106 protein-coding genes, 2 pseudogenes and 1 CRISPR repeat array are annotated in these 112735 nt (G+C 62.7%); of the genes and pseudogenes, 54 read left to right on the top strand and 54 right to left on the bottom strand.

Annotated features, from left to right (window positions below):
- Positions 1 to 291: 291 nt before the first annotated feature.
- From VFV96_05345 to VFV96_05335, 3 genes are all read right to left on the bottom strand, one after another.
- Positions 292 to 540: a hypothetical protein gene (locus VFV96_05345; GenBank protein ID HEU5069826.1), complete on the bottom strand. Its 249-nt coding sequence runs from the start codon at positions 538 to 540 to the stop codon at positions 292 to 294.
- A gap of 89 nt (positions 541 to 629) precedes the next feature.
- Positions 630 to 881 carry a hypothetical protein gene (locus VFV96_05340; protein HEU5069825.1) on the bottom strand — a complete coding sequence of 84 codons (252 nt, stop codon included), beginning with the start codon at positions 879 to 881 and terminating at the stop codon, positions 630 to 632.
- 723 nt (positions 882 to 1604) lie between these two features.
- Positions 1605 to 1985, bottom strand: a complete 381-nt coding sequence (locus VFV96_05335) for a hypothetical protein (GenBank protein HEU5069824.1) — start codon at positions 1983 to 1985, stop codon at positions 1605 to 1607.
- Between the two features lie 516 nt (positions 1986 to 2501).
- On the opposite strand from VFV96_05335, the gene VFV96_05330 reads away from it, so the two are divergent.
- The 7 genes from VFV96_05330 to VFV96_05300 all read left to right on the top strand — a co-directional run bounded on the left by VFV96_05330 (position 2502) and on the right by VFV96_05300 (position 12747).
- Positions 2502 to 4352 (top strand): glycoside hydrolase family 97 catalytic domain-containing protein, encoded by a 1851-nt coding sequence (locus VFV96_05330; GenBank protein HEU5069823.1) that lies wholly within the window; start codon positions 2502 to 2504, stop codon positions 4350 to 4352.
- Positions 4353 to 4454: 102 nt separating this feature from the next.
- The gene (locus VFV96_05325; protein HEU5069822.1) at positions 4455 to 7697 is read left to right on the top strand and encodes a family 78 glycoside hydrolase catalytic domain; all 3243 of its coding nucleotides are present in this window, start codon (positions 4455 to 4457) and stop codon (positions 7695 to 7697) included.
- A 94-nt stretch (positions 7698 to 7791) separates the two neighbouring features.
- A complete protein-coding gene (locus tag VFV96_05320; protein HEU5069821.1) occupies positions 7792 to 9546 on the top strand; it encodes an FAD-dependent oxidoreductase in 1755 nt (584 codons plus the stop codon).
- The gene (locus tag VFV96_05315; protein ID HEU5069820.1) at positions 9543 to 10445 is read left to right on the top strand and encodes a class I SAM-dependent methyltransferase; all 903 of its coding nucleotides are present in this window, start codon (positions 9543 to 9545) and stop codon (positions 10443 to 10445) included. Before VFV96_05320 ends, VFV96_05315 begins: the two co-directional genes overlap by 4 nt.
- A gap of 331 nt (positions 10446 to 10776) precedes the next feature.
- Complete coding sequence (locus tag VFV96_05310) at positions 10777 to 11076, top strand: RNA-binding protein (GenBank protein ID HEU5069819.1); 300 nt, start codon at positions 10777 to 10779, stop codon at positions 11074 to 11076.
- 117 nt (positions 11077 to 11193) lie between these two features.
- Entirely contained in the window at positions 11194 to 11409 is a 216-nt protein-coding gene (gene infA, locus VFV96_05305; protein HEU5069818.1) for a translation initiation factor IF-1, read from the top strand.
- Positions 11410 to 11529: 120 nt separating this feature from the next.
- On the top strand, positions 11530 to 12747 hold the full coding sequence (locus tag VFV96_05300; protein ID HEU5069817.1) for an NAD(P)/FAD-dependent oxidoreductase: 1218 nt from the start codon (positions 11530 to 11532) through the stop codon (positions 12745 to 12747).
- Positions 12748 to 12771: 24 nt separating this feature from the next.
- On the opposite strand, the gene VFV96_05295 is transcribed toward VFV96_05300, so the two are convergent.
- The 3 genes from VFV96_05295 to VFV96_05285 all read right to left on the bottom strand — a co-directional run bounded on the left by VFV96_05295 (position 12772) and on the right by VFV96_05285 (position 14867).
- Entirely contained in the window at positions 12772 to 13977 is a 1206-nt protein-coding gene (locus VFV96_05295; protein HEU5069816.1) for a class I SAM-dependent rRNA methyltransferase, read from the bottom strand.
- Positions 13978 to 14103: 126 nt separating this feature from the next.
- Complete coding sequence (locus VFV96_05290) at positions 14104 to 14463, bottom strand: hypothetical protein (protein HEU5069815.1); 360 nt, start codon at positions 14461 to 14463, stop codon at positions 14104 to 14106.
- A gap of 161 nt (positions 14464 to 14624) precedes the next feature.
- The gene (locus VFV96_05285; protein HEU5069814.1) at positions 14625 to 14867 is read right to left on the bottom strand and encodes a hypothetical protein; all 243 of its coding nucleotides are present in this window, start codon (positions 14865 to 14867) and stop codon (positions 14625 to 14627) included.
- Between the two features lie 778 nt (positions 14868 to 15645).
- Here VFV96_05285 and VFV96_05280 point away from each other — a divergent pair.
- The gene (locus VFV96_05280) at positions 15646 to 15777 is read left to right on the top strand and encodes a hypothetical protein (GenBank protein HEU5069813.1); all 132 of its coding nucleotides are present in this window, start codon (positions 15646 to 15648) and stop codon (positions 15775 to 15777) included.
- Between the two features lie 78 nt (positions 15778 to 15855).
- The gene (gene gmd / locus VFV96_05275; GenBank protein ID HEU5069812.1) at positions 15856 to 16869 is read left to right on the top strand and encodes a GDP-mannose 4,6-dehydratase; all 1014 of its coding nucleotides are present in this window, start codon (positions 15856 to 15858) and stop codon (positions 16867 to 16869) included.
- 128 nt (positions 16870 to 16997) lie between these two features.
- Here gmd and VFV96_05270 read toward each other — a convergent pair whose 3' ends face one another.
- Positions 16998 to 17936 carry a GDP-L-fucose synthase gene (locus tag VFV96_05270; protein HEU5069811.1) on the bottom strand — a complete coding sequence of 313 codons (939 nt, stop codon included), beginning with the start codon at positions 17934 to 17936 and terminating at the stop codon, positions 16998 to 17000.
- Between the two features lie 394 nt (positions 17937 to 18330).
- Between VFV96_05270 and VFV96_05265 the strand changes: the two genes are divergently transcribed.
- From VFV96_05265 to VFV96_05225, 9 genes are all read left to right on the top strand, one after another.
- Entirely contained in the window at positions 18331 to 18702 is a 372-nt protein-coding gene (locus tag VFV96_05265) for a type II secretion system protein (protein ID HEU5069810.1), read from the top strand.
- A 116-nt stretch (positions 18703 to 18818) separates the two neighbouring features.
- Positions 18819 to 19220, top strand: coding sequence for a prepilin-type N-terminal cleavage/methylation domain-containing protein (locus VFV96_05260; protein ID HEU5069809.1), 402 nt, complete (start codon positions 18819 to 18821; stop codon positions 19218 to 19220).
- A 223-nt stretch (positions 19221 to 19443) separates the two neighbouring features.
- Positions 19444 to 20187 carry an ABC transporter ATP-binding protein gene (locus VFV96_05255; GenBank protein HEU5069808.1) on the top strand — a complete coding sequence of 248 codons (744 nt, stop codon included), beginning with the start codon at positions 19444 to 19446 and terminating at the stop codon, positions 20185 to 20187.
- A 154-nt stretch (positions 20188 to 20341) separates the two neighbouring features.
- Positions 20342 to 21127 carry an ABC transporter permease subunit gene (locus VFV96_05250; GenBank protein ID HEU5069807.1) on the top strand — a complete coding sequence of 262 codons (786 nt, stop codon included), beginning with the start codon at positions 20342 to 20344 and terminating at the stop codon, positions 21125 to 21127.
- Entirely contained in the window at positions 21124 to 22047 is a 924-nt protein-coding gene (locus VFV96_05245; protein HEU5069806.1) for a hypothetical protein, read from the top strand. The genes VFV96_05250 and VFV96_05245 overlap by 4 nt, the downstream gene beginning before the upstream one ends.
- A 40-nt stretch (positions 22048 to 22087) precedes the next feature.
- Positions 22088 to 22750 carry an imidazoleglycerol-phosphate dehydratase HisB gene (gene hisB / locus VFV96_05240; GenBank protein ID HEU5069805.1) on the top strand — a complete coding sequence of 221 codons (663 nt, stop codon included), beginning with the start codon at positions 22088 to 22090 and terminating at the stop codon, positions 22748 to 22750.
- A gap of 39 nt (positions 22751 to 22789) precedes the next feature.
- Positions 22790 to 23392 (top strand): sigma-70 family RNA polymerase sigma factor, encoded by a 603-nt coding sequence (locus VFV96_05235; protein HEU5069804.1) that lies wholly within the window; start codon positions 22790 to 22792, stop codon positions 23390 to 23392.
- Positions 23389 to 23898 carry a hypothetical protein gene (locus VFV96_05230; GenBank protein HEU5069803.1) on the top strand — a complete coding sequence of 170 codons (510 nt, stop codon included), beginning with the start codon at positions 23389 to 23391 and terminating at the stop codon, positions 23896 to 23898. Before VFV96_05235 ends, VFV96_05230 begins: the two co-directional genes overlap by 4 nt.
- Before the next feature lie 3 nt (positions 23899 to 23901).
- Positions 23902 to 24366, top strand: coding sequence for a hypothetical protein (locus VFV96_05225; protein ID HEU5069802.1), 465 nt, complete (start codon positions 23902 to 23904; stop codon positions 24364 to 24366).
- 74 nt (positions 24367 to 24440) lie between these two features.
- On the opposite strand, the gene VFV96_05220 is transcribed toward VFV96_05225, so the two are convergent.
- The 9 genes from VFV96_05220 to VFV96_05180 all read right to left on the bottom strand — a co-directional run bounded on the left by VFV96_05220 (position 24441) and on the right by VFV96_05180 (position 35334).
- Entirely contained in the window at positions 24441 to 26387 is a 1947-nt protein-coding gene (locus VFV96_05220) for an Rne/Rng family ribonuclease (GenBank protein ID HEU5069801.1), read from the bottom strand.
- A gap of 2 nt (positions 26388 to 26389) precedes the next feature.
- Entirely contained in the window at positions 26390 to 27646 is a 1257-nt protein-coding gene (gene rodA, locus VFV96_05215; GenBank protein ID HEU5069800.1) for a rod shape-determining protein RodA, read from the bottom strand.
- Positions 27647 to 27652: 6 nt separating this feature from the next.
- Positions 27653 to 29701 (bottom strand): penicillin-binding transpeptidase domain-containing protein, encoded by a 2049-nt coding sequence (locus tag VFV96_05210; protein ID HEU5069799.1) that lies wholly within the window; start codon positions 29699 to 29701, stop codon positions 27653 to 27655.
- A 3-nt stretch (positions 29702 to 29704) separates the two neighbouring features.
- The gene (locus tag VFV96_05205; GenBank protein HEU5069798.1) at positions 29705 to 30247 is read right to left on the bottom strand and encodes a hypothetical protein; all 543 of its coding nucleotides are present in this window, start codon (positions 30245 to 30247) and stop codon (positions 29705 to 29707) included.
- A complete protein-coding gene (mreC, locus tag VFV96_05200) occupies positions 30244 to 31056 on the bottom strand; it encodes a rod shape-determining protein MreC (GenBank protein HEU5069797.1) in 813 nt (270 codons plus the stop codon). The genes VFV96_05205 and mreC overlap by 4 nt, the downstream gene beginning before the upstream one ends.
- Before the next feature lie 63 nt (positions 31057 to 31119).
- Complete coding sequence (locus VFV96_05195; protein ID HEU5069796.1) at positions 31120 to 32139, bottom strand: rod shape-determining protein; 1020 nt, start codon at positions 32137 to 32139, stop codon at positions 31120 to 31122.
- 112 nt (positions 32140 to 32251) lie between these two features.
- Positions 32252 to 33499, bottom strand: coding sequence for an amidohydrolase family protein (locus VFV96_05190; GenBank protein ID HEU5069795.1), 1248 nt, complete (start codon positions 33497 to 33499; stop codon positions 32252 to 32254).
- Positions 33500 to 33526: 27 nt separating this feature from the next.
- A complete protein-coding gene (raiA, locus tag VFV96_05185) occupies positions 33527 to 33874 on the bottom strand; it encodes a ribosome-associated translation inhibitor RaiA (protein ID HEU5069794.1) in 348 nt (115 codons plus the stop codon).
- A gap of 113 nt (positions 33875 to 33987) precedes the next feature.
- Entirely contained in the window at positions 33988 to 35334 is a 1347-nt protein-coding gene (locus tag VFV96_05180) for a LysM domain-containing protein (protein ID HEU5069793.1), read from the bottom strand.
- A 119-nt stretch (positions 35335 to 35453) separates the two neighbouring features.
- On the opposite strand from VFV96_05180, the gene purM reads away from it, so the two are divergent.
- From purM to rsmI, 10 genes and pseudogenes are all read left to right on the top strand, one after another.
- Positions 35454 to 36506 (top strand): phosphoribosylformylglycinamidine cyclo-ligase, encoded by a 1053-nt coding sequence (gene purM, locus VFV96_05175; GenBank protein HEU5069792.1) that lies wholly within the window; start codon positions 35454 to 35456, stop codon positions 36504 to 36506.
- Between the two features lie 106 nt (positions 36507 to 36612).
- Positions 36613 to 37338, top strand: a complete 726-nt coding sequence (locus tag VFV96_05170) for a glycosyltransferase (protein HEU5069791.1) — start codon at positions 36613 to 36615, stop codon at positions 37336 to 37338.
- A gap of 243 nt (positions 37339 to 37581) precedes the next feature.
- Positions 37582 to 37839, top strand: coding sequence for a hypothetical protein (locus VFV96_05165; protein ID HEU5069790.1), 258 nt, complete (start codon positions 37582 to 37584; stop codon positions 37837 to 37839).
- Positions 37836 to 38480 (top strand): hypothetical protein, encoded by a 645-nt coding sequence (locus tag VFV96_05160; GenBank protein HEU5069789.1) that lies wholly within the window; start codon positions 37836 to 37838, stop codon positions 38478 to 38480. The genes VFV96_05165 and VFV96_05160 overlap by 4 nt, the downstream gene beginning before the upstream one ends.
- A gap of 178 nt (positions 38481 to 38658) precedes the next feature.
- Entirely contained in the window at positions 38659 to 40008 is a 1350-nt protein-coding gene (locus VFV96_05155; protein HEU5069788.1) for a bifunctional UDP-3-O-[3-hydroxymyristoyl] N-acetylglucosamine deacetylase/3-hydroxyacyl-ACP dehydratase, read from the top strand.
- Positions 40005 to 40778 (top strand): acyl-ACP--UDP-N-acetylglucosamine O-acyltransferase, encoded by a 774-nt coding sequence (gene lpxA, locus VFV96_05150; protein HEU5069787.1) that lies wholly within the window; start codon positions 40005 to 40007, stop codon positions 40776 to 40778. The genes VFV96_05155 and lpxA overlap by 4 nt, the downstream gene beginning before the upstream one ends.
- Positions 40779 to 40977: 199 nt before the next feature.
- Positions 40978 to 41181, top strand: a pseudogene (locus VFV96_05145) (calcium/sodium antiporter).
- 141 nt (positions 41182 to 41322) lie between these two features.
- Entirely contained in the window at positions 41323 to 41670 is a 348-nt protein-coding gene (locus VFV96_05140) for a hypothetical protein (protein HEU5069786.1), read from the top strand.
- Positions 41637 to 41777 carry a hypothetical protein gene (locus tag VFV96_05135; protein HEU5069785.1) on the top strand — a complete coding sequence of 47 codons (141 nt, stop codon included), beginning with the start codon at positions 41637 to 41639 and terminating at the stop codon, positions 41775 to 41777. The genes VFV96_05140 and VFV96_05135 overlap by 34 nt, the downstream gene beginning before the upstream one ends.
- A gap of 59 nt (positions 41778 to 41836) precedes the next feature.
- Positions 41837 to 42592 (top strand): 16S rRNA (cytidine(1402)-2'-O)-methyltransferase, encoded by a 756-nt coding sequence (gene rsmI, locus VFV96_05130; protein HEU5069784.1) that lies wholly within the window; start codon positions 41837 to 41839, stop codon positions 42590 to 42592.
- On the opposite strand, the gene VFV96_05125 is transcribed toward rsmI, so the two are convergent.
- The 11 genes from VFV96_05125 to VFV96_05075 form a co-directional block, all read right to left on the bottom strand.
- Complete coding sequence (locus VFV96_05125) at positions 42540 to 43919, bottom strand: FAD-linked oxidase C-terminal domain-containing protein (protein HEU5069783.1); 1380 nt, start codon at positions 43917 to 43919, stop codon at positions 42540 to 42542. The two genes, rsmI and VFV96_05125, sit on opposite strands and share 53 nt — an antisense overlap.
- Before the next feature lie 3 nt (positions 43920 to 43922).
- Positions 43923 to 44177, bottom strand: a complete 255-nt coding sequence (locus tag VFV96_05120; protein HEU5069782.1) for a DUF2007 domain-containing protein — start codon at positions 44175 to 44177, stop codon at positions 43923 to 43925.
- On the bottom strand, positions 44174 to 45211 hold the full coding sequence (locus tag VFV96_05115) for a PIN domain-containing protein (GenBank protein ID HEU5069781.1): 1038 nt from the start codon (positions 45209 to 45211) through the stop codon (positions 44174 to 44176). Before VFV96_05115 ends, VFV96_05120 begins: the two co-directional genes overlap by 4 nt.
- Before the next feature lie 79 nt (positions 45212 to 45290).
- The gene (locus tag VFV96_05110; GenBank protein HEU5069780.1) at positions 45291 to 45449 is read right to left on the bottom strand and encodes a hypothetical protein; all 159 of its coding nucleotides are present in this window, start codon (positions 45447 to 45449) and stop codon (positions 45291 to 45293) included.
- Between the two features lie 162 nt (positions 45450 to 45611).
- Positions 45612 to 48107: an ATP-dependent Clp protease ATP-binding subunit gene (locus VFV96_05105; protein HEU5069779.1), complete on the bottom strand. Its 2496-nt coding sequence runs from the start codon at positions 48105 to 48107 to the stop codon at positions 45612 to 45614.
- Positions 48108 to 48235: 128 nt separating this feature from the next.
- The gene (locus tag VFV96_05100) at positions 48236 to 49315 is read right to left on the bottom strand and encodes a protein arginine kinase (GenBank protein ID HEU5069778.1); all 1080 of its coding nucleotides are present in this window, start codon (positions 49313 to 49315) and stop codon (positions 48236 to 48238) included.
- Positions 49312 to 49827 (bottom strand): UvrB/UvrC motif-containing protein, encoded by a 516-nt coding sequence (locus VFV96_05095; protein HEU5069777.1) that lies wholly within the window; start codon positions 49825 to 49827, stop codon positions 49312 to 49314. The genes VFV96_05100 and VFV96_05095 overlap by 4 nt, the downstream gene beginning before the upstream one ends.
- A gap of 2 nt (positions 49828 to 49829) precedes the next feature.
- Positions 49830 to 50702 (bottom strand): branched-chain-amino-acid transaminase, encoded by an 873-nt coding sequence (gene ilvE, locus VFV96_05090; protein HEU5069776.1) that lies wholly within the window; start codon positions 50700 to 50702, stop codon positions 49830 to 49832.
- Positions 50703 to 50796: 94 nt separating this feature from the next.
- Positions 50797 to 51417: a DUF4202 domain-containing protein gene (locus tag VFV96_05085; GenBank protein HEU5069775.1), complete on the bottom strand. Its 621-nt coding sequence runs from the start codon at positions 51415 to 51417 to the stop codon at positions 50797 to 50799.
- Positions 51418 to 51430: 13 nt separating this feature from the next.
- Positions 51431 to 52189 carry a 2-phosphosulfolactate phosphatase gene (locus VFV96_05080; GenBank protein HEU5069774.1) on the bottom strand — a complete coding sequence of 253 codons (759 nt, stop codon included), beginning with the start codon at positions 52187 to 52189 and terminating at the stop codon, positions 51431 to 51433.
- Between the two features lie 8 nt (positions 52190 to 52197).
- Entirely contained in the window at positions 52198 to 53673 is a 1476-nt protein-coding gene (locus tag VFV96_05075; protein ID HEU5069773.1) for a glycosyltransferase family 39 protein, read from the bottom strand.
- A gap of 60 nt (positions 53674 to 53733) precedes the next feature.
- On the opposite strand from VFV96_05075, the gene VFV96_05070 reads away from it, so the two are divergent.
- Complete coding sequence (locus VFV96_05070) at positions 53734 to 54462, top strand: phosphatase PAP2 family protein (protein HEU5069772.1); 729 nt, start codon at positions 53734 to 53736, stop codon at positions 54460 to 54462.
- On the opposite strand, the gene VFV96_05065 is transcribed toward VFV96_05070, so the two are convergent.
- From VFV96_05065 to VFV96_05020, 10 genes are all read right to left on the bottom strand, one after another.
- On the bottom strand, positions 54386 to 55402 hold the full coding sequence (locus VFV96_05065; GenBank protein ID HEU5069771.1) for a DNA glycosylase: 1017 nt from the start codon (positions 55400 to 55402) through the stop codon (positions 54386 to 54388). The two genes, VFV96_05070 and VFV96_05065, sit on opposite strands and share 77 nt — an antisense overlap.
- Entirely contained in the window at positions 55362 to 57602 is a 2241-nt protein-coding gene (locus VFV96_05060; GenBank protein HEU5069770.1) for a glycosyltransferase family 39 protein, read from the bottom strand. Before VFV96_05060 ends, VFV96_05065 begins: the two co-directional genes overlap by 41 nt.
- Positions 57603 to 57614: 12 nt before the next feature.
- A complete protein-coding gene (locus tag VFV96_05055; protein ID HEU5069769.1) occupies positions 57615 to 58151 on the bottom strand; it encodes an adenine phosphoribosyltransferase in 537 nt (178 codons plus the stop codon).
- A 20-nt stretch (positions 58152 to 58171) separates the two neighbouring features.
- A complete protein-coding gene (locus VFV96_05050) occupies positions 58172 to 59026 on the bottom strand; it encodes a sigma-70 family RNA polymerase sigma factor (protein ID HEU5069768.1) in 855 nt (284 codons plus the stop codon).
- Positions 59027 to 59511: 485 nt separating this feature from the next.
- Complete coding sequence (gene upp, locus VFV96_05045; GenBank protein HEU5069767.1) at positions 59512 to 60135, bottom strand: uracil phosphoribosyltransferase; 624 nt, start codon at positions 60133 to 60135, stop codon at positions 59512 to 59514.
- Positions 60136 to 60143: 8 nt separating this feature from the next.
- Entirely contained in the window at positions 60144 to 61277 is a 1134-nt protein-coding gene (gene sppA, locus VFV96_05040) for a signal peptide peptidase SppA (protein HEU5069766.1), read from the bottom strand.
- Between the two features lie 59 nt (positions 61278 to 61336).
- Entirely contained in the window at positions 61337 to 61714 is a 378-nt protein-coding gene (locus tag VFV96_05035; GenBank protein HEU5069765.1) for a hypothetical protein, read from the bottom strand.
- Between the two features lie 60 nt (positions 61715 to 61774).
- Entirely contained in the window at positions 61775 to 62563 is a 789-nt protein-coding gene (gene panB / locus VFV96_05030; protein ID HEU5069764.1) for a 3-methyl-2-oxobutanoate hydroxymethyltransferase, read from the bottom strand.
- A 56-nt stretch (positions 62564 to 62619) separates the two neighbouring features.
- Positions 62620 to 63636 (bottom strand): D-glycero-beta-D-manno-heptose-7-phosphate kinase, encoded by a 1017-nt coding sequence (rfaE1, locus tag VFV96_05025; protein HEU5069763.1) that lies wholly within the window; start codon positions 63634 to 63636, stop codon positions 62620 to 62622.
- Between the two features lies 1 nt (position 63637).
- A complete protein-coding gene (locus tag VFV96_05020) occupies positions 63638 to 64426 on the bottom strand; it encodes a thiazole synthase (GenBank protein ID HEU5069762.1) in 789 nt (262 codons plus the stop codon).
- 100 nt (positions 64427 to 64526) lie between these two features.
- On the opposite strand from VFV96_05020, the gene hisH reads away from it, so the two are divergent.
- The 15 genes and pseudogenes from hisH (at position 64527) to VFV96_04945 (ending at position 82968) form a co-directional block, all read left to right on the top strand.
- Positions 64527 to 65150 carry an imidazole glycerol phosphate synthase subunit HisH gene (hisH, locus tag VFV96_05015; protein HEU5069761.1) on the top strand — a complete coding sequence of 208 codons (624 nt, stop codon included), beginning with the start codon at positions 64527 to 64529 and terminating at the stop codon, positions 65148 to 65150.
- 92 nt (positions 65151 to 65242) lie between these two features.
- Positions 65243 to 65860, top strand: a complete 618-nt coding sequence (locus tag VFV96_05010) for a superoxide dismutase (GenBank protein HEU5069760.1) — start codon at positions 65243 to 65245, stop codon at positions 65858 to 65860.
- Positions 65861 to 66002: 142 nt separating this feature from the next.
- Complete coding sequence (locus VFV96_05005) at positions 66003 to 66926, top strand: aldo/keto reductase (protein ID HEU5069759.1); 924 nt, start codon at positions 66003 to 66005, stop codon at positions 66924 to 66926.
- 138 nt (positions 66927 to 67064) lie between these two features.
- Positions 67065 to 67460 (top strand): PepSY domain-containing protein, encoded by a 396-nt coding sequence (locus VFV96_05000; protein ID HEU5069758.1) that lies wholly within the window; start codon positions 67065 to 67067, stop codon positions 67458 to 67460.
- 65 nt (positions 67461 to 67525) lie between these two features.
- A complete protein-coding gene (locus VFV96_04995; protein HEU5069757.1) occupies positions 67526 to 68602 on the top strand; it encodes a YncE family protein in 1077 nt (358 codons plus the stop codon).
- Between the two features lie 9 nt (positions 68603 to 68611).
- Positions 68612 to 69286, top strand: a complete 675-nt coding sequence (locus tag VFV96_04990; protein ID HEU5069756.1) for a response regulator transcription factor — start codon at positions 68612 to 68614, stop codon at positions 69284 to 69286.
- Positions 69283 to 70371: an ATP-binding protein gene (locus tag VFV96_04985; protein ID HEU5069755.1), complete on the top strand. Its 1089-nt coding sequence runs from the start codon at positions 69283 to 69285 to the stop codon at positions 70369 to 70371. The genes VFV96_04990 and VFV96_04985 overlap by 4 nt, the downstream gene beginning before the upstream one ends.
- Entirely contained in the window at positions 70368 to 71753 is a 1386-nt protein-coding gene (locus tag VFV96_04980) for a TolC family protein (GenBank protein ID HEU5069754.1), read from the top strand. The genes VFV96_04985 and VFV96_04980 overlap by 4 nt, the downstream gene beginning before the upstream one ends.
- A complete protein-coding gene (locus tag VFV96_04975; GenBank protein HEU5069753.1) occupies positions 71750 to 72742 on the top strand; it encodes a hypothetical protein in 993 nt (330 codons plus the stop codon). The genes VFV96_04980 and VFV96_04975 overlap by 4 nt, the downstream gene beginning before the upstream one ends.
- A gap of 4 nt (positions 72743 to 72746) precedes the next feature.
- Complete coding sequence (locus VFV96_04970) at positions 72747 to 75866, top strand: efflux RND transporter permease subunit (GenBank protein HEU5069752.1); 3120 nt, start codon at positions 72747 to 72749, stop codon at positions 75864 to 75866.
- A 176-nt stretch (positions 75867 to 76042) separates the two neighbouring features.
- Positions 76043 to 76624 carry a TetR/AcrR family transcriptional regulator gene (locus VFV96_04965; GenBank protein HEU5069751.1) on the top strand — a complete coding sequence of 194 codons (582 nt, stop codon included), beginning with the start codon at positions 76043 to 76045 and terminating at the stop codon, positions 76622 to 76624.
- Between the two features lie 63 nt (positions 76625 to 76687).
- Entirely contained in the window at positions 76688 to 77011 is a 324-nt protein-coding gene (locus VFV96_04960) for a hypothetical protein (GenBank protein HEU5069750.1), read from the top strand.
- Between the two features lie 47 nt (positions 77012 to 77058).
- Positions 77059 to 78246, top strand: coding sequence for an efflux RND transporter periplasmic adaptor subunit (locus tag VFV96_04955; GenBank protein ID HEU5069749.1), 1188 nt, complete (start codon positions 77059 to 77061; stop codon positions 78244 to 78246).
- Between the two features lie 60 nt (positions 78247 to 78306).
- Positions 78307 to 81438 (top strand): annotated as a pseudogene (locus tag VFV96_04950) (efflux RND transporter permease subunit).
- A complete protein-coding gene (locus VFV96_04945) occupies positions 81415 to 82968 on the top strand; it encodes an efflux transporter outer membrane subunit (protein HEU5069748.1) in 1554 nt (517 codons plus the stop codon). Before VFV96_04950 ends, VFV96_04945 begins: the two are co-directional and overlap by 24 nt.
- Before the next feature lie 28 nt (positions 82969 to 82996).
- Here the strand turns inward: VFV96_04945 and VFV96_04940 are convergent, their stop codons facing one another.
- The 3 genes from VFV96_04940 to VFV96_04930 all read right to left on the bottom strand — a co-directional run bounded on the left by VFV96_04940 (position 82997) and on the right by VFV96_04930 (position 84617).
- Positions 82997 to 83452, bottom strand: coding sequence for a hypothetical protein (locus VFV96_04940; GenBank protein HEU5069747.1), 456 nt, complete (start codon positions 83450 to 83452; stop codon positions 82997 to 82999).
- 128 nt (positions 83453 to 83580) lie between these two features.
- Positions 83581 to 84051, bottom strand: coding sequence for a response regulator (locus VFV96_04935; protein HEU5069746.1), 471 nt, complete (start codon positions 84049 to 84051; stop codon positions 83581 to 83583).
- Positions 84048 to 84617, bottom strand: a complete 570-nt coding sequence (locus tag VFV96_04930) for a response regulator (protein ID HEU5069745.1) — start codon at positions 84615 to 84617, stop codon at positions 84048 to 84050. The genes VFV96_04935 and VFV96_04930 overlap by 4 nt, the downstream gene beginning before the upstream one ends.
- A 205-nt stretch (positions 84618 to 84822) precedes the next feature.
- Between VFV96_04930 and VFV96_04925 the strand changes: the two genes are divergently transcribed.
- The 5 genes from VFV96_04925 to VFV96_04905 all read left to right on the top strand — a co-directional run bounded on the left by VFV96_04925 (position 84823) and on the right by VFV96_04905 (position 90731).
- Entirely contained in the window at positions 84823 to 86163 is a 1341-nt protein-coding gene (locus tag VFV96_04925; GenBank protein HEU5069744.1) for an ATP-binding protein, read from the top strand.
- The gene (locus VFV96_04920; GenBank protein ID HEU5069743.1) at positions 86160 to 87599 is read left to right on the top strand and encodes a sigma-54 dependent transcriptional regulator; all 1440 of its coding nucleotides are present in this window, start codon (positions 86160 to 86162) and stop codon (positions 87597 to 87599) included. The genes VFV96_04925 and VFV96_04920 overlap by 4 nt, the downstream gene beginning before the upstream one ends.
- Before the next feature lie 103 nt (positions 87600 to 87702).
- The gene (locus VFV96_04915; protein ID HEU5069742.1) at positions 87703 to 88464 is read left to right on the top strand and encodes a carboxypeptidase regulatory-like domain-containing protein; all 762 of its coding nucleotides are present in this window, start codon (positions 87703 to 87705) and stop codon (positions 88462 to 88464) included.
- Positions 88465 to 88589: 125 nt separating this feature from the next.
- On the top strand, positions 88590 to 89459 hold the full coding sequence (locus VFV96_04910; protein ID HEU5069741.1) for an ADP-polyphosphate phosphotransferase: 870 nt from the start codon (positions 88590 to 88592) through the stop codon (positions 89457 to 89459).
- Between the two features lie 15 nt (positions 89460 to 89474).
- A complete protein-coding gene (locus tag VFV96_04905; GenBank protein ID HEU5069740.1) occupies positions 89475 to 90731 on the top strand; it encodes an SLC13 family permease in 1257 nt (418 codons plus the stop codon).
- 25 nt (positions 90732 to 90756) lie between these two features.
- Here the strand turns inward: VFV96_04905 and VFV96_04900 are convergent, their stop codons facing one another.
- The 6 genes from VFV96_04900 to VFV96_04875 are packed head-to-tail and all read right to left on the bottom strand — an operon-like array spanning position 90757 to position 99938.
- The gene (locus VFV96_04900; GenBank protein HEU5069739.1) at positions 90757 to 92328 is read right to left on the bottom strand and encodes a DHA2 family efflux MFS transporter permease subunit; all 1572 of its coding nucleotides are present in this window, start codon (positions 92326 to 92328) and stop codon (positions 90757 to 90759) included.
- 1 nt (position 92329) lies between these two features.
- Positions 92330 to 93565: an HlyD family secretion protein gene (locus VFV96_04895; GenBank protein HEU5069738.1), complete on the bottom strand. Its 1236-nt coding sequence runs from the start codon at positions 93563 to 93565 to the stop codon at positions 92330 to 92332.
- 7 nt (positions 93566 to 93572) lie between these two features.
- Positions 93573 to 96686, bottom strand: a complete 3114-nt coding sequence (locus VFV96_04890) for an efflux RND transporter permease subunit (GenBank protein ID HEU5069737.1) — start codon at positions 96684 to 96686, stop codon at positions 93573 to 93575.
- Positions 96683 to 97873, bottom strand: a complete 1191-nt coding sequence (locus tag VFV96_04885; GenBank protein ID HEU5069736.1) for an efflux RND transporter periplasmic adaptor subunit — start codon at positions 97871 to 97873, stop codon at positions 96683 to 96685. Before VFV96_04885 ends, VFV96_04890 begins: the two co-directional genes overlap by 4 nt.
- The gene (locus VFV96_04880; protein HEU5069735.1) at positions 97870 to 99279 is read right to left on the bottom strand and encodes an efflux transporter outer membrane subunit; all 1410 of its coding nucleotides are present in this window, start codon (positions 99277 to 99279) and stop codon (positions 97870 to 97872) included. Before VFV96_04880 ends, VFV96_04885 begins: the two co-directional genes overlap by 4 nt.
- 2 nt (positions 99280 to 99281) lie before the next feature.
- Complete coding sequence (locus VFV96_04875) at positions 99282 to 99938, bottom strand: TetR/AcrR family transcriptional regulator (protein ID HEU5069734.1); 657 nt, start codon at positions 99936 to 99938, stop codon at positions 99282 to 99284.
- A gap of 176 nt (positions 99939 to 100114) precedes the next feature.
- Between VFV96_04875 and VFV96_04870 the strand changes: the two genes are divergently transcribed.
- Positions 100115 to 100873 carry a hypothetical protein gene (locus VFV96_04870; GenBank protein ID HEU5069733.1) on the top strand — a complete coding sequence of 253 codons (759 nt, stop codon included), beginning with the start codon at positions 100115 to 100117 and terminating at the stop codon, positions 100871 to 100873.
- A 144-nt stretch (positions 100874 to 101017) separates the two neighbouring features.
- Here the strand turns inward: VFV96_04870 and VFV96_04865 are convergent, their stop codons facing one another.
- On the bottom strand, positions 101018 to 101452 hold the full coding sequence (locus VFV96_04865) for an EamA family transporter (GenBank protein HEU5069732.1): 435 nt from the start codon (positions 101450 to 101452) through the stop codon (positions 101018 to 101020).
- A gap of 818 nt (positions 101453 to 102270) precedes the next feature.
- Here VFV96_04865 and VFV96_04860 point away from each other — a divergent pair.
- On the top strand, positions 102271 to 104298 hold the full coding sequence (locus tag VFV96_04860) for a cation:proton antiporter (protein ID HEU5069731.1): 2028 nt from the start codon (positions 102271 to 102273) through the stop codon (positions 104296 to 104298).
- A 132-nt stretch (positions 104299 to 104430) separates the two neighbouring features.
- Entirely contained in the window at positions 104431 to 105768 is a 1338-nt protein-coding gene (locus VFV96_04855; GenBank protein ID HEU5069730.1) for an MFS transporter, read from the top strand.
- 69 nt (positions 105769 to 105837) lie between these two features.
- Here the strand turns inward: VFV96_04855 and VFV96_04850 are convergent, their stop codons facing one another.
- The gene (locus VFV96_04850; GenBank protein ID HEU5069729.1) at positions 105838 to 106218 is read right to left on the bottom strand and encodes a hypothetical protein; all 381 of its coding nucleotides are present in this window, start codon (positions 106216 to 106218) and stop codon (positions 105838 to 105840) included.
- Here VFV96_04850 and VFV96_04845 point away from each other — a divergent pair.
- Entirely contained in the window at positions 106217 to 106456 is a 240-nt protein-coding gene (locus VFV96_04845; GenBank protein ID HEU5069728.1) for a hypothetical protein, read from the top strand. The genes VFV96_04850 and VFV96_04845 overlap by 2 nt on opposite strands.
- Positions 106457 to 106464: 8 nt before the next feature.
- Here the strand turns inward: VFV96_04845 and VFV96_04840 are convergent, their stop codons facing one another.
- The 3 genes from VFV96_04840 to VFV96_04830 form a co-directional block, all read right to left on the bottom strand.
- Entirely contained in the window at positions 106465 to 106809 is a 345-nt protein-coding gene (locus VFV96_04840) for a hypothetical protein (GenBank protein ID HEU5069727.1), read from the bottom strand.
- 31 nt (positions 106810 to 106840) lie between these two features.
- Complete coding sequence (locus VFV96_04835) at positions 106841 to 107185, bottom strand: cupin domain-containing protein (GenBank protein ID HEU5069726.1); 345 nt, start codon at positions 107183 to 107185, stop codon at positions 106841 to 106843.
- Between the two features lie 286 nt (positions 107186 to 107471).
- Complete coding sequence (locus VFV96_04830) at positions 107472 to 107624, bottom strand: phage integrase N-terminal SAM-like domain-containing protein (GenBank protein HEU5069725.1); 153 nt, start codon at positions 107622 to 107624, stop codon at positions 107472 to 107474.
- A gap of 127 nt (positions 107625 to 107751) precedes the next feature.
- On the opposite strand from VFV96_04830, the gene VFV96_04825 reads away from it, so the two are divergent.
- Positions 107752 to 108006: a hypothetical protein gene (locus tag VFV96_04825; protein HEU5069724.1), complete on the top strand. Its 255-nt coding sequence runs from the start codon at positions 107752 to 107754 to the stop codon at positions 108004 to 108006.
- A gap of 37 nt (positions 108007 to 108043) precedes the next feature.
- Here the strand turns inward: VFV96_04825 and VFV96_04820 are convergent, their stop codons facing one another.
- The 3 genes from VFV96_04820 to VFV96_04810 all read right to left on the bottom strand — a co-directional run bounded on the left by VFV96_04820 (position 108044) and on the right by VFV96_04810 (position 111184).
- The gene (locus VFV96_04820) at positions 108044 to 108382 is read right to left on the bottom strand and encodes a hypothetical protein (protein ID HEU5069723.1); all 339 of its coding nucleotides are present in this window, start codon (positions 108380 to 108382) and stop codon (positions 108044 to 108046) included.
- A gap of 286 nt (positions 108383 to 108668) precedes the next feature.
- On the bottom strand, positions 108669 to 109061 hold the full coding sequence (locus tag VFV96_04815; GenBank protein HEU5069722.1) for a hypothetical protein: 393 nt from the start codon (positions 109059 to 109061) through the stop codon (positions 108669 to 108671).
- Between the two features lie 53 nt (positions 109062 to 109114).
- Positions 109115 to 111184 (bottom strand): hypothetical protein, encoded by a 2070-nt coding sequence (locus tag VFV96_04810; GenBank protein HEU5069721.1) that lies wholly within the window; start codon positions 111182 to 111184, stop codon positions 109115 to 109117.
- Positions 111185 to 111574: 390 nt separating this feature from the next.
- Positions 111575 to 112684: direct repeats of the CRISPR family, unit length 37 nt; unit sequence GTTTCAATCCGCGCCCCGTGATTGCTCACGGGGCGAC.
- Positions 112685 to 112735: the final 51 nt, after the last annotated feature.

The following is a 112735-nucleotide window of genomic DNA, read 5'->3' as shown; positions in this document are numbered from 1 at the left end:
GGGAGAAGTCAAAACACTGTCCAAAATGTCGCGGGTGCAGTCGTCATTCTAAGCCGCCTCTCCGGGGGGAGAAGTCAAAACCCGGGTTCCTTGATCATCCAGCGCTGCAGAATTCTAAGCCGCCTCTCCGGGGGGAGAAGTCAAAACTCGTGATTGACAGCGACGCCAATCTTGCCCATTCTAAGCCGCCTCTCCGGGGGGAGAAGTCAAAACAGAGTAACTGAGAGGGTAAATCTTTGTGAAATTCTAAGCCGCCTCTCCGGGGGGAGAAGTCAAAACGATAGAAGCACGTCAACGCCGTGGGGCCTGGTGGTCCCACGATGAGGCGAGCTGGATGGTGACCGTGAACAGCAGCAGCACGGCGGGCACGGTGATGATGGCCGCCTGCCACCAGACAAATCCGCCCAACGTTTTCAAATAGACCCAGCAGATGACGCTGCTCACCAAACAGGAAACGATGATGGACGGGCAGGCGTAAATCGGCCGGCCGGTCGGATAGGCGTTGTCGCAGTGCGGACAGGTCCTGACTTTGGCGTTCAATTCGGTTTGGCAATACTGGCAGGTTGGCATGGCGGGTTGGGCTTCAATGCATCACGAAGGCAAGATGGGCGACGTTGAGCTGGTTGGAATCATTCATTGGCGCCTGGCCGGTGCGGTCGCACGGCGTGGGAAATTTTTTCGAGCCCGGCGGTTCGCAATGTGTCTTCCGCCAGGGACTGGACCGTGAGACAGGCCCGGGACAAATGAGCCGTCGTCTCGTTCAGCAGCACGGTCAATGAGGCATTCGGTGTGGCCCATTTCACGCCGTCGAACTCGCACAGCACGCTGCCGACGGTGAAGCGAAGAAGGTCGTGGTCCCAGGTTGTCTCGTGTAATGGCATTCCCGTGTTTCCCCTCGGCTCAAGGCCAACGGTGCGCCTTTGCTTGGTCCGGTCTGCCCGGTGGTGAACGGGATCGGCAACGGCAACGTCGTCGCGCGTGGTCCCGTGATGAGTTACGTCGCTCCGAGAATGGGATTCTAACTTGAGTCGTGGGCGGGTAAACCGATTTGTTCGCTGATTATCAGTGACATGCAGTCTGCAAGTCGCGGCGCGGTGCGATCCAATCGGGGTGATGCGGTTGAGTTGGTTTTGCCGCACGCCAAGGGCGCAACGGACGCGAAGCGAATGGGTGTTGCGGGTCCGATACTCCATTGCCAAGAAGAGGCGGTCGAGGTGACGGAGTTTGACCTTAGCCCATTCCCATGAATCGGAGCGCGGCTGTTCCCAGCCGCAGCAAGCCCGATTGCCAGCGCACGTCGTGAATAATTTGGATCGTCTTTGCGCCTGCCCCCCGCTGCGGCTGAGGACAGCCGCGCTCCACAGTTCAACGGCGCCAATTGCGAAGGCCAGATCGTGGAATCTCTCCATCCGACTCGGAAACGGTGGCCTCGGTCCAGGAGCGCCGACGTCCTCGTCGGCTTAAACGGAGCGAACGGCCGTGTCGGCAGATGAAAACGCCCGCCGGATTCGCCTTGGAGTTTGAACCTCCAAAGCCGGTCTGGAGACCGGCACTCCGGTGGTATTCCAGGCATTGCGGCCTTCGCGGCCTTGGCGTGAGCAGGATTACGCCACCAGAATCCGGTAAGCCGTGTAGCCGAGACCGCCGAGAAACACCAGCGCGGCCAGCACCTTGAGAATTGGACTGAACGGTTCAAGCCGGGGGTGCAACCCCCAGAACCAATGCGCGTGGATAAAAACGCCAACGGCGAGGTAGGCGATGGCCATCGCGTGTGCCGCCGGCCCCGTCAAATCAAGGTCCGAACCGTTGTCGCCAAAAAACTTGGTATGACCGGTCCGCAAACAATGAATCCCGTAGCCGATGGGAATCAGGGCCAGGCCAAATCCCAACAGCCACATCTTCACGCGTCCGCCCGATGGCGCGTTCGCCAGGCTGTCAGCCAGCTCCGCATCCGTGTCGTAAGGGTTGCGTGTCCAAAAGCTCATGTGACGTGAACGAATGCTGAGACAAACGCGACGTTTTTCATGCCCATGCCTCACCGACCAGTAAAACCATTGGCTGAAAATTGTGGGTCAATGGCAATACCAAAGGTTTTTGCTGATGGTGTTTTTCTACACTCGCCGGTGGGTGGTGACAAGCCGTGTCTTGAGGAGCCAGGCGGAGCGCCGACGTCCTCGTCGGCTTAAACGGAGCGAACGGCCGTGTCGTCAGATGAAAACGCCCGCCGGATTTACCCTGGAGTTTGAACCTCCAAAGCCGGTCTGGAGACCGGCGCTCCGGGGGCGATGCTGGTGGTTGTGTTGGAGTTAATGGTGGAGCCGGGTTTCAGCGGACGCGTGCTGGACTCATTGCGACGGCGGAAATCATCCGTTTGGATGAAGGAACCGCGGCGGGAGACCCGTTAGTGCGGCCACGCAACCGATGCCGCGTTCCAGGTCAGCAAAGGATGGCCTTTCGAGCGGCAAAGGCGGTAAGCTCAAATCATGATTCCGACGAAACGAATGACGACAAAACTCCTGACGACGATTTCGGCGCTGCTGCTTGGCGGCGCGATGGCGGCGAGCGCGGCGGATGCCGTCACGCTCAAGAGCCCCGATGGCAAGGTGCGGGTGCGCATCGAGCCGGGCGGACGGTTGCGTTACACGGTGACGTTTCGTGGCGTTGAAGTGGTCGAGCCTTCCGCGCTGGGCGTGACGGTTGACGGCCATGATCTCGGGCAAAATGTCCGGTTCACCGGCAAGCCGGCCTTCAGTGAAGTGAACGAAGCGTATCCGACCCGGGGCGTGCATCCGGTGGCGGTGAATCATTACCGGGCGATGGTGTTGCCGGTGACAAGCAGCGCGAGTGAAGGCGCGTGGCGGCTGGAAGTGCGCGCCTACAACGACGGCCTGGCGTATCGCTATGTCGTGCCCGGCGCGGGACGCCGGCACATCAACGGGGAAAGCAGCGAGTGGCAATTGCCCGTGGGCACGACGCTCTGGCATCAGAGCGCCGACAACCGCTCCTACGAGGCCCGTTATGAGCGCGACATCGTCGGCCAGATGGGGATTAGCCATCGGCTGATGGCGCCCGCGGCGTTGAAGTTTCCCGGCCGGGCGGGTTACGGGTTGATGACTGAGGCCAATTTGATTCGTTACAGCGACATGGCGCTGTATTCGAGCGGCACGCACGGCTTTCACGCCGTGTTTCATGATGATCCCGAAGGGTGGGACAACGAAGGCGAAATCGTTTCGCCCTGGCGCGTCACCTTGCTCGCCGCCGACCTGAACACGCTGGTGAACAGCGACCTCATCAAAAATCTTTGCCCGCCGCCGCCGGCCGAACTGGCGCAGGCGGACTGGATCAAGCCGGGCCGTTCCATCTGGCACTGGCTCACGGGCGGCGCGCCGAAGCTGGACGAACAACGAAGCTGGGTCGAGGGGACGAAGCGAATGGGCTACGAGTATTATCTGGTGGACGACGGCTGGCGCAATTGGAACGGTGGCGGGGACGCGGCGTGGCAGGCGTTGGGCGACCTGGTGCAATACGCCCGCCAGCAGGGCGTGGGCATCTGGGCCTGGGTGGATTCGAAGTATGTGTTCCAGCCGGCGGATCGCGCGGCGTATTTTCAGCGCGCCCGGCAACTCGGCGTCGTCGGCTTGAAAATCGATTTCCCGCATCCGGCGAATGCCGAATGGGTGCAGTGGTATGACGACACGTTGCGCGATGCCGCCCGGGAGCATTTGATGGTGGATTTTCATGGCGCGGTGAAGCCCACCGGCCGCGAGCGGACCTGGCCGAATGAAATGACCCGCGAAGCCGTGGCCGGCCGCGAGCAGGGGAAGAGCCCGGCGCTGCACGACATCACGCTGCCGTTCCTGCGTTACGTGCAGGGGCCGGCGGATTTCACGCCCACGCTGCTCATTCCGAAACGGCTGAACGGTTCCTCGTTCGCGCATGAACTGGCGATGCCCATTGTTTTCACGTCGCCCTTCCTGTGCATGGGCGACAATCCGACCAACTACCTGAACAGCGCGGCGGCCGACGTGTTGCGGGCGCTGCCTTCGGTGTGGGACGAGACCCGCGTGCTGCCCGGCAGCGAGATTGGCGAGCTGGCCGCGTTCGCCCGGCGCAAGGGGGATCAATGGTTCATTGGCGTCATCAATGACCTGACGCCGCGGCGGCAAACGGTCGCGCTCGATTTTCTCGGCAAGGGAAAATTCCGGCTGGTTGAACTAGCCGATGATCCGGAGCGCAACGACAACTTTATTCGCACCGAACGCAGCGTGACGCGTCGCGATACCCTCGTGCTGCCGTTGCGCAAGGATGGCGGCTACGTCGCCTGGCTGGTGCCGCAGAGCGCCGCGAAATGACGGACCGGAAGGGATTCACATCCGCCCGCGTTGCGGAACGGGAATTCTGCTTGAAGACCGGCGAGTTTTGCCGCGTCAATTCCCGCAACTTTTAACCACATCATGCGAAACATTCTTGCCTTAGGCTTCTGCCTGGCGGCCGCCTGCGTCGTCACGGCGGCCACCCAGCCGGTCCAATTGCGTTCCGAATATCGGGAGAACCCCGTCGGTGTGGACGCGCCCAGCCCGCGTCTGAGCTGGGTGCTTCCGGCGGCCGAACGCGGCGCGCGGCAAACGGCTTACCAGGTGCTCGTGGCCGGCGATGCGGATGCGTTGAATCGCGGTCAGGGCGATTTGTGGGACACGGGCAAGGTGAATTCAGACCAGAGCATTCAACTGCCCTACGCCGGGCGGACGCTGGCCGCGGGGCAGACCTGTTATTGGAAGGTGCGCGTTTGGGATCAGACTGGCGCCGCTTCGCCGTGGAGCCACCCGGCGCGCTGGACGATGGGTTTGTTGCAGCCGTCCGACTGGCACGCGCAATGGATTGGGTTCAAGCCCGGGCACGATGCGGCCGACGCCCTGGCGGAAACCTTGAAGCCGTTGACCCGCCTCGACGAAAACCACTGGGTCTGGCTGGCCGGAGCCGTGAGCGGCGACCAGTCCGCGGGCGCGGTTTATTTCCGCAAAGAAATCCAGATTCCTGCCGGCCGCGCGATTCGTGCCGCCGAATTCGTGCTGACCGCCGATGACACGCTGCAACTGTATGTGAACGGCGCGGCGGTCGGGCTGGAGCATCACAATTGGAAGCAACTGGCGGTGCGCGACCTGAAGCCCGCGTTGCACGCCGGCGCCAACGTGCTGGCCATCCTCGCGCGCAATTCGTCCCAAGGACCGGCGGGGCTGCTCGGGCGGCTCGGCATCGTGTTCGCCGACGGCGGAACGCTCACGGTGCCAGTCGATGGTTCGTGGCTGTCCAGCGCCGGCGAAACCCCGGACTGGAACGCGGCCGGCTTCGACGCGAAGGACTGGCAGCCGGCGGCCGAGATCGTCGCGTTTGGCGACAAGCATTGGGGGCGGCCGGCGCGCGAGGTGATGAGCCCGGCGCCCTTCTTCCGAAAGGACTTTGCCGTGACCAAGCCGGTCAAGCGCGCGACGATTTTTGCGACGGCGCTGGGCGTTTATGAACTGCACTTGAACGGTCAGCCGGTGGACACCGATGCGCTGTCGCCGGGGTGGACGGATTTCAGCAAGCGCGTGAACTACCGCGGCTACGATGTGACCGCGCAACTGCGGCGCGGCGAAAACGCGCTGGGCGCGATCCTGGGCGACGGCTGGTATGCGAGCTTCCTGGCGTTCACCGGCAAACGGCATTACTACGGCGGCGACCCGCGTCTGCTCGTGCAATTGCAGATCGAGTATCGCGATGGCACGCGCGAACTCATCGGCACCGATGCGAGCTGGCGGGCCGCGCTGGGTCCGATCCGGCAGGCGGACTTGCTGATGGGTTGTGTTTACGATGCGCGCCTGGAATTCCCCGGCTGGGACCGGCCCGGGTTTGACGCGTCGCAGTGGCAGGCCGCGCAGGTGGATCCGTCGGTCACGGTGAAACGGTATGCGCACCCGGGCGAACCCATCCGCCGCACGGACGAACTGGCCGCGCAGGCGATCACCGAGCCGAAGCCTGGCGTTTATGTCTTCGATCTCGGACAGAACATGGTGGGCTGGGTGCGGCTGCTCGCCAAGGGCCGTCCCGGCCAGCAGGTCGTGGTGCGGCATGCGGAAATGTTGAACCCCGACGGCACCCTCTACACCACCAACCTGCGCGCGGCCCGCGCCACCGACACGTATTATCTGGCCGGTCACGGCAAACGCGCCTATGAGCCAAGCTTCACCTTCCACGGTTTTCGCTACGTCGAGGTGACCGGGCTGAATTACCGACCGCGTCTGGGCGATGTGACGGGCATTGTGGTGCATTCGGACCTGCCGCGCGCCGGCTGGTTTGAATGTTCGGAGCCGCTGGTGAACAAGCTGGTCCTGAATTCACTGTGGGGGCAGAAGGGGAATTTTCTCGACGTGCCCACTGACTGTCCGCAACGCGACGAACGCGCCGGCTGGACGGGCGACGCACAGGTGTTCATGAAGACCGCCTGCCTGAACATGGACGCCCCGGCGTTTTACACCAAATGGCTGCGCGATTTGTGCACCGATTCGCAGCGCGACGATGGTGCGTTTGACGATGTGGCCCCGCACCTGGCGGTGGTGGGCTACGGCAACACCGGGTGGTCCGACGCCGGTCCCGTCTGCAACTGGCGGATGTATGAGCTGTATGGCGACACGCGTGTGCTGCGGGAACATTATCCCGAACTGCTGCATTACATGGATTACCTCGCGCAGAGCAGCCAGGACTACGTGCGTGGCACCGGCGCCTATGGCGACTGGCTGCGGCTTGCGGGCCCGCAACATTCCGATGCGATCGGCACGGCGTATTATTTTTACACGGCGTCGCTCATGGAACGCATCGCCACGGCATTGGGTGAGACCGGCGATGCACAACGGTTTCATGCGCTGGCGGACCACATCCGGGCGGCGTTCGCGCGCCACTTCATCAAGCCGGACGGGCGAATTGTGGATGCAAAGAATGAAACGGGACAGACGTTCTATGCGCTGGCGTTCGGACTGGACCTGGTGCCGGCGGAACTGAAGACCAAGGTCGCCGCGCAATTTGTGGAGAGCCTGCACGATCAGCAGGACCACATCGCCACGGGATTCCTGGGCACGCCGTTCATCTTGTTTGCGCTCGAGCAGGCGGGGCATCCGGAACTGTCCTATCACCTGGTGTTGAACAAGACCTATCCGTCCTGGCTGCAACAGGTGCTCTGGGGTTCGACCACCATGTGGGAACGCTGGGATGGCTGGCGCCCCGACAAGGGATTCCAGGATCCCGGCATGAACTCCTTCAACCACTACTGGCTGGGCTGCGTCAGTGAATGGCTCTTCACCCAGGCCGCCGGCATCGACACTGACGGACCCGGTTTCCAGCACATCGTCATTCACCCGCAAGTCGTGCCGCCCGGGCAAGGCTTCCACTGGGTCAACGCGACCTATGACTCGATTCGTGGTCCGATCACCAGCCGTTGGCGGCGCGCGGGCCGTCAGTTTCATCTGGCTGTGAGCATTCCCGGCAATTGCACGGCGACCGTTTACGTGCCGGCGGCCGACGCGACGGCCGTCACTGAAAGCGGCCGGCCGGCGGACCAGGCCCATGGCGTCCGATTCTTGCGCATGGCGGACGGTTGCGCGGTCTTTGCGGTGGAGGCAGGACACTACAAGTTCACCGCACGCGCTGTGGGACAGACTTTGTAAGGCTTCCGGAACCTGGCAACCTCTGTCCATGGCGCACCAGTCAATAAAGTCAAAAAGCCGGGCAAATGCCGCGACGTCCTCCGGGTCAGTCGGCGTGAACCAGCGAATGGTGGGATCGGCCCAACCGGGACTTTCCCGTCGCGCCTTTCTGGGCGCCACTTCGCTGGCCGTCACGGCCGTCCTCGCGGGGCGAGGCTTTGCCGCGGGCACGGCGGAGCGACGTCGGGTGGATGTTTGCGTTTACGGCGGCACGTCGGGCGGGGTTATCGCGGCGGTGACGCTCGCCCGTCTTGGGCGTTCCGTATTGCTCATCGAGCCGACCCGGCATCTGGGCGGCATGACCTCGGGCGGCTTGGGCTGGGTGGATTACGGGCGCGCGGCGACCATCGGCGGATTGACCCGGGATTATTTTCAACGCATTCGCGCCTGCTACAGTCAGGCTGGGATCACCACGAATGGCTGGAGCGTTGAACCGCACGTTGCCGAGCAATGCTTCGAGCAGCTGATTGCGGAAAGTCATGTCGAGGTGCTTCGTGAGACACGGCTCGCCGCCGTGGACAAGGACGGTCGCCGCCTGCACTCGCTGACGCTGGATCGGGCGCCGGTCGATGCGCGCGGCGCCCCCGCGCCGGAGCCGCAGGAACGCGCATCTCTGATCGTTGAGGCGGCCATGTTCATCGATTGTTCCTATGAGGGAGATTTGCTGGCCCGCGCGGGCGTCAGTTGGCGTTCGGATCGCGAAGGACGCGCCGAACATGGCGAGAACCTGGCCGGGGTTTGTTACGCACGGCTGGTCAGTGAGCGCAACAACGGGCCCAAACACGAAGCGAAGCAGACGCGGCTGCGCCTTGATCCTTACGTGCGACCGGGGGATTCCGCGAGCGGATTGCTGCCGTTGGTGTCGGCCGCCGCGCTGCGTCCCGTGGGCGCGCAGGACAACAGCGTGCAGGCTTACAATTTCCGGCTGTGCCTGACTCGGGAGGATCCGATTCCAATTGCGCCGCCGGCCAATTACGATCCCGCCCACTACGAATTGGTGCGCCGTTATCTCGCCGCGCTGGAAGCCATCGATGATCCGTTGGTTCCGATCGACCTTTATTTCAACTTCGGCCAGCGGTCGCCGCGGAACCATCCGCGCCTGCTCAAGATCACCCGCCTGCTGCGGGGCAAAACGGACGTGAACAGCGGTTCCTGCGGGATTTCGATGGATTTTGTGAACGGCGGGGCCGAACGCTACGCGAACGGAACCTGGGCGGAGCGTGCCCGCCTCTGGCACGCGCACGAAGATTATCAGCGCGGGTATTTGTATTTTCTGCGCACGGATGAACGCCTGCCCGACTGGCTGCGGCAGGAGATGGCCCCTTGGGGATTGCCGAAGGATGAGTTTCGCGACACCGGCGGCTGGCCCACGCAGCTTTACGTGCGTCAGGCCCGGCGGATGGTGAGCAACTACGTCATCACTCAGCAACATTGCGAGACGCCCGGCCAACGGGAGGATTCCGTGGGCCGCGGCAGCTACTCGCTTGATTCACACGTGTGCGGCCGGCTGGTGCAGGACGGTGCGGTCATTCATGAAGGCGGCTTTTATCATCGGCTCGCCGATTCCTATCCGATTCCGTATCCCGCCATCGTGCCGCGCGAGGAGGAATGCGAAAATCTGCTGGTGACATTTTGTGTGTCGAGCACGCACGTTGCGTTCGCCTCCGTGCGCATGGAACCGCCGTCCATGATCCTGAGCGAATCGGCCGCGCATGCTGCCGATCTCGCCCTGCGGCAGGGCACCAGCGTTCAGCGCGTCAATTTGCCGCGATTGCAATCGCGCTTGCAGGATGCCGGCCAGGTTTTGTGAGGCAATCGGGCAACCGTTCCGACGGCAGCCAGTTTGCGCAAGGCGGTGTCACCGACACCCGGAATCTTTCGCGCCATGATGGCGTCTTGTGCTACTGTCTGCGCACGATGAGCAGTGAACTCAACCCAATTCAACGCGCGGCCAGCGAACAGTTCACAAGGCAAAGCCACCGCTACGGCAAAGGCCACATCCTGGAAAACATTGCCGACGTGCAGGCGGCGCTCGAAAAAATTTCCCTGCCCGCCGGCGCGGCCGTGCTCGACGCTGCGACGGGCGGCGGCCATACCGGTTTGCACCTCGCGAGCCTAGGATACCGGGTCACGCTCTCCGACTTGACCGAGGCCATGCTTCAGCGGGCTGGTGAAGCGGCGACGGCGCGCGGGCTCAATGTTGCATTGCGCTGTCATCCGGCGGAAGCGATGCCTTACCCCGACGCGAGCTTCGACCTCGTCACCTGCCGCGTGGCGCCGCACCACTTCAGTTCCGTGGCGGGATTTGTCGCCGAGGTGGCGCGGGTGCTCAAGCCGCGCGGATTTTTCCTGCTTATTGACGGCACGGTGCAGGACGACGAGCCCGAGGCGGAGGCGTGGTTGCATCAAGTCGAGAAACTCCGCGATCCCAGCCATCACCGGTTTTTGACGCCCCGCCAATGGGGCGAGCTTTGCCGCGCGGTGGGGTTGACCGTGACCGTCAGCGAGCTGCACCTGAAAAAGCAGCCGGATCTGAACTGGTATTTTGAGACGGCAGCCACGCCGGTGGAGAATCGCCAGCGGGTGGTTGAACTCGTGGCTCACGCGCCGGCGGCAGTGCGCAAGTTGTTCGCCTTGGGCGAGGAGGAGGGCCGGACCATTTGGTGGTGGCCCATGCTCACGCTGGTGGCGCAGAAATCCGGCCACTGACGCTGCTGTTGCGGGGGCGGGCGGACCGCGATGAACGGCAGGACGATGGGTATATCGGGAATCCGTCCAGATGGAGCGGTGCCACAAAAGCGCGGGCCGGCTTGGTGGCGGGTCTGTTGACCCCGGATTTGGACCGGCGAGAATTCTGGCGAAAACTGAAGATGAGGCTTGCCAACGAGGGGAATTGCGCCAATTTCGAAGCGTCCGTTAGCTAGCTTCATGCTTCCATGGCGTGGTGAATCTTCAAGTGAACGCGGTTCAGTGATGATTTGAAATCCGAAGGACGGGAACAGTCTGGATCAAGCAAAGACAGTCTCGGACAGTAAATCACATGAACAACAAACTATTCGTCGGCAACCTTTCCTTCAACACGACCGAAAACGACTTGCAGGACGCGTTCGCCGCGCATGGCACCGTGCTCGAAGCCAACCTGATGATGGACCGCATGAGCGGCCGTTCGCGGGGCTTTGGTTTTGTGACCATGAGCACGCCCGAAGAGGCCCAAAAGGCCATCGAAGCGCTGCATGGTCAGGATCTCGATGGACGCGCCTTGACCGTCAACGTCGCCCGTCCGCGCGAGGAACGCCCCGCGGGTGGCCGTCGTGAATCTGGCGGCCGTGGCCGCTACTGATCGGGTTTGTTTCGGGGCGAAGTCCGGATGGCCGGACTTCGCTTTTGCTTTTCCGCCGCCCGGCCCGCCGGAGGTGGGGCGGGCTCGCAATCCGTGCTGGTTCCGGCGCTCGCATTCATGAAAGAAGATCATATCGAAGTCGAAGGCAAAGTTCACACCGTCCTGCCCGGCACCATGTTCCGGGTGGAGCTCGACAACAAACACCTCGTGCTGGCCACCATCTGCGGCAAAATGCGCAAACGCTTCGTCCGCCTGACCGTGGGGGACCGCGTGAGAATGGAAATGTCGCCCTACGATTTGAGCAAGGGCCGCATCACCTGGCGGCTGCGCTGACGGTCTTTCCTTTTGCCTTGCCCGCAGCGGCGTCACCGGCCGGTTGACGACGGCGGCAAATTCAGGTCGATTGAGGCTCGTCCGGCGGAAACCCGGTCCGCCGGCCTTGAATTTTTCCAGATGCCAAACGTTGTTGTCGTCGGCGGCGGTGCGGCCGGCTTTTTTGCGGCCATCACCGCCGCGGAAGCCGGGGCGCGTGTGACGTTGCTGGAGCGCGGGCCGCAGTTTCTCAGCAAGGTGCGTATTTCCGGCGGCGGCCGTTGCAACGTGACGCACGCCTGCTTCGAGCCGCGCGAATTCACCCGGCGTTATCCCCGTGGCGACCGGGAATTGATCGGGCCCTTCCATCGCTTCCAGGCCCGCGACACGGTCGCATGGTTCGAGGCGCGCGGTGTTCCGCTCAAAGCGGAGCCGGATGGACGGATGTTTCCCACCACGGATTCTTCGCAGACCATCATCGATTGCCTGATGCACGCCGCGCAGACGGCCGGTGTGAAGCTGCGGTTGAACTCGGGTGTGGACCAGGTGCGGCGCGAGCCGGCGGGCGGGTTCAGTGTTGTTCTCGGCAGCGGCGAAATCCTTAGCTGCGAGCGCGTGTTGCTGGCCATCGGTGGTTGCCGTTCTGCGGCGCTTGGCCAGCTGGCCGTTTCCCTCGGACACACGCTCGTTCCGCCGGTGCCCTCGTTGTTCACGTTTCAAATTGAAGCACCGTGGCTGCGCGCGTTGGCGGGCGTGAGCGTGGCCGAAGCCGAAGTGGCCGCGCCCGATCTGGGCCTGTGCGAACGCGGCCCCCTGCTGGTGACGCATTGGGGACTGAGCGGGCCGGTGGTGTTGCGCTTGTCGGCGTGGGGCGCGCGGCAGATGTGCGCCGTGAATTATCACTTCACCCTGCGCGTCAACTGGCTGCCGCAGTTGCGCGAGCCGGATCTCGTCCGCGAACTGCAATCCCGCCGCGCGGAGCAGGGTGCCCGGCTGGTGACGAACGCGCCGCTGGCCCCGTTGACGGCGCGGCTCTGGGGCGCGTTGGTGGAACAGGCGGGACTCGGACCGACGGCCCGCTGGGCTTCCCTGACACGCACCCAGCATCAGCAACTTGTCCGACAGCTCACGAGCACGGCGTTCTCCGTCACCGGCAAAAGTCTGAACAAGGACGAATTTGTCACCTGCGGCGGCGTCCGGCTGAACGAGGTGAATTTCAAAACCATGGAGAGCCGCATCTGTCCGGGCCTGCATTTTGCCGGCGAGCTGTTGGACATTGACGGCATCACCGGCGGCTTCAACTTTCAGGCGGCATGGACGACGGGCTGGCTGGCCGGCACAGCCATGGCCGCCGGTTGAAGCGTGATTGTCGGTAAAAGGGCTTCAGCGCACCAACTCGAACGCAAACCCCTTCAGATACTCCGTCTCCGGGATGCTCGGGATGATCGGATGATCCGGCGATTGCGCGTAAGTCGCCACACGCCGCAGGACCCGCCGCTGGTCGTAAGCCGCCGACAACACCGTGTCCTGAAAGAGGCCCGCGTCCACGTGATGCGAGCAGCAGAACGTCGCCATCACGCCGCCGGGCTTCAGCAGCTTCAGCGCGCGCAAGTGTAGTTCCTTGTAGCCGCGCAACGCATCCGGCACCGACGCGCGATTCCGCGTGAACGACGGCGGATCGAGAATGATGACATCGTAACGCGGGATGACTCGTTCATGCGGCGCCACTTTTGTGTTCGCCTTGAACCAGTCGAACACATTCGTCGTCTCGAACTGGCACACGCCCGCCACGCCGTTCGCGGCGGCATTGCGCTTCGCGGCGGCGATCGCGTCTTCGCTCTGATCCAGCATCAACACCTGCGCCGCGCCGGCCTTGGCCGCATGCAGGCCGAACCCGCCGAGGAAGCTGAAACAATCCAGCACGTTCGCGCCCTTCGCGAACTGCGCCACGGCCTGATAATTCGCCTGCTGATCGAGATACATCCCCGTCTTGTGCCCCTCGCGCACGTCCACCTCGAAGGACAGCCCGTTCAGGTTGATCGTGATGGGGCCGTCATGCTGGCCGGCGAGAATGCCGTTCGCATCCGGCAAGCCTTCAAACTTGCGCGACGCGAGTTCATTTCGTTCGAGGATGGCGCGGGGCGAGAAAATCTTTTGCAGCACCTTGACGAGGGTGTTCTTGTGCAGGTCCATGCCGAGCGCGGAAGTCTGGAGCACCAGCACGTCCTCGTATTTGTCCACAATGAGGCCGGAGAGTTCGTCGCTCTCGGCGTTGACGACGCGGAAGGACGTGGCGCCGGGCAGATGCCGCTGGCGCACGGCGAGCGCGGCGCGGATGCGCTCCTCAAAGAACGCGGCGTTCAACTCCACGCGGTCGGCGGCGATGAGGCGGACGTTGATCTTGGACTTGGAATTGTAAAAGCCCACGCCGAGCAGGCGCTGGCGGTGATCCTTCACCTGCACGAGTTCGCCGTCGGTGGCGGGTGCGGTGAGGCGGAGGATGGAGCCCTGGTAAATCCACGGATGACCCGCAACGATGCGGTCAGCTTCACCGGGACGGAGGAGGACAGTGGACAGGTTATTAGTCATTTTTGTAAACAGGTTTGCGTGCCGACACGGCAACGCGGGCGCGGAGGATAGACGGATGCGTGGTGCCTAGGAAGGTAAATTAAGTGCAATCGCAGTGACGCAATGGCTGAAGATGTTTCTAAAAAATCAACTTCGTGGCGCAGGCCAACGGCAGCCGCATTGTGTGCAAACACGCTCGGGTTTGAACATCGCATCGGCCATGCTGTTTGCTGCCGTGCCGAGGAGAACCCCAGTTAAATTTAATGGCGTCCAGACTCGCGGTTTAGAAGGGTAATGCGTATTGAACTCCTCCGACCCGCATTTCGGACATTGGTTCGGGTTTTCACGAACCTTGCGGTTAAACTCTTCAGCCATCTTCACCTCATTGCCAACGTCTGCAACCTTTCGCGTGAATGATGCCCAAACTGAAGGAGCGACCAAGACGAGACCAATCAGCATGACAATCATCATGGAATTCTCTGTAGCCTTGTAGTCGTCATAGGCCATGCCATTCCACTGCCAAGCGTCGCGTGCAGAACAACTCCGCCAGAGTCCGAGAATAATTAGGCATGTTCCGACTAACCGTGCACCACTCGATACCGTGGCCTTCCAATTGCGCTTAGGTTTACCAGAATAGGAGTGCTTGCTCATGACTGCGAGAGGGCGTGCTACTTTTGCTTCTTCTCCATCTCCTTCAAGAGTGTTTCAGCTTCGGCGGGGGAAATAGCACTGGCAAGCGACTGCTGCATCTCATAGTGAATTTGTTCTACTGCTTTCGACTCTGGATGGCTAACTGGAAGTTTAGTGCGTGGGCTTATCGCTTCCGCGACTGTTTCCTCTTGGTGCTTGGATGGCTGTTGCGACTCGTTCTTGTTAAGGACCGGTTGCTGATCTTGTTTTGGCGAATTCATAGTTTTTCAATGCTGCTGCAAAGGCATCAAATATTTGTAATGCAGACGTTCGACTTTATTCTCAGTCAGCATATTGTCTTTGTATTTCACCCCCACAAGGCTGTCAACGCAGGGCTGGCGCGGACGGTGGAGTAACGTGAGCGCCGCCGTCCTCGACGGCTTTGGACGGACGAGCGGCAAGGGCGGATGAATCAATCCGTGGCCGAACGTGGTGGTAAATCGGGCGCGCAAAGCCGGCCAGAGGCCGGCGCTCCTTTCACGTAGTCTGGCGCAGTCCCGCGCAGCAGGGGAGCCCAACGGGCTTCTGTCCCAAAGCCCAGGGTTGCGAGGCACGAGCTACCCTGGGGCACCATCCCGGAAGCATTTTCAACCTCAACGCGGTTGCGGCCCTCGGCATGATTTGGCGAACGAAGACCAATGCCCCCAACCGCGTTGCGGTTGGAAGATCATTTCCCGTCAACCCAAGGAAGGCGCTGGCGCGCCAACCTTGGGCTGTGGGACGCAATCCCGTTAGGATTGTTCGTCCCGTCGTTATCGTGGATTTGTATTCACCCTCACAAGGCCGTCATCGGCGTCTGGCGCGGAGAAAAGGGGAGCGCGGCTGTCCTCAGCCGCAGCGGTTCCGAATACGAAGAGACGTTGGGAATTCATGGTCATGTCGTTTGGCCATCGGGCGTGCTGCGGCTGAGACAGCCGCGCTCCATCATTGTCCGAAACTGGAGCGCCGCCGACCTCGGCGGCTTTGGGGCGCCGAGGGGAGGCGTGGTTGAATCAAATCGTGCTGACTCTGACGGTGAATCAGCTGCGGCATCTCACTATCGGTGCGGTGGCGGGCGACACAGCCACGTTTCGTTTTCTCACCGCCGGTTTGGAGAATTGGCAGGCCGGAGGGCTGCTCACCTGCAATTGACCGTTCGGCACGGGACTTTGGTTGATTCTGCAAGCTTGCTCCAAACCGGTCGCTTGGCACACTGCGCCGCACGCAATCATGGCCAAGCGCGCATTAATCACCGGCATTACCGGGCAGGACGGATCCTACCTGGCCGAGCTGCTGCTCAGCAAAGGTTACGAGGTGCACGGCATCATCCGCCGGGCGAGCACGTTCAACACGGGTCGGCTCGATCCCATCTACGAAGATCCGCACGTGGACAAGAAACGGTTGTTTCTGCACTACGGCGATCTGTCCGATGCCAGTGCGTTGGCGCGGTTGATTGGCAAGATTCAGCCGGAGGAGATTTATAATCTCGCGGCACAAAGTCACGTGCGCGTGAGCTTCGATGCGCCGGAATACACGGCCGACATTACGGGGACCGGCACGATCCGCCTGTTGGAAGCCATTCGTGAGACCGGCATCAAGCCGCGCTTTTACCAGGCCTCGTCTTCCGAGATGTTCGGCATGGTGCAGGAAGTGCCGCAGAAGGAGACGACCCCATTTTATCCCCGCAGCCCCTACGGCGCCGCGAAGGTTTATTCCTATTGGATTACCGTGAATTACCGCGAGTCCTACGGAATGCACGCCAGCAATGGCATCCTGTTCAATCATGAATCACCCCGGCGCGGCGAAACGTTTGTGACGCGCAAAATCACCCGCGCGGTGGCGCACATCAAGGCCGGTCTGCAGGACAAGCTGTTTCTCGGCAACCTCGATGCCAAACGCGACTGGGGTTACGCCAAGGAATACGTGGAGGCCATGTGGCTGATGCTGCAGCAGGACAAGGCGGATGATTACGTGATTGCCACCAACGAAACCCACAGCGTTCGCGAGTTTCTGAAGGTCGCGTTTGGCCACGTGGGATTGGACTGGCAGAAATACGTTGAGATCGATCCGCGCTACTTTCGTCCGGCTGAGGTGGACCTGCTGATCGGCGATTACTCAAAAGCCAGGGAACAACTGGGTTGGGAACCCAGGACGAAATTCGCCGATCTGGTCAAACTGATGGTGGACGCCGACGTGGAGCTGCTGCGCAAACATCGCGCCGGCGAGATTCAAATGCGGGGTTGAGGCGGGCTGGTTTGACGTGCAGTTGCCTCGTCGCCGTCCCCGGCTAAACTCCGGTTTGCCGGGAAAAGTCCCGTGAAACCCGCTGTCACCTGCGGAGTGAGCGCTCGTTGCAGGCCGAACCGCGCTTGTCAGCCGCCAAAGCGCTTCAAAAAATCCTCGTAAGCGAGGCGGATGCCCGTTGCCAAATCCACCTGCGGTTTCCAGCCGAACGCAAACAGGCGGGAGCCGTCCATCAACTTGCGGGGGGTGCCATCTGGTTTCGTCGTGTCCCAGACAATCCCTCCTTTGAAGCCGACGATGCGCTGGACGGTTTCCGCCAGTTCCAGAATGGTCACGTCGCTGCCGCTGCCCACGTTGATGAACTGCTCTTCGCTGTAATGTTGCATCAAGAAGAGGCACGCCCTCGCCAGGTCATCGGCATAAAGAAATTCGCGCCGGGGCGCGCCCGTGCCCCAGCAAACGACTTCGGATTGGCCGGCGGTTTTTGCCTCGTGAAACTTGCGGATCAGCGCCGGCAGCACGTGGGAATTTTGCAGATCGTAATTGTCGTTTGGGCCATACAGGTTCGTCGGCATGGCGCTGATGAAATCGCAGCCATATTGACGTCGGTAGGCCTGACAGAGCTTGATGCCGGCAATCTTGGCAACGGCATACCATTCATTGGTCGGCTCCAGCGGACCGCTGAGCAGGTATTCCTCCTTGAGCGGCTGCGGGGCGAGCTTGGGGTAAATGCACGAACTGCCGAGGAACAGCAGTTTCTTCACGCCCGCCTGCCAGGCGCCGTGAATCAAATTGTTCTGGATTTGGAGGTTTTCGTAGAGAAACTGCGCAGGATGATTATGGTTGGCCAAAATGCCACCCACCTTGGCGGCGGCGACGAAGACATACTCAGGTCGAAATTCGTGGTAAAACTCGTTGACGGCCGTCGCGTCCAGCAAATCCAGCTCAGCATGCGTGCGGCCAATCAAATGTGTAAATCCTTGACGTTCAAGTTCGCGCCAGATGGCGCTGCCAACCAAGCCTCGGTGCCCCGCGACGTAAACGCGAGAGGTTTGCTGAAATCGCATGCGCCACCATACTGAGCCGGCTTGGGTGGAACAAGTGGGGTGCTATAAAATGCGGTGGTTCGAGTTTTCTGCTCGCGCCCAGACCATCGTCATCACCAAGCCGGTCAAATTGTCCCGGTTTTAGGCAGCCGTCCTCGCGCCTGAGAAGAATTTGGGGCACGTTTAAAGTTTGTGCGGCTCCAATTCGGCGGCGAAACTTGTCAAAACAACCGGTGTTGACACTTTTTGGTGGTTTGCCGTCGCAAAATTGACGGTTTTCACCCTTGGCATTAGCATTGCTAGTGTCATGTCCATCGCGGTTGCAGCAGGCAATGAGTGGACGGAACCGTTCTAATAAATAACCCGCCTGCTGCACTGTCCACGCCGCGGAAACGACAGAAAGGCAAAGTCAGTTATGAAGATCAATACCTCCCGTAAGTCGGGCTTTACGCTCGTTGAAATCATGATCGTGGTCGCCATCATCGGCCTCTTGGCCGCCATTGCGATCCCGAACTTCATCAAGGCCCGCGCTACCTCGCAAACGAAGGCCTGCATCAATAACCTCCGCCAGATCGACGGCGCTATTCAGCAATACGCGCTGGAAAACAACGTGGCTGCCAACGGCCCGGTTACCGAGGCTAACGTGGCTCCCTATTTGGGCCGCACCGTTGCCGCTGCGACTTTTGCTGACGCAGGTGTCAAATGCCCGGCTTCCGGGACCTACGCGGTTACCGATGCTTCGACCAAGCCCACCTGCTCTATTGGCGATCCGCACATTCTCCCTTAAGGAGAATTGCTGATTGGGCGATTAGCTTGAAACGTGAAGGGCTTGGCGTTCGCCAAGCCCTTTTTTCTTAACGTGTAGTTGTGCTCTTCTCGACAAGTTGCAAACGATTTGAAGTGATGAGCGCCATTCAGTTGAGGCTAATAAAAGCTATGAGGGCAAAACATTGCAAACGACGAGCCTTTACCCTCGTTGAAATTATGATTGTGGTGGCGATCATCGGCCTTTTGGCTGCCATTGCCATTCCCAATTTCATTCGTGCCCGGACGCAATCACAAACCAAGACCTGTCTGGGCAATCTGCGCCAGATTGACAATGGCGTGCAACGCTGGGCGCTGGAGCATAACAAATCCGGAGCGGATGCGGTGACTGAGGCTGATGTGGCTCCATATCTCGGGCGGTCCGTTGACCCGCTCACGTTTGATGCTGCCGGAGTCAAATGCCCCGCCAGCGGCACCTACGGGGTAACCGATATTCAGTCGGCTCCAACATGCACGGTTAACGGGCATGAGATTAATTAAAACATCTGTCATGTTTGAACACGGGCCCGCAAATGCGGGCCCTTTTCTTTGTGATGAGGTTGGAGTTGGAAAAATTGGTTTGATTGGCTTGGCGGGTAGCTGGGTGATTGCTCTGCATGGCAATATTTCCAATTTTGAATGTCTGGCGGCTTCGAGTGTCGTTAGTCGTGGATTTTTTCCACTCGTCGTTGACAATGTTTCTGCATAACACTCTGTTACGCAAATGGACGCCATCCTTAAAACTGACCGGTTGCGCGTAGAATACCCCGTGCGCCAGCGCGGCCAGGGGCCCAAGGTCGCCCTGCATGGGCTGGATTTGACCGTTCGTGCCGGGGAGGTTTTTGGCTTCCTCGGTCCCAACGGTGCGGGCAAGACCACAACCATGAACGTCCTGTTGGGATTTGTGCAGCCGACCAGCGGGGCGGCCTACCTGTTTGGGGTGGATGTGCGTCAGCCGATCGCCCGGCAACGGATTGGCTACCTGCCGGAGCTGACCTACTACTATAAATTCCTTTCGGCCGAAGAGATTCTTCGGTTTTACGCTAAAATCTTCGGGATACCATCCTCAGAGGCGGAGCAGCGGATTGATCGATTGATCAAGCTCGTTGAACTGGAGCACGCGCGGAAGCGTCCGCTTAAATCCTATTCCAAAGGCATGCAGCAGCGCGTGGGACTAGCGCAGGCGCTGATCAACAATCCGGATTTGCTGATCCTCGATGAACCCACCAGCGGCCTCGATCCGCTTGGCCGCATGAAGGTGCGCCAGATCATTCAACGCCTGAAGGACGATGGCAAAACGGTGTTCTTCTCCTCGCACGAACTCGGAGAAGTGGAAACCGTGTGTGACCGCGTGGCGATTGTGAACCAGGGCGAACTTAAGGTCGAAGGCCGCGTGGATGAACTGGTAAAACAACATCAGTGCGATCTGGAAAAGATTTTCCTGAAGATCGTCGGTTATGAAGGTTGAGTTTTAACCACGAATGGACACGGATGAACACGGATAAGAAACCCCTCACCCGCCCTTCGGGCATCCTCTCCCCATCGGATGGGGAGAGGGATGGGGTGAGGGGCATCTGTGTTCATCCGTGTCCATCCGTGGTTGATGGTTTTTCTCCTGCCCTATGAATACTGTTCTGGCACTTGCTGGTGTCGTCATCAAGGAAATGTATCGTCGGAAGGACTTCTACGTCCTGTTTGTGTTGACGGCCCTGTTGACGCTCCTGACGGGCAGCACCACGTTTTTCAACGACGACAAGATCGTGGGCTACTTGAAGGAGATATGTCTCCTGCTGATCTGGGTTGCCACCCTGGTCATCGCCCTGACGACCTCGGCCCGGCAAATTCCGGCGGAGCGTGAAAGCCGCACCATTTTTCCCCTGCTGGCCAAACCCGTGACGCGCCTGCAGGTTGTCTTGGGCAAATTCTTTGGCTGCTGGCTGGTGGCGGGATTCACCATTGTGCTCTTTTACATTTTCTTCGGCGTGGTGACCGGGGCACGGGAACACCATTGGCCCTGGTTGCAGTATGTGCAGGCGGCCTGGCTGCATTGGATGATGCTCGGGGTGGTGATTGGCATGTCCCTGCTTGGCTCGCTGGTGTTCAGCGCTCCGTCCGTCAACGTCACCATCATGTTCATCATCGTCGGCGGCATTTTGACGCTGGGCGAGCACCTGCACAAAGTTGCGTTGCGCATGACCGAGCCGTCGCAGTCGATTCTTTCGGCGTTGTATTTTTTGATTCCTCACGTGGAATGGGCCTTCAAGTTCCGGGATCTGATTTTATTCGATCAGCCGTTGATTCCGTGGTCGGCCGTTGGCGTGGCCACCGTGTATTGGGGGGCCTACACGGCGGCGTTGTTGCTTGCCGCCTGGCTGGTGTTCCGGCGCAAAACGTTGACGCTCGGATGAGAAAATACATTTTACTCGTCATTCTTCTGCTGACGACGGCGTTCAGCCTGGCGCCGTGGCTGCAGGTGCGCTTGCAGCGCGGGAACAACAGCCGCGACGGCGACAACGTCTTCAAAATCTTTTTCGGCGAAGGGCGACGCATGTTCGCCAATCAGATGGTGGTCCAGGCGGACGTTTACATGCACAGCGGGCTGTATCCTTCAATTTTCGATCAGGCCGCGGCCAAAAAGGAATATGCGGACGAAGAGGGAAGGGGGGGCGGCAAGGTGGCAACTGAATCGGCCGGAAACGCTCATGAGCACGACGCGGAGGCCCATGACGACCACGACGAGGACGAGCATCACGATGCCAGTTTCCTGGGGGATCCCCACGACTGGATCGAAGCCGAAGGCCGCCACTTCATGGTTACGAAGCATACGCATCTGGCGGGCGGGCGGGAACGGGAGATTTTGCCGTGGTTGAAGCTGTCGGCGGAACTGGACCCGCAGCGGATTGAAACTTACACCGTCACGGCGTATTGGCTGGCCGACCGCCTGCACGAAACGAATCAGGCCGTCAACTTTCTGCGTGATGGGTTGCGTGCCAATCCGAACAGCTACGAAATCCTTTTCGAATTGGGCCGGCTTTACGCCATGTTCTACCACCAGCCGGACCGCGCCCGAAACCTCTGGCATCTGGCGTTGCGCCGTTGGGACGAAGTCGAAGCCAGGCAAAAAGAACCCGACAAAAACGGCAAGGGGCGCATCCTTGTCTATCTGGCGGAGCTTGAATTTCAAGCCGGGAACTATGCCGAGGCCATCCACCGCTTTGAGGAAGCCAAGGCGTATTCGCCGCAACCGGAAGCCTTGGACGACCGCATCAAGGAAGTCCGTGCCAAAGCCGGCGCCGCACAGGGCAGCCTGGCCACACCGCCGCATTGAGCTTGGTTTTTGTCCGGGCGCTTTGGTTTAATTCCGGCGCATGAAGGCAAGGCGAGCGAAAATCAGCCGGGTTACGGGCGAAACCCAAATCCAAGTGGCGCTCAATGTGGATGGCAAGGGCTCTTCGGCCATTGCCACCGGCATTCCGTTTTTAGACCACATGCTCACCTTGTTCGCGAAGCATGCGGTCATGGATTTGAAGCTCAGTTGTCGGGGGGATCTGGATGTGGATGCCCACCACACGGTGGAGGATTGCGGCATCGCGCTTGGCCAGGCCTTTGCCCAAGCGCTCGGCGACAAGCGCGGCATCCGGCGCTACGGAACGGGATTCGACCCGCGCAACCCGTTTACCGGTGAGGCGCATGTGCCGATGGACGAATGTCTCGCACGGTGTGTCATCGATTTTAGCGGCCGACCCTATCTGGTCTGGCGTGGCTTGGACCGCTTCGCCCAGCGTGCCGTTTCCTCCGCCGACCGCATGCAGGACATGTCGAGCGCCTTTCGTTTTGGTCTGGCGCGGGAATTTTTTCAGGGCTTTGCCAACGAAGCGCGTTGCAACCTGCATCTGGAACTTCTTTACGGGGACGAACCCCACCACATCGTTGAAGTCCTGTTCAAGGCCTTTGCCAAGGCGGTTGACTTTGCGTGCCAACGAGATCCGCGGATTGCCGGCCGCATTCCCAGCACCAAGGGCCGGCTGTAGTCCGTCTGAATAGTGCCACAACCTGTTGCGTCCAACCCGATGACGACCGCAAGCCAATATGCGTCCGCAGACGACAAGGCTTTGGTGGCGAAGGCGCAAAAGGGCGACATGCTGGCCTTCGAGGAACTGGTCGCACGGCATCGGGACAAGATTTACGCCCGGGCTTACAGCATGATGCGGAACGAGGAAGAAGCGTTGGATCTTTCTCAAGAAGCATGGGTCAAGGCGTGGCAGCGGCTGGCGCAGTTTCAGGGTGAATCCAGCTTCGCCACGTGGATGACGCGGATTGTCATCAACCTGTGTTTGGATCAGATCCGTCGGCAGAAGCGACAGCGGACGGATTCGATCGAGGAAATGGACGAGGAATCCGGCGGAGTCGAGCGGCAGATGCCGCCCATCGCCTTCAATCCGACCGAGCGATTGGAGCGGGGCGAACTCCGGGCCCGGATTGACCGCGCGATGGCGCAGTTGTCGCATGAACATCGGACCGTGCTGGTCCTGCACGAATTTGAAGAGATGGAATACAAGCAAATCGCCAAGGTCATGGGGTGCTCCATTGGCACCATCATGTCCCGGCTGTTCTACGCGCGCCGCCGGCTGGCGACGTTGCTCGCGGATCTCAAGGAGAAAGGTGCGCCATGATGGAATTTGAAAGACAGCTCAAGATTCAGGCGTTTCTCGACGGAGAACTGCCGGAAGCCGAGGCGCGTGAAGTGGCTGCCTGGATCGCCGCGGATGCCGAGGCGACGGCGTTGCAGGTTGAATTGAAGAACACGCGTCGTGCGTTGCGGGGCGCCGAGCAGGGGGTGGCCGTGCCTGAGACGCGCGAATTCTACTGGAGCAAGATCAGCCGCGAGATCGCGAAGCTGGAATGTGATCAGCCCGCACCCGCGCCCGCCTTCTCCGGCTGGCGGGTGTTCAACCGGTGGATCAAGTCCTTGGGAGCCGTGGCGGCTGTGCTGACGGTGGGATTGATCGCGTGGGAGGCGATGAACAACTCCAGCGCCGGCAATGGATTGGTCACGGCCGCGGTAGATGCGGACGCCATCACTTTTCAAGATTCCTCCAGCGGCACGACGTTTGTGTGGTTCAATTTCCCGGCGGAAAAAGTCGTTGCCAACGGAGCGGACCGAACTAGCCTTAAATAGTCAATGACCATCACAAATTCAGTGCTGAAGTGCGGCGCGGCCCTGTGGCTGGCGGTTTTGGTAACCGGCCTGATGCCGGCAGCGGCACGCGCCGACGACATGAAGCTGGAGGCCGTGCTTGTGTGGGGCACCAACGTTCCCAAATCGCCGGATCCGAATTTGAAACCGGTGGGCGAAGAAATCGCCCGAAAATTGGCGTGCCTGCCGTTCAAATACACGAACTACTTTGAGGTGAACCGGAAGCATTTCACCCTTTCCGCCAGTGAAGTCACCCCCGTGCAAATGAGCCGCGACTGCACGATCGAGGTCAAGCGGCTCGACCGCGGAAGGGTTGAAGTCACGTTGATCGGGAAGGGGCAGCCGGTTGGAAAAATCACCCAGGAAATCAAGAAGGGGAAGAGTCTGGTGACCGGCGGCAACGCGGCGAATGCGACCGCATGGTTCGTCGTCATCAAACAGGTCGATTAGCCTCCTTTCGTAAAGACGTTTAGAACGAAGCGCCCGGCGGAATCCGCCGGGCGCTTGTGCTTTGGGGAAGCTGTTCAGCTGCCCACGCTGGCCAGTTCTTCGTTGGTGATGACGTTCACAATCTTGAACTGTTCAGCGTGTAGAGTGGGCTCCGCCCGGAACGACAACTTGCCGAAGTAGCGTTTCTCCAGTTCGATCAGGTGCTTCTCGTCCTCCTTGCGCAGGCGTTCCAGCACCGTCGGATTGACGACGATGCGCAATTGGAAGTCGCTTTCATCGCGGCCGCGTTTCTTGAGGATTTCCACCAGCTTGCGCTGAATCTCCACGCTCATGGTCAGCGAGCTCTTCACCTTGCCGCGCCCCTTGCAATACGGACAGTCGTCGTAAACGGCCTGGTGCACGCTTTCGCTGTGGCGCTGGCGCGTCATTTCCATCAGGCCGAGCTGGGAGATGGGCAGAATGTGCGTTTTGGCCTTGTCGCGGCGCAACTGATCCTTCACCCGGTTGTAAACCTGCTGCTGGTCCTTGCGCGACTTCATGTCGATGAAATCCAGCACGATGAGGCCGCCCATGTTGCGCAGACGCAGCTGGCGGCAGATTTCGTCGGCGGCTTCGAGGTTCACCTTGAAGATGGCCTGGTCCTGATCCTTGCTGCCTTTGGCGCGGCCCGTGTTGACGTCGATGGCGACCAGCGCCTCCGTTTCGTCCACCACGATATAGGCGCCGCTCTTCAAGTGCACGGTGCGGGAAAAGGCGTTTTCCAGTTGTTTGGTGATGCCGAAGCGGTCAAACACCGGCTGGGGCTCGTTGTAGAGTTTGATCTTGTCGGCCGAGCGCCTGGAGATTTTGGAAATCATCTCGCGCATCCGGTCGAAGGCCTTGGGGTGATCGACCACAATGCGCTCAACGTCTTCGGTGAGGAAGTCGCGCACGGTGCGATCAATCAGATCGGGCTCCTGGAACACACACGTGGCCATGGGCTGGTTTTTGATGCGATCCTGAATCATGCGCCATTCCTCAAGCAACAACGCAAGGTCGCGCACGAAGTAGCGCTTTTGCTGGCCCTCGCCCACGGTGCGCATGATGACGCCCATGCCTTCGGGGATGTCCAGTTCGCGCAGGATTTTTTTCAAGCGCTGGCGCTCCTGCTGGTTTTCAATTTTGCGCGAGATGCCGCTCTGGTCCGAGTTGGGCAGCAGCACGAGATACCGGCCGGGCAGGACCACGTTGGTGGTGACGCGGGGGCCCTTGGTGCCGATCGGGCCTTTCGTCACCTGCACGATGATGTCGCTGCCGGGCGGATACAGCCGCGGCACGTCCTTCTGCGTGATCTTGGGCTTGTCGCGCTTGCGCCCCTCGCGTTCGACGATTTCCACGCCACTGTCGAACTGGTTGGGGACGATGTCCCAGTAGTGCAGGAAGGCGTTCTTCTCGAAACCGATATCGACAAACATGGCCTTGAGGCCGTCCTCGAGATTGCGCACGCGACCCTTGAAGATGCTGCCAACCAGCCGTTCTTCGGTGGTGCGTTCAATGTTGAACTCCTCGAGCTTGCCTTCTTCGAGCACCGCCACGCGGGTTTCGAGCGTCTCGGCGTTGATGACCACTTCCTTGTGTGTCTTCTTCTCGGGCCGAATCAACCCCTTCACCTTCTTTACGAGGTTGGTGACGCTGTCCGCGATGCGGTTCACCAGCGGTTTGTCGGGTTCCGGCACGGGCACGGGTTTGAAGGGCTTCTCTGGTGCGGCGGGCGGCGGAGATTTCACTTCGGGCGCGGCGCCGGCGGGAGCGGGTTCCGCCACCGGCTGGCCGCTGGGCGGCAGTCCGGCGGCGATATTCTCCGACCGTTCGATTTCGTGTTTGTGGCGTTGTTCAAAGAGCCGCTCGGTGGATTGTTCTCCCCCCACGACTTCTGCGCGGGCGAGGTTCGCCTCGCGTTCTTCCTTTTTGGAGATTTGACCAAGTCCGCCGCTGGGGCGGAAGCGCATGCCGCGCCGTCGTCTTCCGAATCGTTCACTCATAACTAATAGGTTCTTCTGTAGATGTGCACACTGTGCAAAAGGCCCATGGCGATCAACGAGACGAGCACTGAGGATCCGCCGTAACTTAACAGCGGCAGTGGCACGCCCGTCACGGGCATCAAACGAATGTTCATCCCAATATTGATGAACACGTGGCTGAAAAGCAGGGCAACCACGCCCACAGCCACCAATCTGCCCAGGCGATCGCGCGCCTGGCTGGCAATGCGGATGCCGACAAACAGCACCACGCCGTAAAGTGTGAGGACAATGATGCTCCCCACGAATCCACTCTCCTCCGCGATGACGGAGAAGATGAAATCATTGTGCGCCACGGCCCGCGGCAGATAGCCGAGGGCGTTCTGCGTTCCCTGGCGCCAGCCTTTCCCGGTGACACCACCGGAACCAACGCTGATGAGCGCCTGGCGCACGTTGTAGCTGTCCTGCCTTTGCTGATCCTCCAGCTTCTCAAGTTGCGCCTTGCTCGCGCCGGGCGGTGCGAGTGAGGTGTAATCGCGGTCAAAATAGACCAGCAGGCGTCGGCGCTGATAATCCTGAAGCTTGATCTGCCAGCCGGGTGGTGCGAACAACACGTCCACAAGGAATAGCGCCGCTGCGATGCTCACGACCGCTGTCAAGCGCACGAGGAAGCGATGCGGCACGCCGGAGACCAGCAACGTCGCCGCCCAGACGGGCACCAGCACCAGCGCCGAACCCAGGTCCGGCTCCTTCATCACCAGCAGGAACGGCAGGGCCAGCAAGCCGGCCGCTTTCCAGAACATGTTGGGCTTGCGCAATTCATCCGCTGGACGGCTCAGGAAGTGCGCCATCGCCAGAATGAACGCCAGCTTGGCAAATTCCGACGGCTGAAATTGAAAGAAACCCAGATTGATCCAACGTCGGGCGCCAAAGCGGACCGAACCGATGAACGGCAGCAAAACCGCCGCGAGCAAACCGATGCTGCCCCAGTAGGCGAGCATCGCCCAGCGTGCCAGGGAACGGTAATCCACCAGGCACACCACGGTGGCGGCCCCCAGTCCGAGGACATACCAGATGATCTGCCGGAAAAAGAGTTCGCCGAGCAGCCACCGGCAGAATTCGCGGAAGGATGATTCCTGATATTGCTGCCACAGGCCAACGGGCTCGTCCACCATGCTCGCGCTGTAAACAAAGACCACGCCGAAAAACATCAGGCCCAGCATGCTGGCCAGCAACAGGCGGTCGGGCCGCGGCGGGGATTCGTTGAGCGTGGGTTCGAACATGGTGGATCAATTGGCTCGGGCCAGGGGCGCGGGCTGCGCTTCGATTTGTTGGATGACTTCGTAAACATCATGCGCCAGCGGCGCGCAGGTGCCGCCGCCCGAGCCTTCATGCGGCGGGGTGACGACCATGACCACCACGGCGTAACGCGGATTTTCCCACGGTGCGTAGGACGCGAACCATGTGTTGTAGTGGTCCAGTTTGTTGTGCGCATCCCAGACCTGTGCCGTGCCGGTCTTGCCGCCAATGCGCAGGCCGGGCACGGCCGCAGCGGTGCCGGTGCCGGCGCCGCCCGGGGAACTGTCGCCATCCTCCACGTCGGCCAGCATCGCTTGATGCAGCACCTGCAACGTGTGGGCGCTGACGTCCAGCGTATCGCGCACGCGCCCGGCGGGAAACTGCGTCGGGCCGTCGGACGAAAGCGGATCCTGCGGTTCCAGGCGTTGGACGAGCCGCGGCCAGAAAACCGTGCCGTTGTTGGCAATCGCCGAAATCATTACCGCAATCTGCAAGGGCGTCACATCGATGCGCGCCTGACCAATGCTCAAATTCGCGGTGTCACCGGCGATCCAGCCGGAACGAATGCTGTCCATGGACGGAAAAATGCCGCTCGTTTCCTGCCGGGTCGGCAGACCGGAGCTTTCCCCCAGATGCAATTTTTCGCCGAGCTGCACGATGCGGGGCAGGACACCCGGCAGCAGCCCCAGTTCAATGAAGTAGCTGTTGCTCGATTTCTTGAAGGCGCGGCGGAAGTTGTAAAATCCCGGCGGGGCCGTGTCCCGCTTCTTGAGGCCGTTGACGAAAATGCAGCCCTTGCCGGGATTGGCAGGATCGGGCTGAACTTGATAAACGGTTTCGGGATTGAAGCCGTTTTCGAGGGCCGCCATGCCCACCACGGATTTGAAAATGGAACCCGGTTGATAGTTTTCCTGCGTGGCCCGGTTGAATTCCGGTCGCAGAATCGGATCCTGCTGCCGGGCCCATTCGTTCGGCGGGAAACCTTGGAGGTAATAATTCGGGTTGAACGTGGGGGACGAGGCGAGGGCGAGGAGGTCACCGTTGCGCACGTCCATGACCACGATGGCGCCGCGCGTGTTGGCGCCTTCGGGGCCTTTGCGCAGCGCCAGCTCGGCGGCCTGTTGCAGCCGCACGTCCAGGGTCAGCACGACATTTTGTCCCGGCACGGCGGGTTGCCAGACATTCTCGCTCTGCTTGAAACCCCTGTTGTTGACGAGCACGGATTTCCCGCCGGCGTGGCCGCGCAAGGCCTTGTCAAAACCGCCCTCGATGCCGATGAGTCCGCGATAATCAGGCAGCCGGTAGGAATAATACGCCTCCTCACCTTCGCGGGATTCCTTGTCCGGCCGGACGTAACCCAGCACATGTGCGGCCAGCGTGTTGGATGGATAGACGCGGAGACTTTGCATGTCCAAATCCACGCCCGGCATGCCGCCAAAACGTTCTTCAAAGCGCGCGATCTGGACCGGATTCAACCCCTCCAGCACGGGGTAGGGTTGATAACGCGCCGTCAGGTAATGCCGGGTGAATTTGGCCTGATCCAGGGCCAGCGGCGTGCCCAACGATGCTGAGATTTGCGCCACGATGTTGCTGGCAGCCACGTAGTAGGCGCGCTGGCGGATCTGCTCCCGCGTTTCAATCGAGTAGCCAAATTGGCGGGCCTCGGTGCGCGTGAGTTTGCGGCCAAGTTCCTTTTCCCGGGCGGCCCGTTGTGCCTTCAGCCCGGCGCGGAACGCCGTGAACTCGCGCGAGAATTCGTCGTCCAGCGGCTTGCGCAATTCCTCCAGATAAAGGCTCACGTTATAGCTGGGCCGGTTGCCGGCAAGCTCGACTCCATTGCGGTCCAGAATGCGCCCGCGCGTCGCCGGCACGCGGATGCTGCGGTAGGACTGGGTTTCCAGATGCGATTGATAGTCGTCGCTATGAACGATCTGAATCCACCACAGGCCCGCGGCCAGCAACAGCAACCCCGCCAGCACAACGAGCGACAGCAACCGCAGCGGCGGGTCTTCGCGTTTGAGCTGGTCGAAAATCAACATGGTTCAGTTGCGGCCGCGTCGGATTTCCCGGTCAGGCCGGAAGCTCGGCGAGGCGGCCTCGCGATATTCAAATGCGTGGGTCACCAGGCCGAAGAGTTTGAACAAAACTGGCGTTGCGATGCCGCCCACCACCGTCATGAGCGCAAGCTGCCAAACCGTGCCCCAGCCGATGAGCGGCGCTTTGCCCGTGCTCAGCATGAACGCCAGGGCGAGGGCCGGGGCGACCAAACTGGCACCCAGTCCGAGCACCAACTGGGCGAACACCTGGCTGTGCAGAATCAGGTCGCGGCGTTGCAGAATGAGCCACCCAATCAACAGCAGCGGCAGCACAGAAATGCCCAGCGGGTTGGCCGAGAGCGAATCGAACCAGAGTCCGCCGCACAGTGCGAGGGCGCCGACCGTGGCCGGCCCGGCGGTGAGGCTGGCATAGACCATCAACGCGGGCAGCAGATCGAGCTGCACGCGGAAAACGCCGTTCACTGCCGCCTCCAGAAAGACCACCAGGAAGGCCGCGCCAAAGATGATGATGGAGTTCAGGGCGATCATCGTGTCCATTGGGTGAGCACCCAGACTTCCTCCAACGACCCAAGGGCTGCGGCGAGCTTGATGCGCGCGGTGGTTGCCAGACCGTATTCGACCTGGCGCACATCAACGATCTTGCCGATGGTGATGCCGCGCGGAAAAGTGCCGCCCAAATCACTGGTGACGACGGTTTGGCCCGGTTTGACCGTGGAGTGGGAGGGCAGGTAATTGATGTCAATCAACTCGCGCTCCAGGGGGGCTGCGTTGCCGAGCACGCCGGAATCGCGCGTTTCATTTTCCACCAGCGCGGCCACCCGGCAGGTGGGATCGCCAATCAGCACCACCTGCGAACGGGTCAGGCCCACGGCGGCGACGCGCCCCACGAGCCCCTGCATGGTCAGCACCGGCATGTTGGGTTTGATGCCGTCGCGGCTGCCGAGATCGATCTGCACCGTGCGCCACCAGTTGGCGGGATCACGCAGGACGACGCGGCCGAGCTTCATGCGCCAGGGCACCTGTTGCTGCCAGCCGATCAATTGGGAAAGGCGCGCGTTCTCGCGGATTTGTTCCTCGGCCTGGGTGGCGGCGAGTTTGAGCTGGGCGTTCTCCTGCCGGAGCAGGTTGTTTTGGCGGATGAGTTCGCGCTTGGAGAGGGCAAAATCCGCCACCGCGCCGGCGGCATCCTGCGACGCATTGGCCAGGCCGAAGAGGGGAAGAAACTGGCTGCCGATGGCCAGACGCAGGCGCGCGGCCGTGTTGGCGGGCAGGTTCAATAAAACCAGCGTCACAACGGCCACCAGGGCCAGCGCAATGTATCGCTTCTTTCTAAACATCCGTTCTCGTCGGAACGGCCGGTGCATCCGGCGTCACGAGCGATGACGGAAAACGCGGGGAGCTTACGAGTTCGCGACTCGTTTGAGGAATTGCAGTTCTTGCAGCACCCGGCCGGTGCCTTCGCACACGGCGCTGAGCGGATCGTCAGCGGTGTGGACAGGCAGTCCGGTTTCCTGCGCCACCAGACGGTCAATGCCGCGCAGCAGCGCACCGCCGCCGGCCATCACAATGCCGCGGTCAATCAAGTCCGCGGACAGTTCTGGCGGGCAGCGTTCCAAGGTGATGCGGATGGATTCGAGAATTTGGGAAAGCGGCTCCTGCAGGGCCTCACGAATCTCCTCCGAGCGGATGGTGATCGTTTTGGGCAGTCCTGCGCTGAGGTCGCGTCCTTTTACTTCGAGGGTCAATTCCTGCTCCAGCGGGAAGGCCGATCCAATCTTGATCTTGATCTCCTCCGCGGTGCGTTCGCCAATCATCAGGTTGTAGGCGCGCTTCATGTGCGCAACGATAGTGTCGTCAAACTCGTCCCCGCCGACCCGCAGGCTGCGGCTGAAGACGATGCCGGCCAGTGAGATGATGGCAATCTCACACGTGCCGCCGCCAATATCCACGATCATGTTGCCCGCCGGTTCATGGACGGGCAGTCCCACTCCAATGGCCGAAGCCATCGGCTGTTCAATCAAATACACTTCCCGTGCCCCGGCGTGGGTGGCCGAGTCCTTGACGGCCCGTTTTTCAACTTCCGTGATGCCCGACGGGACAGCCACAACGACCCGGGGCGCGATCAATTTGCGATGATGAACCTTCTGAATGAAATGCCGCAGCATGGCTTCGGTGATCTCGAAATCCGCGATCACGCCGTCCTTCATGGGACGGATGGCAACGATGTTGCCAGGGGTGCGACCGAGCATACGTTTGGCCTCCTCGCCCACGGCGAGGACGTTGGTTGTGCCCGCTTGGATCGCCACCACGGAAGGTTCGCGCAATACGATGCCCCGATCACGAACGTAAACGAGGGAGTTTGCGGTTCCCAAGTCTATGCCAATGTCGTTGGAAAACAGGGTTTTAACTTGCGCCAGCATGAATGTGCCTAAGCAGGACGCATCGTAGAAGTAGCCCAAACGTAACGCAAGATATAACCCCCCGAACCGGCGGTTTGCGTTCGGACCCGGTTAATCCATGAAGGCGACAAGGTTAGCGCCCGGGCGGCAGGGCCCACGCGCCGTCAATCAGGCTGGCGCTGACGGGGCCGGTGTGCTGGACGATGGCGTCGCAGGGATCACCGTGGCCCGATGCCACGGGCACGGCGATGAGATCGGCCTGGGCGCCGGACCGCAACTCGCCCAGCTTGCCCGCGCACCCAAGCGCCCGGGCGGGATTCAACGTCACCATGCGCAGGATCGTTTCGGCCGGGACGGAGCCAAAGCGGCGTGCGAATTCCCGCATTTCCTCAAACAGATTCAGCTCCGCGGTTTGCCGCCGCACCAGCGTGACGCTGGCCAGGCTGTCGGTGGCCAGTGACAGGTTGACGCCGGCGGCGGAGAGCGCCTCGAAGGGAAAGGCTTGATGCCGAAAATACGCGTGGCTCCGGGGACAATGAATCACATGGACGCCACGCTTGCCGAGCAGTTCCGCATCGCCCGGCGCCAGATAGTTCACGTGAATGGCCAGCAGCGCAGAGGTCAGCGCACCACACCGTTCCAGGTGCCGAACCGGCGAGCCCAAACCGCAGTCGGCGTTGTTTCGTTCGTTGCGTTGGAGCCAGTCGTGCATCTCGCCCTGTGCGTGCAGAAACATCTCGAACTCCTGATCCGATTCGGCCACGTGCGTGGTCATGCGCCAGCGCCGGCGGCGCGTGGTGCGGCTCGCGAGGCTCAACAATTCCGGCAGCGTGGAGTAGGGGGCATGCGGCGAAAGCCAGGCGCGGGAGCGGTGATGCTTCAACCTTCGGGCGTGGGCCAGCGCTTCGTCGAGAACCGCACGCGGCTGCCGGCGGCTCCGGATGCCGGTCATTTCCAGGAACGAAAAAACGCGCAGCGGCGTCGCGTCCCAGACCTCGGGCAACAGATTGGGCAGGGCTTCCACGTCGCCCACGGTGGTGGTGCCGGTCCGGACCAGCATGCGGGCTCCGGCCAGCCAGGACGCCTTGAAATCAGCGTCGCTCCACTGGCCCTTTTCCGCGGTGATCAGCTTGATCCAATCCGTAAACCGGCGCGGCGGCTCGAAACAGCCGGCCATCTGCGTGTAATCCAGATGGCAATGTGCATTGATCAATCCCGGCAGGAGGGCCACGTCGCCCAGATCCGTCGCCCGGTTGCGCGCGACCCGCTGCAAATCGCGCCAGGATCCCACCGCCTTGATGCGCGAGCCCGAAACCAGCACGGCGCCGTTTTCGATGGGCGGCTGCGAAACCGGAACCACGAAGCGGGCGCGGAGCAGCATTGGCAATCGCTCGATGATCGGGGTGGGTCAGGACTGTTGACGGGTGCGTTTCAACTTGGCCGCGTCCTTGTGCTTGGCGGCCTTGTGCTTGCTGTGGCGTTTGCGGATCTGCTGCTCAATCTTTTTGGTGACCTTGTCGATGGCCGCGTAGAGGTCGGCATCATGATCTTCGGCAAACAAATCCGGACCGCGCACGCCCAGGCGGATGCTGCAGCAGAACTGCCGTTCCGGCGTGCGGGTTTTGTCGTGCTCAACAATGACACGCGCGTCCACCGCCCAGCGATCGTAGTGATCGAGCTTGTCAATGCGGTCCAGGATGTGTTGCGTGATACCCTCGGTAAGTTTGATGTTGTGGGTCGATAGAATGAGCTTCATATCTGCGCTCAAGATGCTTCGCGGTCCGGGCAAAATCCAGTGAAACGGGAAAATTTCTTCGCGCCGCCCGGACCGCTTTTGCCGGCGTCGTTGGCGGACCGGTCGGGGTTCGATTATCGCGTCGGGGCCGGCGGAATGATGATGCTTTGACCCACCCTCAGGTTGTTGAACTGGAGGCCCGGATTGGCGTCGAGAATCATGTTCACCGGCACACCATAAGCCGTCGAAAGCGCGCCCAGTGTCTCGCCCGAACGGATGATGTGCGTGCGATTCTGCGGCGGTGGCGGAGGCTCGGGCGGTGCATCCGGATCGGGGGGGATGTCCTGACCGACGGCGGCGGTGGACGCTTCAGCCTGCTCCAGTTCGACCCGCTTGGATTCGACGGCGAGTTGTTCCGGCGTCAGGTTTGAATTGGCCTTGATGCGGTCGAGTTCCGCCTGGGTGGCCTGATTGAGTTGGTAGAGCGTGCCAACCGCGCCGGGCACTCCCGCGGCGGCGGCCTGCGCGTAGGCCGAGCGATACGTGGAGTCATGCAACTGCCGGTAGAGCTCATAACGCTTCGACCCGAGGGCCTGACGAATGGCGTTTTCGCGTTGCTGCTCCAGGGATCGCAGTTGGCGGAGGTCGTTCGGATCGGTGCTGCCTTGCAGCGCGGCGATCTTTTCGTCGAACGGGTCGCGCGCCCGGAACAAGGCGCGAAATTCCTCGGGCGTCGCCTTGAAATAACCCAGGCCCCCCAGTTCGGTGCGCAGGTCGATGGCGTTTTGCGAGAAGCGCAGCAGAAATTCTTCGAGTTGTGGGGGCGTCAGAATCTTTTGCAGTTCGGTCCGGGTCTGTTCGCGCACCGCCGCCATTTCGGCTCCGCTGGGTTGGCGGCCTTCGGCGGCTGCCTGGGCGACCAAATCGGCCATGCGTTGTTGTGAGGCAGCCACCACTTCGTTGATCCGGGCTTTGACATCATCCGGGAGCATGCCCAGCACCGGCCCATCCAGCGGCAGCGGCGTCAGCTTTTTGACGGTGGTGGCGGCGTTTGGATCCCAGCCTGCGCCGAGCAGTTTGGTCAGCAACGCGCGCCGTTCATCGTCGAGCGCCCGCAGTTTGCGCAGCACTTCCGGCGCGAGCGTCGTGCGCCACCATTGCTGTCCGGCGGTGCGCAGCTCCTGCTCGCGTTTCTTGGCGAAGAGCGCGTTGACGTCGGCGATGATGATGTCGCGAATGGTCTGCTCCGGGCAGCCGATGTCCCGCAAGTTGGCGATGTAGGTGGAATAATCGGTGGATTCGATTTCATTCCAACTGAAGAACTGCCGCCGGACAACGACGTGGGTCCGGAACTGGGTGTTGGTGGTGGCCGGCCCGGTGGCCGTCGTCGTCGGGGCGGCCGGTTTGCGGGCATGAAGCCACGCCGCAAACAAACCGGCGTTTACGCAGGCCGAGATTATGAAGAATACACGCCAGCGCATTCAGTTGGGCCTATTTAACGGCAATTGCCGTGACGGGCAATGGCAAAACCAAAAACACCGTGTCTCCCCGGAAGTTTCGTCTGGCGTGTCGGCGGGGGTGTCGTTTTACTCCCCGCCGCATGAAACAAAAGGCATACGCCGCCGCCGGGGTGGACATTGATCTTGGCAACCGGGTGAAGGCCACGCTCCCGCAAATGCTTGCCGCCACGCACCGCCGCGAAGTGCTCGGCAAGGTCGGCGGCTTCGGCGGCCTGTTCGCGCTGGACGTGAAGAAATACCGCGAGCCCGTGCTGGTTTCGAGCGTGGACGGTGTGGGCACCAAGCTCAAGATTGCCTTCGCGATGGACCGCCACGACACCATCGGCCAGGACCTGGTGAATCATTGCGTGGACGACATCGCCGTGCTCGGCGCGGAGCCGCTCTTCTTCCTCGACTACCTCGGCACCGGCAAGCTGGAGCCGCACGTCTTCACCGAAGTCATCAAGGGCTTTGCCAAGGCCTGCGCGGAAAACAAATGCACGCTCATCGGCGGCGAGACGGCACAGATGCCCGGTTTCTACCAGAAGGGCGAATACGATGTGAGCGGCACCATCGTGGGTGTGGTGGACAAGTCCCGCATGCTGAACGGCCGGAAAAACGTGAAACGCGGTGACGCCGTGATCGGCATTGCCTCGTCCGGCCTGCACACGAATGGCTATTCACTCGCGCGGAAAATCTTTTTTGAAAAGCTCAAACTCAAGCCCGCCGCGCGCGTGGCCGAACTCGGCAACACCCTCGGCGACGAACTGCTCAAGGTTCACGTCAGCTACGGTCCGCTCGTGCAGTCGCTGTTGAAGAAGTTCAATCCCGGCGCGACCCGCGTGATTCGCGGACTGGCCCACATTACCGGCGGCGGCTTCGTGGACAACATTCCGCGCGTGCTGCCGGACAAATGCGATGTGGTGATTCGCAAGGGTTCGTGGGACGTGCTGCCCATCTTCCAGATGATCGTGGACAAAGGCGGCGTGCCGGAGGCCGAGTTGTATCAGGTCTTCAACATGGGCATCGGCATGACGGCCATCGTGGCGCCGGACCACGCCGACGCCGTGCTGCGCGCCATCAACGCCACCAAGCACAAGGCTTGGATCATCGGCGAGGTTGTCAAAGGCACGGGCGAGGCGCGGGTGGCGTGAGGCACGCGGCTGACCCCAGCCACCGCCGCCCCGATTACGACAACGGCGCGAACCATCCCGCCCGGCGACGCGCTGCGGCTGAGGACAGCCGCGGCCCGGTTCAGTTATGAAAATTTCCATCGTCATTCCCGCCTTCAACGAGGAGCGTCTGCTGGGGGACAGCCTGCGGGAAGTCAGCCGGGCGATGGCGGTCTTTCCGGAACGCGGTTGGGAGACGGAACTCATCGTCTGCGACAACAATTCCACCGACCGCACGGCGGAAATCGCCCGTGCGGCCGGAGCCCAAGTCGTCTTCGAGCCCGTGAATCAAATCGCCCGGGCCCGCAATGCTGGCGCCGCCGCCGCGACGGGCGACTGGCTCGTTTTTGTGGATGCGGATTCCCACCCGTCGCGCGAGTTGTTCAACGATGTGGCGGCGGAGATTGTTCGCGGACACTGCCTGGCCGGCGGTTCAACCGTGCGCATGGAGACGAACAAATGGGTGGGCCGGCTGGGCGCGGGGCTTTGGAACCGCGTCAGCCGCCTGCGCCGGTTGATGGCCGGTTCGTTCATCTTTGTGGAAGCGGCGGCGTTCCGCGAAGTCGGTGGCTTCAGTCACGAACTCTTCGCGGGGGAGGAACTGGATTTGAGTCTGAAGCTGCGCGCGGTCGGCAAACGCACCGGGCGCCACATTGTGATTCTGCATCGACATCCCTTGCTGACCTCCGCCCGCAAGCTGCATCTCTACCGCCAGCGCGAACTGCTCGGATTCTTCCTCAAGGCGGCCTTCGCTCCGCGCCGGGTCATGCGCAGCCGCGAGGATTGTCACCCGTGGTATGACGGGCGGCGGTGAGGAGTTCGTTGCGTTTCTTGAAACCAGCCAACGCGACAAAATTTCGCGGGGCGAATCGCGGAGACGCTACCCAGCGCGTTGAACCCTATCCGAAGTCGTCGCGGGGCTTGGCGTGCGTAACAACGGCCTTTCTCTTACCGCGCCTTCGGCCGTGACAAAATCCGGGACGAAAAAGCCAAAAGACGTTTGGAAGAGTTTTCGCGACCGGCATAGAAGACGCTTTGTTAACCACGCAGACTTCGGTTGAAAAACAAATCAGGCCCAACTTATGAAAGGTTCGCAGGTGCTGCGGTGGGCGGCTTGGTGATTGACCTGAGTTCCTTGGGTTATCCCCTGGCCACGGGGGTGGCCACCGCGCCCGATGGCCAGTCGCTCTATTTCCTGGCCGACGGCAATACGGTCGTGCAGACCGACTTGGCGGGTCACTGGCTAGCGTCGCAATACCTCGGCGACACGGGGCTTGACGGGGAAGACATTGCAGTTGTCCTGAAACAACCATGAAAACCAGCATTGCTCTCCTTGCTGCCGCATTCCTTGGCGTGGTCGCAAACTTACACGCTCAGGGAACGGTCCAAATCACCTTCGATGGAGCACCCGTGCAACCACCAGGCACGGCGGCTCTCATCACAAACTACAACGAGGCTGGTATGTTATTCACGCCCATCAATCCGGGTGTTTGGAATGAAGCGTTTGTTCGGGTTGGTGCAGATCCTAGGGTAGAACGGCCGGACGATGGCTCCGCCTACTTACAAGGTTTGTTAGGAAGCACGCTCATGTTCAGCTTCACCGACGGCTCGTTATTTGGACTCGTTTCGGTGGACTTGGCCGAATACAGCACCGTAGTGCCGGACGCGGTGACGGTGCAATTCATCGGTTACTATGCGGGCGGCGGCACGATTACCACGAGCTTTACCACCGACGGCATCATTGACGGCACCGGGCCGCTGGCGGATTTTCAGACCTTCACCTTCGGCTCCGGCTGGACGGGCCTGACCCGGGTCGAAGTGCCGGGCTATGGCTGGTCGCTCGACAACTTGGTCGTCTCCGTGCCTGAACCAGCGAGCGGGACCTTCCTGCTGCTTGAGGGGCTGGTGCTTTGGCAGTCACGTCGCCCACGCGGCAAAGTTTCGCGCGCCGCATGACGGAAAGGCCGCGTGGCGTGCTAAACCAAAGATTGGGGTGGGGGGTGCGTTGCGTTTCCGCCACGGTTTGACGGGCTGCGGGAGGTGTCGCCATCCGTTGGTGTTCCCGCCTGCCTTCAACCGGCCACCGCCGTTTGCCCGCTTGCCTTGCCGTCCGGCGACGGTGTTTAATGCGCGCGTGCTACCGCAGCAAACCATCAAGAATTCCGTTGATTTTTCCGGGACAGGACTGCACAGCGGCAACAAGGTCTCGATGACGTTTTTGCCCGCGCCGCCCAACACCGGCATCCGCTTCCGCCGGGTGGATTTGGACGGCCGGCCGGAAATCGAGGCCCGGGTCGAGAACGTCAGCGAGACCAATCGTTCGACCACCTTGTCCAAGGGCAACGTCAAGATTCACACGGTCGAGCATGTCCTAGCCACGTTCGCCGGCTACGGCATTGACAATGCCATCGTGGAACTGGACGCCAACGAGCCGCCGATTGCGGATGGCAGTTCGCGCGAATACTGCAAGATGATCCAGCACGCGGGCGTGGTGGTGCAGAACGAGGCCCGCGAACCTTACACCATCACCGAGCCCATCGAGCTGAAGCTGGGCGAGACCGTGATGACCATGTTTCCTGGCGAGGGCTTCAAAATCACCTGCACCAGCGCGGACAAGAGCGGCCGGTTCACCCAGTTTTACAGTTGCGAGGTCACGCCCGCCTCATGGGAGAAGGAGCTGGCGCACGCGCGCACCTTTTGCTTCTACGAGGAGATTGAGTTCCTGTTCAAAAACGGGCTGATCAAGGGCGGCAGTCTCGAAAACGCGGTGGTCATTCGTGATGATGCCGTGCTGACCACCGAACCGCTGCGTTATCCCGAGGAATTCGTCCGGCACAAGATGCTCGACATTGTGGGCGACCTCTCGCTGGTCGGGCGGCCGGTGAATGGCCATCTCATCGCCGTGCGGCCCAGCCATGCCGCGAATTGCGAGTTCGCCCGGCTGATTCAGGCGCAGATCCGCAAGCCCTTGCTGGCCACGCAGACCTTTACGCCGCAACCGCCCAGCGCTCCGGAAACCACCCAGCCCGTGGCGGAAGAAGACGGCTGCCTGATGAACGTGGAGCAGGTGATGAAAACCCTCCCGCATCGCTACCCGTTTCTGATGGTGGACCGTGTGGCCAAAATCGAGGGCAACCGCATCGTGGGCGTCAAGTGCGTCACCGTCAACGAGCCGTTCTTTCAGGGGCACTTTCCCGGGCACCCCATCATGCCGGGCGTCATGCAGCTGGAAGCCATTGCGCAGGTCGCCGGCATCCTGCTCATCCGCAAGGGCGAAGCCGTCGGTCAGATCGCCTATTTCATGTCGGCGGAAAATGTAAAGTGGCGGAAGCCCGTCGTGCCCGGCGACACGCTCATCATCGACATCGAACTCGTGAAGATGCGCGGCAAAATTGGCAAGGCCAAGGGCGTCTGCAAGGTGCGCGGCGACGTCGTCAGCGAAGCGGACGTCACGTTCATGCTCACCGACGCCAACCCCGCATGAGTGTGATTCATCCAACGGCCATCATCCATCCGGACGCCCAGCTCGGCGCGGACTGCGAAATCGGCCCCTATTGCGTCATCGGCGCGCACGTTGTGCTGGGCGACCGGTGCAGGCTGCATTCGCACGTGGTGATTGACGGGCACACGCGGCTGGGCAGCGACAACGAGGTGTTTCCCTTTGCCAGTCTCGGGCTCAAGACCCAGGACCTGAAGTGGAACGGCGGCATTACGCGCACGGAAATTGGCGACGGCAACACGTTCCGCGAATATGTGACGATTCACAGCGCGACCAACGACGGCGATGCGACGAAGGTGGGTTCGCACAACCACATCCTCGCCTACTGCCACATTGCGCACGACTGCCAGCTCGGGAACGACATCATCATGTCCAACGTGGCCACGCTCGCCGGCCATGTGACCGTGGGCGACCGCGCAGTGATTGGCGGGCTCGCGGCCATCCACCAGTTTTGCCGGATCGGCAAATTCGCCATGATCGGCGGCTGCTCCAAGGTCGTGCAGGACATCCCGCCCTTCATGATCGGCGACGGCAACCCGGCCGAAACGCGGACGATCAACAAGGTGGGCATGGAGCGCCACGGCATCAGCGAGGCGGCGCAAAGCGCGATGAAGGCGGCCTACAAAATTCTCTTCCGCGAAGGGCTGAACATTTCCAATGCGGTGGCCCGCATTGAAGCCGAACTGCCGCCGCTGCCGGAAATCCAGCACCTGGTGGAATTCGTAAAGAGCAGCGAACGCGGCATCAGCAAGTAGCGCGCAGCCAGCCATGCTCCTGCAAGTGTTGCTGCTCGGGTTGGGGTTGGTGCTGATCATCAAGGGCGGCGAACTGTTCGCGCGTCGGCCGTTCGCATTGCCGGGCTGTTGCGGATGCCGCACGTGGTCATTGCCTCCACGCTGTTGAGTCTGGCCACGACCGTGCCGGAGGCCGTCGTCTCCATCCGCGGGCGTCCGGGGCGAGTCGAGCCTGGCGGTGGGCAATGCCATCGGTTCCGTAATCTGCAATCTCTGCCTGATCCTCGGCGTCACGGCGACCTTGAAGCATGTGGACGCGCACCCGCGCCTGTTGCGCACGCCTTTGGTGACCATGTTCCTCTGCGGTGGATTGCTCCTTTTGATGACGCTCGATCTCGTGCTCTCGCGCTGGCAGGGCATCCTGCTCCTGGCCCTGGGCCTGGGTTACTTTGCGTGGGATTTCCTCCAGCACGCGCGCAACCGCAATCGTTCCGAGGTGGCGGAGGCACGTGCCATCGAGCAAAACGTGGTGCGGCGTTTTGCCTGGTTCGACACACGTTTTTGGATGGCGGTCCAGTTCGGGTTGGGCGCCGGGCTGGTGGTGATCGGCCGCCGCCGGCTCGTGGATGCCGCGGTTTTCATCGCGGGCGGATTGGGAGTGCCGCTCATTATTATCGGGCTGACGGTGGTGGCCATCGGGACCTCATTGCCCGAACTGACTACCGCCATCACGTCCAGCCGCCGCTCCGTTTCCGACCGGGCCTTGGGGAACGTGCTGGGTGCAAACATCGCCAACCTCACGTTCATCGTGGGCTGCGCCGCCGCCTTGCAGGATGTCCACATGAGCCCCGGCTTACCCAGTTGTTCAATTCTCCGGCCATGCTCGCCCTCATGGGGCCGCTGCTGGCGATGATGTTCACGGGCAACCGGATTTCGCGCCGCGAAGGTGTCGTCCTGCTTGCCGCCTACGTGGTTTATCTGGCGGCCCTGGTCGGGTTCAGCCTCACCGGCCACACGTGAACGCCGTGATAATTCCGGCGGGACTGGCGCTGGCGGCGGGCGGCCGTTAAACTGCCGGCATGGTTGCCGCATTACCGTCCCTCACACCCGCGACGCTGTATCTGGTCGCGACGCCGATTGGCAATCTGGAGGACATCACCCTGCGCGCGCTCCGGGTGTTGCGCGAGTGCGACGTGGTGGCCGCCGAAGATACCCGGCGCACCGGGCAGTTGCTGCGGCATTTCGAAATCCACAAGCCGCTGCTCAGCTATTTTCAGTTCAATGAAGCCCGGCGCAGCGAGGAGATCATCGCCCGTCTGGGGCGCGGGGAGAAGATCGCGCTGGTCACGGACGCCGGCAGCCCGGGCATCAGCGATCCGGGCGAGCGCGTGGTGCGGGCGGCGATTGCCGCCGGGCATCGGGTTGAAGCGGTGCCGGGCGCCTGTGCGTTGGTGGCGGCGCTCACCGCCAGCGGTCTGCCCACCGGCGAGTTCCACTTTGTCGGTTTTCTCCCGCACAAATCCGGCCAGCGGCGCAATGAGCTTTCCCGCCTGAGCCAGGTGCCCGGCACCCTGGTGTTTTACGAATCGCCCTACCGGATCGAGAAGCTCCTGGGCGAGTTGGAGGCGGTGATGCCCGGGCGAAACGTGGTGCTGGCGCGCGAAGTGACGAAAAAATTTGAGGAGTTTCTGCGTGGCAAACCGGCCGACTTGCTGACGCGCTCCCAACAACGCCCGTTGAAAGGCGAGTTCGTGGTGCTGGTCGGCGCGGTCGAATCCGTGCTCAAACAAACTTGCCCGGATTCAGAATGCCCCGCGGATCCAGCGCACGCTTGATGGTGCGGTGCAACGCGAGCGACTCCGCGGAAACGGCGCGCGGCCACCAGCGTTTTTTGGCCAGGCCGATTCCGTGTTCGCCTGTGATGCTGCCGCCCCACGCGATGACCTGCCGGAACAGCTCATCGAGGCAGGCCTCCGAGCGCTGCCGGGCGCCTGGCTGGTTGAAGTCCACCATGACGTTGGTGTGGATGTTGCCGTCGCCGGCGTGGCCGAAGCAGGCAATCGCAAGCCCGTGCTTCCTTTGCAATTGTGCGGCGAAGCGGAACAGGTGCTGCAGCTTTCCGCGCGGCACCACGATGTCTTCGTTCAGCTTGGTCAGTCCCGTGTCCCGCAGGGCATAGGAAAATTCGCGGCGAATTTTCCAAATCTCCTCGCACGCGTTCGCCCCCAAACCACGGGCCACCGACAGCGGGTTCTGGCGCCTGATGATTTTCTCCAGGGCCTTCAATTCGCCGCGGATGGACTTTTCGTGCCCGTCGAGTTCCACGATCAAATGCGCTTTGCAGCCGCGGAGCCGTTCGCTCTTGGTGCGTTGGTAGGCGGCGGCGAGCGTGAATTCATCGGCGACTTCGAGCGCGCAGGGCAGGAACCCGGCGGCGAAGATGGCGTGTAACGTGGCGAGCGCATCGCGCGTGGTGCTGAAGCCAATGGCCAGGTTCGCACGAAATGGCGGGAGGGGAATCAGCTTGAGCGTGGCTTCGGTGACGATGCCCAGCAGCCCCTCCGATCCGACGAATAGCCGGTGCAGGTCAAAGCCGGTTTTGTTCTTGTGCGTGCGGCCGCCGAGGCGCACCACCCGGCCGCCGGCCAGCACCACTTCCAGCCCGAGCACGTAATCCCGCGTGACGCCATACTTCAGGCAGCGCGGACCACCGGCATTCGTGGCAATGTTGCCGCCGATGGAATTGTTCGCCCGGCTGGCGGGATCGGGCGGGTAGAACAGGCCGCGCTTTTCCACATGCGCCTGAAGTTCCGCCGTGATCACGGCCGGTTCCACCACGGCGACGAAATCCGCCGCGTTGATTTCCTTGATGCGGTTCAGGCGCGCGGTGGAAAGCACGATGCCGCCCCGCATCGGGACGCAGCCGCCAACGTAGCCGTGCCCGGCGCCGCGCGCGGTGACGGGCAGTTGGTGACGATTCGCGAAGGCCAGCAGCCGCGCCACCGAGGCGGTTGAGCGGGGCAGGGCGACGACGTCAGGCTGATGGCTGGCAAACCATTTGTCGCCCGCGTGGTCCTGGCGGACGGCGGGGTCGAAGGAAATTTCGTCCGCGGGCAACAGGCGCCGCAACTGGCGGGCGAGGCGGGGCGGGAGTGAAGCCATGGTTCAGTCTTCCGGAGAATTCTGACCGTCTGTTGCGTCCGGGGAATCCGGCGACGAATTGAGGAGCAGTCGCGCATCCTCCGCTTCCGTTTCCGGCACCTGAACGCGGATGCCGCCCGCGGTGAGCGCATAACCTTCCATGCTCAGGGCGGCGAGTTCGCCCATGACGACCGAATGAAAACCGGCGGCTTGCAGGCGGGAATTGGCCAGTTGCGCCTCGGCGGGATTCAAGGCGGTGTGAACGGTGACGAGTTTCATGCGGTGGCGGCCGGGGTTTGGGCGTGGCTCAAGGTAGGGCGAAGATCCGCGAATACAATGATGCCCGCGCCGGTTTGATGGGTGCTCTGGACCTGGGCATCGATGTGTTGCCCGATGTGCGCCTGAGCATTGTTGACCACAACCATGGTGCCGTCCGGCAGATAGCCGATGCCCTGGTTGCGTTCCTTCCCTTCCCGGACGATGCGCAGGTTCAGCATTTCGCCGGGAAGCAGGATGACGCGCAGGCAGCGCGCCACGTCGCTCAAATTCACGCAACTGATGGATTGCAGCTCCGCGATTTTGGCGAGGTTGTAGTCGGTGGTGTAAATGCGGGCGCCCAGATTGCGGGCCAGGCGCATCAACTTCGCGTCCACGCCCGCTTCATCCGGGAATTCGGCATCGTGGATTTTCACCTCGTTGCGAATGTTGCGCTGAATGCGGTTCAGAATCTCCAGTCCGCGGCGCCCGCGGCTGCGTTTGACCGGGTCCGTCGAATCGGCGATCTGTTGGAGCTCCCGCAGAACGAACCGTGGCACCACAATCATGCCCTCGAGAAAGTTGGATTCAATGAGATCGGCGATGCGCCCGTCGATGATGGCGCTGGTGTCGAGGAGCAGCAGGTTGTCCGCCTTGGCCTGCCGGGTGAAGCGCACGTAGGGAATGATGAGCGAAAAATCCTCCTTGTTGCTGCGCATGGCCAGCACCATGCCGATGTAGCCAAATCCCAGAAACAGCCCGATGCGGATCATCCGCCGGGTGGGGTCGTTGGGTTCATCTGAAACGAACAGGCCCGACTGGTCCACGAGCAGGGCCACGACGGAGCCGAGGAAAAGTCCGAAGGTGGTGGCGGAAAAGGCCCGCAACGAAAAGCCCTTGAGCATTTCGTCAATGGCGATGAGCAGTCCGCCGAAACCAAAGCCGATGACCATGCCCAGCACCGGATGGGTCGTGTAATCGGGATACACCTGGCTGATGGCGAAGCCGGCCGTGATGCACAGCAGCAGAAACAAAGTGCGAATGACCCAGAGTGACATAATTCAACGGGGCGGATCGCCGGGCACGGACCAGCGTTGACCGGAAGGGTGATTCGTTTCCGGCGGCTTGGGCTCCCCTCTAAAATCCCACAGCCCCAGGCGATTCGGATTGCTGGTGGTGATGCTCAAGTTGCGTGCGCTGACAGATCTGGTTGTTGCCAGCCTTTCGTTTTTCGGGACCATTCCCGCCAGGCTGGCCGGCTGGCAAATCTGCCAGCAGACTTTCGAGAATCAGCATGGAACTTTCAATGTTTTTCACCGCGTTGGACCCGGCAGCCGGGTGGCCGGCAGGCCACCCATGGCCGGCCGCTCGTGGGTGGGCTGGGGTTTGCTCCGCGCGCCCGCAAAAGAAAAGGGGCGTCGGCCGTCCGCCAACGCCCCGATGAAATGCTGTAAATCCTCAGCTCGACAAGGCGCCTTCGGCGGTTTCCTGGTTTTGGGAGAACGTCAGCTTGTCCTTGTCCGGCGTGACGAGAATAGGCTCGCCTTCGTGGAGATGGCCGCGCAGGAGTTCCTCTGCCAGCGGGTCTTCGAGATACCGCTCCACGGCGCGGCGCATGGGGCGGGCACCGTATTGCGGCTCATAACCGCGTTCGACGAGGAAGTCCTTCGCCTTCTCGTCCAGTTGCAACGTGAGCTTTTTGTGTTTCAGACGTTGCACGACCTTGTCGATTTCGAGGTCGAGGATCTGGATGAGATCCGGCTTCGTCAGCGAGCGGAAGACCACGATGTCGTCGAGGCGGTTGAGGAATTCCGGCCGGAAGGTTTTCTTGGCCTCCTCCATGATCTGTTCGCGCATGCTTTCGTAGGTTTGCTCGTCACTGATGGTGCCGAAGCCCATGGCGGCCTGCTTGCGCGAACCGCCGGAGCCCACGTTCGACGTGAGGAGAATGATCGTGTTTCGGAAGCTGACCACGCGGCCGACGCTGTCGGTCAGCTTACCTTCTTCGAGGATCTGCAGCAGCATGTTCCATACGTCGGGGTGCGCCTTTTCGATTTCATCGAACAACACCACGGAATACGGCCGACGGCGCACCGCCTCGGTGAGCTGGCCGCCTTCTTCATAGCCCACGTAGCCGGGCGGTGAACCCACGAGGCGTGATACGTTGAACTTTTCCATGTATTCGCTCATGTCGAGCTGGATGAGCGCCTTGGCGTCGCCAAACATCTGCTCAGCGAGCGTCTTGGCGAGCAGTGTTTTGCCCACGCCGGTGGGGCCCAAAAGCGCAAACGTGCCAATGGGGCGTTTCGGATCCTTCAAATCGGCACGGGAGCGGCGGAGCGCCTTGCACAGGGCGCTGACGGCGGCGCGCTGGCCGATGACCACCTTGCCCATTTCTTCCTCGATGGCGAGCAGGCGCTGGGCTTCGTCGCGCTCCATCCGCTTGAGCGGAATACCAGTCCACTTGGATACCACATGGAGGATGTCCTCCTCGTCAACGGTGACCCGTTTTTCCTCACGGTTGGCACGCCATTCGTTGAGCACGGATTCAAGCTTTTCCTTGGCCTGCTTTTCCTTGTCCCGCATGGCGGCGGCGCCTTCGAAGTCCTGGCTCTTGATGGCCTGCTCCTTCTTGCCCTTGATGTCCTCGATTTCCAGCTCGATCGCCTTCACTTCCGGCGGCCGGGTCATGGTGCTGATGCGCGCGCGTGAGCCCGCTTCGTCCATCAGGTCGATGGCCTTGTCGGGCAGGTAACGGTCCGTGATGTAACGATCCGACAGCTTCACGGCGGATTCGATTGCCCGGTCGGTGAAATCAACCTTGTGGTGCTCCTCATATTTCGGGGCCAGCCCCCTGAGGATGAGGACGGCTTCGTCAATCGAGGGCGGCTCGACCTTGACGGACTGGAACCGACGCTCGAGCGCGGCATCCTTTTCGATGTATTTGCGATACTCGTTCAAGGTGGTGGCGCCCACGCACTGCATCTCGCCGCGGCTGAGCGCGGGCTTGATGATGTTGGAGGCGTCCATCGTGCCTTCCGCGGAGCCGGCGCCGACAATGGTGTGCAGCTCGTCAATGAACAGAATGATGTTCTTGGAGCGGCGGATTTCGTCCATGACGGCCTTGATGCGCTCTTCAAACTGACCGCGGTATTTGGTGCCGGCCACCATCAGGGCGAGGTCCAGCGTGATGACGCGTTTGTCGCGTAGGATTTCAGGGACGTTGCCGTCGGCAATTTCCTGGGCCAGGCCTTCGACGATGGCGGTTTTGCCCACGCCGGCTTCGCCGAGCAGGACGGGATTGTTTTTGGTGCGGCGGCAGAGAATCTGGATAACGCGCTCGATTTCATTTTTCCGGCCGATGACCGGGTCCATCTCACCTTTGCGGGCGATTTCTGTCAGATCGCGGCCGAACGCCTTGAGTGCGGGCGTTTTCAGGTCACCCTTCTTCTCACCAGGAGCCGGCTTCTCCACCGGCTCGGCGCCTTCCTCTTGGGCGGCAAATTCGGGGTTGAGCTCCTTCAAAATCTCCTGCCGGCAAAGTTCAATGTCCACGTCGAGGCTTTTCAACACCCGGGCGGCCACACCGTCGCCTTCGCGGAGCAATCCGAGCAGAACATGTTCGGTGCCCACGTAGGTGTGATTGAGGGCTTTGGCTTCCTTTTGTGCGAGCGCGAGGACCTTCTTGACGCGGGGGGTGTAGGGGATGTTGCCGAGCTGTTTGGTCTCCGGACCGGTGCCCACCTGTTTCTCGACCTCCATGCGGACGGTCTCGAGGTCGAGGCCCATTTTTTGCAGCACGTTGACGGCGACGCCCTGGCCGAGCTTGATGAGTCCCAGCAGCAGATGTTCGGTGCCCACAAAATTGTGGTTGAAGCGGTCTGCCTCCTTGCGCGCCAGCGCGAGGACTTGTTGCGCCCGGGGGGTAAAGTTGCTCATTGCTTCATCGCTCATAGTTTCTTGCCCCAAAATGCGTCAGACCCTTCGCTTTGTCTAGCGTCGCCGACAGGGAATGACGCGGAATCAGGAAGGGAGCAAAACGCAGGCCGGAATCTCGCGGCCGGGCGGACGGATCCGCCGGCTCAAGAGCGGACCAGCGGCCGTTTTACGTGCTGCAACCGTTCGCGCAGCATGTCGGCACGCAGGTAGTCGCGCTCCTCGGTGGAGAGTTTCTCGGAATGCAGCTTCTGCAAATGACCGGGCTGGGTCAGAATGAACAGCTCGTCAACGAGCGCCCGGTCGGTTTCGCCAAACAATCCCAGATCGATGCCCAGGCGCATGAGCGAGAGGAGGTTCATCGTTTCCTTCGAGGCGATGAGGTGGGCGTTGGCCAGAATGCCGTAGGCGCGGCCGATGTGGTTGAACAGCATCTTCTGTTTCGCCTTTTTTTCCATCAGGCGGGCCCGGGCATTTTCTTCGTGCTCGATGATTTGGGCCAGAACCTTTTCCAGGCGTTCGACGATGGCGGCCTCTGTTTCGCCCAGTGTCATTTGATTGGACACCTGAAAGACATTGCCCAGCGCTTCGGTGCCTTCGCCGTAAAGGCCGCGCACGGCGAGTCCGAGCTTGTTCACGGACTGGATGATGGGGTTGATCTGCTCGTCCAGGACCAGGCCGGGCAGATGCAGCATGGCGCTCACGCGGATGCCCGTCCCGAGGTTGGTCGGGCAGGCCGTCAAATAGCCGAGTTCGTCGTTGAAGGCGATGTTGAGGTGCTTTTCCAGCTCGGAATCGACGGCGTCAATCGCCTGCCAGGCCTGTTTGATTTGCAGGCCGGGCCGCAACGACTGCATGCGCAGATGATCCTCCTCGTTGATCATCACGCACAGCGTTTCATCGCGGTTGAGAACCAGACCGCTGCCGGCGCCGCGGGCGGCGTGTTCGCGGCTGATGAGATGCCGCTCGACGAGAATCTGCTTGTCGAGCGCGGAAAAGTCGTCCATCGCCGCCGCGAACGAATCGGCCATCTGGGGCAGATGCTGAATCGCGGGCTGCACCGCCTGCAAGGTTTGTTGCCGGTCGGCTTTCTTGGCCCAGCCGGGAAACGCGGCGCCCGAAATGTTGCGGGCCAGGCGCACGCGGCTCGACATCACAATCCGGTCATGCGGTCCTTTGCGGCGGGCGATTTCCGCGGGCGGAGGCAGGAATTCATGAATGTTCATGGCTTCGCACGCTGGGGTTCACCGGACTTGCCCTGCACGCGCTTGAGTTCGTCGCGCAGTTCGGCGGCCTTTTCAAAATCCTCGCTTTCGATGGCCTTGGCCAGTTGCGCCTGCAGGGTTTGAATCTGGCGTTGCTGGTCCCGCACCTGGCGATGGGCGGCGGGAACCTTGCCCGCGTGCCGCGTGCCCTTGTGCATGGACTTGAGCAGTGATTCGAGCCCCTCTCCGAAGACATCGTAGCAATCCGGACAGCCCAGCCGGCCAGTCTTCTTGAAATCCGCCTGCGTAAAGCCGCAGTGCGGGCATTTGAGGTCGCTGCCACCGACGGCGTGCTCGAGTTCCTGTGAAGCACCGAGCCCGAGCAGCAGGTCAGCCAGGGAAAAGCCCGTCGGGTCATTGACGCCCTTTTGTTTGGCGCACTCCTCACAGAGATCCACCTTTTGCATCTTGTCCCCGGCGATTTGGGTCAGATGCACCGTGGCTTCCTTTTCCTTACAAACGCAGCACAACATGGCTATCCGTATATCGGCTCGCCACTGACCTTCGTCAAGGCATGGTAGGCCTTTTCGAGCTGGCGGGTGACGGGGCCGGGCTTGCCGGAGCCGATCACGCGGCCATCGATCTTCACCACGGGCACGATTTCGGCGCCGGTGCCGGTCAGGAAACATTCGTCGGCGTTGAACAGGTCGTAGCGCGTCAACGTCGGTTCACCCACAGACAGGCCGGCCTCGCGGGCCAGTTCAATCACCGTGCTGCGGGTGATGCCGTAAAGCGCGCCGGCCGAGAGCGGCGGGGTGAACAGTTCGCCGTTCTTTACGATGAACACATTGTCGCCCGTGCACTCGGCCACAAAGCCCTCGGCGTTGAGCATGATGGCCTCTTCGCAGCCGGCGTTGTTCGCCTCGATCTTGGCGAGAATGTTGTTGAGGTAGTTCAACGACTTGATCGCGGGATTCAACGCGCTATGCAGGTTGCGCGTGGTTGGCACGGTGACAATTGTGAGCCCCTGTTCGTAATACTCCGGCGGGTAAAGCTGGATTTTGTCCGCGATGACGATCACGGAGGATTTTTTGCACTTGTTCGGATTCAACCCGAGGTTGCCCACGCCGCGCGTGACGACGAGGCGGATGTAGCCGTCGCGCAGCTTGTTTTTGCGGCAGGTTTCCACGGTGGCCCGCATGATTTCCTCATGCGTCATCGGCAGGTTGAGCAGAATGGCCTTGGCGGAGTAAAATAGCCGGTCGATGTGCTCCTTGAGCTTGAAAATGCGGCCATGATAAATGCGGATGCCCTCGAAAATGCCGTCGCCGTAAAGCAGGCCATGATCGAACACGGACACCTTCGCATCGCGCTCGCCGTAGTATTTTCCGTCAATAAAAATCTTCATGTCACCAGTCCGCCGAAGCTAGAGAAAGCCGTTGGACCGCGCAATAAAGGACTTTTCGGCAGGTGGTTGGCGTTGGGCCGGCGGCGTCGACGGGTCAGCCCGCGGCGTCCGGGCTGGCCAATGCGTCGGTCAACAATTGCCGTTCAAGCGGGCCATACATGATGGTCCCGGCCAGCGACCGGGCGGCGGGCGTCATCTTCGCCCAGCATTTTTGCAGGGCGCCGATCATCTTTTCCCGCGTGGTCTTTTGGGCGAGCTCGGCAAATTGCCGCTCCAGAAACAGGAGGCAGAGAGCGTCCTCCAACGTCCGGGCTTCGGCGTCTTCAGGAAAATGCCGTTTCAGGTTCAGGTCGTGGACGCGTTGGACTGTTTCCTGGTCGTAGCCGACGGCGCGCAAGATTTCGGCCGCCTTGTCCGCGTGAAACGCCTTGAGCTTCTGGCGCCATTGCAAATATCCGGCGCGGGTGGCGGGATAGGATTCGCGCGGGATTTCCCACCGACACAAATGCTGGCTGCGGGCGGCGAGCCGCAGCGCCTCGGACGCGTCGGGCCGCAGCCGCAGCACCCAGCCGGTCAGCCAGCGCGAATAAGCCACCTCCAGCGGCTGCGCCGCGCCTGCGTCAGTAGTCTTGCGCGGGTCACGGGCGTTCTCCGCGTCGAACCGCGCGATGGCCGCGGCAAAGCGTTCCGGATGGGGTGGCGAGAAATCGTTCATGCTGGAGAGACGGTTACGTGCTCACACGCCGGACACGCCCGGCTGCATCGGCCGCCGCGGTGATGGGAAACAGGTCCGGCGTCAGGCAGAAGGCGACGTCATCGCGCAAATCCGGAATGGCCAAGAGCCGGACGGCATTCGTCGAGGCGTGCATGGCGCCTTCCAGATCCTCCGCGTGGGTCTGGAACATCGCGCGCGCTTCCTGCGCCGAATCCGTGAGCCCGATGGCGGGGTTCAACGTGACAAGCTGTTCACACAACGCGCCGGCGCCCAGCGTGTCCTCAAAGGCCGCTGCTTCGCCGGTGCCGCTGCACACGAGAATCACCCCGGCACAGTCGAATCGCAGCACCTGTTGCGCGGTGTGTCGGAGATTCAAGAAGCCGCCGGCGAGCACGTGGCGCGCGTGGTGGCAGGCGACCAGGGCGCGGGTGCCGTTGGTGGTGGTCGTAACGATGCGCCGGCCGCGGACCACGGCGGACGTGTATTCGCGCGGTGAATTGCCGAGGTCAAAATCGACGCCGCTGGAAACCGCGGCGGTGATGCGCAGCCCGTTTCGTTCGCCGGCGAGGAGAACCTCCGGATCTGCCGCGCGACAGCGCAGGGCCTCGGCGATGCTGGTGACGGGTTGCACAAATTCCGCGCCGCGCGCGAGGGCCGTAATCATCGTGCTCGTGGCGCGGAGGACGTCAAAAACCACGCACGCAGTGGCCGAAAGATCGCGCTGCGACAGCAACGCAAACTCTGCAGGGGTGAAGGTGACCTCAATTTTCATCAAGCGATTCAGTCGGATTTTACCAGTGCCGTCAGGTTAACCGGCTTGCCATTGGCCAGGTTGAAACCGCGCACTTCAACGCGATGCCATGCCGTCGGCACGGCCGGAAAGGTGGCCGGCACTTTGGCTGTGGGCAGGAGGCACACGCGCGGGCCGGTTTCAGCCATGAAGGCGGGGAGCTCTTCCGTGGTGAGCGTTTTGTGAAAGCCCGCGATGTGCCGGCGAAAATACCAGCACAGGCTCGGTTCAGTGTAATCGGCGGAAGCCAGCGCGGTTTCGGGGCGCAGCCAGGGCTGACATTCCCGGGCGATTTGTTTCGCCGGGAACAGCGGCGCGAGGCGCGGAAAGACTACCAACGAAAGTGTCAGTGCCAGTGCGGCCATGCCGGCGGCCGCCCGCGCCGGCCAGCGCAGTGAACTGCCCGCGCGGCTCCATTCGCGCACCAGCAAGAGGCCCATCAGGGGAAAGGCGGGCAGCGTGTAGTGCGGCAGTTTGGTCCGCACCAGGCTGAAGATGCCAAACACCAACAACGTTCCGGTCAGCAGGAAGGCCTCGTCAAATTCCAGCGCGCGTTTCCGCTGCCAAAGCCGTCGCACCAGCCACACGAGCCAGATGGACCAGGGGAAAAAGCTCACGAACACTGTGCCAAAATAGAGCGGCACAGTGGCGAGATACTTCAGGAGATTCGAACCACCATGGCCATCCAGCACGCCGATGGAGCGTTGGAAGACGTGCTTTCCCATGCCCACGCGCCAGAAGTCACCGTGCGTCAGCACCAGGGCCGGAATGCCCCAGAGGGCGATGAGTGCCAGCACGACGATGGCCAGTCGCACCGGCCGGATTTGGCGGGACGGAGCGGGCCGGCCGGCCACCCGGGCGGCGAGGAACGGGAACAGTGCGGGCAGCAGGCCCACGGGGCCTTTGGCCAGAAAGGCCAGTCCCAATGACCCGCCGAGCGCCCACCACCAGCGTCGGTCCGGCGCGGTCGGGGACGGACGTGAGAGTTCCCAGGCGCTCCACGCCGCGGTGGTGAAGAACAGAATCATCAGCATGTCCGCCACGGCGAGTTTGGAATGCACGATGGTCTGCGCGCAGGTGGCAAACAGAATGGCCGCCCAAAGCCCGGTGGTTCGCCCACGCAGACGCCGGCCGAAGCCATACAACGCGAGCGAGGTCAGGGCCGACGCGATCACCGATGGCAGGCGGGCGCTGAATTCATTCTGGCCCGTTGCCGCGTAGGCGGCGATTTGGCACCAATAAATCAACGGCGGCTTGTCGTAGCGCGGCTGGTTGTTGAACCACGGCACGATGGCGTCGCCGCGTTGCAGCATTTCGCGCGAGGCTTCGGCAAAGCGCGGCTCATCGCGGTCGCACAGCGGCAGCGACCACGTGCCTGCCACATGCAGGGCGAAGCAGGCCAGAAACAGCCATGCGAGATCGCGCCAGATTTCGGCGGCGGCCGGCGATTTGCCTGTTGAACTCACCCCGGCAGACTTCCAGAATCCCGACCGGCCAACAACAAACATTGTTGGGAGAATCGTTACATGTCCGACACCGAACCGTCACCCGCCACGCGGCACCCTGAACCGCACATGAATGCCCAGGTGGCGACCATCGAGCCGGCGCGGTTGGAACCGGCAAAATCCCCCCGACGGTGGGCAGGGTGGCTGGCTGGTTTGGCCGGTGCCGTGGCGTTGATTGCCGCGGCCACCCGCGTGGATGCTCAGGTGGATGGCTGGATCACCGGAGTGACCCGGCCGGGCCTGGACCACCTCGCTGAATGGCTCAGCGAAAGCGCCAAGGGCCAGTGGGCGCTGCTGGCGGGACTGCTGGCGCTGGGGGTTGCCTGGCGGTGGCGGCCGCAATGGAAACGGGCCGTTCTGATTTTTCTGATTGGTTCAACCTTGGCCGGTCTTTCGTCCGTGGTCCTGCGCGGAGCGATTGGCCGGGCGCGCCCGAGCAACACGGTGGAACAGGGATGGTTTGGCCCGTATCACAACGGCCGCTGGGTCTGCACGAAGAACGCCTACAACTCCTTCCCCTCGGGCCACACGGCCACCGCGGCGGGCTGTGCGTTTGCCTTGTTGGTGATCGGCAACTCGCTCGGCTGGGTTCTGGTGCCTTGGATGCTGGCGGTGGCGTGGTCGCGGATTTATTTCAGCGCGCACCACTTCTCCGACACACTTGCGTCGGTGATCATCGGGTTTGGCTGCGCCTTGCTGGCGCGGCGCTGGCATGACCGGTGGCTGGCGCAGCGCCCGCCGCCGGTTTGAACCGGCTTTTTCTTCCGGAGCCGGCGATCTGCGGAAAGGTTGGTGCCCGATTGGTGCGCAGGTGGTGAAAGAGAAACTGCTGGGCGAAACCGGCGTAAGGACCGAAATAGGTGGCGGCAAAGTGCTCCAGCCGTTTTCGCGTCGGACGGCGCCGGTGAAAATACAGTGATTGCAGCGCGCGTTCGATCCACACATCGATGGGAAACGCCGTCTCAAAACCGCAGGCAAACAGCAGCACGCAATCGGCAATCTTCCGGCCCACGCCCGGGCAGCGCATCAACTGTTCCCGCGCTTCCGCCAGCGGCACGGCCGGGAGCGCGGCAAGATTCAGCGCGCCCGCCGCCACCAGGCCGGCTGCCGCCCGCAGGTATTTGGCGCGAAAACCGATCCGGCATTCGCGCAACTCCGTTTCCGTGGCCTGCGCGAGCCGCACGGCGGTTGGAAAGGCGAACTGGCGTCCCGCCTCGGCCGGCGCCGGAATGGGTTCTCCAAACCGCTCGCACAACCGGGCGGCGCATTGCTGGATTTGCACGATTTGCTTGGTGGAACTCAGGATGAAACTGGCGAGGCATTCCCAGGGTTCCTGCCGCAGCAGCCGCAGGCCGGGGCAGTAGGCAACGGCCGCGCGCAGCGGTTCGTCCTGCGGAAAGCTCGCCAGGATGGCGGGCAGGTCATCGTCCAGCCGCAGGTAACGTGTCAGCCAGGTCCAGTCGGTTTGGGGGACGACGGTGGCAGCCTCCAGCCCGTTCCGGTCGGAACGCAGGCGGACCCAGCGGCCGCCCACCACGCCTTCCCAGGCATCGCCGCGGCGTTGCCAGCGAAACGCCTGTCCGCTGGTGAGCGTTGCCGTGAGGTCGTAGTCGCGCACGGAAAACCGCGCGCCCATGCCGCCGGGGATCTCAACGCTTGTCCCGGCAGGCAAAGAGCTGGATGCGATCATAATTCCGCCCTTTGTAATTGATGTCGAACAGGCCCAAGTCCGTCACGCTGCCGAAGGCTGCGACGAGCCAGTCCGGCGGCGGCCGTGGATCGTCGTTCTCCGAGACGAAGAGGGCGTTCTGGCCGGTCAGGCCGTCCATCCCATAGCCGGGCCAGAACCAGACTTGATCGTGCGGGTGCTCGCCCTTGTGCATCTTGATGAGCGAATCGCCGCCGACGAGCGGCCGGGCTTCGGGCAGGTAAAAACTCAGCTCGCCCGTGCGGCTGTAATGATCCGCGATGATGAACACGGGCTTGCCCTCGGCCAGCAGGCGTTGGCGTTGTTCGCCCACGATGCGAGCCATCTCATCGTAGCCGCGCAAACGGTGCAGCGGGTCGATGCGCCCCGGGAATGGCTTGCCAAAGACCTTTTGCACCAGATCGGTGTTGTGGACGAAAACGATTGCCGGCAGGCCCAGGCCCAGCCCGAGCGAAAGGAACCAGACGGGGACGCGGCTGCCGTTCTGCCAGCGCCGGTGCCACCACAACGTGGCGAACAAAAACAGCGGCATCACGCCGGCCGCGGCCCAGTTCAATTGGACCCGCGAGTGGAAGGTGTAAAGCGTGTAGAACACAAACACGACCAGGCCCTGGCACAGCAAAAAGAGTTCGAGCCGGATTGAGCCGGAGCCGCCGGCGCGCTGTTTGAAATCCCGCCGGAAAAATCCCACGGTGGCCCAGAGGATGGCGATGGCAAAGGCGAGATTCAGCAGGCCCAACTGGCCGCCAACGAATTCAAAGAAAAACCGCAGGGTGGGGTGCCACGCTTGTTCCAGGGCGCCGCGTTCCTTGAGGTGCGTCAGGGTGATCCAGCCGTTCTGCTGGTTCCAGATGACGACGGGCAGGGTGGCGAGGAGGTTGATGCCGAGTGCCAGCCAGGGCCCGGGACGACGCAATTGCGCGCGGGCCGACGGGCACAGCATGAAGAACAGCGCGAACGAAGCCCACTGAAACGGCGAGATGTATTTGCACAGGAACGCCGCGCCCATGCCGCAGCCGCACCACACCCACCAACCGGTGGAATCCCGTTCGATGGCCCGCCACGCGGCCAGCATCGCCAGCGTCCAGAAAAAGACGACCAGCGGGTCAATGGTCAACAGGATGGCCCCCGCCGCCAGCAACGGTGTGGCGGTGCAAATCAGCACAAACCAAAAGGCCGTGCGTCCGTTCGCGTGACGCGCGAGGAAATGCAGCATCACCACGCCCAGAATCGCGGCGAACAGCGGCGATACAAACCGCACGCCGAGTTCGGTGTCGCCCCAAAGATGCGTTCCCACCCACTGGGCCACGGCTATGCCCAACGGTTTGCTGTAGTAGGACAGCGCCATGTGCTTGGACCAAAGCCACTGGTAGGCTTCGTCCTCGCTGAGCTGGATGGTGCCGCTGGCGAGATAAAACAGGCGGCCAATGAAGAGTCCCAGAAGCACCAGCCAGCCCAGGCGGATCCATTGACGATCCTGCGCGGCGGCGTCCCCGGCAACCGGCGGACGAACCACCGGATGCACGATGTCGGGCAGGCGCTGCCACCATTGCGGAAACAATTTGCGGCCGGCGCTGTTCCAGAGCGCGCTGAGGGTGATGACGCCGGCAAAGCCGTAGGTGCCGCCCAGAATCAAGCCGGCCAGCACGTCGCCGGGATAATGCACACCGTTGTAAACCCGCGAATACGCCACGGCCAGCGCCAGCGGCACCATGAAACGCCAGCTGCGGCGGTAGAAGAGCAGGGTGATGAGCGTGGCGGCACCCCAGTTGAACGCGTGCGCCGAGGGCATGCTGAAGCTGGGCGAACCGCGCGGGCGCGGCGCTTGGCTGACATCGCCCGGCGGGGCGGTGGCGGGTTTCAACCCCGCGATTACCTTTGGCGCCACGCCGGGACGCCGGGCGTCCGCCAGCGTGACGAATGGTCGGGGCCGTTGGAAATAATGCTTGAGTGAATTGCAGACCAGCCCGTCGCCCATCGACATCAGAATGACCAGCACGAGCAGATACATCCGCCCTTTGGCCCGGCCGCGCCAGAGCAGCAGGCCGGCGACCAGCACCACTTCGGGAACGAACAGTTTGTTGCCGCTCAGGAACGGCATCAGCACGTCGAAGAGCGGATTGGCCAGCCGTTGATTGATCAGCCGGAACAGCGCTTCGTCGATGGCCTGCAACGCATGCATCGCGGGCGGCAGTCAGTAACAGACGACGGAGCGCACGGGCACGCCCGGCAGTTTTTCCCGGCCTTTGAGGAAGCTGAGCTCAATCAGGAAGGACGCCTCCAGAATGTGCGCGCCCAGTTTTTTGACGAGTTCCGCCGCGGCCGCGGCCGTGCCGCCCGTTGCCAGCAGATCATCAATGAGGATGACGCGGGCGCCGGGCTTCAAGGCGTCAGTATGCATCGCCACGGTCGAGACGCCGTATTCCAGCGCGTAATCCTGTTCCAAGGTCGTGTAGGGCAGCTTGCCCTTCTTGCGCACCGGCACGAAACCGGCCTGCAACTGCACGGCGGCGGCGGAGGCAAAAATGAAGCCGCGCGCATCGATGCCCACCACGGCATCCACTGAACCGGGTTCGAACGGCTTGATCAGTTCCGCGATGGCGCCGCGAAACAAGCGCGCGTCGGCGAGCACCGGGGTGATGTCCTTGAACTGGATGCCCGGTTTGGGGAAATCCGGGACGTTGCGAATGGCGCGCTCGATGTCAGCCGGCGTCGGCGTTGCTTGGCTCATCATTTCGCCGGATGTTGGGCTTAAGTCTTCGTGGCCTCAAGCTTTTCAATCATGCGGCGCAGCTTCTTGAGCGCGATGTTTTGAATCTGCCGCACGCGTTCGCGGGTGACGCCGAATTTTTTGCCCACTTCCTCCAGCGTCTTTTCCGTGCCGCCATCCAGGCCAAAACGGAACCGCAGAATGGTTTCCTCCCGCGGGTCGAGCGTGGTGACCATCTCACGCAGCATGTCCGTGACCGTCTTGTCTTCGAGGTTTTCGTAGGGCGAGGTCGCGTTTTCGTCCTGCACGATCTCGGCGAAATTGTTGGAATCCTCGTCGCCGATGGGCGCGTCGAGCGAGGCGGGCCGGATGGAGGCCTGGCGCATCTGCGCCACCCGGGCGGGGGAAATGCCCAGTTCGCCGCCAAGTTCCTCGTCCGTGGGTTCGCGGCCAAGTTCCTCCTGCAGGCGCATCGCGGTGCGGCGCATCTTGGAAATCTTGTCCACCAGATGCACGGGCAGCCGGATCGTTTTGGACTGATTCGCGAGGGCGCGCTTGATGGATTGCTTGATCCACCAGGAGCCGTAGGTGGACAGTTTGCCGCCCTTGGCCGGGTCAAAGCGTTCCACCGCCTTCATCAGGCCGATGTTGCCTTCGCTGATCAAATCAAGCAGCGGCAGGCCGATGCCCTCGTAATCGCGGGCAATCTTTACGACGAGGCGGAGGTTCGCCTTGATCATGTGCTCGCGCGCTTTTTTGTCGCCCTTCTTGATGTGCGCGGCGAGTTCGATTTCCTCCTGCGGCGTCAGCAGCGGCACTTTGCCGATTTCGCGCAGGTAAAGCTTGATCGCCGTGTCGCCATCGTAGCTCGAACGGGTGCGTTCCTCTTCCACCACCGGTTCGGGGGCGGCAACTACTGCGGGTTCGGTGGCCGGCCTGATATTCCTCGGCTCGGGGAACTCCGGCGCTGCTTTGGCCGGTGGCAACGGCTTCTTCCCGGGCGCCGGCTTTCCCGGACGTCGCCGGGACGGGCCGGACGCGGAGGGGGTCAGACGGGCGCGCGACCGCGGCGTTGCACGTCGGGAAACGGCTTTCTGCGGAGCGCGTTGGGTGCGCTGCTTCGCGGCAGTCTTCAAGCGTTTTGCGGCCATAAGGATTCAGGTTTCTGGTTGTCTTGGGATCCGGTTTGAATTGCCCGGGGTCGTTGCCCGCCGTGCCATTGCAGCAGTCCTTGCCCGCTACGGCAACGATATTTGCGTGCTTGAATTCAGATCATCTTCCCCAGAAGAACGGCTTTCTGGTGGCCGACCAATCCCGATTTCGTTTCGACCAAGCCAGGCGGATTTTGTTCAACGGCCGGGCGGTCCAAGGCCCGGGCCGCTCACACCCCAAACAGCCGGTCCCCGGCATCTCCGAGACCGGGAATGATGTAGCCGCACTCGTTCAATCGCTGGTCGATGGCGGCGGTGAAAATGGGCAGCGTGCGGTGAGTCTGGCGGACTTTGCGAATGCCCTCCGGCGCGGCGACAAGACTGACCAGCCGGACGCGTTCGGCGCCGTGTTGGTGGAGTAAATCCAGCGCGGCCACGGCACTCCCGCCGGTGGCCAGCATTGGATCGATGAGAATGACTTCAAACGGGCTCAAATCCTGGGGCAGGCTCTTGTGATAAAAATTCGCCTGCAAGGTTTTTTCCTCACGCTTGAGGCCGATGAACCCCACGCGCGCGTTGGGGATCAATTGCAGAATGGCGTCGAGCATGCCCAGGCCCGCGCGCAAGACGGGCACCAGCACAACTTCGCGTTTCAGGTCGCAGCCCGCGGCTCGCGCGAGCGGCGTTTTGACCTGCTTGGTGTTGAGTTGAAACGAGCGGGTGGCCTCGTAAACCATCAACGAGGCCACTTCGCCGAGCACGCGGCGGAACTCCTGTGAGCCGGTGCGGGCGTCGCGCAACCGGGTCAGGTTATGCTGGACGAGCGGGTGGTTGATGACCGTGACGCCCTTCATCGTCCGGTTCAGTAAATGCCGGTGTCGTAGAGGAAATACGGCTGGCCCGCCTTCAACTTGGGCAGCTCGACGCCCAAGTCCACCTTGAGCGGTTTGGCTTCTGTTTTGCCGAAGAGGCGCAGCAAATCGGCCAGTTCCACGATGGGACGGTATTCCACCACGTTCGGGCGGCGCACGCCGGCAATCTTGGCGGCGCGGCTCACCGCCTTGTCAAAGCCGCCGAGCTCATCCACGAATCCGAGCTTCAAGGCTTCCGCGCCGGACAACACGCGGCCATCGGCGTAATCGGTCCAATCCGCCGCGAGCTCCCGGCCCTCCTTGCCGTTGGCCTTGTGAGCCTCCGCGCGGCCTTGGGCGACGACGTTGGTGAACTTGCCGTAAACCTCGTAGATGAGATGCTGCATCATCTGCTTTTCTTCCGCCGGGATTTCCTCCGGGCTGCGCGAGCCGCTGAGCATGTCCTTGAACCGGCCGCTTTTGAACACCATCGGCCGCAGCCCGATTTTATCCATCAATCCACGGTAGTTCAGGCCGCTCATGATGACGCCGATGCTGCCAGTGATCGTCAGGTCGTTGGCTACGATGTAACGGCACGGCGCGGAGACGTAGTAACCGCCGGACGCGGCCAGATTGCCCATGCTGACCACCACGGGCTTGCGGCTCTCCTCCTGAAAGCGACGGATGGCCTTGGCGATTTCATCCGAGGCCAGCACTTCGCCGCCGGGCGAATCCACCTTCAGGATAACCGCGGCCACGCGGTTGTCTTCATCGGCGCGGCGCAATTGCTCCTTCACCACGTCCACCATGTTGTAACCCGTGCCGTCCACCCGCGCGCCGGAGATGATGCCTTCAATCGGCACCACGGCGATTTTGTCGCGTGAGTCATGATCCTCGACCATGATTTCTTCGAGGCGCGGACCACCGACGCGGGTGCGTGTGGGCGAAAGTTTTGCCACGCTGCTCACCATCTGGCCAAAATTGAAAAGCAGGCTGATTCCCAGCAGCACGCACAGCGCGATCGCGGCCATCATCCAGCCGCGGCTTTTGCGCGGCGGCGGTGGCGGGCTCGGCGGCAAAATGACCGGTGGAGCCGGGAACGGCGTGGGCGGCACGTCATTGGCGGGGGGAAGGCTTGCGTCCATAATGAGCGCACACTAGCGCAGCCGCCGACGCACGGCAAGACGCGCCCGGACCGCCGGTTTCAGGGAACCAGTTCCACAACGTCGCCGGGCTCGAGCGGGATGTCGTTTCCGGACAGCAACTGGCCGGGCGTAATCTCCAACCGGTCATCGCCGCGCTTGAGCACGATGTTTCGCGGCGCCTGCGCCGGCATCCATTGGGCGGCGAGGATGGCCCGGGCAAGCGTCAGACCGTCAGCCCATGGAACCAGTGGATTGGCTACGGGACCGGTAAAGGAAACGTTCTTATCCCGAGCGGTGGTGAGAGCCGAGCCGCGTTGCTCGCCGGCCCGGAAGGCCCGCTCTGCTTCGGCCCGGGCGTGGACGCGCGTGGTGCAGCCCGGTCCCAGCGCCAATTGAGCCATGAGCACCAGCCCCAGGAACGCAGCGTGCCGTTGCATGGCTTCAGGATGTTGCCCGATGCCCGCGGCGCAACCGAAAAGCACCGCCGTTGACGCGCTTTAAACCGCCGGTTTGGCCGCTGTCGCGCCGACCTCAATCATCCACTCGCGCACGGCCGCCTGCATTTCGGCCGCAGACTGCCGCCTGGGTTTGACGAAGCGCGGCGTGAACCACGGAAAGGTGCCGACCAGGTCGTGCGTCACGAGAATCTGCCCGTCGCACTCGCGGCCGCTGCCGATGCCGATGGTGGGAATCGGAATCCGCCTGGTGATTTCGGCGGCGACCGGCGGCGTCACCAGTTCCAAAACAATGCCGAAGGCGCCCGCGCCGGCCAGGGCGTCGGCGTCGGCGACGAGCTTGGCGTGTTCCTCATCTTTGCGGCCTTTGATGTGATAGCCACCTTCTTCAAGCACATGCTGGGGCAACATGCCCAAGTGGCCCAGGAACGGGATGCCCGCACCCAGAATCGCCTGCACCTGCGGAATGATTTCCTTGCCGCCCTCGGCCTTGACCGCTTCGGCGCCGGCGGCGACCAGCAGGCGCGCGTTCTCGACGGCCTGCTCGGGCGTTTCGTAACTGTGATAGGGCAGGTCGCCCACAAGCAACGCACGCGGCTTGGCCCGGGCGCAGGCGCGGACGTGGTGCTCCATTTCTGCCATCGTAACGTGCGTGGTGTCGGGATAACCCAGCACGACCATGCCCAGCGAATCGCCCACGAGCAGCAGCGGCACGCCGGTTTCATCCAGCATCCGGGTCATCGGATAATCGTAGGTCGTCAGCGCAGGGATTTGCGCCCGTCCCTTGAGCGCGCGGAGGTGATCAGGGCTGATTTTTTGTTCGAGCGTCATGAAAGAGTTTTGCGTTGCGCCGTTTGGGATCCGCCCCGGCTGCCTGGGCGGCGCGGTCAATGGCCAAAACTGGCCAGCAATTCTTCAGGCGCCACGGTTGCCGTGCCCATCTTGCCCACCACAATGCCGGCAGCGTGATTGGACAAGATGGCCGCCTCCACCGGCGACGCGCCTGCGGCAATGGCCAGGGTAAACGTGGCAATGACCGTATCGCCCGCGCCCGAAACGTCAAACACCTCCTGTGCCACGGTCGGGATGTGAAAGGGCGCCTGGCCGCGCTGGCACAGCAGCATGCCCTGATCGCCCAGCGTGATCAGCAACAACGCCGGGCACAATTCTCCGAGCAAGCGCTCCGTCACGCGCAGCAGGTTCTTGTCCTGCAGCGGATCGGTTGTGCGGGTGTCGTCCGGCACCTGGGCCAGTTCAAAAGCCTCCTTGCGATTGGGCGTGATCAGCGAGAGCCCGGCCAGGTTGAGCGCGTGAACCGGTTTGGGGTCGAGGCTGAGCCAGACGCCTTTCGCCCGGCAAAGCTTTTGCAGTCCGTCGAGCAGCTTTTGCGTGATGACGCCCTTGCCGTAATCGCCGACCACGACGGCGTCCGCGCGGGCCAGTTCGGGCGCGAGGGCGGCGAGCAAACGGGCCGTCAATGCGTCGTTCAACGGGACGCGCGTTTCGCGGTCCACGCGCACGACCTGTTGTTGATGCGCCACGATGCGGGTCTTGATGCTGGTATGCCGCGCCGGGCTGGTGACGAGGCCGCGGCAGCCCACCCGTTGTTCCTTGAGCAATGCCACGAGCTGCTGCGCGGCGGTGTCACGGCCGACGACGCCGAAGATGTCGGTGCGGGTTTCGAGCGAAGTCAGGTTGCGCGCCACGTTGGCGGCGCCGCCCGGCATGAAACTTTCCCGGTGAAAATCGACCACCGGCACCGGCGCCTCGGGCGAAATGCGCGTCACGCCGCCCCAGATGAATTGGTCCAGCATCACATCGCCGACGACCAAAATGCGGCGCTGGCGGGCCGTGGTGAGGAGCTGCCGGGCGCGGGCCGGCGCGAGTTTGACGTGGTGATTCATGCTAGTTCAAAAAACCGGTCAACGGACTGGTGGCCTCGGCTTCGAGGTGTTGGGCCGCGAGGCCGATTTCAAAGGCCGCCCGGCCGGCTTCCACGGCCAGTTTGAACGCCACGGCCATCCGGTTGGGGTCGCTGGCCACGGCCATGGCCGTGTTGACCAGCACTGCATCGGCGCCCATTTCCATCGCTTCCGCCGCGTGGCTCGGCGCGCCGAGTCCGGCGTCCACCACCACGGGGACGGTGGCCTGCTCGATGATGATGCGAATCTGGTCGCGGGTTTGAATGCCGCGATTGGAGCCGATGGGCGAGCCCAGCGGCATCACCGTGGCCGTGCCGGCTTCCTGCAGCCGTTTGGCGAGCACGGGATCGGCATTGATGTAGGGCAGCACGGTGAAACCTTCCTTCACCAGCTGTTCCGCCGCCTTGAGCGTTTCGATGGGATCGGGCAGCAGGTAACGCGGGTCGGGATGGATTTCGAGTTTCACCCATTTGGGCAGGCCGGCGGCCATGGCCAGGCGCGCGAGCCGCACGGCTTCTTCCGCGTTCATGGCGCCGCTGGTGTTGGGCAGGAGCAGATATTTCTCCGGATCCACAAACTCCAGAATGTTGGCGAACGGGTCGTGCTTCCCGGAAAGGTCGGCGCGGCGGAGGGCGACGGTGACGATTTCCGAGCCGCTTGCGGCCAGCGCGTCACGCATGGCTTCGGGTGCGGAGAATTTGCCGGTGCCAACGAGGAGCCGGGAGCGGAATGTCCGTCCGGCGATGACGAGTGGTTGATTGTCCAACGACATTGGCCGCAATGTAGGCGGAGGCGGACGGTTTTGTCGAGTGGGCGACCGGCGGTGCCACCCGCGCATTGCGCGACCCCGGCCGCGCGCGTAACCTGCGCGCGTGATTGCTTTGCTCGATTACGGTTCCGGCAACTTGCGCAGCGTCCACAAGGCCCTGCTCAAGGCGGGCGCGGCGGTGCGGCTGGTGCAACGGCCGGATGAGATCGGTGATGCGCGGGGGCTGGTATTGCCGGGCGTCGGCGCGTTTGACGACTGCATCAACGCACTGCAACGGCAGGAATTGCTCGTTGCCAGCCGCGATTTCATCCGCAGCGGCCGGCCGTTTCTCGGCATCTGCGTGGGGTATCAGGCGCTGTTCGAGCGCAGCGAGGAATTCAACAGCTGTGCCGTCGGGCTGGGAATTTTCCGCGGCAGCGTCGTCCGGTTCGGCGCGGCGGACGGATTGAAAATCCCCCAGATCGGCTGGAACCAGGTGAAGATCGCGCAGCCGGCCTGCCCCCTTTACCGCGGCATCGCCGATGGCAGTTACTTTTACTTCGTGCACAGCTTTTTCCCGCAGCCGGCGGACGATGCGATTGTCGCCACGCGCACGGAATACGGCCAGACATTCGCGTCGTCGGTCTGGCGTGACAACGTGTTTGCCACGCAGTTTCATCCGGAAAAGAGCCAGCAGGCCGGGCTGCAACTGCTGCAAAATTTTGTCGAACTCACGGCGACGCGCTGACGAAAACGTCACGCCGGCTTGCTCCGACGTTCAGCTGTGCTACGCTTCAGTTGAAGTTAATCAAACCATTAACAACTCAGTAACGAAAAGCTATGGCATTTGAACTACCTCCTCTCCCGTATCCGAAAGAAGCACTGGAACCGCATTTTGACGCGCTCACGATGGAGATTCACCACGATCGCCATCACAAGGCCTACGTGGACAATTTGAACAAGGCCATTGCCGGCTCGCCGCTGGAAGGCAGGAGCCTGGACGAAATCGTGAAGGGCATCGGCTCCGCGCCGGACAACATCAAAGGCCCCGTCCGCAACAACGGCGGCGGCCATTGGAATCACACCTTCTTCTGGCGGATTCTCGGTCCGCAAGCCGGCGGCGCGCCGACGGGCAAACTCGCCGATGACCTCAAGGCCGCGTTCGGCAGCTTTGACGACTTCAAGGCGAAGTTTGAAGCCGCGGGTCTGGGCCGCTTCGGTTCCGGCTGGGCCTGGCTCGTCAAAAACAACGGCAAACTCGAAATCGTTTCCACCGCCAACCAGGACAACCCGCTCATGGGCAAAGCCGTGGCGGGCTGCGAAGGCACGCCCGTTCTCGGCGTGGACGTTTGGGAACACGCCTACTACCTGAAATACCAGAACAAGCGCGGCGATTATCTCAAGGCGTTCTGGAACGTCGTCAACTGGGCCGAAGTGGCCAGGAACTACGGCGCCTGAACCATCGGGCAAATTCTCGCAGCGCGCCCGCGTCAACGGGCGCGCTTTTTTGTCGGCGCGTCGCCAGTTCGCTTTTGCCGCTTGAACCGACCGCAATTGGCGATGGCTTCAGCCGGACAAATGTGCTTTGCTGCGCTTTGCCATGAAGCATCGCCCGCTCGGTTTCACGGGATTCCAAGCTTCCGAACTGGGCATCGGGGATCTTGCCGATCGCTCGGTTCCGGCCGACCAATGTGTGGCCACGCTCCACCGCGCCATGAGCTTCGGCTTGAATGTCATCGACACGGCGCCCGGCTACGAGGACGGCTACAGCGAGGAGGTGGTCGGCAAGGCCTTGAAGGGCCGGCGCGACAAAATGTTCGTCATCGACAAAATCGACCACCTCGATGCGCCCGTGGAACCGCAAGTCGATGCCAGCCTCAAACAGCTCGCGCTGGACAGTGTGGACCTCTTCGCGTTTCACGCCGTGTCCGAGCTGGCCCAATGGGAACGGCTCGCCGCGCCCGGCGGCGGCATGGAGCAACTGGCCCATTGTGCCACGTTGGGCAAGGTGCGCTTTCGCGGGATTTCAAGTCATCACCCGGACGTGTTGCTGGCCGCGCTGAAAAGCGGTTTGTGCGACGTCGTCATGTTTCCCGTTGGACCGTTCGTGCATCCGCGCTATGTCGAGGAAATCCTGCCGCTGGCCCGGAAGAACGGCGTGGGCACGGTCTGCTTCAAGACGTTCGGCGCCGGCAAGCTGTTGGGCGACACGCCGGGCTACAACCGGCCGCTGGTCGTGCGTCCGCGCGGCAAATTCAGCTCCGGTGGAAAACCGCCCACGAGCGAGCCGCAACTGCCGCGCCTGTCAGTGGCGGAATGTTTGCACTACACGTTGACGCTCGCTCCGGACGTGGCGTTGCTCGGTCTAAGTTTTCCCAACGAACAGGACGCGGCGTTTCAGGCCTGGCGCGAATTCAAACCGCTGCCGCCCGCAGCCATGCAGGACATCCGCCGGCGGGCCGAGGCCGCAATTGCCGGCAAGGGCGAATGCTGGTGGAATCCGTCTTTACCCGGCGCAACGTAGCGGCCGCAGTCCCGCTGGTTGATTCCAGATGACAAAACTGTCATCCACACGTTATGAGCATGTCACCGGCCTTTGATTGACTGGTCCCGCCGCCCTGCCGGCGGAATCCAAAATTAACAACTCTAACCGGACACGTTCATGAATTCAAAAACTGCCATCCGTTCCCTGTGGGTCTGCGGTCTGCTGGCGGCGGGACTGACCGCCTGCAGCACTGAAAAGGAGTCGTGCGAAAGCCAGGCAAAGACCGCGCCTTTGGCAGCGCAGGCCAAAGTGGGCCAGCCGCAAGCGGAGGGCATCGCGTTGGCGAAAGTGCCGGGCGGCGTCATCAAAGAAGGCGAGCTTGAAAAGGAGCATGGCCGGCTGGTCTGGTCGTTTGACATTGCCACCTCTGGCACCACTGACATCACCGAGGTGCAGGTGGATGCGATCACTGGATCGGTGATTTCCGTGGACCAGGAAACGGCTGCGGAACAGGAGAAGGAGCGCCAGGAGGATGCCAAACAGAAGCAGAGTGAAAAGGAGGACAAAGATTAATCCTGCTTCCCCGCTCATTCTTCAGGTATTCGCGCTCCGTCCTGTTCAAATTGGCTGGTGAGCTTATGAAGGCATATTTCGCCCGTTCGCTTTGTGGCCTGGCGCTGTTCGGCTGGTTGTTGGTTGGCACCGTGGCGTCGGATGGCGCGCAAATCAATTATCGTCCGCTCAAATCGATTCCCATCGGCGGTGAGGGCGGCTGGGATTATCTCGAGGTGGACTCCTCCGCCCACCGGCTCTACGTCAGTCATGCGACCAAGGTGGTCGTGATCGATACCGCCACGGACACGGTTGTCGGTGAGGTTGCGGACACGCCGGGCGTTCACGGGATTGTGGTGGCGCCGGACTTGGGGCGCGGGTTCACCAGCAATGGCCGCGAAAACAAGGTCGGCATCTTCGACGTGAAGATGTTGCAGCCGATCGCCAAGGTGGAAACGGGTGGGAATCCCGACGCCATCCTTTACGAATCAAAGCGCGCCGGGGTGTATGCGTTCAATGGCCGTTCGCATTCGGCCACCGTGATTGATGCCCGCACCGCGAAAGTGCTCGCGACGATTCCGCTGGGCGGGAAACCCGAGTTTGCCGTGGAGGATCCCGACCGCGACCGGATTTTCGTCAACATTGAAGACACGAGCGAACTCGTTGCGATCGACGCGGCCCGACGCGAGGTGGTGGCGCGCTGGCCCATCGCGCCGGGCGAAGAGGCTTCCGGACTGGCCATTGATGTGACGCATCACCGCCTGTTTCTCGGCTGCGCGAACAAGCTGATGGTAATGATGGATGACAACACCGGAAAGGTCTTGGGCAGCGTGCCGATTGGCGCGGGCGTGGATGCCTGCAAATATGATCCAGTCACGCAGCTGGCGTTCGCCTCCTGCGGCGCAGGCACCACCACCATTGCCCGTGCCGACGGAACTGATGCGCTCACCGTGGTCCAGACCCTCAAGACGGCGCGTGGTGCGCGGACCATGGCGCTCGATCCGGCCACGCACAAGATTTACCTGAGCGCTGCGGAATACCCGCCGGGCGCGGCGGGCGAGCGACGGCCCCAACCGATGGCGGGCAGTTTCAAAGTTTTGGTGTTCGGTCCGGAACGCGGCGAGGTTTTGAAATCGCGCCCGGCCGGGGAAAAGGCTAATTGATCAGCCGTCATGCGCGTCCTCGTCGTGGAAGATGAAAAGAAAACCGCGTCGTTCATCCGCAAGGCGCTGCAGGCGGAGGGCTTCGCCGTGGACGTTTGCCACCACGGCGACGGTGCCTGGGCGGCTGTCCGATCCACTCCCTTTGACGCCATTGTCCTCGACATCATGCTGCCGGGCCGGGATGGCTTGAGCATCGTGCGGCTGTTGAGACAGCAAGGGAAAAGCACGCCCGTCCTGCTGCTTTCCGCACGGGGCGAGGTGAACGAGCGCATCGAAGGGCTCGATGCGGGCGCGGATGATTATTTGCCCAAGCCCTTTGTCGTGGCCGAACTGGCGGCTCGCGTGCGTGCCCTGGTCCGGCGCGGCGGCGAATCCAAGTCGCCCGTTCTGCGCGTGGCGGACTTGTCGCTGGACACCGTGACGCGCCAGGTGCGGCGCGGGGAGAGCTGCATTGATTTGACCGCAATTGAATTCCGGCTCCTGGAATTTTTGATGCGCTCGGCGGGCCGGATTTGCAGTCGCATGACGATCCTGGAAAAGGTCTGGGATTACGATTTCGACCCCGGCACGAACCTGGTGGATGTGAACATCATGCGGCTGCGGGAAAAGGTGGACGAGGGGTTTGAGCCCCGGCTGCTGCACACCATTCGTGGCGTCGGCTACGTGCTGAGGGAAGCCGCATGACCATCCGGGCACGGCTCAACCTCTGGTATGCCGGAATCCTGTTTGCGGCGCTGATGGCCGTGGGTGGCCTGGCGTATCACGAATTTGTGATCGAGCCGCGTTCGCGTCCGCCGAGGACCGTCAATAACATCGCCGATCAGGAGGAAGATTTCGGCGAGGTCATCAGTTTGGTGTTGTGGTGTGGCGTGCCGGCGGCCGTGCTCGGCCTGACCGGCGGCTGGTGGCTGACCCGGCGGGCCCTGGCGCCGGTGGCGGCGCTCACGGAGGCCGCGTCGCGCATCAACGAGTGCAATCTGGCCAACCAGCTACCCCGGACCAACAATGGCGACGAACTGGACCGCCTCACGGAAGTCTTCAATTCCATGACCCGCCGGTTGAACGAATCATTTCAGCGCATCCGGGAATTTACCCTGCACGCCTCACATGAATTGAAGACGCCGCTGACCGTGCTGCATGCGGAACTGGAGACGGCATTGGGCGAAACGCCTCATACCGTTGCGCAACGCGAGCGGATGCTCAGTCAACTCGATGAGGTGCAGCGGCTGACCCGCATCGTGGACAATCTGGCCTTGCTGACCAAGGCGGACGCGGGGCTGGTGCCGCTCAATCTTGGTCCGGTGGCGTTCGACGAACTCGTGCGGGAAAGCCACGGCTGTGCGCAGTTGCTGGCGCGGCCCGCCCGGATTGAAGTGAAGCTGGCCGCCTGTGAAGCCGCCCGGGTGCAGGGAGACCGGCACCGGCTCCGCCAGTTGCTGCTCAACCTGGTGGACAACGCCATCAAATACAACCAGCCCGCGGGCGGCGTGACCCTGGCCTTGCTGCGCGCCAGTGACAGCGCTGAATTTGCCATCACAAACACGGGCCCGGGCATTCCCGCGGACAAACTGGATCGTGTCTTCGACCGCTTCTTCCGGGGTGACGCGAGCCACAACAACGAAGTGGAGGGGTGCGGGCTGGGGCTCAGCATTGCGCAATGGATTGTCCACGCGCATGCCGGGCGAATTGCCATTGCTTCCACGCCGGATGGCTTGACCACGGTGACTGTGCGATTGCCCCTGGCGCGCTCATCTGCCAATCGCTCATGAAATGTTGCCTCATTCTCCTGATGATTGGTTTGCTGGCAGGTTGTGCCCGCTTTCGTCCTGCCCCGCTTTCCCCGGCCAGGAGCGCGGCCGCGTTTGATGCGCGCTCGTTGACGGATACGAATCTGCTGGCGTATGTCGCATCGAACGGTCCGGCCAGCGGAGGCAAATCACCGGTCTGGGATCTGGATGCCCTGACGCTCGTGGGCTTTTACTACCAGCCAGCGCTGGCCGAGGCCCGGGCGCAGTGGGCGCTCGCGCGGGCGGGCCAAATCACCGCCGGCGAGCGGCCAAACCCCTCGGTGACCTTCACGCCGGAATATGATTCAACCACCCCGCCGCCCTGGATCCTGGGAGGCACGTGGGACATCCCGATTGAGACGGCGGGCAAGCGTGGGCGCCGCCAGGAAGAGGCTCAACACCTGGCCGAGGCGGCCCGTTGGAATCTTGTGGGCACGATGTGGCAAACCCGGAGCGCGGTGCGGACGGCGTTGCTCGACCTTTACGCCGCGCGCGAAACGGAATCGCGGCTGGCCGCGCAAGCCGGGGCGCAGTCGAACGTGGTGCAATTGCTGGAGGGCCAATTGGCCGCCGGCAGCGTCGCCGCATTCGATGTCACCCAGGCGCGGATCACCCTGGCGAATGTTCAACTGGCAATCCAGGACGCCCGGCATCAGCGGCTGGAGGCGCGGGGCAAACTGGCGGATGCATTGGGCCTGCCGGCGCGCGCACTGGACGGAGTGGTGTTGGATTTTTCCTGTTTCCGCAGCGTTCCCGCGGCCTTGCCGGCCCCGCAAGTCAGACGCCAGGCGGCGTTGCACCGCGCGGACATTCGCGCGGCCCTCGCGGAATACGCCGCCCGCCAGTCCGCGTTGCAGTTGGAAATCGCCCGGCAATATCCTGACATCCATCTCAGCCCGGGCTACCAGTTGGACCAAACCGACAACAAATGGTCGCTTGGCGTGACCGTGACGTTACCCATCCTCAATCAGAACCAGGGGCCCATTGCCGAGGCGGAGGCGCAACGAAAGCAGGCGGCAGCGCATTTTCTGGCCGTGCAGGCCCGTGCGATGGGCGAAATCGACCGGGCGCTGACCGGTTACCGTGCCGCACGGGAGCAAACGGTTGGGGCGGATACGCTGGTGCAGGAGCTGCAAGCAAGAATGGCCGCCGTTCGCGCGCGGCAACAGGCGGGAGAATTGGAGCCGCTGGCCGCCGCGAGCGCCCGGGTGGAGTTCGCCAGTGGCATGCTGGCGCGATTGGACGCCCGGCTGAAAGTGCAACGCGCGCTTGGTCAGCTGGAGGACGCGAGCCAGAGCACTTTCAAAGTCACACCAACGATGCTTGAACCGGCCTTGGGCCAAGGAAAGGAATCCGCGAAGTGAACCGAATCGTTTATGCCACAGCCGTGCTGACGGCGGCCGTCGTTCTGACCGCCTGTTCGCCCACCGGCAAGGATCAGGCCGCGGCGGCGGATGAAAGCCGTTCCGAACCCGCATCGCGGGTGCAGCACGACACCAACGGTGACGTGATCATCAAACTGGATGCGGCCACCCAGAGAGTCATGGGACTGCAGGTCGCGTCACTCGCCGCGAAGGAACTCGCGCCGGAAGTGAAGGCGTTTGGCCGGGTGATGGATCCCACGACGTTGTCTGCGTTGGTGGCGGATTGGGTGTCGGCTCAAGCCGGCGCGGAGGCGGCCCAGAAGGATCTGGCGCGATTGCAGACCCTCGCCGCGCAGCACAATGCCTCCACGCGCGCGCTTGAAGCGGCGCAGGCGGAGGCGCAACGGTCTGCCGCCATGGCGGCGGTGGCGCGGGCGAAAGTGCAGGGGATCACGTGCAAGGAGCTGGCGGAGCGGCCGGACCTGGCGGACTTCACGGCGGGATTGATCGCCGGCCGCGAGGTGTTGGTGCGGCTGGATTTGCCGGCCGGCGAAGCGCTGGCGGCCGCTCCCGTGGGCGCCCGGCTGGTGAGCCTCATTGAAGACGCAACGCCGGTGCCGGCCCAATTCGTCGGCGCGGCGGCTGCAATGGATCCACAAACCCAGGGCCGCGCGCTCTGGTTCCTTGCGACGACGAATCTCGCCGAATTGCCGCCGAATTCCGCCGTTACGGGTTATGTGCAAATTCCGGGCGCGAGGCAGAGTGGCGTGCTGCTGCCTCGTGCGGCGGTGGTTCGTTTCAAGGGAACTTCGTGGGTTTATGTGCTGACGGGCGCCGACGAGTTTGTTCGCCGGCAGGTGGCGCTGGAACAACCATTCGAGGGAGGCTGGTTTGTCCGCGAAGGTTTGGCGGTGGGCACGAAAGTGGTGACCACCGGCGCCCAGCAACTGCTTTCGGAGGAGCTGAAGGGGCAGGGAGGCGAGGAATAGGCCCATGCTGCAGGCGCTCGTCAAATTCTCGCTGAAGTTCCGTGGCATTGTGGTGGCCCTCGCCTGCGTGCTGCTGGTTTACGGTTTTTACGCGGCCAAGAATGCCAGGTTGGATGTCTTTCCGGATTTTGTTCAGCCGCAGGTGACGGTGCAGACGGAATGTCCCGGCTTCGCGCCAGAACAGGTGGAGCAACTGGTGACCCGGCCGCTGGAAACGGCCATCAACGGCCTGGGTGACATGGAATCCCTGCGCTCGGAGTCCATCGAAGGCTTGTCCATCATCACCGCCGTTTTCAAGGAGGGCACGGATGTCTTTCGCGCGCGGCAGATGCTCGCCGAGACACTGGCGGAAACTGCGGGAGAACTGCCGGTGACGGCCAAGGCGCCGAAAATGACGCCGCTGACGTCCTCCACCATGGACCTGCTCAAGATCGGTCTGGTCTCGGACACGCTGACGCCGATGGAACTGCGAGCGTTCGCCGATTGGACGCTCAAACCGCGGTTGCTTTCCGTGCCGGGCGTGGCGAAGTGCAGCGTCTTCGGTGGCGAGGTGCGGCAGTTGCAAGTGCAGGTGTCGCCGGAAAAAATGCGGGCTTACGGGCTGGCATTGTCGGACGTCCTGGCTGCGGCGCGCGCCTCCACCGCCGTGATGGGCGCGGGCTTTGTGGAGACGGCGAACCAACGCATCACGATTCAAACCGAGGAACGAACTCTCACGCCGGCCGAACTGGGGGACGTCGTGGTGACGCACAAGGATGGTTTGAGTGTGCGGCTCAAGGACGTGGCCAAGGTCGTCGCCGGGGCGGAACCCAAATTTGGTGACACGGTCATCCAAGCCCGTTGGGGCGTTTTGATGACGATGTCGAGCCAGTATGGCGCCAATACCATGGAGGTCACGAAGTCGCTGGAGGCGGCGCTTGGCGAGCTGAAGCCGGTTTTTGCCCGGGCCGGCATCAAGCTGTATCCGCGCCTACACCGGCCGGCAACCTTCATCGAGGTTGCCCTGCGCAACATGAAGCACTCGCTGCTGCTGGGCGGCTTGCTGGTGGCGGTGGTGTTGTTCCTCCTGCTCGGCAGCGCCCGGACGGCCTGCATTTCCCTCGCGGCCATCCCGGTCTCGCTCCTGACGGCCGTCATCGCCCTGGAAAAAATGGGGGTCACCATCAACACGATCACTCTGGGCGGACTGGTGATTGCCCTCGGCGAAGTGGTTGATGACTCCATCATTGACGTGGAAAATATTTTCCGCCGCCTGCGGGAGAATCGGGCGCGAACGCATCCACGGCCGGTCATCAGCGTCATTTTGCTGGCCTCGCTGGAAGTGCGTCGCGTCGTGGTGTTCGCCACGTTCATTGTCACGCTGGTCTTTTTGCCGGTGCTGCTGTTGACCGGCTTGCAGGGCAGTTTCTTTTCGCCGCTCGCGTTGAGTTACATACTGGCGATTCTGGCGTCACTGCTGGTGGCGCTGACGTTGACGCCGGCGCTGGCGTTCCTGCTCTTCGACCGGGGCGCCAGCCGTGCGGAGGAACCGCGTCTGCAACGGTGGCTGAAAGCCGGCTACGCGCGGGTGCTGGATTTCGTCATGCGCCGGCCGCGGTCGGTGCTGGTTGCCGTGTTGATCATTTGCGTTGCCGCGTTCACGCGATTGCCGCAGGGCGGGGAGTTTCTCCCGGATTTTCGGGAGGGCCACTTTGTGTTGCAGGTCTATGCCGCGCCCGGCACGTCGCTGCCGGAAATGTTGCGCATCGGCACGCGGATTTCCGCGGAGTTGCTCAAGGACACCAATCACATTGCGACCGTGGAACAGCAGGTGGGGCGGGCCGAACTGGGCGAGGATCCGTGGGGGCCCAACCGCAGCGAGTTCCACGTGGATTTGAACCCCATGCCGGCCGACGAGGAGGAGGCGATGGCGGACAAAATCCGCGCCGTGCTCAAGCAATTCCCGGGCATTCAGTATGAAGTGTTGACCTTCCTCGGGGATCGCATCGGTGAAACCATTTCCGGCGAAACGGCGCCGGTGGTGGTGAACATTTTCGGCGAGGATTTGGACGTGCTCGATGCCAGGGCGCAGGAGGTCGCCACGGTGCTGCATGACATTCCCGGGGCCGTGGACGTGAAGGTGAAGTCGCCGCCTGGTGAACCCCGTGTTGTGGTTCGTCTGCGGCCGGATCGGCTGACGCAGTTTGGATTCCGTCCGGTGGAGGTGATGGAGGCATTGCAAACGTCGTATCAGGGCACGGTGGTGGCGCAGACACACCGCGCAAACGCCGTCACCGATGTGGCCGTGATTTTGTCGCCCGCCGGGCGGCGTGATCCGGAGGCAATCGGCGAACTGCCCCTGCGCAGCGAGCGAGGCGTGCTGCTGCCCCTGCGCGAATTGGCCGATGTTTATCTCACCACCGGCCGGTCTTCGATTCTTCACGACGGCGCCCGGCGGCGCCAGGTGGTGACGTGCGCCACCAGCGGCCGGGACGTGACCTCATTTGTCGCCGCGGCCAAAAGGCTCATCGCACAAAAGGTCAGTTTTCCCACCGGCACCTATGTCGAATTCAGCGGTGCTGCCCAGGCCAAGGCGGCGGCACAACACCAGCTCCTGCTGCATTCCGCCATCGCGGCGGTGGGAATTCTGCTGTTGTTGACGGTTGTGTTTCATAACTGGCGGAATTTGGCGTTGGTGCTCGTCAATGTGCCCTTCGCGCTGGTTGGCGGGGTGCTGGCAGTATGGGTGACCAGTCTGTTGAGTCCGGAGGGAAGCTCCCTGACCATTGGTTCGCTGGTCGGGTTCGTGACGTTGTTCGGCATCACCATGCGCAACTCGATCATGATGATTTCGCACTTCGAACATCTCGTTCAAGCGGAGGGCATGACGTGGGGCGCGGAAGCGGCCCGCCGCGGCGCTGCCGAACGGCTGATGCCCATACTGATGACCGCCACCGTCACGGGGCTCGGCTTGCTGCCGCTGGCGCTGGGCTCGGGCGAGGCGGGGCGCGAGATTGAAGGGCCGATGGCCATTGTCATTCTGGGCGGCTTGATAACCTCCACAATTCTGAACCTGCTGGTTCTGCCGACCTTGGCCCTGCGCTTCGGGCGATTTGAGACCAAGCCAATCGACGATCAGGCCTGACTGTCGCGCCAAGCAGACCGCCAGCCGTCACGACCTCCTCGTGAATCGTTGTAAAATAATAGTTGACTAAATAGTCTAATTCGATAGGATGAGCGCGTTGGTGAACGAAACCTCGTTTGCCAACATTGAAAGTGAAAATCGTTATGGGTCGAGTCAGTGATGCCAAAGTGAGATTGATGGAAGCCGTCAGCGAGTTGATTTGGACAGGTTCCTACGGCAGCACGACGATTGACCAGATCTGTGAAAAGGCCGGCGTAAAGAAGGGCAGCTTTTACTATTTTTTTGAGTCCAAGGCGGACTTGGCGATGGCCGCTTTGGAAGCAGATTGGGATCGGCATCGGCCGGAGCTGGATTCCTTGTTTTCGCCGACGGTTCCGCCGTTGGAGCGGCTGCGCCGCTATTGCGATTTCGTCTACCGGTTCCAAGTGGCTAAACAACAGCGATATGGGTGTGTGCTTGGCTGTCCGCTTCACTCGGTGGGGGCAGAGGTCTGCACGCAGGAAGACCGGTTGCGTGCTAAGATCAGCGAGGTGCTTGAATACAAGCGCAAGTATCTCGAAAGCGCCATTCGGGACGCCGCTGCGGCCGACCTGATTGACGCGCCGGATGCGGCCGCAAAATCGCGCACGTTATTTGCATATTACCAAGGGCTCGTCACCGAGGCGCGCATTCAGAACAACTTGGAAATTCTGCGAGATGCGCTGCGCGGCACGTTCGATTTGCTGGGCGTCAAGACAGCCGGGCCGGTTTCGGCCTGAACCGTTTGAAATTTTTTTGACCGCATATTTGACTAAACAGACAACTACAAAACCTCAACCAACATGAATACCTCAGATTCATTCAATACTCTTGCCTCCAACGGGCGGCGTTTCGTCGGAGCCTGCCTGGCGTCGTGCCAGAAACTCGTCGCGCAACTCCAAGCGGCCAAGGACGCCGTCCTGGCCGAGTTTAGGGAAACGCGCGATGCCCAATCACGCCTGCTCGAACTCGCGCTCAACGAGGCAGAAGCCCTGGCGTGGGAAACGGGCTACCCGCACTTGTTCTTCCCCACATTGGCGCACGAAAAGGCGCTGGCGGTGTCGGCCTGGAACTCGCGTCAGCAGGGCATGCTGCAGCCCGAGCTTTCGCGCCGGCTCGCGGCCTGAATTCAAAGTCGGTTTCCAAACCCTGAACCCATCAAGTTGTTCTCCGTATGATCACGAAGTCCTTTTTGTCTCTTTTACTCCCGACCGTGGCCGTCAGCGGCGCGATGGCTGTGCTGACGGGCTGTGAGCCCAAGGCGGCCACCACGCAGTTGCCGCCACCACCAACCGTTACCGTGGCTCCGGTGGCCCAGCAGGAAATTGTCGAGTGGAGCGAATTTACCGGCCGCACAGAGCCCGTTGAATCGGTCGAAGTGCGCCCGCGCGTGTCCGGCTACATTCAGGAGGTTCGCTTTCAGTCCGGCCAGATGGTGAAGCGGGGCGACGTGTTGTTCGTCATTGATCCGCGCTGGCACCAGGCGGAATTCAACCGGCGCGAGGCCGAGGCCGAGCGCGCTCAGGTGTTGCTCGACAACGCCAAGCGGGAGGCGGATCGCACGGTGCAGTTGCTCTCCAGCAAGGCGATTTCGACGGAGGAGGGGGACGCGCGCATTGCCCGTTACCATGAAGCGCAGGCCGCCTTGCTCGCGGCGCAAGCCGCCCGCGATTCGGCAAAGCTCGATCTTGAATACACCCAGGTGTGCGCACCCATTGACGGGCGGGTCAGCCGGGCGTTGCTGACCGAGGGCAACTACGTCAGTGGCATTGCGGGCGCCGCCACGCGCCTGACCACCATTGTCTCGGTGGACCCGGTTTACGTGTATGCGGACATGGATGAAGACTCGCTGCTCAAGTTCAACGCCCTCGCGCGTGACCGACAGCTCGAAACGAATCGTGATGGCCGGATTCCCGTGGAACTGCAACTCGCCGACGAGGACGGATTCAAGCATCAGGGCTATATCGAATCGCTGGACAACCAGCTCAATCCCGGCACGGGCAGCATCCTGTTGCGCACAGTGTTTCCGAATGACGACGGCCGCATCGTGCCCGGGCTGTTCGCGCGGATTCGCGTGCCGTTGAGCGCGCGGCACCCAGCGTTGTTGGTGGATGAGCGCGCCATCGGCACGGACCAGGCGGAAAAGTTTGTCCTGACGCTGACGTCGTCCAACACCGTGGCCTACCAATCCGTGCAACTTGGACCCTACATCGAGGGGAAACGTGTCGTGCGATCCGGGCTGCGGCAGGGCGAGAGCATCGTGGTGAACGGGCTGCAACGCGTCCGCGCGGGCATGGCCGTGACACCCCAAACCGCGGTGGCCCAGGCTCCAACGGAAGGCGTGCAAACCGCCCGCCGGTAACCAGCGGGGGTCCCGCTGCGCTCCCAACTTAGTTGTTCCCAACCTCCACTGTTTGAAGGTATGAATTTTTCACACTTTTTCATTCGCCGGCCGATTTTTGCCGGCGTGCTTTCGATCCTCATCTTCCTCGTGGGCGCCATCGCCATGTGGAAGCTGCCCATCAGCGAGTATCCCGAAGTCGTTCCGCCCACGGTGGTCGTGCGCGCCACGTATCCGGGCGCCAACCCCAAGACCATTGCGGAAACGGTCGCTTCGCCGCTCGAGCAGGCGATCAACGGCGTCGAGGATTCGCTCTACATGTTTTCGCAATCCACCGGTGACGGTGTGATGACGCTGACCATCACGTTCAAGCTCGGGACGGATGTGGACAAGGCGCAGGTCCAGGTGCAGAACCGCGTGTCGCAGGCGCTGCCCAAACTGCCCGAGGAAGTCCGGCGCCTTGGCGTTACGACCACCAAGCAGTCGCCCGACCTCACGATGGTGGTGCACCTCTTCTCACCGAACAACCGCTACGATGCCGTTTACATCCGCAATTACGCCACGTTGCAGGTGAAGGACGTGCTGGCGCGCATTCCCGGCGCGGGCGAGGTGCGCGTGTTTGGCTCGGGTGACTATGCGATGCGCATCTGGCTCAACCCGGATAAAATCGCGGCGCGCAATCTCACGGCCAGTGACGTGGTCAGCGCGATTCGCGAGCAGAACGTGCAGGTGGCGGCCGGGGCCATCGGGCAGCAGCCGGTCGGCGAGCCGGTGAACTTCGAAATGCAGATCAACGCCAAGGGCCGTCTGGTTTCCGCCGATGAATTCGGCCAGATCATCGTGAAGACCGGTCCCAATGGCGAAAAGACGCTGCTCAAGGACGTGGCGCGCGTCGAACTCAGCGCGGACAGCTACGCGTTGCGGTCGCTGTTGAACAACCGGACCGCGGTGGCGCTGCCGATCTTTCAGACGCCCGGTGCCAACGCGCTTGAACTTTCGGCCAACGTCCGCCGCACGATGGAGGAGTTGAAGAAAAACTTTCCGGACGGCCTGGACTACGACGTGGTGTATGACCCGACGGTGTTCGTGCGGCATTCCATCGAGGCGGTCGTGCACACGCTGGTCGAGGCGATTGTGCTGGTGGTGCTCGTGGTCATTCTCTTTCTCCAGACGTGGCGCGCCTCGATCATTCCGCTGGCGGCGGTGCCGGTGTCGCTCGTCGGAACCTTTGCAGTGATGCTCGCGCTGGGCTTTTCGATCAACAACCTGTCGTTGTTCGGGCTGGTGCTCGCCATCGGCATCGTGGTGGATGATGCCATCGTGGTGGTCGAAAACGTGGAGCGCAACATCGCGCTCGGCTTGTCGCCCGTGGAAGCGGCCAAACGCGCCATGAGCGAGGTCACCAGTCCGATCATCGCCACGGCGCTCGTCCTGTGCGCCGTGTTCGTGCCCACGGCGTTCATCAGCGGCTTGACCGGCCAGTTTTACAAGCAGTTCGCCATCACCATCGCGATTTCGACCGTGATTTCGGCTGTCAACTCACTGACGCTTTCGCCCGCGCTGTGCGCTGTGTTGCTCAAGGATCACCATGCGCCGAAGGACTGGTTTGCGCGCGGCATGGACCGGACGCTGGGCTGGTTCTTCCGTCCTTTCAACCGCCTCTTCGCCTGGTCGGGCAACCGTTACGCCGTGGGTGTGGGTTCCATTCTGCGGAAGAGCGCCGTGGCGCTGGTCGTGTATGCCGGGCTGGTTGTGCTGACAGGTTGGGGCTTCAACAAGGTTCCCACCGGATTCGTGCCCACGCAGGACAAGCAATATCTGGTCGCTTTTGCCCAGTTGCCGGATGGCGCGTCGCTGGACCGGACCGAAGCCGTGATTCGTCACATGACGGACATTGGCCTGAAGCAGCCTGGCGTGCAAAGCGCGGTGGCGTTTCCCGGCCTGAGCATCAGCGGATTCAGCGTGGCGCCCAACGCGGGCATCGTGTTCTTCACGTTGAAGCCGTTCGAGGACCGCCCGGGCCATGCGTTGAGCGGGCCGGCGATTGCCCAGGCGCTCAACCGGCAATTCGGCGGGATTCAGGAGGCGTTCATCCTGACGGTGCCGCCGCCGCCCGTGCAGGGGCTGGGGACGATTGGGGGATTCAAGTTTTACGTCGAGGACCGCGCGGACCTGGGCTACGACGCGCTGTATCAAAACGTGCAGCAAATCATCGGCAAAAGTTACCAGACACCGGGGTTGGCTGGAGTATTCTCGACCTTCACCGTGAACGTGCCGCAACTGGATGCTGACATTGACCGTGTGAAGGCCAAGCAGCAGGGCGTGCCGCTGCAAAATCTGTTTGAGACGATGCAGATTTACCTCGGCTCGCTCTACGTGAACGACTTCAACCGGTTTGGCCGGACGTATCAAGTCGTGGCGCAGGCTGACGCACGTTTCCGGGACCGGGTGGAGGACGTCACGCGTCTCAAAACGCGCAATGCCAGCGGGCAGATGGTGCCATTGGGTGCCATTGTGAAGGTGACCGAAACACACGGGCCTGACCGGGCGATGCGTTACAACGGCTACCCGGCCGCGGAAATCAATGGCGGCCCGGCGCCGGGATACAGTTCCGGCCAGGCGGAGGAACTCATCACCCGGATCGCCGACCAGACGCTGCCGAAAGGCATGAAGACGGAGTGGACCGAATTGACCTACCAGCGCATCCTGGCCGGCAACACGGCGGTCTATGTTTATCCGCTCTGTTTGTTGCTGGTGTTTCTCGTGCTCGCCGCGCAATACGAGAGCTTCCGGCTGCCGTTGGCCATCATTCTCATCGTGCCGATGTGCCTGTTGTTCGCCATCACGGGTGTCTGGCTGTTCGGCGGAGACAACAACATCTTTACGCAGATCGGGCTGATTGTGCTGGTCGGGCTCGCGTGCAAGAACGCCATCCTCATCGTGGAGTTTGCCAAGCACAAACAGGACGAAGGGCTGTCCCCGTTTGACGCGGCCATCGAGGCCTGCCGGCTGCGCTTGCGGCCGATTCTGATGACCTCCATCGCATTCATCGCGGGCGTGTTTCCGCTCGTGAAATCCCACGGCGCCGGCGCCGAAATGCGCCAGGCCATGGGTGTGGCGGTGTTCGCCGGCATGATTGGCGTGACCGTATTCGGCCTCTTCCTCACGCCGGTCTTCTATGTTTCGCTGATGAAACTCAGCACCAAGAAAAAACCCGCGCCGGCTCCGGCGGCCAAAGGTCCGGCGCTGGGTGCCACCGGCGCGACGGCGACCGTGGTGGCCCTGGGATTGATGCTTGCCGCCAGCCCGGCCCGTGCGGGTCTGTTGACGGTGGGGCCGGATTATCAAACGCCTACGAACGCGGCGCCCGGCCAATACAAGGAGGCCGCTGTGGGGACGTGGCAGGAAGGGCACCCACTGGACACGCTGCCCAAGGGAAGCTGGTGGGAAGTTTACGACGACACGGATTTGAACCGGCTCGAATTGCAGGCCGCGGAGTCAAATCAAGCTCTCAAGGCCGCGGTGGCGCGGGTGGATCAGGCGCGGGCAACCGCCCGGGTGGCCCGGGGCGATTTGCTGCCGAGCTTGACTCTCGATCCGAGTCTGACGCGTCAGCGTTACTCGCCCAACCAGGAGCCAGGCTTTGGCACCCTGACCGCAAACACGTTTCACGCACCGTTGGACCTGAGTTACGAGGTGGATTTGTGGGGCCGCGTGCGCCGCGGTTTTGAAAGTGCGCGGGCCGAGGCGCAATCGTCCCTGGCGGGGTTCTATGGCGTGTTGCTGACCCTGCAATCCGACGTGGCGCAAAACTACTTCGCGTTGCGCGCGCTGGACGCCGAGATCGCCACCGTCCAGGCCACCGTTGATTTGCGCCAACAACAATTGCAGCTCGTGCGCAGCCGGTTTGAAGGCGGCATTGGCAATGAACTGGACGTGGCCCGTGCCGAAACGGAACTGGCGACGACCCAGGCCGAGGCCGCTTCGCTCGCGCGGCGGCGCACGGAACTGGAGAATGCCATCGCGATTCTGGTGGGCGCCAATCCCGTGGCCTTTGCCCTGCCGTCGCGGGGCACGAACACCTGGCATCCCCGGCCGCCGGAGATTCCGGCCGGCCTGCCCGCCGAACTGCTCGAACGCCGGCCCGATGTGGCCGAAGCCGAACGGCAGCTTGCCTCGGCCAATGCGCGCATTGGTGTGGCCAAGGCGGCCTTCTTTCCGGTGCTGACGCTCACCGGTTCCGGCGGCTATCTCAGCGGCGACGTGGACAATTTGTTCAATTGGGACAGCCACACGTGGTCGATTGGCCCCAGCCTGTCGTTGCCGCTTTTCGCGGGCGGGCGCAACCGCGCCAACTACAAACGCTCACAAGCAGCGTATCAGGAAGCCGTGGCCCGCTATCGTCAGCAGGTGCTCGTGGCGTTTGGCGACGTGGAGAACAGCCTGTCCGGCATTCGTCATCTGGCGGAACAGGCGGAGGCGCAGCAGCGCGCCGTGGACAGCGCCCGGCGAGCGGCGGAACTGGCGGCGGATCGCTACCGGTCCGGCATCGTGAGTTATCTCGACGTGGTGGACGCCAGCCGGGAAGCCCTCCTGGCCGAGCGCGCCAACGCGCAACTTGTGGGGCAGCGGTTGATTGCTTCCGTGCAACTCATCAAAGCCCTGGGCGGCGGCTGGCACCAGCAGGAATTGTTTGCCCAAACGGCAAAGGCCGACCGGGAGAAGGTGAGCCGGCGGCGTTGAGGTTTTTACGGAACGACCTGCGCGCGCTTCAAACCACGGACGGTTGGCGGTAGTCGTTGGCGCAAAGAAAAGCGAGCCCGTGCGCTTGGGCAAACTGACGGAGTTTCTCGACGCCGGGCGTCGCGGGTTGATCATCGGCATGACGGCACCACGCCGCCACGGCGGCATCCGGCACCGTGCGGTTCACCGCCCATTCACCCAGCCACTCCATGAGCCAGGCCGGTGGCTCCTCAATCGCCTTGGCGGAGAGCATGATCAAATCGGCGTTCTGCGCTTGTTTCAACGCCTGGGCGGCCACGGGCTTTTCCTGCATTACGTCGAAGCGCCACAAGTCGGACTCCCACGTGGCGGAGGACTCGGTGCGGGCCGCCGCCCGCGTCAGCAGGTGGTGCGCGGACGAACCGGATTCGGCGTCGCCGTAGAGCAGCACGGTCTTCCACGGTTCGGTGGCGGGCGCCGATTTGGCCTCGGGGTTTTGGTTCATGGTGCGCACGTGGTTGTTTCCCTTCGCCACAACCTATCACACGTCGGGTGACATTGCGCCAGCGGCGGCGGACGTTTTTCGCAACTGGCGGACGCCGGGCGGCACGCGGGTCGGCTGCGGCATCCGGGTCACGCGGGATGGGTTACGGGCTGATAGTAAATGTCTTCGCGCTGGCCGGTCATGCGCTCCAAGCGGCGCCGGTCGGATTCGGCCAGCACCTGGCGGACGGTTTTGAGAAGCGTTTCAAAATCGAGCGGCTTTTCGAGCAGCGCGCTCACGCCGGCGTTGATGGCATTGAGCAACTGATTCGGGCGCGCCGTGATGATCACCACGGCCAGAAAAGGATCCGCCGTGGTGAGCCGTTCGAATGTGTCCCAGCCGCTCTGGCCCGGCAGGTTCAAGTCCAGCAGGGCGGCATCCACCGCATCCGCGGCCGCCATGGCCACGGCCTCGGCGCCGTTGGCAGCCGTCAGCACGCGATAGCCCTCCTGCGCCAGCACGCGGCCCACCATTTCGCGCACGGCGGGTTCGTCGTCCACGAGCAAAAGCGTTTTTCCGTGGGCGGCGGCGAGGGTTTGGGCCCTGGCTTTGGCGTTCATGTGGCGGGTTGCGGTTGGCGTGGGCTGTCGGCCGGCCTCAGCAGGACGGTTTTGAACTCCGGATTCGTGAGGCGCTGGGTGCGTTCGGCCTCGGTTTCGGCCATCAGGTTGCGGATGGTTTCGAGCAGCAACGGCAGGTTCAGCGGTTTTTCCATCAACGCATCGACGCCCAGTTCGACGGCGTTGGTCAGTTGATGCGGCCGCGCGGTGATGACGATGACGGGCACCAGCGGATCCTCATGGCACATCTGGCCGAAGGTCTTCCAGCCGTCGCCATCCGGCATGTTCAAATCCAGCAACACCAGATCGGGAGCGCTGGCGGAAAACCGCTGGGCGGCTTCACGGCCGTTGCGGGCAAAGGTGACCACATAATGCTCGGACTCCAGCACGCGCCCCACCATTTCGCGCACGCCCGGATCATCATCGGCCAGCAGAATGCGTTTCGTGGCCGTGGCGGTGAGCCGTCGCGACGTGTCGTCCGGTGCGCTGCGCCACTCGCGGGCGGTCCCTTCGCGGGGCGGGCGGCTTCCGTGGGTTTGTTCCATCAAGAGGTCATTCGCTTTCATGGTTTCGCGTGTTTGGTTTGGGGCGGCCCGGCGGGCCGCTGTGGACTGTGTTTAGCGGGACGCGTGCCAGCCGGCCGGAGGCGCGGAAGCCGCGGGTTTCACCGGCTTTTGCGGCGCAAACCGAACGTCCCGGCCGTCCGGGTGTCTAGTCAGTATGCTGCGGCGGCAAGCAACTGAGCTCTCACCCAGTGACGCGACGGTCAAGATGCGGTTCCTGATTCTCGTCGCGGGGATTGCGTTGATGGGACTTGCGGTTGGCGGACTGACATTTGCATCCCAGGGCCGCGCCGCGAAGTTGCGCGGGCAACTGGGCCAGGTGGATTCCGAGAGTTTCCGCATCGCCGCCGAGTTTGCGGATTACGTCCGCGAGCTGAACATGTCCCTTTACCGTTACGGCGCCGGTCATGACGCCGCCGACTTGCGGTGGTTCGACAAGACCAGTCATGAGCTTGACCGGTGGATTGACCAGCAGAAGCCGAAGCTGCTGACGACCGCGGAACAATCGCTCATGCAGCAAATCGACACCGCCTACGACAAGTATCTCGCCGTGGCCCGCGTGCTGGTGACGCGGTTGGAGTCGCTCGGCCAGCAAAGCGCCACGCTGGCCGAATACGCCGGGCTCATGCGCGAATCGGACCACCTCTCGCAACTGGGGCAGGCGCTCGCGCAGGCGCATTACCAGTCCCGCAGCGGGCTGGTCCGGCAGGCGAACGAGACCATCGGCCAGTTGCACACCCTGGTGCTGGTGTCGCTCGGCGGCTTGTTTCTGTTGGGCGCCATTCTCGCCTTCGGCGTTTACCGCCACCTGATCGCGCCCCTGCGCCTGAAACTGGTGGAGAGCCAGTCGCTGCTGGAACGCCGCGAAAAACTTGCCTCCCTCGGCCTGCTGGCGGCGGGCGTGGCCCACGAAATCCGCAACCCGCTGACGGCCATCAAGGCGGCGTTGTTCATCCAGCAAAAACAGTTCCCGCCGGGTTCGCGTGAACATGCCGACAGCCAGCTCGTCGAGCGGGAGATTCTGCGGCTCGAACGCATCGTCAACGAGTTCCTTCAGTTTGCGCGCCCCACCGAACCGCGGCGGACGGAGGTCGATGCGGTGGCGCTCCTGCGGGAAGTTGGGACGCTGCTGACGCCGCAACTGGCGCGGCACAACATCCAGTTGACCGTGGCCGACACGCCCGCCCTCCGGGTCCAGGCTGACGCCGCGCAGATCAAGCAGGTTTTGATCAACCTCATTCAAAACGCCGCGGATGCCATCGGGGAGAATGGCGCGGTCCGGCTCACGATCCGGGCCACGCGCAAACGCCTGGGCGGGCGCGAGCAGGCCGCGGCGGTCCTCGAAGTTTCGGACAACGGCAAAGGCATGTCGCCGGAAGTGCAGCAACGCTTGTTTGACCCGTTCTTCACCACCAAGGAAACCGGCACGGGCCTCGGCCTGTCGATCGCCGCGGGCATCATCGAAAAACACGGCGGCGCGCTTCAATATCAGAGCTGGCCCGGTCGCGGCACCACGTTCGGCATCATCCTGCCCCAAGCCACCGCATGACGCCCACGCGCATTCTGCTCATCGAAGACGACGCCGGCATCACGGACACGTTGAGCCGCCTGCTGGCTGGCGAGGGCTGCGAACTGGTCGTGGAGCGGCGCGGCGACGCCGGACTGGCGCGCGCGCAGGCGGAGGCGTTCGATGTGCTGGTGACCGATTTGAAGGTGCCCGGCACGAACGGGCTGGAGATCGTGCGCCAGTTGCACGCCGTCCAGCCCCGGCTGCCGATCATTCTGGCCACGGCCTTTGGCACCACCGACACCGCCATCGAGGCGATGAAGTGGGGCGCCTACGATTACCTGCTCAAACCCTTCGACCCGCCGCGCCTGCTGGAATTGATCCGCAAGGCGGCTGACAGTCACCGGCGCCTGTCGGAGCCCGTGGCGTTGGGTGAACCGGCCGCCCGGCGCGAGGCGCTGGTCGGGCGCAGCCCGGCGATGCAGGACATCTACAAGGAAATCGGCCGCGTCGCCGCGCGGCCGGTGGATGTGCTCATTCGCGGCGAGACCGGCACGGGCAAGGAACTCATCGCCCGCGCCCTGTATCAACACAGCGACCGCGCGCCCGCGCCGTTCATCACCATCAACTGCGCAGCCATCCCGGAGACGCTGCTCGAGAGCGAATTGTTCGGGCACGAGCGCGGGGCGTTCACGGGCGCCGACGCGCGGCGGATTGGCCGGTTTGAACAGGCCGGCGGCGGCACGATTTTTTTGGACGAGATTGGCGACATGACGTTGGGCACGCAGGTGAAATTGCTCCGCGTGCTGCAGGAACGCACGCTGCGGCGGCTGGGCGGGAAGGAAATCATTCCGGTGGATGTCCGCGTCATTGCCGCCACGCATCGCGATTTGGAGGCCGCGATGGCAGCGGGCACATTCCGGCAGGATTTGTTCTACCGCCTCAACGTCGTCGTGCTCACGCTGCCGGCCTTGCGGCACCGGCGTGAGGACATCCCGGAACTGGTCCGCTACTTTCTGGCCCGTCACGGGCCGGCCCTCGGCACGGCCGCCCCCTCGATTCACCCCGAAGCGATGACCTGTCTGCAACAGCAAAACTGGCCCGGCAACGTGCGCGAACTGGAAAACGTCGTGCGCAAGGTGCTGCTGGCGGCGCAGGGCTACACCATTTCGCCGGACCATGTGCGGGCCACGCTTGCCGCCAACACCGGCGGGCCGGCGCTGCTCAAGCCATCCCTCGGCGAATGGCTGGACCAGATTCTCGACGCCGCGCAGCGGGGCGAATCGACCGGCGTGCATGCGCAGGTGACCGCGGCGGTGGAACGGGAGCTGTTCGCCCGGGCCATCCAGCGGGCGGGCGGCAACCAGGCCCGCGCGGCGCGCTGGCTCGGCGTCACGCGCATCACGATGCACGCCAAACTGGTGCAATTTGGGCTGCATCCCGCCACCGGACGCGCGCCCGGCCCCGACGGAATTTGAGCGTTTCGCGCGGGCCGGCTGTCCAACTCCCACAGCGTTCGCGCCGGGCGTCGGCGGCTGGACGGTTTTGATGACGCCAACAACCAAACGCAAAGGAAGCCACATGAAACCAAGGATGATTCCGCTCAATTCGAACTATCGTCGCTCGTTGCCGCCGCTGGCCGCGATGCTCTTCGCCGCAGGCGGCCTGCTGCTCGGCCTGTCCGCGGCGCGGGCGGCGGACATTTACGGCACGATTACTTTCAAAGGCACACCGCCCAAGGAAATCGACATCGCGCCCCTGAAGAACGATCCAAATTGCGGCAAGCTGCATGCTGAAATGCCGACCACGCACTTTTACGCGGTCGGGCCGCAGGGTGGGCTGGCGGACGTCGTGGTGGGCCTGGCCGATGTTCACGGCAAATCCACCGGGGCCGGAGCCGCGCCTTTGGTGATCGATCAGAAAGGGTGCGAGTATGATCCTTACATTGCGGCGTGTCAGACCGGACAAAAAATCCTCGTCCGCAATTCGGATCCCGTTTTGCACAACGTGCACGTCACGCCCACCGCGTCGGACAATCCGGAGGAAAACCAGGCGCAGATGCCCAACTCGGGCGATTTGAGTTTTTCCTTCAAGGCGCCGGAGGAGTTTGTGCGCTTCAAGTGCGACGTGCACCCGTGGATGTTTGCCTACGTGAGCGTCTTCGACCATCCGTGGTTTACCGTGAGCGCGAAGGATGGCACGTTTCGCATTCACAATGTTCCGCCCGGCGAATACACGCTGGAAGCCGCGCATCGCAAGGCCGGCAAGCAGACCCAAAAGATCGTGGTCAAGGACCAGGACGTGAAGGTGGATTTCACGTTTGAGGCCAAGCCGGGCAGTTGAATCCGGCAAAATTTGCGCCGCGGCCGGGCGGCGGTTGTGGGCTGGTGTCGGGCGGACGATTGCGGTAACGTGACGGCGCAGCAAACCTAGAACCCGTCACACGCGCCGGCCACCTGGATTCGCCCATGAAAATCGACATCAAACCTTTCCGCGTCCGCGCCGGCCAGAAGGTGCGGCTCGACCAGTGGGCCACCCACGTCAAACCGTTCTACAAAACCAGGCATGACGCGGAGAAGTTGCTCGCCGCGCACACGGAGCGGATGAGCGCCCGGCAGAACATGCTTTACGCCGACGACCGGTATGCGCTGTTGCTGATTTTTCAAGCCATGGACGCCGCCGGCAAGGACGGGGCGATCAAGCACGTCATGTCCGGCGTCAATCCGCAGGGGTGCCAGGTGTTCAGCTTCAAGCATCCCAGCGCGCAGGAGCTCGATCACGATTTTCTCTGGCGCACGAACCGCTGCCTGCCCGAGCGGGGCCGCATTGGCATCTTCAACCGCTCCTACTACGAGGAGGTGCTCATCGTTCGTGTGCACCCGGAAATTCTCGCGGCGCAAAACCTGCCCGCCGAGACGCTGCGCGACGACGGCCTTTGGAAACACCGCTTCCGCTCGATCAACGACCTGGAAAAACATCTGCACCGCAACGGCACCCGCGTGGTGAAGTTTTTCCTCCACCTGTCCAAGGGCGAGCAGCGCAAACGCTTTCTGGACCGCATCGACGACCCGGACAAGAACTGGAAGTTCAGCCGGGCCGATCTGGAGGAGCGCAAGCTTTGGAAAAAATATATGACGGCCTACGAGGATTGTCTCCGCGCCACGAGCACGCGGCACGCGCCGTGGTATGTGGTGCCGGCGGATGACAAGCCCAACGCGCGGCTCATCATTTCTCAAATCATCGTGGACACGCTCGATGAGCTGAAGCTGCGTTATCCCAAGGTTCCGCCCGAACGGCGCAAGGAACTTCAGGAGATTCGCAAGCTGCTCGCGCATTGAACCCCGCCGCGCGCCATGCTTGCGGACGCTGCCCAGCCCTTGATGGAACGGCCCGCCGTGCTGGTCATTTTCGGGCTGACCTATCTCGGCATCGCCGTCGGGCACGTGCCCGGCTTGAAGCTGGACCGCACCGGCATCGCGATGCTTGGCGCGATTGCCATGATGGTGTTCGGCGGGTTCCCCACGGCAGACATCATCGGCTTCATCAACTGGCCCACCATTCTGCTGCTCTTCGGCTTTTTCGTCCTGTCCGCGCAACTGCGGCTCTCGGGCTTTTTTGACGTCGTGGCGGGGCGGATTGCCGCGCAGTTGGGCAGCCCGGCCCGGTTTCTGTTGGTGCTCATGCTGGCGACCGCCGGGCTCTCCGCCTTTTTGAATCATGACATCGTGTGCTTTGTTTTCGCGCCGGTCGTGGCGGTGGCCCTGCAACGGCGCGCGCTGAATCCCGTCCCGTTTCTGATTGCGCTGGCGGTGGCCAGCAACATTGGCGCGGCGGCGACGCTGGTCGGCAATCCGCAGGACATGATGATTGGGCAGATCGCCGGCCTGAACTTCGGGCGATACGCCCTGTGGTGCCTGGTGCCGGTCGGGTTCAGCCTGGCCGCCGCTTACGGCATCATCTGGCGGCTTTCCCGCAACCAGCTCACAACCGCTCCCGCCGTGACCGGCGCGGCGGCCGCGATGACGGCGCATCCGTTTGACCGGCCGCACACCCTCAAGGGGCTGGTCATCCTGACCCTGGTGATTGGATTGTTTTTTACGCCGTTGCCGAAGGAGATTGTCGCGCTGACCGCGGCGGCCATTCATCTGGCCAGCCCCAAGTTTCGCACGGCCGAACTGCTGGGCTTGGTGGACTGGCCCATCCTGGTCCTGTTCATGGGGCTTTTCGTGGTCACCGGCGCGCTGCAATCCACCGGCTACGGCGAAACGGCGGTGAACTGGCTGGCGCACGGCGGGCTGCATCTCGAATCGCCAGGCACCCTGGCCGTCGCCACGGCGGTGCTGTCCAACCTCATCAACAACTCGGCGGCGGTGATGTTGCTGCTCAAGGTGGCGCACGTGACCCAGCCGCCCGCGGCCTATGTGCTGGCGCTGGCCAACAGCTTTGGCGGCAGCCTGTTCATCGTCGGCAGTGTGTCGAACATCATCGTCGTGCAACAGGCCCGCCAAATGGGAATCCACATTTCGTTTCGGGATTTCGCCCGGCTGGGCGTGCCCGTAACGGCGGCAGCGCTGGCGGGATTGTTGACTTGGGTTTGGATGGTCGGCTGACGCAAAGCAAGCGTGCGGTCGGGGCTCAATGGGCGTCGATGCGTTTCCCTGACTGCACGCGCTTCAACAGGAAGGTGGTGGGTATCACCAGCAGACAAATCACGCCAAACAGCCGGAAGTTGTAAACGAACGCCCACAACTTTGCCTGGGCCAGCACCTCCTGATACAGCAGGCCGAGCGCGTGCGGGCCGGCATTCGCAGCGCCCACGGCCGGCGTGATGGCGTGGGTCACGGCCGTCAGTTGGTCGTTGAACACCGGATCGTAGGGCGTGGTGTGCGCGGTCAGCGAAACTTGGCGGACTTGCGCCACCCGGGAGAGCAGGGTGGTAACCATGGCGATGCCAAAGCTGCCGCCCAGGTTGCGCATCAGGTTGTAAACCCCCGTGGCGTTGCCCATCTGCTCCTGCGGCAGATTGCCCATCGCCACGGTTGTGAGCGGGACGAAGACGAAACTCACCGCCACGCCGCTCAGCACGATGGGCATGACGACGTTGGGCAGGGCCACCTGCAGATTGATGCAGCCCAGCCAGAAGGAGGACAGGGCCAGCAGCGTGAAGCCGGTCAGCAGCAGCCAGCGTTTGCGCACCTTGTCCACCAGTCGGCCCACCAAAATGGTGGTGAAAAACGCCGCGATGCCGCGCGGCGTGAGGGCCAGACCGCTTTGGAGCGCGGGATAACCCATCAGCGTCTGGAGAAAAATCGGCAGCGCCGCCGTGGTGCCGTAGAGCACGCCGCCCAGCATCGTGATCATCATCAGGCCGACGGCGAAGTTGCGGTTTTTCAGCACGCGCAAATCGACGACCGGTTCGCGCACGCGGAATTCCCAGACGATGAACGCCAGGAATGCCAGCACTGACAGCACGCCGCACCAGCGGATCCACCCGGCGGAAAACCAGTCGTCCTGCTCGCCCCGGTCGAGGATGACCTGCAGCGTGCTCAGCCAGATGGCGAGAAACGCGAACCCGAGAAAGTCAATGCGCCCGGCGCGGGCCTGTTTGATGTAGGGCGGATCTTCGATGAGCTTTTCCGCCATCAGCGAGGCAAAGATGCCCACGGGCACGTTGATGTAAAAAATCCAGCGCCAGGAATAGTTGTCGGTGATCCAGCCGCCGAGCGTTGGTCCGAGAATGGGCGCCACGATGACGCCCATGCCGAACGCGGCCATGGCCGCTCCGCGTTTGTTGGGCGGAAAACTTTCCAGCAAAATCGCCTGGGAAATCGGCACCATGGCGCCGCCGCCGATGCCCTGCAACACGCGCGCGAGAATCAGGAAGTCCAGGCTCGTCGCCATGCCACACAGCACGGACGCGAGCGTGAACAGCGTGATGCACCCCAGGAACAGCCGTTTACGCCCGAAGAAGCGTCCCAGCCAGCCGGCCATTGGCAGGATGATCGCGTTGGACACGAGATAGCTCGTCAGCACCCACGTGGATTCCTCGGCGGTGACGGACAGGTTGCCCGCGATGTGCGGCAGTGAAACGTTCGCCACGGAAGTGTCGAGCACTTCCATGAACGTCGCGGACACGACCGCCGCGGCAATCAGCCAGGGACTGTGCCGGGGCCGCCATTCCGCTGCGCCTGGGGCCGGAGTTGCCATCTCAGGGGTTCGTTTTTTCTTCGCGGTCGGGCAGGGCCTTGATGCCGAGCCAGGTGCCGAGGGCCGCGAGGACGACAGCCGCCATGGCCAGCAGCGCTTCCGGCGGGGCAAAATCGCGGGTCCGCACGGACGGCACGACGGACATGCCCGGCCCCAGCGTGCGTGTGCGGTCGGGGGCGTCGTCGAACAGGATTTTCACCGGCACGCGCTGGACTACTTTCACAAAATTGCCCACCGCATTTTCCGGCGGCAACAGGCTGAACCGCGCGCCGCTGCCGGCCTGCACGCTGTCCACATGGCCGCGCAACGCCTGCTCCGGGTAGGCGTCCACATGAATTTTTACCGGCATTCCCGGGCGGATGTGGTCCAGCTGGGTCTCCTTGAAATTGGCGATCACCCAGACGTTGGAAGGCACGATGGCCAGCAGCTTCTGGCCGGCCTGGACGTATTCGCCTTCCTGCACCGACTTGCGCGTCACGGCGCCGTTGGTGGGGGCGTAAATGCGCGTGTAGGAGAGGTCGAGGTTCGCCGATTTCACCTCCGTCTGCGCCTCGGCGATTTGGGATTGCACCATTTCGAGCGCGGCCACCACCGCGTCCAATTGCGCGCGGGCCTCGTTCACCTTGGATTCATCGCTCCTCGCCTTGTCGCGGTCGGCGGCGGCAGTCGCGGCCGTGGTCAGCGCCGTGGCGCGAATCTGGTCGTATTCCTGCTGGGAGAGCACCTTCTGTTCGCGCAACGTTTCCGCGCGCTTCAAATCGGCGTCGGCCTTGTCCGCGGTGGCCTGCGACGCCGCTGCCTCGGACGCCGATTGTTTGGCGGTGGCCTCCGCCGTGGCGAGCTTGGCCTGCATCACTTGATAGGCGGCTTCGGCGCTCTTCTTGTTGCTCTGCGCGACGGACAGCGATGCCTGCTTGCGGGCGAGGGCGGTTTCATAGTCGCGCGCGTCAATGTCCACGAGCGGATCGCCGGCATTGACCCATTGATTGTCCCGCACGTGCACGGCGGCCACGATGCCGGCCACTTTGGGGGAAATGCCCACCACGCCGGTCTCGATGAACGCGTCATCGGTGTCTTCATGCGTGAAGGCGGCCACCAGATAACGGAGGCCAAAGAAGAACAGCACGGCGAGGCCAACGCCCACGGCAATGGCCAGGACAAGGCGACGTCGGCTGCCGGCCGGCGGGGTTGATTCCGCGGCGGCGGGCGTGGAAAGGTTGGGGACAGGTTCGGGCATAATCAGATCAGGCGGTTTGGGTGGCGGTTGGCACCACGGCCGGCCGGCGGCCAAAGTGGCGGCTCAGCCAAGCCTGGAACGATTCCAGATAAAGGTAATATACCGGCGTGATGTAGAGCGTCAGCAGTTGCGACACGATCAGGCCGCCCACAACGGCCAGACCGAGCGGCTGCCGCGATTCGCCGCCGGCTCCGAAGCCGAAGGCAATGGGCAGCGTGCCCATCAGGGCGGCCATCGTCGTCATCATGATGGGCCGGAACCGCAGCACGCAGCCCTGGTAAATGGCGTCGAACGGTGTCTTGCCTTCGCGCCGGGCCTCGATGGCAAAGTCCACCATCATGATGGCGTTTTTCTTCACGATGCCGACGAGCATGATGAGGCCGACGAACGCGTAAAGGTTCAGGTCAATGTGAAACAACTCCAGCGTGAGCAGCGCCCCAAAGCCCGCCGACGGCAGGCCGGAGAGAATGGTCAGCGGATGGATGAAGCTTTCGTAAAGAATCCCCAGGATCATGTAGATGACCAGAATGGACATCACCAGCAGAATCCCGAGTCCTTTTACGGAGCTTTCAAACACCTGTGCCTGGCCCTGGAAACTGCCGCTCAGTGTGGCGGGCAGGCGGATTTTGGTGAGCATTTGCTGCACGTCGTCCACGGCCGTGCCGAGCGAATGCCCCGGCGCGAGGTTGAAGGAAATCGTCACCGCCGGCAGCTGGCCAAAGTGATTCACCGTCAGCGGGCCCACGTCGCGCGTGATGTCCGCCACGGCCAGCAACGGGATGAGCTTGCCGGTGGCGGAGCGGATGTAGAGCTGCGCCAGCGCCGCCGGATCGTTCTGCTTTTCCGGCAGGACTTCCATGATGACCCAATACTGGTCCACGGGCGCGTAAATGGTCGAAACCTGGCGCGAACCGTAGGCGTTGTTCAACGCGTCCTCGATCTGCTCGGCGGTGACACCCAGCGCGCGGGCCTTGTCCCGATTGATGTGGACCATCACCTGCGGCGAGGCGATTTGCAGGTCGCTCGTGACGTCCTGCAGGCCGGGCAGGGCGGCCATGTTTTTCTGCACGATGGGCACCCAGCGATACAGCTCCTGCAAATCCGGCCCTTGCAGCGTGAACTGATACAGGCTCTTCGTGAACGAGCCGCCGATGCGGATGAGCGGCGGATTCTGCGGGTAGGCGCCGATGCCGGGCACGGCGGACATTTTCTTGCGCAGGTCCTGGATGATTTGATCCACGTGCGGGCGCCCGGTTGAACGCGGTTTCAAGCGGATGAAGATGCGGCCCGCGTTGGGCGTGGAACTGGGCCCGCCGGCGCCGATGGCGGAAATGTAGTTCTGCACGCCGGGCTCCTGGTCCACAATCTTCATGAGCTGCAACTGATGCTCGCGCATGGATTCAAACGAGGCGTCCTGCCCGCCTTCGGTCACGATGAAAATCTGGCCCGTGTCCTCGCTGGGGAAGAAGCCCTTGGGAATTTTCACAAAGAACCAGCCCGTCGCCACCAGCACCAGGGCGGACACGCCGAGGGTGATGAGCCGGTGCCGCAACACCACCTGCAGCGTCCGTTCGTAAACCAGCAGCAGGCCGTCGAAGAATTTTTGCGTCAGCGCGTAAACCTTGCCGTGGTGCGCCTGCGCCGGCGGCCGCACGAAGCGGCTGCACAGCATCGGCGTCAACGTGAGCGACACGAAGCCGGACACCAGCACCGCGGTCATGATGGTCACGGCGAATTCATGCAGCAGCCGTCCCAGAATGCCGCCCATGAACAGCACCGGGATGAAGACCGCCGCGAGCGACAAGGTCATGGAAATGATCGTGAAGCCGATTTCGCGCGAGCCCTTCAGCGCGGCGGTGAAGGGCGGTTCGCCGTGCTCCATGTGGCGCACGATGTTCTCCAGCATGACGATGGCGTCGTCCACCACGAAGCCGACGGACAGGGTGAGCGCCATCAGCGAGAGGTTGTCCACGCTGTAACCCAGGAGATACATGACCGCGAACGTGCCGATGAGCGACATGGGCAGCGCCAGGCTCGGAATGACCGTGGCGGAGATGTTGCGCAGGAAGACGAAAATCACCATGACCACCAGTGCCACGGTGAGGCCTAGCGTGAACTGCACGTCATGCACCGACTCGCGAATGGACTGCGAACGGTCATACAGCACCTCGAAATTCACGGCGCCCGGAATCTGGGCCCGCAGCGTGGGCAGGGTGGCGCGGATGTCATCCACCACGCGGACGGTGTTTTCGCCCGGCTGCCGCTGGATGGCGAGCACGATGCCGCGCTTGCCGTTGAACCACGCGGCGGCCTTGTCGTTCTGCACGCTGTCAATCACGCGGCCAAGTTCACGCAGCCGCACCGGCTGGCCGTTGCGATACGCCACGATGAGCGGCCGGTAGTCCGCCGCGCGGAACAACTGGCCGTTGGCCTGGACGGTGAAGGCCTGATGCGGCCCGTCCAGCGTGCCGGTCGGCAGGTTGACGTTGCCCTGGGCAATGGCGCTCTGCACTTCGTCAATGCCGATGCCGCGGCTCGCCAGCGCGCTCGGATCGAGCTGCACCCGCACCGCGTAGGCCTGCGCACCGAACACGCCGACCTGCGCCACGCCTTTCACCATCGACAGGCGCTGGCCAATGAGCGTCTCTGCGTATTCGTCCACCGTGGACAGCGGCAGCGTGTCCGACGTAAGCGCCAGATAGAGAATCGGCGAGTCCGCCGGGTTCACCTTGTTGAAGGTCGGCGGCGTCGGCATGCCGGTGGGCAACTGCCGTGAGGCCTTGGATATGGACGCCTGCACGTCCTGCGCCGCCGCGTCAATGTTGCGGTCGAGCGAGAATTGAATCGTGATGCGGCAGTTGCCCAGGGAACTCACCGACGACATCGAATCCACGCCGGGAATGGTCGAGAACTGCTTTTCCAGCGGCGTGGCGACGGCCGAAGCCATCGTCTCCGGGCTGGCGCCGGGCAGGCTGGCGGAAACCTGAATCGTCGGATAATCCACGCTCGGCAGGTCGCTGACCGGCAGCGCGCGATAGCTGATGATGCCGAAGAGCAGGATGCCCAGCATGACCAGCGTGGTCATGACTGGGCGGCGGATGAACAGCTCCGGAACGCTCATGCCGTCCCCCCGTTCTCCGGCTTCGCCGGCGCGTCGGCGGCGGGCGATTTGATCTCCGCCCTGCCGCCGGGCACAAGCTTCAACTGGCCGTCCGTGACGACGGTTTCGCCGGCCTGCACTCCCTGTTCAATGACCGTCTGGCCGTCCGTGGCAATGCCCAGTTTGACCAGGCGCTTTTCGACGGTGCTGTCCGGCTTGACGACGAATACAAACTCGCCCTCCTGGCTGACCTGGATGGCTTGGGACGGAACCACCACGGCGTTGGTGATTTCGCCCACGCTCAACGTGACGTTCACAAACTGGCCCGGCCACAGGCGCTCATCCGCGTTGGCAAACTTCGCGCGCAGGAGCACCGTGCCCGTCGTGGGGTCCACCTGGTTGTCCACCACTTCGAGTTCGCCCGTGACCGTTTCCGCGGCGTGATCAGGGATTGCCGCCTGCACGTGCAGCCGGCCCGCATTGGCCGCGCGCCGCACGGCCAGCAGCGATTGTTCCGGCACGGAGAAATCCACGTAGATCGGCCGGACCTGGTTGACGGTGGCGAGCACGGTGTCGTTGTTCTTCACCATGTTGCCGGCGTCCACCTGCAACAAGCCGATGCGCCCGGTGACGGGGGCGGTGATGGAGCAGAACGAGAGCTGCAACTGGGCGCTTTCCACCGCCGCCTTGTCGGCCGCCACGGTCGCGCGCAACGCGGCGACCTTCGCGCGGTTGGCATCCACAAGCGATGCGGTGACGGCCTTCGTGCTGGCCAGGTCGTCGGTGCGCCGCATGTCCACTTCGGCGTTCTCAAGCGAGGCTTCGTCCCGGCCAAGCACGGCCTGCGCCTGGTCCAGGGCCGCCTGAAACGGGCGCGCGTCGAGCTGGAAAATGGTTTCGCCGGCCTTGACCTCGTCGCCTTGCTGGAAGGCGACGCTCACGAGCTGGCCGTCCACGCGCGCCTTGATGGCGACGCTGGCCAGCGCCCGCGCGTTGCCGATCGCCGTCAGCGTGATGGGCACGTTTTGTCGGGCCGCCTGGGCGGCGATGACCGGCACCGGCAGGTCCGCAGCCTTGGGTTTGGTAATCGACGTGCTCGCCGGTCCGTTGGACTCGTGCGAGCAGCCGGCCGGCCCGGCCAGCAACAGCGCGGCGAGCGGGAGGTTCAGCAGGCTTTTCCCGGAATGCATGGTTTTGATCACAGTCATGGTTTGGAGGTCGTGGCCCAGCCGCCGCCCAGCGCCTTGTAAAGCGCCACGGCATTTTCCGTCATGGTGCTCTGGCTTTGCACGAGCGCGTCCTCGGCCTGGTAAAGCGTCCGTTCGGCCAGCAGCACGTTGAGAAATTCGCCCAGACCGTTTTGATAAAGTTGCTTTGCGAGATCGAGGGACTGCCGGTTCGCCTGCACGACTTCAGTCAGGGATTGATAACGTTCGTGCTCCTTGTTCCAGGCCACCACGGCGTTTTCGACGTCCTCGAGCGAAAGCAGAACGGTCTGATTGAACTGCGCCAGCGCCTGCTCCTGCTGCGCAGTCTGCGCGTTGACGGCGGCCTTGAGACGCGGGTATTCCAGCAGCCGCCATTGCACGGAGGGGCCGGCGGACCAGAATTCGCTCGCGGGCGAAATCAAATTGCTGGCATGCAGGCTTTGAAAGCCGCCCGAGCCGGTCAGGAAAAACTTCGGCAACAGTTCGGCCTGCGCCACGCCAATGTTGGCGGTGGTGGCGGCGAGTTGCCGTTCACTGGCGCGAATGTCCGGCCGTTGTCGCAGCAAATCGGACGGCAGGCCCACCGGGATTTCCGGCGGCGCCGGCGGGATGGGCGCTTCGGCGGCCAGGTCGCCATCCAGGGAACCCGGCGCCACGCCCAGCAATGTGCACAGGCGATGATTGTCCTGTTGCAGCGTCGTTTCGAGGGCGGGCAGGGCGGACTTGGTGGCCGCGAACACGGTTTTTGCCTGGGCCACGTCGAGCTGCGTGGCGAGCCCCTTGTCGAGCAGCAGTTGCGTCAGGTTCAACACTTCGGCCTGGGCCTCCAGATTTTTCCGGGCGATGGCGAGCCGCTGCTGGGTGCCCCGAAAATCCACGTAGTAGCGCGCCACTTCCGCCAGCAGGGTGACCTGCACATCGCGTTGCCCCTCCTCGACGGCCTGCAACTGCGCGGTGGCCGCCTCCAGTGCGCGGCGCTGGCCGCCGAAGATGTCGATTTCCCACGACGCGTCAAAGCCGGCCTGGTAGGTGTCCGTGTCGATCGATTTCACGGGCGAGTTCAACGAGTTTGCGCTGCGCCGGGCCGTGCTGTAGGACGCGTTCGCGTCAATGGTGGGCAGGAAATCGGAGATGGCCGCGCCGCGCAACGCCCGGGCGGCCCGCACCCGCGCGGCGGCGGCCTGGAGATCGAAATTCGCCCGCAGCGCGCGTTCGACGAGGCGGTCGAGCGTGGGATCGTCCAATTGTTTCCACCACTCGGCCAGGTGGGCGGCGTTCGTGTTGGCCCCGCCGCTGGAGGCGGTCCAGGTGCCGGGCACGCTGCCCGTTGGACGATGGTAATTCGGTCCCACGCTGCAGCTCGCAAGCAGGCCGCCGAGGGCGGAGCCAAAAAGAAGGGGCAACATTTTCATGCGCTATGGCGGGCGGCCGGCCGGGCGCCGCCAAAAAAGAGGTCGATGACAAACTGCGTGCGTTCCGTGAGCGGCGTTTCGTCCTGGCTCTGCAGCCAGTCGCGGGTGACCTGAATCATCATGCCGGAGAGCGCGATGGCGAACAGGTGCGGATCGCCCTTGCGCACGGCGCCCCGGCGTTGGGCGGACTGGATCAGCTTGCGCAGCCGTTCCAGATATTGTTCATACATCTGCATGATGTTTTGCCAGCGGTCATGCCGCTGCTCATAGCGGTTCATGCCTTCGCGGGCGTAAATGCGGAAGAAGGCGCGGTTGCGTTCGAAGTAGCCCATCCGGGCGCGAATCACGGTGGCCAGCCCTTCCAGCGGATCCTTGATGGGCTCCAGCTCGCGCCGGATGGTCTCGGACAGCTCGCGGATCTTCTCCTCGAAGAGTTCGAGATACAGCGCCTCCTTGTCCTTGAAATACAGGTAAACCGTCCCGGTTGCGAACTCGGCCTCGTGGGCAATCTGTTCGATGGAGGCATCGTGAAATCCCCGGGCGGCAAAAATGCGCTCGGCCGCGCGCAAAATCTCCTGGCGCCGTTGCTGGCGCTCCCGCTCCCGGCGGGGGGTCTGAATGACGTTGGAATCAGTTAATGAATCCGCATTCATTTTGTGAATCGTAAAGGGGCCGCCGGACGACGTCAAGCCGCCGCGGCGGAAACGCACCCGCGGGCCGGCGCCGCTTGCGGAGGACCGTGGCGATCCAAGCCGCGAGGCACCAGAACATTGCGCATTGTGAGTAACTTCCTCGACCGCGGCCTTGCCGCCCACCGTCATGTTTGGGCATGCTGGAAGGGTTACTGCCTCAAAGGGCCGTTGCGCTGATGATGTTGCAGACGAAAAGGGCGGCATGGCTGGCGGTGGGCGTTGTGCTCACCGTGCCGGGCATTGTGTCCACGGTCAGCGCCACTTCGTGGGAGCGCACCCACGCGGTGCCGGCGGCTTCAGCCAACGCAGATGGATTGGTGCGTTGGAATTTTTCCCAGTCAGACGCGGAAGGCCCGTCCAACGGGCTGTGGTCGCTGCCGGAAACCTGCCCGCTTCCTTCGCCTGGCAATGCCATCACGACCACCTCGAGTGTGGCCGCAGCCGTCGCGCCGTCGCCGGCTGGCACTGCTGCAGTGACCAACCGGGCGGGCTGGCTGGACGCCGTTCGTTGCGATGCCCTGGGGATGATTGAATCGGGCAACGACGACTCGGCCATTGGCGGGGCGGGGGAGGTCAGCCGGTTTCAAATCATGCCGTCGGTCTGGCAGCGTTATTCCGCGTCCCGGGCGTATTCCGATCCGGCGCAGGCGCGTCGTGTTGCCCAGCGTCACTGGACGGCGCTGTATCAATATTTCAAGGCCGGGGCGCATCGGGAGCCGGGCGACTTTGACATGTATGTCCTCTGGAACACCCGCTTCGGCTACTACGAACGGAAGGGCTTTGATCCGCTTCGACTGGCGGCCGTGGTGCGGGATCGCGCCGGCCGCTTCACCAACCTCGTGGAGGAAGGGGAACGACGCGAATCCACGCTGGCGCTCGCCGGCACGCGGGACTGATGCCGAGCGAACCTTCGCCCGCCGCTTGCGTCACCGGGCGGCGTTGTCAGCGGTGAACCACCGGCGGGCATTCCAAATCGCGGCAACGTTTCCGCCTCCCGCCGTGGTCGCCTGCGCAAAGCCTGGAATGTTCACGAATGCGGATCAACGCTTCCAGGCGAGGACCACCACGCCAACGACCATGAGCGCGATCCCTGTCCACTCTCGCGGCGAGGGGCGTTCGGCCAGGAAAGCGAAGGCGAAGAGGGCCACGAACACCAGGCTGAGCTTGTCAACGGGTGCCACCTTGGAAGCCTCGCCCAGTTGCAGCGCCCGAAAATAACAAACCCAGGACGCGCCGGTCGCCAGCGCGGAGCCCGTCAGGAATACCCACGTGCGGGCGGGCAGGTGGAACGGGCTGGCAAATTTGCCCGTGGCACCAACAAAGGCGGTGAGCACGAAGAGAATGATCACCGTGCGAACCAGCGTGGCGAGATCGGAGTCCACTCCCCGAACGCCCACCTTCGCCAGAATCGCCGTCAAGCCGGCGAAAACGGCGGAGAGCAGGGCCCAGAGAAACCACGATTCGGAGTTTGGCATGCGCATGGTGCAGGTATCCCGGCAGAAAGATAGGTGGCGCAAGGCCCCGGCCGGCGCAAGTTTGGAGTTGGGGGAGGCGGTTGGGTCGGGGGGCGGAAAAATGAATTGGCCTCGGCACGCAGAGCCCTACACTGACGCAGCGTGCGACCCATGCTTCAATTTGCCGGCCTGATCCTGTTGGCGGCTCTATGGCTGCCGGCCCGGGTGATCGGTCCGGTTGATGGCGTCCGGCCGGGTTGCGGCGGCCCTGCAAATCGAACGCACAGGACGGAAACGGCCTACACCGTTTGCCCGCCGACGCAGGCCGTGCAGTTTCACCAGTTCCGGCTGCCGGGCGCGTTTGCGACCACCGCCAAGGTGCCCACCCTGGATTCGCTGATTCCGCTGCCGCGCGCGGCAGCGGACCTGGCCCGGATTGTTGGCGGCCTTTCGTCGGGGGTTCCCTCGGCCAGACTGAATTGCTGGCGCTTCCGCTGCCGGACGGCCGGTTCTCCACGGGCGCCGTGCCCGGCCTGAATTTCCCGCTCCGGTTCGCCTGTTCCTCACGTGGCCCGCTGTCCTCCCGGTAGCTTCGATGACGCGGCGGCGTGCGGTGTCATGGCGATTTAACCCAGGGTTTGGTGGCACTGACAACTTTTGGCACCGATATGCAAGATTCACACATTCGCTGGCTCCTGTGGGGGATTATCATCCTCGTGGGAGTGGCCATTTTCTGGTATTTTGGCCGCAAACAAGATTGACGGCCGGTTCGTCTGATTCGGGGCCGGGCGCCGGCGAAACTCATCCGGCGCCCGGCCGGAATACAGTTTGGTTGTTTCATGCATTCCTTGACCTTTCTGCAAGACCTGGCGGTGGTGATGATTGTCGCCGGCGTCGTCACCATCATTTTCCACCGGCTCAAACAGCCGGTGGTGCTCGGTTACATTCTGGCGGGTGTGATCATTGGCCCCCACACGCCGCCCTATGCCCTGATCCACGACGAGGCCACCATCAACACGCTCTCCGAACTGGGCGTCATTCTGCTGATGTTTTCGCTCGGGCTGGAGTTCAGCCTGCGCAAGCTGACGCGGGTGGGCGCGCCGGCCCTGATTGCCGCCCTGTTGGAAATCCTGCTGCTCTTCTGGGTGGGTTACGAGGTGGGGCATTTCTTCGCCTGGCCGCTGCTGGACAGCATTTTTCTCGGCGCAATGCTGTCCATGTCCTCCACCACGATCATCATCAAGGTCCTCGGGGAGCTGGGCAAGATGAAGGAGCGTTTTGCGCAGTTGATCTTCGGCATTCTGGTCATCGAAGACATCCTGGGCATAGCCATGATTGCCTTGCTGTCCGGCATTGCCATGACGGGAAAACTGGGCGTGGCCGATGTCGGCCTGACGCTGGGCCGGCTGGGCATTTTCCTGGCCGTGGTCCTGGTGGCGGGCCTGCTCACGGTGCCCCGCCTGATCGGTTACGTGGCCCGGTTCAAAAGCAACGAGATGCTGATCGTGACGCTGCTGGGGTTGTGCTTTGGCGTTTCGTTGCTGGCGACGAAGCTCGGCTACAGCGTCGCGCTCGGGGCATTTGTCATCGGCGCGGTCATTGCCGAGGCCCGGGAAATTCACCGGGTCGAAGCCCTCCTCGAACCGGTCCGCGACATGTTCAGCGCGATATTCTTCGTCGCCATCGGACTCCTGATTGATCCGCGCATGTTGATCACCTACTGGCAGCCCGTGGTGGTCATCACGCTCGCCGTGATCGTGGGCAAGGTCATGACCTGCTCCTTCGGCGCCTTTCTGGGCGGCAACGACACGCGCACGTCCCTGCGCGTCGGGATGGGCCTGTCGCAGATCGGCGAATTCTCGTTCATCATCGCGTCGCTGGGCGTGACCCTGAAGGTGACCAGTGACTTCCTGTATCCCATCGCCGTGGCGGTTTCCGCGCTCACCACCCTCCTGACGCCCTATCTCATCCGGAGCGCGGATGAAACGGCCAATTGGTTTGACCGGGTTGCGCCCCGCGCCCTGGTGAACACGTTGCAGCTTTACACCGACTGGGTGGGCCAGCTTGGGCGGCGCCAGTCCAATCTCGCCCGGAAACTCATCCGCGCGTGGCTCGCGCAAATCGCCCTCAATGTGGCCCTCGTCACCGGCATTTTCATTGTCGCGGCGTTCATCGGACAACATCCGCCCGCCTGGTTGCGGGCGCGGCAACTGCAGGCGGACTGGCTGAAGGCGCTGCTGTGGCTGGCCGCGGCCATCCTTTCCCTGCCGATGAACATCGCCACGTCGCGCAAGCTGCAGGCGCTGGGCATGCTCATCGCGGAGTTGAAGGTGAAGACGGCCGTGGCCGGCGAGCGCACTCCGGCCATCCGGGCGGTGGTCGCGCAGGTCATCCCGATTGCCGGCACCATCGTGCTCGGGCTTTACATCATTCTGCTCAGTTCCACCTTGCTGCCAACGGTCCGCGTCATGCTGGTCATGCTCGTGTTGTCCGGCATCATCAGCTGGTTCCTGCGGCGCTCGTTCATCCGGGTGTATTCGAGGGCGCAAATCGCGCTCCAGGAAACTTTCGCCCAACCGCCGGCGCCGCATCCGCACGAAACGCCCGCCCGGTTGCAGTCGTTGCTCCGCGAAGCGAATTTGGAAACCGTGTCGATCCGGGCGGATTCGGCGGCGGCCGGCCGGCTCATCCGGGAGCTGGAGCTCCGGACCACCACCGGCGCGAGCATCGTGGCGGTGGAGCGCGCCGGCGCGAACCTGCTCAACCCCGGCGCGGACGAGGAAATCCAGCCGGGCGACCAGGTGCTGCTGCTCGGCAGCCGCGCCCAGCTTGATGCGGCCAGGGCGCGCTTGAACGCCGGCGCCTGACGCCCCATGGGTCCGGGGGCGTGCCCGGCCGCGCGGCCAGCGGCACCGCACAAAGATGCGGTCGCGCCGGCCGGGACTTTGCCTTGCCCCGGCGCGGGAACGGTGGTGCATTGGCAGGCGCGATTTTCCCCCATGCAAAACACGCGTCTGAGCTTCTGGCAGGTCTGGAACATGAGCTTCGGGTTCTTCGGCATTCAATTTGGCTGGGGCCTGCAAATGGCGAACATGAGCGCCATCTACCAATACCTCGGCGCCCGGGAAAATGAACTCGCCGTGCTCTGGCTGGCGGCGCCGCTGACCGGGCTGCTGGTGCAGCCGCTGGTCGGGCACTTCAGCGACCGCACGTGGTGCCGTCTGGGGCGGCGGCGGCCGTATTTTCTGGCGGGGGCGGTGCTCGCCAGCCTGGCGCTCCTCGCGATGCCGGAAGCCGGCACGGTGTGGATGGCGGCGGGGCTGCTATGGATTCTCGATGCGAGTGTCAACGTGGCGATGGAACCGTTCCGGGCCTTCGTGGGCGACCTGTTGCCGAAGGCGCAACGCAAGTCCGGTTTCGCCATGCAAAGCTTGTTGATCGGGCTTGGCGCCGTGTTGTCCTCGGCCCTGCCTTATCTGTTGACGAACGTGCTGGGCGTGGCGGGCCCCACGGCGCCGGGCGCCATCCCGCGCACGGTGCAACTGGCCTTCTGGATTGGCGCCGGGGTGTTTCTGGCCGCCGTGCTCTACACCATTTTGACCACGCGCGAGCATCCGCCCGCGAATCCGGCGGAATTCCACCGGCAGAAGGCCGCCTCCGCCGGGCTGGGCAACGCGCTGCGCGAAATCGTTGGCGGCATTGGCGCGATGCCCCGGGCCATGCGGCAGCTCGCCGTCGTGCAGTTTTTCACCTGGTTCGCGTTGTTCTGCATGTGGATTTATTTCGTGCCCGCCGTGGCGACCAAAGTGTTTGGCGGCGTGCCCGGCTCGCCGGCGTATCAGCGCGGCAGCGAATGGGGCGGCGTGTGCTTCTCCGTTTACAACGGCACGGCGTTCGTCTTCGCCTTTGCCCTGCTGGCCCTGGTGCGGAAGTTTTCCGCGCGCGCCATCCACCGCGTCTGCCTGCTGGCCGGCGGGGTGGGGCTGCTGCTGGTCGTGCTGGTGCCGCAGCCCCACGCGTTGCTGCTGGCCATGCTCCTGGTTGGCATCGCGTGGGCCAGCATTCTGGCCATGCCCTACGCGATGCTCGCCAATGCGATTCCGCCGCAGCGCATGGGTTTTTACATGGGGGTGTTCAACTTTTTCATCGTCATCCCGCAGATTCTCGCGTCGCTCGGTCTGGGGCTGCTGATGAAGCACGCGCTGGGGGACAATCCGATGAATGCCGTGTTGCTGGGCAGCCTGGCCATGCTGCTGGCGGGGCTCTGCGTGGGGCTGGTGTCCAAGGAAGTGGACGTGGCCGGCGACGTTCCGGCACCGGCACCGGCCACGGCGTAAGCGGCGCATCTCCCACGTTTCGGGAAATGCTCCTTGAGGCTGCCCGCGACCGCCCGTGCAGCCTAAAAATCAGGCAGCCACGTGCCAGGTCAGCGTCCCGACCGCTAAAGCCACCAGACCGAATGCCGCGACCGCCATCGTGTAGCGGGCGAACACCCGGAGGCGCTTGTCCACCGCCGAGCCGCGCCGCAGCAATCGAAACGACCAAATCAAATGGGCCGTCAGCAACAAGCCCAACATGCCCGCCACCATTCCCTCAACCATGTCATCGCCGGCCTGCCAATGAAGCCACTCACATGCGCGTCCCACCAAGCTGACGATGCCGAGCACACCCCAGAGAGCCAGCGGACGCAGGCGAAATATTGTCATTCGTTCCCGGGCATAAACGTCCGGGGGAATTGCCTCCCAGGCCGCCCGTCCCTTGACGGCAAAAATCATGGGCAGAGCCATGGCGACGACGGAAGCCATCGCAACCATTGCGATCAAGCTGGCCTTAATGACACTCATGCGCGTGATGCCCGTGGACGTCCAGGCGCAGCAGGTCCAGAAGTCTGGCGGTTGCGACCATGACGATCAGGAAGAAACCGTGCCTCTTCTTTCTCATGCTGGCAAAATGTTTTGGCGTTGGGCGGGCACGTTCCCTGTTGCAATTGAATCGCTCCGGCATGTGCCCCGTAATGTGCCATGACGGCAGCATCATCGCAAAAGCGCCAGGAGCACCAGGGCCAACGGCAGCGCGATGCCGGTCCCAAGACAGGTCAGCACGACCCGCCGGCTCCGGGCATGCTTGAACGCCATCACCACGCCCAGCACGGTCGTGAGCATGAAGCTCGCCGCCATGACGAGCACGAAGGCCATCATGAAAACGCTGGTCAGGCTGCCGCCCGCCTTCAGGGCGTGCGAGGTGTGGATCGTGGACAGCCGCTGCAACAGCCGGGGATGAATGCCCAGCGTCTGCCAGATGCCGGAGACGGCAAAGAACAGAAGCATCGGCGCAAAAATGCAGCCGAGATACAGATGAAGGGCGCGTAGTTTTTGCATGGGTAATGAAGTGAAAGGGGGGACGTTGGCCTCAGCTTGTCCGGACGATATCAACCGAGATTTCCACCGCCGGCGTCGGGCCCCGGTTCTCCAGCCAGTGGGTGGTGTTCCGGTCCTCGGGCCAGCCCACTCCCGGCCCATAATCCTTGGCCACGCCATTCCGGTGATCCGTGATCGTTCCTTCCAGGATATAGACCATGCCCGGCCGGTCCTTGTGGTCGTGCACCGGGCCGAAGACGCCGCCCGGTTCGATGGTCACCATCCGCATCCGCAGTTGGCGCCCGGCCAGGCCCTCGATTTCCGGGCCAAGGTCAAGCGCTGCCAGCAGCTTTACCGTGCCCCCTTTTGTTTCCGGTGCCGTCGGTTCATGGCTCATCGTGGTCTCCTTTGTCTGCGCTTTGGGCGCCAAACGTTTGATCTGGGTTGTCCGAAAGTTAATCCGCCGGGAATGGCGCCGGGCCGGTTCGTCGCTGGGGAGGTTCCCTTTCGCCGACGACAAGGCAACGCCAGGCGCCACCATCAAGACCTGTCTACGCCGCGTCGCGCACGCAGTCCAGCGTCAAACCGGTCCGCTTCTTGGTTTCGGTGGATGACTGCGCCAGCCGCCCCAGAAAACCATTCACCTCCGCCGCCCCCATCTCTTTCGGGTGCCGCTTCCCGCTTCACAAAATGAACCGCCGAATCCATTGCCAATATGCTTCCTCAGTTCGCCATGCATAATGCTTGAAGCGCATCACCTCCCGGACCTGCTCGCGCAGACGCAATTTTGGATTGGGCACCAAGCCGCCGAGAGGTGTCGTAGTTGCCGGAAGCATATTCATGCCGCCATGATGTCCAAATCCCTCTTGACCAGCAAGAAAGACGGACTTACGGTCAAATCATGACCACCGGGATAGATTGCAAACTGCAATCCACTTAAATGTTAGGCATCATCGCACGCTTATGTGGCAGAGCTACATTTTCGGGATGCACTGGAAGCACGGCGGGAAGATGTATTACGACGAGTTGACTGCGGAGTCGCAGGACGAGGCCGCCGGATATTTCATTGATCACTGTCGTGATGATGTCAGTTTGGTTCGTGTCGAGTTGGTCAGGCCGGATGATGGTGGCACACGAGAGCTTGCACATTCACCGTATTCGCCTTTCGATCCGTTGATGGCCAGACGCAGGCTGGACCGAGATGAGGATCAGAGATGACGATGTTGATGCCTCGTAAGAAACTAGGCGTGTAAGTTCAGGTGGTGGTGGTGAGTTTGAAGCCGAGGGCGGTGGCGGATTGGTGGAGGCGTTGAATCTTCTTGAGCTTCAGTTTTTCTTCCGCGTGTTGCCACACGGTCGGGTCGTAAGGGGTGCGGTGTTTGATCAGGTGCCAGAGGATGGAGCGTCGGACGGGAACACCTTCGGGATGACCTTCCTCGACGAGCACCTTGCGAATGGCATCCTGAACGGCGGTGTCAATCTTCTGCTGCGTTTGCGCCGAAAACTCCGGCGGGCGGCCAGCGCGAAGGGCGCGGCTGATCGGGGGCCAGGCCACAAGCCAGAAGACCACCGACGCAAAATAGGCGGCCATCATCAGATAGCCGCACTTACGACAACGAAGAAAGGCCCACCAGGCAACGCACAAGCCAACAAGATAAACTGCCGAAGTCAGCCACTCGACCGCTTTGAGGAATTAATAAGGCGTGGCAGCACTCATGATCGTGGAAGCGGCGCAACGTTTATGCGAACTCCAAAACGGGCGGGACTCCGCCGTCGGGCTTCTGGTTTCGGTGGATTACTACCAGAGCGGCTTCCGGCGTGTCCACCCTGGATGTGCCGTTGATTCGCCGGTCCAACGTGCGCCTTCGTGGGGTGAACGCCTACGGCACGGTGACGCGGTAAACGCGGTTCGGCAGCAGGGTGGAATCCGGGTCGTTGAAATTGGTGTTGGGCACGGTGTCGGCATGAATGGTGTCCCACTGCGTCAGGTTGGTGGTGGCTTCGATGGTAAAGCCGCCCGTGTCCAGACCGCCGATGTCGAACCGGAACTGGCCGCCCAGGTTGGTGAAGCTGCCTCCGGTCAAGCGTGCTGCGACAGGGTCTCCGACGCCGTCGCGCTCCATCCAAACTAGGACGCGACCCGCGGCGTGCCGGCGGAGAACCCCGCCATGTCGCGCATGGAAAAGTTGCAGGCGGTCGCCGCGCCGTGCGGGAAACACCTCACGGGCGGCGAAAAGAACGAAACGCCACTCTTCCACGACCAGTGCCTTCAAGCTTCGGTTTGCCTGGCGGGCTCAACGAATCCCGCGCCCCGGCCGGCTGCCCTTCAGGGGGCGTGGCGCAGCCGGTAAAACGCCTGCGGCGGCGCGTTGGTGAGGTCGGCGAAGTTGTCCCAGAGGTAGATCGACCCATCCGCCCACGCCTGCACCGGCCACGTTTGCAGGGTGCCGCTGAATGTCGCGTTCGTGGCGCGCTGACATTCATAAAAATACCACGGCACGCCGGTGAAGCTGACCGTGACTTCGCCCGGCACGCTCACGTCCAGCGCGTTCGCCTGGCTCGTCGGGCGGTCGATGATGGAAAGGGTCGCGGTGCCGGTCGCGGTCACGCCGAGGTTGTCGGCGATGGTGTAGGTGAAGCGGTCCGCCTGCGAGTTCGCGGGCACCAGGATGTGCGCGCCTTGAACGGTGAGCGCCAGACCGTTGGAGGTGGTGGCGCTGACGCCGACAAAAAACACGGGCTCGCCATCGGGGTCGTAATCGCTCCACATCAGGTCCGCGATGTTGATGGCGAGCGGCTGGCCGGCGAGCTGATAGAAGTCGCCGCCGAACGCCAGCGGCGGCGCGTGCGGCAGTGGTGGCGTGGACGGTTGCACGACGATGTTGTCCACGAAGAAAAGTTGGCTCGGCGCGGGACTTTGCGAGGGGACATCGATGGTCACCTTAGTGAACGGCGTCGCCGAGCCGAACGACAGCACGCCCTCCGGGTAGGCGCCGGTGACCCACGCGCCGCGCGCGGTGCCGGTTGCCACCGGATTTGTCATGGCGGCATTGGTGTAGGCCGTCACACGCACCTGCGCGGCGGTGTCATATTCGCTCGCAACTTCGCCGGTGAAGAACGCCATCGTGAAGTTGGTGACCGGCTGGTTGAACTCCACCGCCAGCGTGCTGCCCCAGGTGCTGGGATACAGAAAATTCCCGGAGAACACGCCGGGCATCCAATAATAGAAGTTGTTCTGCGCCGACCAGCCGCCCGCAAGCGAACTGAACGTGGCCGTGACGCCGTTCTTGGTTTGCGTCGCCGGCAGGCCCTGGCCGGCGCTCACCGCGGGCGACCCCGTGTCAAAATCAAACGTCGCGCTGGGGCCGGCCGGAACAAAGTTTGCAACGAGGCTGCGGTCGGCCGTGAGGTTGAAGCTGTAGTTTGCCTGGGGGCTGACCAGCGCGCCCCACTCGGTCCAGCCCATGAACTTGAAACCCGTCACCGGCGTCGCCGTGACGAGGACGACGGCATTGCTGTTGAATGTGCCGCCGCCCGCGGCGGTGCCGCCGTAACCGGGCGCGACGCCGGTGCTCACGGTGTAGGCGGGCACAAAGTTCGCCACGAGCACGCGGTTGCTGCGCACGGTGAAGTTGTAGGTCGCCGCCGAACTGACGGGCGCGCCGTTTTCGGTCCAGTTCTTGAAGCCCCAGCCCGGATTCGCCGCCGCGACGAGCGAGCAGGGCGCGTTGCTGGAATAAATTCCCGCGCCGCCCGCCGTCCCGGCGCCGGCGGGCGCGACGCTGGTGGCGATGGTGAACGTGGCCGCGGGCGGCACCGGCGGATTGGTGTCAATCAACGTCAGCGCCGTCAGCGCGAAGTCGCCCCACATGTGGATTTGGTAGGTGTCCGCGTTGGTCAGGGCCGGGGTGATGTAGGAGAAACTCTGGCCCCCGTAGCCGGTGCAGTCGTATGGGAGCGGATTGGCAAACGCGTCGCTGCCGTTCAACTGCGGCATGATTTCAAACGCGGCCCCCGCGCCGGCGGTGTTGAGCAGGATTTTTCCGGTGAACGCCTGGAGATCGAACGGCTTGCCGTCCGCGCGCCGCAGCGTGAGGTTGGCGCCGGTGCCGAGCAGGGGGCCGGCGGTGATGGCCTGCGCCTGCACGCCCGTGGGCCAGAAGACGCTGAAGAACCGCCCCGTCGGCGTGCCGCCGCCGGACGACCAGTAGCCGTCCACCGAGTAGGTAAAGCGGTAGTCACCGCTCTGGAGGGTGACCGCGTTGATGTTCGAGACGATCAGGGTCGCCGTCTGCGCAGCGTCGAAAAAAACATTGGTGGCGGCGTGCGTCGCGGCCGTGCCCAGCAGGCAGGTGCAGGCGGCGAGGAGCACGTTCAACCGCTTGGGTGTTTTCATAAAAGCAAAGTGGAGCTGGAATTTGGATAAACTGACGGGCGCTCTTTCAAGACAACTCGAATCCTATCACCGGCACGCCTGCTTTGGGAACCGTGTGGATTGGCATTTGATTCGCAATTCTGGTCCAGCCGATGCCCGGTGGACGCTGCGGTGACGGCGGCTTCCGGCCCGGCCGCAAGCGGTGCCCGCCGGGCAGTGCGCTGCCGATGTTCCGCCCCGTGACCCGCTTCCGCGTTGCCGGCCCGGCGCAATTCCGCTGCAAATCCCTGGTGACAGCAGACTCAATCGGGTTGATGGAAGGCAACGCACGATTGGGTGCATCCAAAATCCCAGAGGGATTTTGGCCTCTAGCCCAAAGTTGGGAGGGGGCTGCCGTCCGTTTTATTCGAAGTTTCAATCCGCGCCCCGTGATTGCTCACGGGGCGACTCACCGTGTCGCACGAGATCGGAAACGTGAGCGGAGTTTCAATCCGCGCCCCGTGATTGCTCACGGGGCGACGAGAGTTTAGAGTCAATCCATACCGCTTTAGCATGTTTCAATCCGCGCCCCGTGATTGCTCACGGGGCGACCCGACCACGCCTTGCGGACCCGCCGCACCTTGCGGTTTCAATCCGCGCCCCGTGATTGCTCACGGGGCGACGCCGACCGTCCCTCGTCAATACCATCACCAATGAAGTTTCAATCCGCGCCCCGTGATTGCTCACGGGGCGACCCAATGTTTCGGCGGGCGGCAACTCGCCAAAGCTGGTTTCAATCCGCGCCCCGTGATTGCTCACGGGGCGACTCGAACGTGTAGTGCGCGATCGCGCTGGCATTCGTCGTTTCAATCCGCGCCCCGTGATTGCTCACGGGGCGACACGCATCGAGCGTGAATGTTTGTGTGACGAAACCAGTTTCAATCCGCGCCCCGTGATTGCTCACGGGGCGACGCCTTTTTAACCAACGACCATGCCGAAGATATGCGTTTCAATCCGCGCCCCGTGATTGCTCACGGGGCGACGTCACAGCCTGCGGCCAATCCGGCTGGCGGACTGGTTTCAATCCGCGCCCCGTGATTGCTCACGGGGCGACTATGTTGAGAGTTAATAAAGAAGTAGCCCGGGGGGGGTTCAATCCGCGCCCCGTGATTGCTCACGGGGCGACCGGTGAACGGGTGGCGGTGTTCGTGCCCAAGGATGTTTCAATCCGCGCCCCGTGATTGCTCACGGGGCGACGAAAACATGAGCCGCGAACGCCTGCGGCAACTGCGTTTCAATCCGCGCCCCGTGATTGCTCACGGGGCGACTCCAAAACCAAAGGCAAGGTTGGCGAGAGAGAATGTTTCAATCCGCGCCCCGTGATTGCTCACGGGGCGACGGACGACAAGACGAGCCCGAAGGAGTTTGGCCGGGTTTCAATCCGCGCCCCGTGATTGCTCACGGGGCGACGTGTCGCTTTATCTTTGACGATCTCAATCGGATGTGTTTCAATCCGCGCCCCGTGATTGCTCACGGGGCGACCCATTCGCTGCCACCGTCAAACGACACCTGGAAAGTTTCAATCCGCGCCCC

The organism is Verrucomicrobiia bacterium (assembly GCA_035765895.1).
GTDB lineage: Bacteria > Verrucomicrobiota > Verrucomicrobiia > Limisphaerales > DSYF01 > DSYF01.
The sequence above is the reverse complement of the archived record's forward strand: the minus strand, read 5'-3'. Positions and strand labels throughout refer to the sequence as shown.

Bases quoted from the DNA above. Each gene is read 5' to 3' on its own strand.
- VFV96_05340 (HEU5069825.1), bottom strand. From the start codon at position 881: ATGCCATTACACGAGACAACCTGGGACCACGACCTTCTTCGCTTCACC.
- VFV96_05335 (HEU5069824.1), bottom strand. From the start codon at position 1,985: ATGAGCTTTTGGACACGCAACCCTTACGACACGGATGCGGAGCTGGCT.
- VFV96_05330 (HEU5069823.1), top strand. From the start codon at position 2,502: ATGACGACAAAACTCCTGACGACGATTTCGGCGCTGCTGCTTGGCGGC.
- VFV96_05325 (HEU5069822.1), top strand. From the start codon at position 4,455: ATGCGAAACATTCTTGCCTTAGGCTTCTGCCTGGCGGCCGCCTGCGTC.
- VFV96_05310 (HEU5069819.1), top strand. From the start codon at position 10,777: ATGAACAACAAACTATTCGTCGGCAACCTTTCCTTCAACACGACCGAA.
- infA (HEU5069818.1), top strand. From the start codon at position 11,194: ATGAAAGAAGATCATATCGAAGTCGAAGGCAAAGTTCACACCGTCCTG.
- VFV96_05300 (HEU5069817.1), top strand. From the start codon at position 11,530: ATGCCAAACGTTGTTGTCGTCGGCGGCGGTGCGGCCGGCTTTTTTGCG.
- VFV96_05295 (HEU5069816.1), bottom strand. From the start codon at position 13,977: ATGACTAATAACCTGTCCACTGTCCTCCTCCGTCCCGGTGAAGCTGAC.
- VFV96_05290 (HEU5069815.1), bottom strand. From the start codon at position 14,463: ATGGCCTATGACGACTACAAGGCTACAGAGAATTCCATGATGATTGTC.
- VFV96_05285 (HEU5069814.1), bottom strand. From the start codon at position 14,867: ATGAATTCGCCAAAACAAGATCAGCAACCGGTCCTTAACAAGAACGAG.
- gmd (HEU5069812.1), top strand. From the start codon at position 15,856: ATGGCCAAGCGCGCATTAATCACCGGCATTACCGGGCAGGACGGATCC.
- VFV96_05270 (HEU5069811.1), bottom strand. From the start codon at position 17,936: ATGCGATTTCAGCAAACCTCTCGCGTTTACGTCGCGGGGCACCGAGGC.
- VFV96_05265 (HEU5069810.1), top strand. From the start codon at position 18,331: ATGAAGATCAATACCTCCCGTAAGTCGGGCTTTACGCTCGTTGAAATC.
- VFV96_05260 (HEU5069809.1), top strand. From the start codon at position 18,819: ATGAGCGCCATTCAGTTGAGGCTAATAAAAGCTATGAGGGCAAAACAT.
- VFV96_05255 (HEU5069808.1), top strand. From the start codon at position 19,444: ATGGACGCCATCCTTAAAACTGACCGGTTGCGCGTAGAATACCCCGTG.
- VFV96_05250 (HEU5069807.1), top strand. From the start codon at position 20,342: ATGAATACTGTTCTGGCACTTGCTGGTGTCGTCATCAAGGAAATGTAT.
- VFV96_05245 (HEU5069806.1), top strand. From the start codon at position 21,124: ATGAGAAAATACATTTTACTCGTCATTCTTCTGCTGACGACGGCGTTC.
- hisB (HEU5069805.1), top strand. From the start codon at position 22,088: ATGAAGGCAAGGCGAGCGAAAATCAGCCGGGTTACGGGCGAAACCCAA.
- VFV96_05235 (HEU5069804.1), top strand. From the start codon at position 22,790: ATGACGACCGCAAGCCAATATGCGTCCGCAGACGACAAGGCTTTGGTG.
- VFV96_05230 (HEU5069803.1), top strand. From the start codon at position 23,389: ATGATGGAATTTGAAAGACAGCTCAAGATTCAGGCGTTTCTCGACGGA.
- VFV96_05225 (HEU5069802.1), top strand. From the start codon at position 23,902: ATGACCATCACAAATTCAGTGCTGAAGTGCGGCGCGGCCCTGTGGCTG.
- VFV96_05220 (HEU5069801.1), bottom strand. From the start codon at position 26,387: ATGAGTGAACGATTCGGAAGACGACGGCGCGGCATGCGCTTCCGCCCC.
- rodA (HEU5069800.1), bottom strand. From the start codon at position 27,646: ATGTTCGAACCCACGCTCAACGAATCCCCGCCGCGGCCCGACCGCCTG.
- VFV96_05210 (HEU5069799.1), bottom strand. From the start codon at position 29,701: ATGTTGATTTTCGACCAGCTCAAACGCGAAGACCCGCCGCTGCGGTTG.
- VFV96_05205 (HEU5069798.1), bottom strand. From the start codon at position 30,247: ATGATCGCCCTGAACTCCATCATCATCTTTGGCGCGGCCTTCCTGGTG.
- mreC (HEU5069797.1), bottom strand. From the start codon at position 31,056: ATGTTTAGAAAGAAGCGATACATTGCGCTGGCCCTGGTGGCCGTTGTG.
- VFV96_05195 (HEU5069796.1), bottom strand. From the start codon at position 32,139: ATGCTGGCGCAAGTTAAAACCCTGTTTTCCAACGACATTGGCATAGAC.
- VFV96_05190 (HEU5069795.1), bottom strand. From the start codon at position 33,499: ATGCTGCTCCGCGCCCGCTTCGTGGTTCCGGTTTCGCAGCCGCCCATC.
- raiA (HEU5069794.1), bottom strand. From the start codon at position 33,874: ATGAAGCTCATTCTATCGACCCACAACATCAAACTTACCGAGGGTATC.
- VFV96_05180 (HEU5069793.1), bottom strand. From the start codon at position 35,334: ATGCGCTGGCGTGTATTCTTCATAATCTCGGCCTGCGTAAACGCCGGT.
- purM (HEU5069792.1), top strand. From the start codon at position 35,454: ATGAAACAAAAGGCATACGCCGCCGCCGGGGTGGACATTGATCTTGGC.
- VFV96_05170 (HEU5069791.1), top strand. From the start codon at position 36,613: ATGAAAATTTCCATCGTCATTCCCGCCTTCAACGAGGAGCGTCTGCTG.
- VFV96_05160 (HEU5069789.1), top strand. From the start codon at position 37,836: ATGAAAACCAGCATTGCTCTCCTTGCTGCCGCATTCCTTGGCGTGGTC.
- lpxA (HEU5069787.1), top strand. From the start codon at position 40,005: ATGAGTGTGATTCATCCAACGGCCATCATCCATCCGGACGCCCAGCTC.
- VFV96_05140 (HEU5069786.1), top strand. From the start codon at position 41,323: ATGGCGGTCCAGTTCGGGTTGGGCGCCGGGCTGGTGGTGATCGGCCGC.
- VFV96_05135 (HEU5069785.1), top strand. From the start codon at position 41,637: ATGCTCGCCCTCATGGGGCCGCTGCTGGCGATGATGTTCACGGGCAAC.
- rsmI (HEU5069784.1), top strand. From the start codon at position 41,837: ATGGTTGCCGCATTACCGTCCCTCACACCCGCGACGCTGTATCTGGTC.
- VFV96_05125 (HEU5069783.1), bottom strand. From the start codon at position 43,919: ATGGCTTCACTCCCGCCCCGCCTCGCCCGCCAGTTGCGGCGCCTGTTG.
- VFV96_05120 (HEU5069782.1), bottom strand. From the start codon at position 44,177: ATGAAACTCGTCACCGTTCACACCGCCTTGAATCCCGCCGAGGCGCAA.
- VFV96_05115 (HEU5069781.1), bottom strand. From the start codon at position 45,211: ATGTCACTCTGGGTCATTCGCACTTTGTTTCTGCTGCTGTGCATCACG.
- VFV96_05110 (HEU5069780.1), bottom strand. From the start codon at position 45,449: ATGCTGATTCTCGAAAGTCTGCTGGCAGATTTGCCAGCCGGCCAGCCT.
- VFV96_05105 (HEU5069779.1), bottom strand. From the start codon at position 48,107: ATGAGCGATGAAGCAATGAGCAACTTTACCCCCCGGGCGCAACAAGTC.
- VFV96_05100 (HEU5069778.1), bottom strand. From the start codon at position 49,315: ATGAACATTCATGAATTCCTGCCTCCGCCCGCGGAAATCGCCCGCCGC.
- VFV96_05095 (HEU5069777.1), bottom strand. From the start codon at position 49,827: ATGTTGTGCTGCGTTTGTAAGGAAAAGGAAGCCACGGTGCATCTGACC.
- ilvE (HEU5069776.1), bottom strand. From the start codon at position 50,702: ATGAAGATTTTTATTGACGGAAAATACTACGGCGAGCGCGATGCGAAG.
- VFV96_05085 (HEU5069775.1), bottom strand. From the start codon at position 51,417: ATGAACGATTTCTCGCCACCCCATCCGGAACGCTTTGCCGCGGCCATC.
- VFV96_05080 (HEU5069774.1), bottom strand. From the start codon at position 52,189: ATGAAAATTGAGGTCACCTTCACCCCTGCAGAGTTTGCGTTGCTGTCG.
- VFV96_05070 (HEU5069772.1), top strand. From the start codon at position 53,734: ATGTCCGACACCGAACCGTCACCCGCCACGCGGCACCCTGAACCGCAC.
- VFV96_05065 (HEU5069771.1), bottom strand. From the start codon at position 55,402: ATGATCGCATCCAGCTCTTTGCCTGCCGGGACAAGCGTTGAGATCCCC.
- VFV96_05060 (HEU5069770.1), bottom strand. From the start codon at position 57,602: ATGCATGCGTTGCAGGCCATCGACGAAGCGCTGTTCCGGCTGATCAAT.
- VFV96_05055 (HEU5069769.1), bottom strand. From the start codon at position 58,151: ATGAGCCAAGCAACGCCGACGCCGGCTGACATCGAGCGCGCCATTCGC.
- upp (HEU5069767.1), bottom strand. From the start codon at position 60,135: ATGAAGGGCGTCACGGTCATCAACCACCCGCTCGTCCAGCATAACCTG.
- sppA (HEU5069766.1), bottom strand. From the start codon at position 61,277: ATGGACGCAAGCCTTCCCCCCGCCAATGACGTGCCGCCCACGCCGTTC.
- VFV96_05035 (HEU5069765.1), bottom strand. From the start codon at position 61,714: ATGCAACGGCACGCTGCGTTCCTGGGGCTGGTGCTCATGGCTCAATTG.
- panB (HEU5069764.1), bottom strand. From the start codon at position 62,563: ATGACGCTCGAACAAAAAATCAGCCCTGATCACCTCCGCGCGCTCAAG.
- rfaE1 (HEU5069763.1), bottom strand. From the start codon at position 63,636: ATGAATCACCACGTCAAACTCGCGCCGGCCCGCGCCCGGCAGCTCCTC.
- VFV96_05020 (HEU5069762.1), bottom strand. From the start codon at position 64,426: ATGTCGTTGGACAATCAACCACTCGTCATCGCCGGACGGACATTCCGC.
- VFV96_05010 (HEU5069760.1), top strand. From the start codon at position 65,243: ATGGCATTTGAACTACCTCCTCTCCCGTATCCGAAAGAAGCACTGGAA.
- VFV96_05005 (HEU5069759.1), top strand. From the start codon at position 66,003: ATGAAGCATCGCCCGCTCGGTTTCACGGGATTCCAAGCTTCCGAACTG.
- VFV96_05000 (HEU5069758.1), top strand. From the start codon at position 67,065: ATGAATTCAAAAACTGCCATCCGTTCCCTGTGGGTCTGCGGTCTGCTG.
- VFV96_04995 (HEU5069757.1), top strand. From the start codon at position 67,526: ATGAAGGCATATTTCGCCCGTTCGCTTTGTGGCCTGGCGCTGTTCGGC.
- VFV96_04990 (HEU5069756.1), top strand. From the start codon at position 68,612: ATGCGCGTCCTCGTCGTGGAAGATGAAAAGAAAACCGCGTCGTTCATC.
- VFV96_04985 (HEU5069755.1), top strand. From the start codon at position 69,283: ATGACCATCCGGGCACGGCTCAACCTCTGGTATGCCGGAATCCTGTTT.
- VFV96_04980 (HEU5069754.1), top strand. From the start codon at position 70,368: ATGAAATGTTGCCTCATTCTCCTGATGATTGGTTTGCTGGCAGGTTGT.
- VFV96_04970 (HEU5069752.1), top strand. From the start codon at position 72,747: ATGCTGCAGGCGCTCGTCAAATTCTCGCTGAAGTTCCGTGGCATTGTG.
- VFV96_04965 (HEU5069751.1), top strand. From the start codon at position 76,043: ATGGAAGCCGTCAGCGAGTTGATTTGGACAGGTTCCTACGGCAGCACG.
- VFV96_04960 (HEU5069750.1), top strand. From the start codon at position 76,688: ATGAATACCTCAGATTCATTCAATACTCTTGCCTCCAACGGGCGGCGT.
- VFV96_04955 (HEU5069749.1), top strand. From the start codon at position 77,059: ATGATCACGAAGTCCTTTTTGTCTCTTTTACTCCCGACCGTGGCCGTC.
- VFV96_04945 (HEU5069748.1), top strand. From the start codon at position 81,415: ATGAAACTCAGCACCAAGAAAAAACCCGCGCCGGCTCCGGCGGCCAAA.
- VFV96_04940 (HEU5069747.1), bottom strand. From the start codon at position 83,452: ATGAACCAAAACCCCGAGGCCAAATCGGCGCCCGCCACCGAACCGTGG.
- VFV96_04935 (HEU5069746.1), bottom strand. From the start codon at position 84,051: ATGAACGCCAAAGCCAGGGCCCAAACCCTCGCCGCCGCCCACGGAAAA.
- VFV96_04930 (HEU5069745.1), bottom strand. From the start codon at position 84,617: ATGAAAGCGAATGACCTCTTGATGGAACAAACCCACGGAAGCCGCCCG.
- VFV96_04925 (HEU5069744.1), top strand. From the start codon at position 84,823: ATGCGGTTCCTGATTCTCGTCGCGGGGATTGCGTTGATGGGACTTGCG.
- VFV96_04920 (HEU5069743.1), top strand. From the start codon at position 86,160: ATGACGCCCACGCGCATTCTGCTCATCGAAGACGACGCCGGCATCACG.
- VFV96_04915 (HEU5069742.1), top strand. From the start codon at position 87,703: ATGAAACCAAGGATGATTCCGCTCAATTCGAACTATCGTCGCTCGTTG.
- VFV96_04910 (HEU5069741.1), top strand. From the start codon at position 88,590: ATGAAAATCGACATCAAACCTTTCCGCGTCCGCGCCGGCCAGAAGGTG.
- VFV96_04905 (HEU5069740.1), top strand. From the start codon at position 89,475: ATGCTTGCGGACGCTGCCCAGCCCTTGATGGAACGGCCCGCCGTGCTG.
- VFV96_04900 (HEU5069739.1), bottom strand. From the start codon at position 92,328: ATGGCAACTCCGGCCCCAGGCGCAGCGGAATGGCGGCCCCGGCACAGT.
- VFV96_04895 (HEU5069738.1), bottom strand. From the start codon at position 93,565: ATGCCCGAACCTGTCCCCAACCTTTCCACGCCCGCCGCCGCGGAATCA.
- VFV96_04890 (HEU5069737.1), bottom strand. From the start codon at position 96,686: ATGAGCGTTCCGGAGCTGTTCATCCGCCGCCCAGTCATGACCACGCTG.
- VFV96_04885 (HEU5069736.1), bottom strand. From the start codon at position 97,873: ATGACTGTGATCAAAACCATGCATTCCGGGAAAAGCCTGCTGAACCTC.
- VFV96_04880 (HEU5069735.1), bottom strand. From the start codon at position 99,279: ATGTTGCCCCTTCTTTTTGGCTCCGCCCTCGGCGGCCTGCTTGCGAGC.
- VFV96_04875 (HEU5069734.1), bottom strand. From the start codon at position 99,938: ATGAATGCGGATTCATTAACTGATTCCAACGTCATTCAGACCCCCCGC.
- VFV96_04870 (HEU5069733.1), top strand. From the start codon at position 100,115: ATGCTGGAAGGGTTACTGCCTCAAAGGGCCGTTGCGCTGATGATGTTG.
- VFV96_04865 (HEU5069732.1), bottom strand. From the start codon at position 101,452: ATGCCAAACTCCGAATCGTGGTTTCTCTGGGCCCTGCTCTCCGCCGTT.
- VFV96_04860 (HEU5069731.1), top strand. From the start codon at position 102,271: ATGCATTCCTTGACCTTTCTGCAAGACCTGGCGGTGGTGATGATTGTC.
- VFV96_04855 (HEU5069730.1), top strand. From the start codon at position 104,431: ATGCAAAACACGCGTCTGAGCTTCTGGCAGGTCTGGAACATGAGCTTC.
- VFV96_04845 (HEU5069728.1), top strand. From the start codon at position 106,217: ATGGCGACGACGGAAGCCATCGCAACCATTGCGATCAAGCTGGCCTTA.
- VFV96_04850 (HEU5069729.1), bottom strand. From the start codon at position 106,218: ATGGCTCTGCCCATGATTTTTGCCGTCAAGGGACGGGCGGCCTGGGAG.
- VFV96_04840 (HEU5069727.1), bottom strand. From the start codon at position 106,809: ATGCAAAAACTACGCGCCCTTCATCTGTATCTCGGCTGCATTTTTGCG.
- VFV96_04835 (HEU5069726.1), bottom strand. From the start codon at position 107,185: ATGAGCCATGAACCGACGGCACCGGAAACAAAAGGGGGCACGGTAAAG.
- VFV96_04830 (HEU5069725.1), bottom strand. From the start codon at position 107,624: ATGCTTCCGGCAACTACGACACCTCTCGGCGGCTTGGTGCCCAATCCA.
- VFV96_04825 (HEU5069724.1), top strand. From the start codon at position 107,752: ATGTGGCAGAGCTACATTTTCGGGATGCACTGGAAGCACGGCGGGAAG.
- VFV96_04820 (HEU5069723.1), bottom strand. From the start codon at position 108,382: ATGATGGCCGCCTATTTTGCGTCGGTGGTCTTCTGGCTTGTGGCCTGG.
- VFV96_04810 (HEU5069721.1), bottom strand. From the start codon at position 111,184: ATGAAAACACCCAAGCGGTTGAACGTGCTCCTCGCCGCCTGCACCTGC.